The sequence below is a fragment of the Duganella levis genome (assembly GCF_009857605.1).
Classification (GTDB): domain Bacteria; phylum Pseudomonadota; class Gammaproteobacteria; order Burkholderiales; family Burkholderiaceae_D; genus Rugamonas; species Rugamonas levis.
This window is the reverse complement of sequence record NZ_WWCT01000004.1, coordinates 57672-169053: the sequence shown is the minus strand read 5'-3', so window position 1 is coordinate 169053 and position 111382 is coordinate 57672. Positions and strand designations below refer to the sequence as shown.

The 111382-nt window shown below is 61.8% G+C and carries 109 protein-coding genes and 2 tRNA genes (1 of these 111 running past the window's edge); 50 read left to right on the top strand and 61 right to left on the bottom strand.

Features of this window, described 5'->3' with window-relative positions; translation table 11 throughout:
* A protein-coding gene (locus GTP69_RS07430; protein WP_161054277.1) for an EVE domain-containing protein crosses the window boundary here: on the top strand, nt 1–417 show its 3' portion. 42 nt of this gene lie to the left of the window's left edge; 417 of the gene's 459 nt are visible here — the last part of the coding sequence; its start codon lies off the left edge, out of view; its stop codon occupies nt 415–417.
* Here the strand turns inward: GTP69_RS07430 and lgt are convergent.
* Together lgt and GTP69_RS07420 are read right to left on the bottom strand one after the other, a co-directional pair.
* The gene (gene lgt, locus GTP69_RS07425) at nt 401–1258 is read right to left on the bottom strand and encodes a prolipoprotein diacylglyceryl transferase (RefSeq protein WP_161054276.1); all 858 of its coding nucleotides are present in this window, start codon (nt 1256–1258) and stop codon (nt 401–403) included. The genes GTP69_RS07430 and lgt overlap by 17 nt on opposite strands.
* On the bottom strand, nt 1252–2160 hold the full coding sequence (locus GTP69_RS07420) for a LysR family transcriptional regulator (protein WP_161054275.1): 909 nt from the start codon (nt 2158–2160) through the stop codon (nt 1252–1254). The genes lgt and GTP69_RS07420 overlap by 7 nt, the downstream gene beginning before the upstream one ends.
* A gap of 145 nt (nt 2161–2305) precedes the next feature.
* Between GTP69_RS07420 and ilvD the strand changes: the two genes are divergently transcribed.
* On the top strand, nt 2306–4168 hold the full coding sequence (ilvD, locus tag GTP69_RS07415) for a dihydroxy-acid dehydratase (protein WP_161054274.1): 1863 nt from the start codon (nt 2306–2308) through the stop codon (nt 4166–4168).
* A 34-nt stretch (nt 4169–4202) separates the two neighbouring features.
* Here ilvD and GTP69_RS07410 read toward each other — a convergent pair whose 3' ends face one another.
* On the bottom strand, nt 4203–4427 hold the full coding sequence (locus GTP69_RS07410; protein ID WP_110844865.1) for a TIGR04438 family Trp-rich protein: 225 nt from the start codon (nt 4425–4427) through the stop codon (nt 4203–4205).
* A gap of 155 nt (nt 4428–4582) precedes the next feature.
* On the opposite strand from GTP69_RS07410, the gene GTP69_RS07405 reads away from it, so the two are divergent.
* On the top strand, nt 4583–4903 hold the full coding sequence (locus GTP69_RS07405) for a c-type cytochrome (protein ID WP_161054273.1): 321 nt from the start codon (nt 4583–4585) through the stop codon (nt 4901–4903).
* Between the two features lie 48 nt (nt 4904–4951).
* Here GTP69_RS07405 and GTP69_RS07400 read toward each other — a convergent pair whose 3' ends face one another.
* The 5 genes from GTP69_RS07400 to folD all read right to left on the bottom strand — a co-directional run bounded on the left by GTP69_RS07400 (nt 4952) and on the right by folD (nt 10098).
* Nucleotides 4952–6088: a branched-chain amino acid ABC transporter substrate-binding protein gene (locus GTP69_RS07400; RefSeq protein ID WP_161048173.1), complete on the bottom strand. Its 1137-nt coding sequence runs from the start codon at nt 6086–6088 to the stop codon at nt 4952–4954.
* 176 nt (nt 6089–6264) lie between these two features.
* Nucleotides 6265–6642 (bottom strand): DUF2486 family protein, encoded by a 378-nt coding sequence (locus GTP69_RS07395; RefSeq protein ID WP_110844862.1) that lies wholly within the window; start codon nt 6640–6642, stop codon nt 6265–6267.
* Nucleotides 6639–7070, bottom strand: a complete 432-nt coding sequence (locus GTP69_RS07390) for a DNA polymerase III subunit chi (RefSeq protein WP_161054272.1) — start codon at nt 7068–7070, stop codon at nt 6639–6641. The genes GTP69_RS07395 and GTP69_RS07390 overlap by 4 nt, the downstream gene beginning before the upstream one ends.
* 90 nt (nt 7071–7160) lie before the next feature.
* Nucleotides 7161–9233, bottom strand: coding sequence for a M3 family metallopeptidase (locus GTP69_RS07385; RefSeq protein ID WP_161054271.1), 2073 nt, complete (start codon nt 9231–9233; stop codon nt 7161–7163).
* Between the two features lie 19 nt (nt 9234–9252).
* Nucleotides 9253–10098, bottom strand: coding sequence for a bifunctional methylenetetrahydrofolate dehydrogenase/methenyltetrahydrofolate cyclohydrolase FolD (gene folD, locus GTP69_RS07380; protein ID WP_161054270.1), 846 nt, complete (start codon nt 10096–10098; stop codon nt 9253–9255).
* Nucleotides 10099–10364: 266 nt separating this feature from the next.
* On the opposite strand from folD, the gene aceE reads away from it, so the two are divergent.
* The 5 genes from aceE (at nt 10365) to GTP69_RS07355 (ending at nt 17332) form a co-directional block, all read left to right on the top strand.
* Nucleotides 10365–13055 (top strand): pyruvate dehydrogenase (acetyl-transferring), homodimeric type, encoded by a 2691-nt coding sequence (gene aceE, locus GTP69_RS07375; RefSeq protein ID WP_161050499.1) that lies wholly within the window; start codon nt 10365–10367, stop codon nt 13053–13055.
* Nucleotides 13056–13084: 29 nt separating this feature from the next.
* A complete protein-coding gene (aceF, locus tag GTP69_RS07370; protein ID WP_161054269.1) occupies nt 13085–14740 on the top strand; it encodes a dihydrolipoyllysine-residue acetyltransferase in 1656 nt (551 codons plus the stop codon).
* A gap of 6 nt (nt 14741–14746) precedes the next feature.
* Nucleotides 14747–16540 carry a dihydrolipoyl dehydrogenase gene (gene lpdA / locus GTP69_RS07365; protein ID WP_161054268.1) on the top strand — a complete coding sequence of 598 codons (1794 nt, stop codon included), beginning with the start codon at nt 14747–14749 and terminating at the stop codon, nt 16538–16540.
* A 63-nt stretch (nt 16541–16603) separates the two neighbouring features.
* Entirely contained in the window at nt 16604–16987 is a 384-nt protein-coding gene (locus GTP69_RS07360; RefSeq protein WP_202424326.1) for a hypothetical protein, read from the top strand.
* An 18-nt stretch (nt 16988–17005) separates the two neighbouring features.
* Nucleotides 17006–17332, top strand: coding sequence for a TfoX/Sxy family protein (locus tag GTP69_RS07355; protein ID WP_161054267.1), 327 nt, complete (start codon nt 17006–17008; stop codon nt 17330–17332).
* A 16-nt stretch (nt 17333–17348) separates the two neighbouring features.
* Here GTP69_RS07355 and GTP69_RS07350 read toward each other — a convergent pair whose 3' ends face one another.
* The 5 genes from GTP69_RS07350 to GTP69_RS31280 all read right to left on the bottom strand — a co-directional run bounded on the left by GTP69_RS07350 (nt 17349) and on the right by GTP69_RS31280 (nt 19897).
* Nucleotides 17349–17636 carry a PIN domain-containing protein gene (locus tag GTP69_RS07350; protein ID WP_161054266.1) on the bottom strand — a complete coding sequence of 96 codons (288 nt, stop codon included), beginning with the start codon at nt 17634–17636 and terminating at the stop codon, nt 17349–17351.
* Between the two features lie 12 nt (nt 17637–17648).
* The gene (locus GTP69_RS07345; RefSeq protein WP_161054265.1) at nt 17649–17879 is read right to left on the bottom strand and encodes an AbrB/MazE/SpoVT family DNA-binding domain-containing protein; all 231 of its coding nucleotides are present in this window, start codon (nt 17877–17879) and stop codon (nt 17649–17651) included.
* Between the two features lie 68 nt (nt 17880–17947).
* Complete coding sequence (locus GTP69_RS07340; protein WP_161054264.1) at nt 17948–19246, bottom strand: M20/M25/M40 family metallo-hydrolase; 1299 nt, start codon at nt 19244–19246, stop codon at nt 17948–17950.
* A gap of 22 nt (nt 19247–19268) precedes the next feature.
* Complete coding sequence (locus GTP69_RS07335; RefSeq protein WP_161054263.1) at nt 19269–19691, bottom strand: PACE efflux transporter; 423 nt, start codon at nt 19689–19691, stop codon at nt 19269–19271.
* Nucleotides 19692–19705: 14 nt separating this feature from the next.
* Nucleotides 19706–19897, bottom strand: coding sequence for a hypothetical protein (locus GTP69_RS31280; RefSeq protein WP_229260856.1), 192 nt, complete (start codon nt 19895–19897; stop codon nt 19706–19708).
* On the opposite strand from GTP69_RS31280, the gene GTP69_RS07330 reads away from it, so the two are divergent.
* Together GTP69_RS07330 and GTP69_RS07325 are read left to right on the top strand one after the other, a co-directional pair.
* Nucleotides 19830–20702: a LysR family transcriptional regulator gene (locus tag GTP69_RS07330; RefSeq protein WP_371867848.1), complete on the top strand. Its 873-nt coding sequence runs from the start codon at nt 19830–19832 to the stop codon at nt 20700–20702. The genes GTP69_RS31280 and GTP69_RS07330 overlap by 68 nt on opposite strands.
* A gap of 33 nt (nt 20703–20735) precedes the next feature.
* The gene (locus GTP69_RS07325; RefSeq protein WP_161054261.1) at nt 20736–21401 is read left to right on the top strand and encodes a thiol:disulfide interchange protein DsbA/DsbL; all 666 of its coding nucleotides are present in this window, start codon (nt 20736–20738) and stop codon (nt 21399–21401) included.
* A gap of 3 nt (nt 21402–21404) precedes the next feature.
* Here the strand turns inward: GTP69_RS07325 and GTP69_RS07320 are convergent, their stop codons facing one another.
* The 4 genes from GTP69_RS07320 to GTP69_RS07310 all read right to left on the bottom strand — a co-directional run bounded on the left by GTP69_RS07320 (nt 21405) and on the right by GTP69_RS07310 (nt 23826).
* Entirely contained in the window at nt 21405–21917 is a 513-nt protein-coding gene (locus GTP69_RS07320) for a GNAT family N-acetyltransferase (protein ID WP_161054260.1), read from the bottom strand.
* Nucleotides 21914–22852, bottom strand: a complete 939-nt coding sequence (locus tag GTP69_RS07315) for an alpha/beta fold hydrolase (protein ID WP_161054259.1) — start codon at nt 22850–22852, stop codon at nt 21914–21916. Before GTP69_RS07315 ends, GTP69_RS07320 begins: the two co-directional genes overlap by 4 nt.
* A 1-nt stretch (nt 22853) precedes the next feature.
* Nucleotides 22854–23036, bottom strand: coding sequence for a hypothetical protein (locus GTP69_RS31050; protein ID WP_110844848.1), 183 nt, complete (start codon nt 23034–23036; stop codon nt 22854–22856).
* A gap of 76 nt (nt 23037–23112) precedes the next feature.
* Nucleotides 23113–23826 (bottom strand): TetR/AcrR family transcriptional regulator, encoded by a 714-nt coding sequence (locus GTP69_RS07310; RefSeq protein WP_229260846.1) that lies wholly within the window; start codon nt 23824–23826, stop codon nt 23113–23115.
* A gap of 140 nt (nt 23827–23966) precedes the next feature.
* Here GTP69_RS07310 and GTP69_RS07305 point away from each other — a divergent pair, with 140 nt between their 5' ends.
* The 3 genes from GTP69_RS07305 to GTP69_RS07295 are packed head-to-tail and all read left to right on the top strand — an operon-like array spanning nt 23967 to nt 28211.
* Nucleotides 23967–25088, top strand: coding sequence for an HlyD family secretion protein (locus GTP69_RS07305; RefSeq protein WP_161054258.1), 1122 nt, complete (start codon nt 23967–23969; stop codon nt 25086–25088).
* Nucleotides 25089–25099: 11 nt separating this feature from the next.
* Nucleotides 25100–26713: a DHA2 family efflux MFS transporter permease subunit gene (locus tag GTP69_RS07300; RefSeq protein ID WP_161054257.1), complete on the top strand. Its 1614-nt coding sequence runs from the start codon at nt 25100–25102 to the stop codon at nt 26711–26713.
* 22 nt (nt 26714–26735) lie between these two features.
* Nucleotides 26736–28211 (top strand): efflux transporter outer membrane subunit, encoded by a 1476-nt coding sequence (locus GTP69_RS07295; protein WP_161054256.1) that lies wholly within the window; start codon nt 26736–26738, stop codon nt 28209–28211.
* Here the strand turns inward: GTP69_RS07295 and GTP69_RS07290 are convergent.
* Nucleotides 28198–29133 (bottom strand): LysR family transcriptional regulator, encoded by a 936-nt coding sequence (locus GTP69_RS07290; RefSeq protein WP_161054255.1) that lies wholly within the window; start codon nt 29131–29133, stop codon nt 28198–28200. The genes GTP69_RS07295 and GTP69_RS07290 overlap by 14 nt on opposite strands.
* A gap of 96 nt (nt 29134–29229) precedes the next feature.
* Here GTP69_RS07290 and GTP69_RS07285 point away from each other — a divergent pair, with 96 nt between their 5' ends.
* The 6 genes from GTP69_RS07285 to GTP69_RS07260 all read left to right on the top strand — a co-directional run bounded on the left by GTP69_RS07285 (nt 29230) and on the right by GTP69_RS07260 (nt 35124).
* Nucleotides 29230–29829 (top strand): short chain dehydrogenase, encoded by a 600-nt coding sequence (locus tag GTP69_RS07285; RefSeq protein WP_161054254.1) that lies wholly within the window; start codon nt 29230–29232, stop codon nt 29827–29829.
* Nucleotides 29830–30064: 235 nt separating this feature from the next.
* Nucleotides 30065–30574, top strand: coding sequence for a hypothetical protein (locus tag GTP69_RS07280; RefSeq protein ID WP_202424325.1), 510 nt, complete (start codon nt 30065–30067; stop codon nt 30572–30574).
* 43 nt (nt 30575–30617) lie between these two features.
* The gene (locus GTP69_RS07275; RefSeq protein ID WP_161054253.1) at nt 30618–32318 is read left to right on the top strand and encodes a dipeptidyl-peptidase 3 family protein; all 1701 of its coding nucleotides are present in this window, start codon (nt 30618–30620) and stop codon (nt 32316–32318) included.
* Nucleotides 32319–32414: 96 nt separating this feature from the next.
* Nucleotides 32415–33101 (top strand): hypothetical protein, encoded by a 687-nt coding sequence (locus GTP69_RS07270; RefSeq protein WP_161054252.1) that lies wholly within the window; start codon nt 32415–32417, stop codon nt 33099–33101.
* A gap of 88 nt (nt 33102–33189) precedes the next feature.
* Nucleotides 33190–33900: a BON domain-containing protein gene (locus GTP69_RS07265; RefSeq protein ID WP_161054251.1), complete on the top strand. Its 711-nt coding sequence runs from the start codon at nt 33190–33192 to the stop codon at nt 33898–33900.
* Between the two features lie 165 nt (nt 33901–34065).
* Nucleotides 34066–35124, top strand: coding sequence for an SDR family oxidoreductase (locus tag GTP69_RS07260; RefSeq protein ID WP_161054250.1), 1059 nt, complete (start codon nt 34066–34068; stop codon nt 35122–35124).
* Between the two features lie 5 nt (nt 35125–35129).
* Here the strand turns inward: GTP69_RS07260 and GTP69_RS07255 are convergent, their stop codons facing one another.
* Both GTP69_RS07255 and GTP69_RS07250 read right to left on the bottom strand, forming a co-directional pair.
* Nucleotides 35130–36242, bottom strand: a complete 1113-nt coding sequence (locus tag GTP69_RS07255) for a DegT/DnrJ/EryC1/StrS family aminotransferase (RefSeq protein ID WP_161054249.1) — start codon at nt 36240–36242, stop codon at nt 35130–35132.
* A gap of 7 nt (nt 36243–36249) precedes the next feature.
* Nucleotides 36250–37137, bottom strand: a complete 888-nt coding sequence (locus tag GTP69_RS07250; RefSeq protein ID WP_161054248.1) for a glycosyltransferase family 2 protein — start codon at nt 37135–37137, stop codon at nt 36250–36252.
* A gap of 256 nt (nt 37138–37393) precedes the next feature.
* On the opposite strand from GTP69_RS07250, the gene GTP69_RS07245 reads away from it, so the two are divergent.
* Nucleotides 37394–38701 (top strand): MFS transporter, encoded by a 1308-nt coding sequence (locus tag GTP69_RS07245; RefSeq protein ID WP_161054247.1) that lies wholly within the window; start codon nt 37394–37396, stop codon nt 38699–38701.
* Nucleotides 38702–38789: 88 nt separating this feature from the next.
* Entirely contained in the window at nt 38790–40937 is a 2148-nt protein-coding gene (locus GTP69_RS07240) for a metallophosphoesterase family protein (RefSeq protein ID WP_161054246.1), read from the top strand.
* Between the two features lie 109 nt (nt 40938–41046).
* Here GTP69_RS07240 and GTP69_RS07235 read toward each other — a convergent pair whose 3' ends face one another.
* Nucleotides 41047–43158: a dipeptidyl-peptidase 5 gene (locus GTP69_RS07235; RefSeq protein ID WP_161054245.1), complete on the bottom strand. Its 2112-nt coding sequence runs from the start codon at nt 43156–43158 to the stop codon at nt 41047–41049.
* A gap of 98 nt (nt 43159–43256) precedes the next feature.
* On the opposite strand from GTP69_RS07235, the gene GTP69_RS07230 reads away from it, so the two are divergent.
* The gene (locus tag GTP69_RS07230) at nt 43257–44102 is read left to right on the top strand and encodes a PhzF family phenazine biosynthesis protein (RefSeq protein ID WP_161054244.1); all 846 of its coding nucleotides are present in this window, start codon (nt 43257–43259) and stop codon (nt 44100–44102) included.
* A gap of 6 nt (nt 44103–44108) precedes the next feature.
* Here the strand turns inward: GTP69_RS07230 and GTP69_RS07225 are convergent, their stop codons facing one another.
* The 6 genes from GTP69_RS07225 to GTP69_RS07200 form a co-directional block, all read right to left on the bottom strand.
* Nucleotides 44109–44888, bottom strand: coding sequence for a substrate-binding periplasmic protein (locus tag GTP69_RS07225; RefSeq protein ID WP_161054243.1), 780 nt, complete (start codon nt 44886–44888; stop codon nt 44109–44111).
* On the bottom strand, nt 44879–45601 hold the full coding sequence (locus tag GTP69_RS07220) for a substrate-binding periplasmic protein (protein ID WP_229260845.1): 723 nt from the start codon (nt 45599–45601) through the stop codon (nt 44879–44881). Before GTP69_RS07220 ends, GTP69_RS07225 begins: the two co-directional genes overlap by 10 nt.
* A gap of 170 nt (nt 45602–45771) precedes the next feature.
* Nucleotides 45772–45847 (bottom strand) — tRNA-Lys (locus GTP69_RS07215).
* Nucleotides 45848–45896: 49 nt separating this feature from the next.
* On the bottom strand, nt 45897–47696 hold the full coding sequence (gene tfpB, locus GTP69_RS07210) for a type IV pilus assembly ATPase TfpB (RefSeq protein ID WP_161054241.1): 1800 nt from the start codon (nt 47694–47696) through the stop codon (nt 45897–45899).
* 19 nt (nt 47697–47715) lie between these two features.
* Nucleotides 47716–48519, bottom strand: a complete 804-nt coding sequence (locus GTP69_RS07205) for a spermine/spermidine synthase domain-containing protein (RefSeq protein WP_161054240.1) — start codon at nt 48517–48519, stop codon at nt 47716–47718.
* A gap of 100 nt (nt 48520–48619) precedes the next feature.
* A complete protein-coding gene (locus tag GTP69_RS07200) occupies nt 48620–49135 on the bottom strand; it encodes a glycine zipper 2TM domain-containing protein (protein ID WP_110844826.1) in 516 nt (171 codons plus the stop codon).
* A 421-nt stretch (nt 49136–49556) separates the two neighbouring features.
* Between GTP69_RS07200 and GTP69_RS07195 the strand changes: the two genes are divergently transcribed.
* From GTP69_RS07195 to GTP69_RS07175, 5 genes are all read left to right on the top strand, one after another.
* On the top strand, nt 49557–49949 hold the full coding sequence (locus GTP69_RS07195) for a barstar family protein (protein WP_202424324.1): 393 nt from the start codon (nt 49557–49559) through the stop codon (nt 49947–49949).
* Nucleotides 49950–50029: 80 nt separating this feature from the next.
* Nucleotides 50030–50641, top strand: coding sequence for a phosphoribosylglycinamide formyltransferase (gene purN, locus GTP69_RS07190; RefSeq protein WP_161054239.1), 612 nt, complete (start codon nt 50030–50032; stop codon nt 50639–50641).
* A gap of 19 nt (nt 50642–50660) precedes the next feature.
* Nucleotides 50661–51965, top strand: a complete 1305-nt coding sequence (locus tag GTP69_RS07185) for an RsmB/NOP family class I SAM-dependent RNA methyltransferase (RefSeq protein ID WP_161054238.1) — start codon at nt 50661–50663, stop codon at nt 51963–51965.
* 68 nt (nt 51966–52033) lie between these two features.
* Entirely contained in the window at nt 52034–53380 is a 1347-nt protein-coding gene (locus GTP69_RS07180; RefSeq protein WP_161054237.1) for a mechanosensitive ion channel family protein, read from the top strand.
* A 115-nt stretch (nt 53381–53495) separates the two neighbouring features.
* Complete coding sequence (locus GTP69_RS07175) at nt 53496–54692, top strand: DesA family fatty acid desaturase (protein WP_161054236.1); 1197 nt, start codon at nt 53496–53498, stop codon at nt 54690–54692.
* Nucleotides 54693–54804: 112 nt separating this feature from the next.
* Here the strand turns inward: GTP69_RS07175 and rpmG are convergent, their stop codons facing one another.
* From rpmG to radC, 3 genes are all read right to left on the bottom strand, one after another.
* Nucleotides 54805–54972 (bottom strand): 50S ribosomal protein L33, encoded by a 168-nt coding sequence (gene rpmG / locus GTP69_RS07170; protein WP_005665735.1) that lies wholly within the window; start codon nt 54970–54972, stop codon nt 54805–54807.
* A gap of 13 nt (nt 54973–54985) precedes the next feature.
* On the bottom strand, nt 54986–55222 hold the full coding sequence (gene rpmB / locus GTP69_RS07165) for a 50S ribosomal protein L28 (RefSeq protein WP_008451488.1): 237 nt from the start codon (nt 55220–55222) through the stop codon (nt 54986–54988).
* 161 nt (nt 55223–55383) lie between these two features.
* On the bottom strand, nt 55384–56058 hold the full coding sequence (gene radC, locus GTP69_RS07160) for a RadC family protein (protein WP_161054235.1): 675 nt from the start codon (nt 56056–56058) through the stop codon (nt 55384–55386).
* A 112-nt stretch (nt 56059–56170) separates the two neighbouring features.
* Between radC and GTP69_RS07155 the strand changes: the two genes are divergently transcribed.
* The 6 genes from GTP69_RS07155 to GTP69_RS07130 all read left to right on the top strand — a co-directional run bounded on the left by GTP69_RS07155 (nt 56171) and on the right by GTP69_RS07130 (nt 61508).
* Nucleotides 56171–56623, top strand: a complete 453-nt coding sequence (locus GTP69_RS07155) for an FKBP-type peptidyl-prolyl cis-trans isomerase (RefSeq protein ID WP_161054234.1) — start codon at nt 56171–56173, stop codon at nt 56621–56623.
* Between the two features lie 7 nt (nt 56624–56630).
* Nucleotides 56631–57596, top strand: coding sequence for a 4-hydroxy-3-methylbut-2-enyl diphosphate reductase (ispH, locus tag GTP69_RS07150; protein ID WP_161054233.1), 966 nt, complete (start codon nt 56631–56633; stop codon nt 57594–57596).
* Between the two features lie 248 nt (nt 57597–57844).
* Nucleotides 57845–58774, top strand: a complete 930-nt coding sequence (locus tag GTP69_RS07145; RefSeq protein ID WP_161046799.1) for a branched-chain amino acid ABC transporter permease — start codon at nt 57845–57847, stop codon at nt 58772–58774.
* 12 nt (nt 58775–58786) lie between these two features.
* The gene (locus GTP69_RS07140; protein ID WP_161054232.1) at nt 58787–60004 is read left to right on the top strand and encodes an ABC transporter permease subunit; all 1218 of its coding nucleotides are present in this window, start codon (nt 58787–58789) and stop codon (nt 60002–60004) included.
* A gap of 11 nt (nt 60005–60015) precedes the next feature.
* Complete coding sequence (locus GTP69_RS07135; protein ID WP_161054231.1) at nt 60016–60786, top strand: ABC transporter ATP-binding protein; 771 nt, start codon at nt 60016–60018, stop codon at nt 60784–60786.
* Nucleotides 60786–61508 carry an ABC transporter ATP-binding protein gene (locus tag GTP69_RS07130; protein ID WP_161054230.1) on the top strand — a complete coding sequence of 241 codons (723 nt, stop codon included), beginning with the start codon at nt 60786–60788 and terminating at the stop codon, nt 61506–61508. Before GTP69_RS07135 ends, GTP69_RS07130 begins: the two co-directional genes overlap by 1 nt.
* Before the next feature lie 194 nt (nt 61509–61702).
* Here the strand turns inward: GTP69_RS07130 and GTP69_RS07125 are convergent, their stop codons facing one another.
* Nucleotides 61703–62260, bottom strand: a complete 558-nt coding sequence (locus tag GTP69_RS07125) for a phasin family protein (RefSeq protein WP_161054229.1) — start codon at nt 62258–62260, stop codon at nt 61703–61705.
* Between the two features lie 342 nt (nt 62261–62602).
* Here GTP69_RS07125 and GTP69_RS07120 point away from each other — a divergent pair, with 342 nt between their 5' ends.
* From GTP69_RS07120 to pbpG, 3 genes are all read left to right on the top strand, one after another.
* Nucleotides 62603–63511: a DMT family transporter gene (locus tag GTP69_RS07120; protein ID WP_161054228.1), complete on the top strand. Its 909-nt coding sequence runs from the start codon at nt 62603–62605 to the stop codon at nt 63509–63511.
* A gap of 10 nt (nt 63512–63521) precedes the next feature.
* Nucleotides 63522–64217 carry a nitroreductase gene (locus GTP69_RS07115; RefSeq protein WP_161054227.1) on the top strand — a complete coding sequence of 232 codons (696 nt, stop codon included), beginning with the start codon at nt 63522–63524 and terminating at the stop codon, nt 64215–64217.
* Nucleotides 64218–64348: 131 nt separating this feature from the next.
* Complete coding sequence (gene pbpG / locus GTP69_RS07110) at nt 64349–65419, top strand: D-alanyl-D-alanine endopeptidase (protein WP_161054226.1); 1071 nt, start codon at nt 64349–64351, stop codon at nt 65417–65419.
* On the opposite strand, the gene GTP69_RS07105 is transcribed toward pbpG, so the two are convergent.
* The gene (locus GTP69_RS07105) at nt 65401–66180 is read right to left on the bottom strand and encodes an IclR family transcriptional regulator (protein WP_161054225.1); all 780 of its coding nucleotides are present in this window, start codon (nt 66178–66180) and stop codon (nt 65401–65403) included. The genes pbpG and GTP69_RS07105 overlap by 19 nt on opposite strands.
* Nucleotides 66181–66275: 95 nt before the next feature.
* Here GTP69_RS07105 and GTP69_RS07100 point away from each other — a divergent pair, with 95 nt between their 5' ends.
* The 10 genes from GTP69_RS07100 (at nt 66276) to GTP69_RS07055 (ending at nt 75421) form a co-directional block, all read left to right on the top strand.
* Nucleotides 66276–66659, top strand: coding sequence for a diacylglycerol kinase (locus tag GTP69_RS07100; protein WP_161054224.1), 384 nt, complete (start codon nt 66276–66278; stop codon nt 66657–66659).
* A gap of 88 nt (nt 66660–66747) precedes the next feature.
* A complete protein-coding gene (locus tag GTP69_RS07095; protein ID WP_161054223.1) occupies nt 66748–67752 on the top strand; it encodes a sulfate ABC transporter substrate-binding protein in 1005 nt (334 codons plus the stop codon).
* Between the two features lie 2 nt (nt 67753–67754).
* Entirely contained in the window at nt 67755–68309 is a 555-nt protein-coding gene (locus tag GTP69_RS07090; protein WP_161054222.1) for an RBBP9/YdeN family alpha/beta hydrolase, read from the top strand.
* Nucleotides 68310–68336: 27 nt separating this feature from the next.
* Nucleotides 68337–68975 (top strand): peroxiredoxin, encoded by a 639-nt coding sequence (locus tag GTP69_RS07085; RefSeq protein ID WP_154362119.1) that lies wholly within the window; start codon nt 68337–68339, stop codon nt 68973–68975.
* Nucleotides 68976–69048: 73 nt separating this feature from the next.
* The gene (locus GTP69_RS07080) at nt 69049–69825 is read left to right on the top strand and encodes a sulfite exporter TauE/SafE family protein (RefSeq protein WP_161054221.1); all 777 of its coding nucleotides are present in this window, start codon (nt 69049–69051) and stop codon (nt 69823–69825) included.
* Between the two features lie 95 nt (nt 69826–69920).
* A complete protein-coding gene (gene cysT, locus GTP69_RS07075; protein WP_161054220.1) occupies nt 69921–70796 on the top strand; it encodes a sulfate ABC transporter permease subunit CysT in 876 nt (291 codons plus the stop codon).
* Between the two features lie 2 nt (nt 70797–70798).
* Entirely contained in the window at nt 70799–71689 is an 891-nt protein-coding gene (cysW, locus tag GTP69_RS07070; RefSeq protein WP_161054219.1) for a sulfate ABC transporter permease subunit CysW, read from the top strand.
* Nucleotides 71690–71693: 4 nt separating this feature from the next.
* Nucleotides 71694–72764 (top strand): sulfate/molybdate ABC transporter ATP-binding protein, encoded by a 1071-nt coding sequence (locus GTP69_RS07065; protein ID WP_161054218.1) that lies wholly within the window; start codon nt 71694–71696, stop codon nt 72762–72764.
* Nucleotides 72761–73693 (top strand): CysB family HTH-type transcriptional regulator, encoded by a 933-nt coding sequence (locus tag GTP69_RS07060; RefSeq protein WP_154356255.1) that lies wholly within the window; start codon nt 72761–72763, stop codon nt 73691–73693. The genes GTP69_RS07065 and GTP69_RS07060 overlap by 4 nt, the downstream gene beginning before the upstream one ends.
* 123 nt (nt 73694–73816) lie before the next feature.
* Nucleotides 73817–75421: a methyl-accepting chemotaxis protein gene (locus tag GTP69_RS07055; RefSeq protein ID WP_161054217.1), complete on the top strand. Its 1605-nt coding sequence runs from the start codon at nt 73817–73819 to the stop codon at nt 75419–75421.
* Nucleotides 75422–75494: 73 nt separating this feature from the next.
* Here the strand turns inward: GTP69_RS07055 and GTP69_RS07050 are convergent, their stop codons facing one another.
* The 6 genes from GTP69_RS07050 to GTP69_RS07025 all read right to left on the bottom strand — a co-directional run bounded on the left by GTP69_RS07050 (nt 75495) and on the right by GTP69_RS07025 (nt 82239).
* Nucleotides 75495–77819 carry a TonB-dependent receptor plug domain-containing protein gene (locus GTP69_RS07050; protein ID WP_229260844.1) on the bottom strand — a complete coding sequence of 775 codons (2325 nt, stop codon included), beginning with the start codon at nt 77817–77819 and terminating at the stop codon, nt 75495–75497.
* A gap of 194 nt (nt 77820–78013) precedes the next feature.
* Nucleotides 78014–79063 carry an aldo/keto reductase gene (locus tag GTP69_RS07045; RefSeq protein WP_161054215.1) on the bottom strand — a complete coding sequence of 350 codons (1050 nt, stop codon included), beginning with the start codon at nt 79061–79063 and terminating at the stop codon, nt 78014–78016.
* Nucleotides 79064–79076: 13 nt separating this feature from the next.
* Complete coding sequence (locus tag GTP69_RS07040; protein WP_161054214.1) at nt 79077–80117, bottom strand: quinone-dependent dihydroorotate dehydrogenase; 1041 nt, start codon at nt 80115–80117, stop codon at nt 79077–79079.
* A gap of 33 nt (nt 80118–80150) precedes the next feature.
* Nucleotides 80151–80879 carry an arginyltransferase gene (locus GTP69_RS07035; RefSeq protein ID WP_161054213.1) on the bottom strand — a complete coding sequence of 243 codons (729 nt, stop codon included), beginning with the start codon at nt 80877–80879 and terminating at the stop codon, nt 80151–80153.
* A 7-nt stretch (nt 80880–80886) separates the two neighbouring features.
* Nucleotides 80887–81648, bottom strand: a complete 762-nt coding sequence (aat, locus tag GTP69_RS07030) for a leucyl/phenylalanyl-tRNA--protein transferase (RefSeq protein ID WP_161054212.1) — start codon at nt 81646–81648, stop codon at nt 80887–80889.
* A gap of 9 nt (nt 81649–81657) precedes the next feature.
* Nucleotides 81658–82239, bottom strand: coding sequence for an NUDIX hydrolase (locus GTP69_RS07025; RefSeq protein WP_161054211.1), 582 nt, complete (start codon nt 82237–82239; stop codon nt 81658–81660).
* Between the two features lie 161 nt (nt 82240–82400).
* Here GTP69_RS07025 and GTP69_RS07020 point away from each other — a divergent pair.
* Nucleotides 82401–82477: transfer RNA gene (locus tag GTP69_RS07020), tRNA-Met, on the top strand.
* A gap of 22 nt (nt 82478–82499) precedes the next feature.
* On the opposite strand, the gene GTP69_RS07015 is transcribed toward GTP69_RS07020, so the two are convergent.
* The 6 genes from GTP69_RS07015 to GTP69_RS06990 all read right to left on the bottom strand — a co-directional run bounded on the left by GTP69_RS07015 (nt 82500) and on the right by GTP69_RS06990 (nt 87812).
* Nucleotides 82500–82967, bottom strand: a complete 468-nt coding sequence (locus GTP69_RS07015) for a DUF29 domain-containing protein (RefSeq protein ID WP_161054210.1) — start codon at nt 82965–82967, stop codon at nt 82500–82502.
* 46 nt (nt 82968–83013) lie between these two features.
* Nucleotides 83014–84048, bottom strand: a complete 1035-nt coding sequence (locus GTP69_RS07010; RefSeq protein WP_161054209.1) for a MerR family transcriptional regulator — start codon at nt 84046–84048, stop codon at nt 83014–83016.
* Between the two features lie 10 nt (nt 84049–84058).
* On the bottom strand, nt 84059–84871 hold the full coding sequence (locus tag GTP69_RS07005; RefSeq protein WP_161054208.1) for a class I SAM-dependent methyltransferase: 813 nt from the start codon (nt 84869–84871) through the stop codon (nt 84059–84061).
* A gap of 65 nt (nt 84872–84936) precedes the next feature.
* The gene (locus GTP69_RS07000) at nt 84937–85824 is read right to left on the bottom strand and encodes a DNA-3-methyladenine glycosylase family protein (protein WP_161054207.1); all 888 of its coding nucleotides are present in this window, start codon (nt 85822–85824) and stop codon (nt 84937–84939) included.
* Nucleotides 85821–86705 carry a DMT family transporter gene (locus GTP69_RS06995; protein WP_161054206.1) on the bottom strand — a complete coding sequence of 295 codons (885 nt, stop codon included), beginning with the start codon at nt 86703–86705 and terminating at the stop codon, nt 85821–85823. Before GTP69_RS06995 ends, GTP69_RS07000 begins: the two co-directional genes overlap by 4 nt.
* Before the next feature lie 84 nt (nt 86706–86789).
* The gene (locus GTP69_RS06990) at nt 86790–87812 is read right to left on the bottom strand and encodes an XdhC family protein (RefSeq protein WP_161054205.1); all 1023 of its coding nucleotides are present in this window, start codon (nt 87810–87812) and stop codon (nt 86790–86792) included.
* A gap of 50 nt (nt 87813–87862) precedes the next feature.
* On the opposite strand from GTP69_RS06990, the gene GTP69_RS31575 reads away from it, so the two are divergent.
* Nucleotides 87863–87991 carry a hypothetical protein gene (locus tag GTP69_RS31575; RefSeq protein WP_267874573.1) on the top strand — a complete coding sequence of 43 codons (129 nt, stop codon included), beginning with the start codon at nt 87863–87865 and terminating at the stop codon, nt 87989–87991.
* Here the strand turns inward: GTP69_RS31575 and GTP69_RS06985 are convergent.
* The 15 genes from GTP69_RS06985 to GTP69_RS06915 form a co-directional block, all read right to left on the bottom strand.
* On the bottom strand, nt 87988–88383 hold the full coding sequence (locus GTP69_RS06985) for a surface-adhesin E family protein (protein ID WP_161054204.1): 396 nt from the start codon (nt 88381–88383) through the stop codon (nt 87988–87990). The genes GTP69_RS31575 and GTP69_RS06985 overlap by 4 nt on opposite strands.
* Nucleotides 88384–88398: 15 nt before the next feature.
* Nucleotides 88399–89481 carry a M48 family metallopeptidase gene (locus GTP69_RS06980; protein WP_229260843.1) on the bottom strand — a complete coding sequence of 361 codons (1083 nt, stop codon included), beginning with the start codon at nt 89479–89481 and terminating at the stop codon, nt 88399–88401.
* A 26-nt stretch (nt 89482–89507) separates the two neighbouring features.
* On the bottom strand, nt 89508–89957 hold the full coding sequence (dut, locus tag GTP69_RS06975; protein ID WP_154356273.1) for a dUTP diphosphatase: 450 nt from the start codon (nt 89955–89957) through the stop codon (nt 89508–89510).
* The gene (gene coaBC / locus GTP69_RS06970) at nt 89958–91181 is read right to left on the bottom strand and encodes a bifunctional phosphopantothenoylcysteine decarboxylase/phosphopantothenate--cysteine ligase CoaBC (protein WP_202424337.1); all 1224 of its coding nucleotides are present in this window, start codon (nt 91179–91181) and stop codon (nt 89958–89960) included.
* 15 nt (nt 91182–91196) lie between these two features.
* Nucleotides 91197–91700: a signal peptidase II gene (gene lspA / locus GTP69_RS06965; RefSeq protein ID WP_161054201.1), complete on the bottom strand. Its 504-nt coding sequence runs from the start codon at nt 91698–91700 to the stop codon at nt 91197–91199.
* 64 nt (nt 91701–91764) lie between these two features.
* A complete protein-coding gene (gene ileS, locus GTP69_RS06960) occupies nt 91765–94632 on the bottom strand; it encodes an isoleucine--tRNA ligase (RefSeq protein WP_161054200.1) in 2868 nt (955 codons plus the stop codon).
* Nucleotides 94633–94695: 63 nt separating this feature from the next.
* Entirely contained in the window at nt 94696–95652 is a 957-nt protein-coding gene (locus GTP69_RS06955; RefSeq protein ID WP_161054199.1) for a bifunctional riboflavin kinase/FAD synthetase, read from the bottom strand.
* A 115-nt stretch (nt 95653–95767) separates the two neighbouring features.
* Nucleotides 95768–96991 carry a tetratricopeptide repeat protein gene (locus tag GTP69_RS06950; RefSeq protein WP_229260842.1) on the bottom strand — a complete coding sequence of 408 codons (1224 nt, stop codon included), beginning with the start codon at nt 96989–96991 and terminating at the stop codon, nt 95768–95770.
* A gap of 71 nt (nt 96992–97062) precedes the next feature.
* Entirely contained in the window at nt 97063–97491 is a 429-nt protein-coding gene (locus tag GTP69_RS06945) for an ExbD/TolR family protein (RefSeq protein WP_174864391.1), read from the bottom strand.
* A gap of 60 nt (nt 97492–97551) precedes the next feature.
* Nucleotides 97552–97980, bottom strand: coding sequence for an ExbD/TolR family protein (locus GTP69_RS06940; RefSeq protein WP_161054198.1), 429 nt, complete (start codon nt 97978–97980; stop codon nt 97552–97554).
* Between the two features lie 6 nt (nt 97981–97986).
* On the bottom strand, nt 97987–98883 hold the full coding sequence (locus tag GTP69_RS06935; RefSeq protein ID WP_202424323.1) for a MotA/TolQ/ExbB proton channel family protein: 897 nt from the start codon (nt 98881–98883) through the stop codon (nt 97987–97989).
* 83 nt (nt 98884–98966) lie between these two features.
* On the bottom strand, nt 98967–99629 hold the full coding sequence (locus tag GTP69_RS06930) for an energy transducer TonB (RefSeq protein WP_161054197.1): 663 nt from the start codon (nt 99627–99629) through the stop codon (nt 98967–98969).
* Between the two features lie 528 nt (nt 99630–100157).
* Entirely contained in the window at nt 100158–101696 is a 1539-nt protein-coding gene (locus tag GTP69_RS06925) for a SpoVR family protein (protein WP_161046763.1), read from the bottom strand.
* A gap of 12 nt (nt 101697–101708) precedes the next feature.
* Nucleotides 101709–102977 carry a YeaH/YhbH family protein gene (locus GTP69_RS06920; RefSeq protein ID WP_161054196.1) on the bottom strand — a complete coding sequence of 423 codons (1269 nt, stop codon included), beginning with the start codon at nt 102975–102977 and terminating at the stop codon, nt 101709–101711.
* A 111-nt stretch (nt 102978–103088) separates the two neighbouring features.
* Entirely contained in the window at nt 103089–105011 is a 1923-nt protein-coding gene (locus tag GTP69_RS06915; RefSeq protein ID WP_161054195.1) for a PrkA family serine protein kinase, read from the bottom strand.
* Between the two features lie 442 nt (nt 105012–105453).
* On the opposite strand from GTP69_RS06915, the gene GTP69_RS06910 reads away from it, so the two are divergent.
* Together GTP69_RS06910 and GTP69_RS06905 are read left to right on the top strand one after the other, a co-directional pair.
* The gene (locus GTP69_RS06910; RefSeq protein ID WP_161054194.1) at nt 105454–106461 is read left to right on the top strand and encodes an adenosine deaminase; all 1008 of its coding nucleotides are present in this window, start codon (nt 105454–105456) and stop codon (nt 106459–106461) included.
* Nucleotides 106462–108999, top strand: a complete 2538-nt coding sequence (locus GTP69_RS06905; RefSeq protein WP_161054193.1) for an ABC transporter permease — start codon at nt 106462–106464, stop codon at nt 108997–108999.
* A gap of 8 nt (nt 109000–109007) precedes the next feature.
* Here the strand turns inward: GTP69_RS06905 and GTP69_RS06900 are convergent, their stop codons facing one another.
* Together GTP69_RS06900 and GTP69_RS06895 are read right to left on the bottom strand one after the other, a co-directional pair.
* Nucleotides 109008–110015 carry a hypothetical protein gene (locus GTP69_RS06900; RefSeq protein ID WP_161054192.1) on the bottom strand — a complete coding sequence of 336 codons (1008 nt, stop codon included), beginning with the start codon at nt 110013–110015 and terminating at the stop codon, nt 109008–109010.
* A 3-nt stretch (nt 110016–110018) separates the two neighbouring features.
* On the bottom strand, nt 110019–111290 hold the full coding sequence (locus GTP69_RS06895) for a sensor histidine kinase (protein ID WP_161054191.1): 1272 nt from the start codon (nt 111288–111290) through the stop codon (nt 110019–110021).
* Between the last annotated feature and the right edge of the window lie 92 nt (nt 111291–111382).

Here is a 111382-nt window from a genome sequence, read left to right as displayed (position 1 = left end):
ATCGACGACGTCATGGCTTCGAAGGACCAGACCACGCCGTGGTTCGGCGTGCGGAACTACCAGGCGCGCAATTTCATGCGCGACCAGATGCAGGTCGGCGATGGGGTGCTGTTCTACCACTCTAGCTGCCCGGAGCCCGGCATTGCGGGCCTGGCGGAGATAGTGAGCGCTCCTTATTCGGACGCCTCGCAGTTCGACGCCAAGGGCAAATACTACGACCCCAAGGCCACGCAGGAGCAGCCGCGCTGGATTTCGATCGATGTCAAAGGCACGCAGAAAACGCGCTTGCTGTCGCTGGCGGAGATGCGCACGATCCCCGCGCTGGAAGAGATGACGGTGCTACAAAAGGGCAGCCGCCTGTCCATCACGCCGGTCACGCCGGCGCAATGGAAGGCAGTGGTCAAGCTTTTGAAATAATCGGCGGCCGTCCCTGCTGGCGGACCTTGTAGGCCCATACCAGCATCAGGATGGCGCCGACGATCATCGGCAGCGACAGCACCTGGCCGGAGGTGATCGGCAGGCCTAGCACGTTGGTTTCCCAGTCCGGAGTGCGGAACCACTCGGTGAAGAAGCGCGCGCACCCATACAGCAGCGTGTACATGGCGCCTACCGCCAGGCGTGGACGTTCCTTGCGCGCGTATAACCACAGGATAATGAATACCAGCAGGCCGTCGATCAGCATCTGGTAGATCGGCGACGGATGGCGCAGACCTTGCAGGAACACCGGGTCCGGATGCAGCGGGTAGCGGATGTCCGGCCACAGCATGGCCCATGGCAGCGATGGATCGCTGACCACGCGGCCCGGCAGTTCGGCGTTGATGAAGTTGCCCATGCGGCCGGCGGCGTAACCCAGCGGTACCAGCGGCGCGATGAAGTCGTACACGTCCAGCAGGTTGCGGCCGGCCTTGCGCGCCCACAGCGACATGGCGATCACCACGCCGAGGAAGCCGCCGTGGAACGACATGCCGCCGTGCCAGACCTTGAAGATTTCGATCGGATCGGAGAAGTACTTCACCGGCTCGTAGAACAGCACCTCGCCCAGACGGCCGCCGATGATCACACCCATCATGCCGTAGAACAGCATGTCGTCCAGATCCTCTTTCTTCCACAGTTGCGCGGCGATGTGCGGCTGCTTGATGCGCACCCGGCCCAGCGCGATGAACAGCGCAAAGGCCAGCACGTACATCAAACCATACCAGTGGATTGCTACCGGCCCCAGTTGCAGGGCGACGGGATCGGGCATTGGGTGTATCAGCATAGAGCGCTTTTCCTCAATTCGTTTCTTAATAAATCCAAAAAGCCGTGCAGCACCGGCGAGGCGTTGTCGCGCCGCCAGGCCAGGCCGGTTTCGACCAGTGGCGTGGCGTCGGCCAGCGCCCGGTATTCTACCCCGGTCCGCATCAGATTGGAGACGGACTGCGGCACCAGCGCCATGCCGATGCCGGCCGATACCAGGCTGACGATGGTCTGCATCTGGATCGCTTCCTGGCCGATCTGCGGCGTGATGCCGGCGTCGCGGAACACGGACAGGATGGCGTCATGCAGCGCCGGCGAAATCGCGCGCGGGAAGATGATCAGCGGCAGCGGCGGCAGGGCTGACAGTGTCAGCTTGCCTTTCTTTTTCAGCGCCGGCAGGCCGGAGGGCAGCGCCAGCACCAGCGGCTCGTTCAGCACCGGCAGGTAGTCGAGTTGTTCTTTGGCCTTGTCCGGCAGCGGCGGGATCAGCAGGCCGGCGTCGATGCGGTTGTGCAGCAGGTCGTCCAGTTGCAGATCGGAGGTGGCTTCCTGCAGGGTGATCTGCACTTGCGGGTAGGCGGCGCGGTAGGCGCGCAGGAAGGGCGGCAGCACGCTGTAGTCGGCCGAGGAGACGAAGGCCAGCGTCAGGCGCCCGACTTCGCCGCCGGCGGCGCGCTGCACCAGCTGCGGCAGCTCCTGCGCGTGCGCCAGCATGCGGCGGGCTTCCGGCAGCAGCGCGGCGCCGGCCGGGGACAGCGTCACGCCGCGGCGATTGCGCTCGAACAGCGGCGCGCCCAGTTCTTCCTCCAGCGCCTGGATGGTTTGCGACAGCGGCGGCTGCGTCATGTGCAGGCGCAGCGCCGCCTTGCCGAAGTGGAGTTCTTCGGCGACGGCGATAAAGTAGCGCAGCTGTCGCAGTTCCATATGGTTTACTATGTTGTTTATGCTCTGTGATATTTTATACCACTCACAGCTGTGCAAATCATATATTTGACACCGTCGTGGGGACGTCGCAAACTCCCATGCTAAGCCAGCAGAATTAGGCTAGCCTTATCATTGGAGAAACATCATGCCGCAATACCGTTCCCGCACCACCACCCACGGCCGCAATATGGCCGGCGCCCGCGCACTCTGGCGCGCCACCGGCATGAAAGATGGCGACTTCGATAAGCCGATCGTCGCCGTGGTCAATTCCTTTACCCAGTTCGTGCCGGGTCACGTGCACCTGAAGGACCTGGGCCAGCTGGTCGCGCGCGAGATTGAAAAAGCGGGCGGCGTAGCGAAAGAATTCAACACCATCGCCGTCGATGACGGCATCGCCATGGGCCACGGCGGCATGCTGTATTCGCTGCCGTCGCGTGACCTGATCGCCGACTCGGTCGAGTACATGGTCAACGCCCACTGCGCCGATGCGATGGTCTGCATCTCCAACTGCGACAAGATCACGCCGGGCATGCTGATGGCTGCCATGCGCCTCAACATTCCGGTGGTGTTCGTGTCGGGCGGTCCGATGGAAGCGGGCAAAGTGGTCAAGGTAGTCAACGGCGGCCAGAAGATCATCAAGCTGGATCTGGTGGACGCCATGATCAAGGCCGGCGACAGCAGCGTCAGCGACGCCGATGTGGCCGAGATCGAGCGTTCGGCCTGTCCGACCTGCGGTTCGTGCTCCGGCATGTTTACCGCCAATTCAATGAACTGCCTGACCGAGGCGCTGGGCCTGTCGCTGCCGGGTAACGGCACCATCGTTGCTACCCACGCGGACCGCGAACAGCTGTTCCTGCGCGCCGGCCGTCTGATCGTCGAACTGGCCAAGCGCCACTACGAGCAGGATGATTATTCGATCCTGCCGCGCACCATCGCCAACAAGGCGACGTTTGAAAACGCCATGGCGCTGGACGTGTCGATGGGCGGTTCGACCAACACCGTGCTGCACCTGCTGGCGGCTGCGCACGAAGCGGGCGTGGACTTCACCATGGCCGACATCGACCGCATCTCGCGCAAGGTGCCGTGCCTGTGCAAGGTCGCGCCGATGACCGACAAGTTCCACATCGAAGACGTGCACCGCGCTGGCGGCATCATCTCGATCCTGGGTGAACTGGCGCGTGGCGGTTTGCTGGATACCTCGCGTCCAACCATTCACGCGCCTACGCTGGCCGATGCGATTGAGCGCAACGACATCAAGCGCAGCGACGATCCTGCCGTGCACAAGCTGTTCAGCGCAGCGCCGGGCGGCGTACCGACCCAGGTGGCGTTCTCGCAGTCCGAGCGTTTCGCGTCGCTGGATCTGGACCGCAGTACCGGCTGCATCCGCGACAAGGAACACGCGTATTCGCAGGACGGCGGTCTGGCGGTCTTGTACGGCAACCTGGCGGAGAAGGGCTGCATCGTCAAGACGGCAGGCGTGGATGAAAGCATCCTGAAATTCAGCGGCAAGGCGCGCGTGTTTGAATCGCAGGACGCGGCGGTAGAAGCGATCCTCGGCGACAACGTACATGAAGGCGACGTGGTCATCATCCGCTACGAAGGTCCGAAGGGCGGTCCTGGCATGCAGGAGATGCTGTATCCAACCTCGTACATCAAGTCCAAAGGTCTGGGCAAGGCGTGCGCGCTGTTCACCGATGGCCGTTTCTCGGGCGGTTCGTCGGGCCTGGTGATTGGCCACGCTTCGCCGGAAGCGGCGGAAGGCGGCGCCATCGGCCTGGTGGAAGAGGGCGACATGATCGACATCGACATCCCTAACCGCACCATCGGCCTGCGCGTCACCGACGCCGAACTGGCAGCGCGCCGCGCCGCGATGGAAGCCAAGGGCGCCGATGCATGGCAACCGGTGAATCGCGAGCGTTACGTCTCGCAAGCACTGCAAGCCTACGCCGCCCTGACCACCTCCGCCGACCGCGGCGCCGTGCGCGACCTGTCGCAACTGAAGCGCTAATCCGTGCATCTCCCGCTCCGTCCGGAGCGGGAGTTTATTTCTTGTTGTCGAACGACTGTTTGACGCGTTCCTTGCGGCGTTTTTCGTCTTCGTTGTGGGCTTTGCGTTTGTCGAAGCCCAGCATCGGTTCGAGGAATTCGAACCACAGGAAGGCCAGCACCATCAGGGCGCCGATCGCCCACCAGGATAGCTCGGCAAACTTCCATACTTCAAAATAGCGCAGCACTACCAAAGCTAGGATCAGCAGGATCAGTGGCATGATGTTCTCCTTTCCCTCTATCTTACATTGGTTTCATTGACAGCAATATTCCCCGCATCGTCAACCATTACTTGATTTGAGCGTTAAATGCGCTAAAGCAAAACGCGGTAAAATGGTTCGGCAAGATTTAGTCGCATTCACCTGGAGAACACACAATGAAACGCAATTTGATGATGGTTGGGGTAGTGGTGGCATCGGCCTTCGCTTCGCAAGTCGCCATGGCGGACGCCGGCCTGGATCTGGCCAAGGCCAAGAACTGCATGGCTTGCCACGCGGTCGCCAACAAGGTCGTCGGTCCTGCCTACAAGGATGTCGCCGCCAAATACGCCGGCCAGAAAGATGCCGAAGCCAAACTGGTCACCAAGGTGATGAAGGGCGGTTCGGGCACCTGGGGCGCGATCCCTATGCCAGCCAATCCACAGGTGAGCGAGGCCGAAGCCCACACCCTGGTGAAATGGGTGCTGTCGCAGAAATGACCTTGGGTTAGCCAAAAAAAACGCGCCTTCAAGGCGCGTTTTTCATTTTTACTTGATCACTTCAAACTTGGTCTTCTTGCCGTTGTCGTAGTTGAACAACGTCAGCGAACCATCCTTGATGTCGCCCTTGGCATCGAACGAGATCAGGCCGGTCACGCCCTGGTACTTGATCTTCTGCAGGAACGGCAGGTACTTGGCCGGCTGCGCCGAGTTGGCTTCCTGCATGGCGGTCGCCATGGTCATCACCGCATCGTAGACGTACGGCGAATACAGCTGCACATCGGCGTTGTATTTCTTCTTGTAGCGGGCCTGGAAGTCGTCCATGCCTTTCTGCTGCTCGGCGGTGACGCCGCCCGCTTCGGCGCAGGTCACGGTGCCGGTCACGGCCGCCACGCCGGCCAGCTTCGGCAGCGATTCGGTGCAGGTGCCGTCGCCGCCCATGTACTTGGCGGTGATGCCCAGCGCCTTCATCTGGCGCAGCAGCGGGCCGCCTACCGAGTCCATGCCGCCGAAGAAGATCAGGTCCGGATTCTTGGCCTTGATCTTGGTGAGGATGGCGTTGAAGTCGGTGGCTTTGTCGGTGGTGAATTCCTTGGCGACGATGTCGATGCCCGGCGCCGCTTTCTTGGCGCCTTTGACGAATTCTTCCGCCACGCCCTGGCCGTAGGCCGTGCGGTCGTCGATCACGGCGATTTTCTTGGCGCCGATTTTGGTGACGGCGTAGCTGCCCAGCGTGCCACCGAGCTTGGCGTCATTGGCAACCACGCGGAAGGTCGATTTGAAGCCTTGCTGCGTGTACTTGGTCTGGGTGGTGGCCGGCGAGATTTGCGGGATGCCAGCGTCGTAGTAAATCTTGGAGGCGGGGATGGAGGTGCCGGAGTTCAGGTGGCCGATCACGCCGTTGACCTTGGCGTCGACCAGCTTCTGCGCGACCGCCGTGCCTTGCTTCGGATCGCCGCCGTCGTCTTCCAGTTGCAGCACGAACTTGACCGGCTTGCCGTCGATCTTGATGCCCTTGGCGTTCAAATCCTCGATCGCCATTTTGGCGCCGTTTTCATTGTCCTTGCCGAGGTGAGCCGATGGACCCGAGACCGGCGCCACGTGGCCGATCTTGATCACTTCCTGCGCACCGGCGCTGCCGGCAAACGCCAGGGCGAGGGCCAGGGGAATGAATTTGAACTGCATGTGCAAATCTCCAAAGTTGTATGCAAGGCTACCAAGGTACAACAATTTATTCGCCGCGCAAAGCGGCAAACAGGGGCTTTTGAACTTTTTTGGAGCGTTTCCCTGATTTGAGGCAAAGCTGCTTCAGGGCGGTGCGGTCCGTGCACACGACAGGTGCGCGGACCGGGATGGCGGGCTTACTTTTTCTGCGCTTGCAGATGGGTCAGTTCCTGGGCGACTGCGCGCGACACGATCTTCTCGATCGTGTCGTGCAGGCCGATGCGGATTTCGTTGGTCAGGTCATGCAGTGCATGGCTGAGCACTTCGGCCATGCTGTCCTTGATGCGCTGCTCCAGCACAAAATCCACGCGCGACTGCAACTGGTGCATGATGCGCACCGACAGCCGGTGTTCCATGACGGCCCATTCGGCATCGGTCCAGCCGTCGATGGCCTCGGCTTCCAGCTGGGCCTCGGTGGAGATCGGTGGCGGCGGTGCGCCTTCGTCATTCAAAGGCTCCGCTTTCAGAACTTCCGTCAGGACAGGGATACTTGCGTCAAACGATGCTTGGCTCATGATTTTCCTGCGACAAAGTGGGTAAGAGGATAGTCTTGCTGCTTGTATGCGACATAACGCTTGCGGCCGGCAGCCGCATCATCTTCTTCAGAAGAAATCACTTCAATCATGCGCGCAAACTGCGTCACATTGCGCGGTGCGCGGCGCGACAGATTGACCAATAATTCTTTGTGCGTGTGTGGTAATTCCGCCTCATCATCGTCCGTCAGCAGGATTGGGGTGTGCGCCGCCAGCGCATCGTCCGCCAATACGTGCGGCAGGAAGTCGGTGGCGGAAAAAGCCCACATCGCCGCGTTAAGTTCTGCCAGTTGCACGGCATCGTCGGTCATCAGCACCACGCGGTTGTTCGCGGCCCAAGCCTTGCGCACCAGGCGGCAGGCGTAGGCGACTTTGTCCGGGACATTGGTGTGGAAGTCGATGCGTGTCATGGTAAATCCAGTGTATGCGAAAACGCCGGAAACCGCTGGCATCGATGTTGCTACCGTGCGGTTCCCGGCGTGGGAAAGGAAGAGGAATTGTTACGCGGCCATGCCGCTGTGACGCAGCAGTGCGTCGATGCTCGGCTCGCGGCCGCGGAAGGCGGTGAACGACTCCAGCGCCGGACGCGAACCGCCCACCGACAGGATCTCGGCCAAGTAGCGCTTGCCGGTTTCCGACACGGCGGCTGGGCCCAGTTTCTGCGCTTCTTCAAACGCGGCATAGGCATCGGCCGACAGCACTTCGGCCCACTTGTAGCTGTAGTAGCCGGCCGCATAACCGCCGGCGAAGATGTGGCCGAACGAGTTCTGGAAGCGGTTGAAGGCCGGCGGAATCACCAGCGAGAACTTGCCGCGCACTTCGTCGATCAACTGCTGCACGCTCTTGCCGCTGTTGGCGTCGTAGTCGTAGTGCAGGTGCATGTCCAGCAGCGAGAATTCGACCTGGCGCAGCGTCTGCAAACCGGACTGGTAATTCTTCGCCGCCAGCATCTTGTCGTACAGCGCGCGCGGCAGCGGTTCGCCGGTGACGGCGTGCGCGGTCATGTGCTCCAGCACTTCCCATTCCCAGCAGAAGTTTTCCATGAACTGCGACGGCAGTTCCACCGCATCCCACTCGACGCCGGAGATGCCGGACACGCCCAACTCATCCACCTGCGTCAGCATGTGGTGCAGGCCGTGGCCGAATTCGTGGAACAGCGTGATCACTTCATCGTGCGTGAACAGCGCCGGCTTGGCGACGCCGTCTTCCACTGCCGGCTCGGTGAAGTTGCAGGTCAGGTAGGCGACCGGCGTCTGTACATTGGTGGCGTCGGCGCGGCGGCCGCGGGCGTCGTCCATCCAGGCGCCGCTGGACTTGCCGGCACGCGCGTACAGGTCGAGGTAGAACTGGCCGATCAGCTTGCCGTCGCGCTCGATGCGGAAGAAGCGCACGTCCTTGTGCCACACCGGCGCGTCGTCGGTCTTGATCTCGACGTTGAACAGGTTCTGGATCTGGCGGAACAGGCCGTCGACCACTTTGTGTTCAGGGAAGTATTGCTTCACTTCCTGCGCCGAGAAGGCGTAGCGGGCTTCCTGCAGTTTTTCGGAGGCGTACGGAATGTCCCAGGCTTTCAGCTCGTCGATGCCGAGCTCGTCCTTGGCAAAGGCGCGCAGTTCGGCCAGGTCTTTCTCGGCGAACGGGCGGGCGCGCTTGGCCAGGTCTTCCAGGAAGGCGATCACTTCGTCCGGCGACTTGGCCATCTTCGGCACCAGCGAGACTTCGGCGAAGTTGTTATAGCCGAGCAGCTTGGCTTCTTCGTCGCGCAGCTTCAGCAGCGTGACGATGTTGGCGGTGTTGTCCCAGTCTTCTTTCTTGCTGAAGACGTCGCCTTGTTCGGAGGCCTTGGTGGCGTTGGCGCGGTAGATGGTTTCACGCAGTTCGCGCTTGTCGGCGAATTGCAGGATCGGGTAGTACGACGGGAAGTGCAGCGAGAATTCCCAGCCTTGTTTTTCGGCCTTCTCGGCGGCGGCGCGGGCGGCGGCCTTGACGTCGTCCGGCAGGCCGGCCAGGTCGGCTTCATCGGTCACCAGCAGCTTGTAGTCGTTGGTGGCGTCCAGCACGTTTTCCGAGAAGCGGGTCGAGGTTTTGGCGTGCTCTTCCTGGATGTCGGCGAAGCGTTCTTTTTGCGCTTCCGGCAGCTCGGCGCCGCCCATGCGGAAGTCGCGGATGGCGTTGTCGATGATGCGCTTGCGGGCCGGCGTCAACGTGGCGAATTCGGCCGAGGCGCGCAGCGCCTTGTATTTGGCGAACAGCGCTTCGTTCTGGCCGAGCTCGGTCCAGAATTCGGTCACTTTCGGCTGGTTCTCATTGTAGACGGCGCGCAGTTCGGGCGTGTCCACCACGTTGTTCAGATGACTGACGATGCCCCAGGCGCGGCCCAGCAGCTCGGTGGCGTCTTCCAGCGGCGTGACGAAGCTGTTCCAGGTGACGTGGTCGGCAGGGGCTTGCAGCTGTTCGACCACGGCGCGGCTCTTGGCCAGCAGGTCGTCGATGGCTGGGGTGACGTGCTCCGGTTTGATGGCGTCAAAACGCGGCAGGCCGCTGAAGTCGAGCAGGGGATTCTTGTCAGTCATCTTGGGGTCCTATATTGGTTTATACGCGCTCGGCCGCTTCCACCGTGTTCATCAGCAGCATGGTGATGGTCATCGGGCCCACGCCGCCGGGGACCGGCGTAATGTGCGATGCCACTTCCTTGATGCCGTCGAAGTCGACGTCGCCGCACAGCTTGCCTTCGTCGTTACGGTTGATGCCGACGTCGATCACGATCGCGCCCGGCTTGACCATATCAGCAGTCAGGGTATTGCGGCGGCCGGTTGCGGCCACGACCACGTCCGCCTGGCGGGTGTACACGCCGATGTCCGGGGTCGCACTATGGCAGATGGTGACGGTAGCGTTGGCTTGCAAGAGCAGCAGCGCCATCGGCTTGCCGACCGTGTTGCTGCGGCCGATCACCACCGCATGCTTGCCGCGCAGGTCCACGCCGGTGCTCTCGATCAGTTTCATGCAGCCATACGGCGTGCACGGACGGAAGCCCTCCAGGCCGGTCATCAGCTCGCCGGCGCTCAGCACCGAGTAACCGTCCACGTCCTTCTTGGCGGAGATGGCTTCAATCACTTTGTGCGGATTGATGTGTTTCGGCAGCGGCATCTGCACCAGAATGCCGTGGATGGCCGGATCGGCGTTCAGCGCGGCGATGCGTTCCAGCAGTGCGGCCTCGCTCAGATCCGCAGGGTATTGATCCTTGAGCGAATAGAAACCGGCGTCCTCGCAAGCCTTGACCTTGTTGCGCACATACACATGGCTGGCCGGATCGTCGCCGACAATGATCACGGCGAGACCAGGCTGTTTGCCTTGAGCGGTCAGTTTTGCAGCACGTGCAGCAATTTCCGCGCGCAGTTTTTGGGAGAGGGCGATTCCGTCGATCAGTTGAGCAGGCATGATTTAACCAGAGTGGTAGAGGGAGAACCGCATTATAAAGCGGCAGCGGCCATCCCGCCGCGTTTTCCGCCGCCAATGAATGCTGCACTGCACAAGGTTTTCATAGGGTAATTTCATAATATGAAATGCCTTATCGTAATTTGAAAAAGCCAAAATAGGCTGCTAGAATCCCCACACATCATTAAAGTAATAGTAAATAATCAGCAAACTCTCAACCCGGAAGCCGCATGGTTCGGGGCACAATCTCAACTCAGGAGACTTAATACATGTCAGCTCAACTTGACCAGGTAACGGCAAACACCGACCCGGATTCGCAAGAAACTAAAGAATGGTTGGATTCCCTGGCCTCAGTGCTGGAACAAGAGGGCCCTGATCGTGCTCACTACCTGCTGGAACGCCTGATTGACCTGGCCCGCCAAAGCGGCTCGGACATCCCGTTCTCGGCCAACACCGCTTACGTCAACACGATTCCACTGTCCCAGGAGCAACACTGCCCGGGCAACCTGGAATACGAAGAAAAACTGCGCTCGTGGATGCGCTGGAACGCCATGGCGATGGTGGTCAAGGCCAACCGCGTCGACGGCGACCTCGGTGGTCACCTGTCCTCGTTCGCCTCGCTGGCCAATATGCTGGGCATCGGCTTCAACCACTTCTGGAAAGCGCCGAGCGAAAACCATGGCGGCGACCTGCTATACATCCAGGGCCACTCGTCGCCTGGCGTCTACGCGCGCGCCTTCCTGGAAGGCCGCCTGAGCGAAGACCAGCTGCTGCACTTCCGTCGCGAAGTCGACGGCGGCGGCCTGTCGTCGTACCCGCACCCGAAACTGATGCCGAGCTTCTGGCAGTTCCCGACCGTGTCGATGGGCCTGGGCCCGCTGATGGCGATCTATCAGGCACGCTTCCTGAAGTACCTGCACGCGCGCTCGATCGCCGACACCACCGACCGTAAAGTCTGGGCCTTCTGCGGCGACGGCGAGATGGACGAACCGGAATCGCTGGGCGCGATCGGTATGGCCGCGCGCGAGAAGCTGGACAACCTGGTCATCGTGGTCAACTGCAACCTGCAACGCCTGGACGGTCCGGTGCGCGGCAACGGCAAGATCATCCAGGAACTGGAAGGCGAATTCCGTGGCGCCGGCTGGAACGTGGTCAAAGTCATCTGGGGCCCGGGTTGGGACGCGCTGCTGCAACAGGATAAAGAAGGCATCCTGCGCAAAGTGATGATGGACACCGTCGACGGCGAGTACCAGAACTACAAGGCCAAAGACGGCGCCTACGTGCGCAAGCACTTCTTCGGCAAGCATCCAAAGCTGCTGGAGATGGTTGCCAACATGACCGACGACGACATCTGGCGTCTGACCCGCGGCGGCCACGATCCGCACAAGATCTACGCTGCCTTCAAGGTCGCGCAAGAACACAAAGGCCAACCGACCGTCCTGCTGGTGAAAACCATCAAGGGCTTCGGCATGGGCAAGCACGGCGAAGCACGCAACACCGCGCACAACACCAAGAAGCTGACCGACGAAGCCGTGCGCGAAATGCGCGACCGCTACTCGATCCCGATTCCGGACGATCAACTGGCCGACATCCCGTTCTACAAGCCAGCCGACGACGCACCGGAAATCAAGTACCTGCACGAGCGCCGCGCCGCGCTGGGCGGCTACCTGCCGGCCCGTCGCCAACAGGCCGACGAGAAGCTGACCGTGCCGCCGCTGAGCGCCTTCCAGAACGTTCTGGACGCGACCGCAGAAGGCCGTGAAGTGTCGTCGACCCAGACTTACGTGCGTATCCTGACCACGCTGCTGAAAGACTCCAGCGTCGGCTCGCGTATCGTGCCTATCCTGGTCGATGAGTCGCGCACCTTCGGTATGGAAGGCCTGTTCCGTCAAGTCGGTATCTTCAACCAGCAAGGCCAGTTGTACGAGCCGGTCGACAAAGACCAGGTGATGTACTACCGCGAAGACAAGGCTGGCCAGATCCTGCAAGAGGGTATCAATGAAGCCGGCGGTATGAGTTCGTGGATCGCTGCGGCGACGTCGTACTCGACCAACAACCGCGTGATGATTCCGTTCTATACCTACTACTCGATGTTCGGTATGCAGCGTATCGGCGATCTGGTGTGGGCTGCTGCCGACATGCGCGCGCGCGGCTTCCTGATGGGCGGCACCGCCGGCCGCACCACGCTGAACGGCGAAGGTCTGCAGCACGAAGATGGCCATAGCCATCTGTTCGCAGCGGCTGTGCCGAACTGCATGCCGTACGATCCAACCTTCGGTCACGAAGTGGCCGTGATTATTCAAGACGGTATGCGTCGCATGGTGGAAGAACAGGAAGACGTGTTCTACTACATCACCATCATGAACGAGAACTACGCTCACCCAGGCATTAAGCCAGGCCAGGAAGAGGGCATCCTGAAAGGTATGTACCTGCTGCAGCAAGGCGACGAGTCGCTGAAACAGCGCGTGCAGCTGATCGGCTCCGGCACCATCCTGCGTGAATCGATCTTTGCGGCTGAACTGCTGAAGAACGACTGGAACATCGCTGCCGACGTCTGGTCCGCTCCTTCGCTGACGCTGGTGGCGCGCGATGGTCAGGATGCCGAGCGCTGGAACCTGGTCAACCCGACCAAAGAGCAGCGCGTGCCATACGTGGCGCAACTGCTGAAAGATACCAGCGGTCCGATCGTGGCGACGACCGACTACATGCGCGCGTTTGCCGAACAGATCCGCGCCTTCATTCCGAAAGACCGCACCTACCGCGTGCTGGGTACCGATGGTTTCGGCCGTTCGGACAGCCGCGCCAAACTGCGCGAGTTCTTTGAGGTGAACCGTTACTACATCACGGTTGCCGCACTGAAGTCGCTGTCGGAAGAAGGCAAGATCGACGCTTCGGTGGTTGAGCAGGCTGTGGCCAAGTACAACCTCAATCCGAACAAGCCAAATCCGGTGACCCAATAATCCGCTTAGAAAAATACGGAGCAAACGCTATGAGCATTGTGGAAGTTAAAGTCCCGGATATCGGCGATTTCAAGGAAGTTGAGATCATCGAAGTGATGGTCAAGGTTGGCGACACCATCAAGGTGGATCAGTCGCTGATCACCGTTGAATCGGATAAGGCCAGCATGGAGATCCCTTCGTCCGCCGCCGGCGTGGTGAAAGAGATCAAAGTGAAGGTTGGCGAGAAGGTTGCCATGGGTTCGCTGGTGCTGGTACTGGAAGGTGACGGCGCTGCTGCCGCCGCACCAGCCGCCGCTCCGGCGCCTGCCGCCGCAGCCCCTGCACCGGCACCTGCCGCTGCTGCCCCGGCGCCTGCGCCGGCAGCATCGGCCGGCCCGGTCGACGTCAAAGTACCGGACATCGGCGACTTCAAGGAAGTGGAAGTCATCGAAGTCATGGTCAAGGTTGGCGACACCATCAAGGTGGACCAATCGCTGCTGACCGTTGAATCGGACAAGGCCAGCATGGAAATCCCATCGTCGCACGCCGGCGTGGTGAAAGAAGTGAAGGTCAAGGTAGGCGACAAGGTTGCCATGGGCACGGTCGTATTCGTGGTAGACGCAGTGGGTGGCCCAGCCGCCGCAGCGCCTGCACCGGCCGCTGCTGCTCCGGCGCCTGCCGCCGCTGCCGCCGCGCCGTCGCCAGCACCTGCGCCGGCTGCCGCCGCTGCCGCGCCGACCGCGTCGCAAGGTTCGGTCACCACCGGCAAACTGGCGCACGCATCGCCATCGATCCGCAAGTTCGCCCGCGAACTGGGCGTGGACCTGGGCAAAGTGCCAGGTTCCGGTCCTAAAGGCCGCATCACCCAGATCGACGTGCAGAACTACGTCAAGGGCGTGATCGCCGGTACCGTCGCTTCGCCTTCGGGCGCTGCTGGTGGCGCCGTCGGTGGCGGCGGTAACTTCAGCGTGCTGCCATGGCCGTCGCTGGACTTCAGCAAATTCGGCGAAACCGAACTGCTGCCGCTGTCGCGCATCAAGAAGATCTCCGGTCCTAACCTGCACCGCAACTGGGTGCAGATCCCGCACGTCACGCAATTCGACGATGCCGACATCACCGACCTGGAAGCCTTCCGCGTTGAATCCAACGCCGCTACCGCCAAGAACAAGGACGCCACCAAGCTGACCATGCTGGCCTTCGTGATCAAGGCATCGGTCGCCGCGCTGAAGAAATTCCCGACCTTCAATTCGTCGCTGGACGCGAAGGGAGAGAACCTGATTCTGAAGAAGTACTACAACATCGGCTTCGCCGCCGACACGCCGAATGGCCTGGTGGTTCCAGTGATCAAAAACGCCGACCAGAAATCGGTCACGCAGATCGCCAAAGAGATGACCGAGCTGTCGCTGCAAGCGCGCGAAGGCAAGCTGAAGCCGGCCGACATGCAAGGCGCGACCTTCACCATCTCGTCGCTGGGCGGCATTGGCGGCACGCACTTCACGCCGATCGTCAACGCGCCGGAAGTGGCGATCCTGGGCTTGTCCAAGGCGTCGCTCAAGCCGGTGTGGGATGGCAAGGCGTTCCAGCCTCGCCTGCTGATGGGTACCTCGCTGTCCTACGACCACCGCGTGGTCGATGGCGCGATGGGCGCGCGCTTCTCCGTGTACCTGAGCGAAGTGCTCGGCGACATGCGTAAAATTCTGCTGTAAGGAGCCATGATGAGCACAGAAGTAAAAGTGCCGAATATCGGCGACTTCGCGGAAGTAGAAGTAATCGAAGTGATGGTCAAGGTGGGCGACACGATCAAGGTCGATCAGTCGCTGATTACCGTGGAGTCGGACAAGGCCAGCATGGAAATCCCATCGTCGCACAGCGGCGTGGTGAAGGAAGTGCGCGTCAAGGTTGGCGACAAGGTTAAGGAAGGCGTGGCGCTGCTGGTGGTTGAAGCCAGCGAAGGTGCTGCCGCTCCTGCGCCGGCCGCTGCTGCCCCGGCGCCTGCCGCCGCCGCACCTGCGCCGGCACCGGCTGCCGCTGCCCCTGCCGCACCGATCGCCGCGCCAGCCGGTAGCAGCTATACCGGCCAGGTCGACATCGACTGCGACATGATGGTGCTGGGCTCCGGCCCTGGCGGTTACTCGGCTGCGTTCCGCGCATCGGACCTGGGCCTGAACACCGTGCTGGTCGAGCGTTACGACGTGCTGGGTGGCGTGTGCCTGAACGTGGGTTGCATCCCATCGAAAGCGTTGCTGCACGTGGCCGCCGTGATCGACGAAACCTCGCACATGGCCAAGACCGGCGTGACCTTCGCCAAGCCGACCATCGACATCGACCAGGTGCGCGCGCACAAGGAAAGCGTCATCAAGAACATGACCAACGGCCTGGCCGGCATGGCCAAGGCACGCAAGACGCAGGTTGTCACCGGCGTCGGCCAGTTCCTGAGCGCGAACCACATCGAAGTCACCGCCAACGACGGCACCAAGAAAGTGGTGCAGTTCAAGCAGGCCATCATCGCCGCCGGTTCGTCGGTAGTGAAGCTGCCGTTCGTGCCGGAAGATCCGCGCATCGTCGACTCGACCGGCGCGCTGGAACTGCGTCAGATCCCGAAACGCATGCTGGTTATCGGCGGCGGCATCATCGGCCTGGAAATGGCCACCGTCTACTCCACCTTCGGCGCGCGCATCGACGTGGTCGAAATGATGGACGGCTTGATGCAAGGCGCCGACCGCGATGCGGTCAAGGTCTGGCAGAAGTACAACGAAGCCCGCTTCGACAACATCATGACCAAGACCAAAACCGTCGGCGTTGAAGCGCTGCCGGAAGGGATCAAAGTCACGTTCGAAGCAGCGGAAGCCGGCGCGCCGTCGCCTGCGCCACAGGTCTACGACCTGGTGCTGGTGGCCGTTGGCCGTAGCCCGAACGGCAAGAAGATCTCTGCCGACAAGGCTGGCGTAGTGGTGACCGACCGCGGCTTCATCCCGGTCGACAGCCAGATGCGCACCAACGTGCCGAACATCTTCGCCATCGGCGACCTGGTGGGCCAGCCGATGCTGGCGCACAAGGCGGTGCACGAAGGCCACGTGGCGGCGGAAGCTGCAGCGGGCCAGAAGTCGCACTTCGATGTGAAGGTGATTCCATCGGTGGCCTACACCGATCCGGAAGTGGCGTGGGTCGGCGTGACGGAAGACGAAGCGAAAGCCAAGGGAATCAAGGTCGAGAAGGGCCACTTCCCTTGGGCAGCGAGCGGCCGCGCCGTGGCCAATGGTCGCGCAGAGGGCTTCACCAAGCTGCTGTTCGACGCTGAAACGCACCGCATCATCGGCGGCACCATGGTTGGCACGCACGCCGGCGACATGATCGGCGAAATCGCGCTGGCCATCGAAATGGGCGCCGACGGCACCGACATCGGCAAGACGATCCACCCGCATCCAACGCTGGGCGAATCGATCGGCATGGCCGCTGAAGTCTACGAAGGCGTCTGCACCGACCTGCCGCCACCGCGCAAGCGCTAAGCAGGTAGTTGAAGCACAAAACCGGGACACGCTCCCGGTTTTTTTTATTGGTGAGGTTTGATCATGAGCTCTTTTTCTTTTTTGTTCCTGCTGCTGATCGTGGCGCTGTACGCCGGTACCGTCAAGCTGGCGGCCTTGCTGTACAAGCGCGCCCGATTGAGCTGGCGCGACGCCATCATCTTCAGTCTGATTTTATTGCTGGTGCTGGGCGCCGGCATGCTGTTCAACCGTTTGTCCGGCGATGTCATTCCTGACGTGGTGGCGGTGGCTGCCAGTGTGGTGATCCAGGTAGGCATCGGCGCCTGGTATCTGGCTGCGCGCGCCCGCACGCTGGACGGCAAGCCGGTAGGCAGCAAAGGCGCCGCCATGCTGTCGCTGATCGCCTACGGCCTGCTGGTGCCGCTGGTGATGGTGTGGGCGGTGATGCATTCGGCGATGATGCACTAATTTCTATCGGAGACGCGCATGGCTGCGAATGTTGAATTTGTCCGCTACATCGAAGAACTGCTGGCGCCATTGGGCGCGCTGACCACCGGCCCGTTTTTCGGCGGCCGCGCGATCAAATATCACGGCCGGCAATTCGCCTGGGTCATCGGCAGCACGCTGTACCTGCGCGTGGGCGATACGACCCGCCCCGACTTTGAAGCAGAAGGCGCGCAGCCCTTCAAGTACAACACCAAAAAGGGCGAAGTCACCGTCCGCAAGTTCTACACCGCCCCGGAATTCCTGCTCGACGATCCCGAACAACTTCTGCATTGGTCGCGCCGCGCCATCGACGCCGTCGCGGATTAAAACGATGACAACTCATTCAACGCAGCACCGTGACTGGAGGCTGTAAGCCCACGGCCGCCGCGCGGCGAGCGAATTTGCGGTCATCGATCACCATGTGATGCAACGTGGCGAGAATCGCTGCGCGCTCCAGGTGGTAGATATTTCGCATCAGCCACTCTAGTTCGAGGATGACCGTCTTGCAGACAGCTAGCGGTCGGCCGGAATCGATCAGGCGTTGTGCTAATGGACGCTGCAGTTTTGCTTCTGCATCGGTGTGATCATCGATGTAGTAGCGTGCCAGCACGTTGGTGTCGAGACCAATCATGGTTCACCACCATCAGAGTCCGACGTGAGGGGCGACGGAAGGCACATCACTTTTGATCATGCCGAAACCGCTGACCGGCTTGGTGTTGGATTCGGGAAGTTGGGTACCTACGATGCGCATCTCAAGCTGGTAGCCATTCATCACGCAGCAAACCTCGGCGCCGGGCTTGATGCCGTAGCGTTTTCTTATTTCTGCTGGAATCGTGACGGTCCCATCAGCATTGACTGTCGTTGTGGTTTCCATGGCTGTCTCCTGAATGATTCAGCCATGGTAGCACCCAGTATTTCAGCAGAGTTTGATCTATCCCCGGCTCAACGCGTCAGACGATACAGCAGGATGGCGGTGCGGATGGTGGCGCGTTCGATGGAGGCGATTTCCAGGTCTTCGTCGGGCGAGTGGGCGCCGTTGCCGGTGGCGCCCAGGCCATCCAGCGAATCGAGCAGCGGGGCGACGAACTGGATGTCGCCGGCGCCGCGCTGGCCTGGCGGCAGGGCGGGGATTTCGCCCAGGCCGGCGTCCTGGCTGGCCTGCGAGTAGACCTTCAGCACCGCCAGGTTGCCGGCGGTCGGCGACATCGGCGGATACGCATCGTGGAAGCTGATGCTGGCGCTGGTGCCCGGCAGGTTCTGGGCGACGATGGCCTTCATTGTGGCGTGCGCGCGGTCGCGCTGTTCGTAGGTCAGGTAGCGCAGGTCGCCTTCCACGGTGGCGCTGCGCGCGATGACGTTGCTCTTGCCGGCCGCCTGTCCGGTGGTGCCGGCCGGGTTGGTGGTGGCGTCGGTGCCGCCGACGATCAGGCCGGGGCTGAAGGTCAGGTCGGGCTCGATCACCTGCTGGCGGAAACCGTCGAGGATGCGCGCCGCTTCGTAGATGGCGCCATAGCCGGCGCTCTCGCTGAAGATGCCGCTGGAGTGGCCCTGCTTACCGCTGACTTTCAATTCCCACGACGACGACGAGCGGCGGCCGACGGTGCCGGTATCGCGGCCGCTCTTGTCGCGCACCGTGGCTTCGAAGGCCAGCGCGATGTCGCTGCGCTTGGCGGCGTTGACCATGTCGGCGCGCGAGATGGCAATCGGCTCGCCGGCATTTTCTTCGTCGCCGCTGAAGACGATGGTGATGCTGGTGTTGTCCAGCGCCCCCACGCGCTGCAAGGCGCGCAGCGCTTCGACGATGATGACGTCGCCGCCTTTCATGTCATTGACGCCCTGGCCGCGCACGCGGTCGCCGTTGCGCTGCCACAGCTGCACCGCGCTGTCCTTTTCAAACACCGTGTCCAGATGGCCGATCAGCAGCAGGCGCTTGCCTTGCTTGCCTTCGCGCGTGGCGATCAGGTGGCCGGCGCGCTGCATCGCCGTCGGCATGTCGGACCAGCGTGTGGCAAAGCCCAGTTGCGCGAATTGTTCGCCAAACAGCTTGCCGACCGCGCGCACGCCGTCGTGGTTCATGGTGCCGCTGTTGATGTTGACCGAGCGTTCCAGCAGCTCCAGTCCCTGCGGCGCATGCGCCTTTACTTCGGCAACAATTTTCTGCTCGGTGGGGGAGAGTGCATCGGCATGCGCCGCGCTGAAGGTCAGGGCCAGGACTGCGACAGCAAGCGGATGCAACTTCATAGGATCTCCAATGGGTGGTGGCTTAGCCTTGCGCCGATGCGGGCAGGCCGAAAATGCGGTCGAACGTCAGGCTGAAGATATACGTATACACCATAAAGAACAACAGCAGGCCGATATCCAGCACCAGCGCGTCCCACAGCGAGATGCGCAGCCACCAGGCGAACAGCGGCACCAGCATCACCACCAGTCCGCCCTCGAAGCCGATCGCGTGGGCGACGCGGCGCTTCCAGTCGCGGCCGCGCGTGACCTGGCGCGTTTCCCACGCTTCAAACGCCGAGTTGAACACGAAGTTCCAGACGAAGGCGACGCTCGACGACGCCACCGCCGCCACGCCGGCATGGCTGGCGTCGTGTCCGGCGCCGAACATCATCAGGCTGCTGGTCAGGCCGATGGCGATCAGTTCAAACAGGGATGCGTAGACGACTTTGCGTTTCATGCCTTGCATGGGATTTCCTTGATTCAGATAACAACGGCGCCCATGGTATGGGAATTTTTCTGATTGAAAAAGTCAGCTGCTGTCAGTTTTTCTGATAGATTGCCAGCTATGGCTTTTTCATCGGACAACATCGCGGTTTTTCTGGCGGTGCTCGACCACGGTTCCTTTTCGGCGGCCGCGCGGGTGCTGGGACGGGTGCCGTCGGCGGTCAGCATGACCATTGGCCACCTGGAGGCGGAACTGGGACTGGCGCTGTTCGAGCGCAGTTCGCGCGAGGTGCGGCCGACCGAAGCGGCGCTTGCGCTGGAGGCCGAGGCGCGCCAGATGGCCGGGCAGCTGCGCCGCCTGCAGGCGCACGCGCTGTCGCTGCACCAGGGGCTGGAGCGCCGGCTCACGCTGGCGGTGGCGCCGGAGCTGCTGTCGGCGCCGTTCAGCGATCCGCTGGCGCGGCTGGCCGAGGAATTCCCGTCGCTGGAGGTCGAGGTGCTGTCGGCGCCGCAGGACGCCTTGCAGCGCATGCTGCACGACGGCACCGCGCAACTGGGGCTGATGTACGAGCGCATGCGGGTGGACGGCCGCGAAAGCTTCCAGGAACTGGGCAGCGAGGTACTGGTGCCGGTGATTTCGCCGCGCCACCCGCGCGCCCTCGCGCACAACGGCAGCTTCCGGCTGGAAGATCTGGTCGACCTGCGGCAGATCGCCATCGCCAGCAGCATCGGAGAGCAGGCCGACCTGCGGCTGCTGATCTCGCGCAAGCTGTGGCGCACCGACAGCCACCTCGCCACCTTGGGTCTGGTGCGCGCCGGTCTGGGCTGGGCTTATCTGCCGCGCCGTCTGGCGCAGCCGCTGATGGACAGCGGCGAGCTGCTAGGCATCGTCTTCGCGCACATGAGCAGCGAGCTGCGGCTGTGGGTCGATGTGGTGTGGATCAACGACCGGCCGTTGGGCCTGGGCGCGGCGCGGCTGATCGCGCTGATGCAGGATATCGCCGGTTTGGAAGCGCGCCCGCCACAGAAGTGATAATCTGCTGTCTTTGCTCTTTTGAGGATGATCATGCGATTGTTGAAGATTGCCCTGGTGGTCGCCGGCCTGTGCGCCGCCACCGCGTTTGCTTCGCCGACCGCGCCGCGTAACGGCGCCGAATACACCACCCTGAAAACCCCGCAGCCGGTGCAGGCGCAGGGCCAGAAGGTCGAGGTGATCGAGTTCTTCATGTACCACTGCCCGGCGTGCTACGCGCTGGAGCCGGACATGCTGGCCTGGGTCAAGAAGCAGGGCGATAACATCGTGTTCCGCCGCATCCACCTGCCGCTGACCGGGGAAAACGATCCGGAAGCGCATATGTTTCTGACGCTGGAAGCGCTGAAGCTGGAAGAGCAGCTTCACGCCAAGATCCTCAGCACCTGGCACGTCGAGCGCCGCCGTCTGAACAGCGACGAAGCGAATATCGACTGGGCGGTCAAGAACGGCATCGACAAGCAGAAGTTCACCACCATGTACACCTCGTTTGCGGTGATGACGCGCTTGAAGAACGCCGGCCGCGTGGCCAGCACCTATGAAGTCAACAGCACGCCGACGATGGTGGTGGACGGCCGCTACGTCACCAATCCAACCATGGTCGATGGCAGCAATCCGGGCACGCCGCGCCAGCAGCTGAACGCGGCGACGCTGCAAGTATTGGATGCATTGGTGGCGCAGGCGCGCGCCGGCAAGAAATAAAATCTACAGGTGACACTGGTACAGGTGGGAGGCGTGATCGACGCCGTTCACCTGCGTCATCACCGGTGCGGCCAGCGCATCGCGCGTGAAGCCGCATTTCTCCACTACCCGCCGTGAGCCGAGATTCTGCGGCGAGATCCACGCGTTCAGCATGCGCAAGCCGTAGCGCTCGCGCGCCAATTCCATCAGATGCGTCAACGCCTGGCTGCCCAGCCCCTGGCGCGCTTGCGCCTGGCCGATGCGGTAGCCCACTTCGCCGCTGCCGGCCTGGCGGTCGATGCGGCGCAGGTTGGCGCGGCCGATGATGGCGGCGCCGTCGTCGCTGGTCAGCACGCACGGATGCATGGCGCCGGCCTGGTAGCTGTCCAGGTAGTCGGCGATGTGGGCGGCCACGCCGGCTGCCGAATAGAAGTTGGCGTCGCGCGCTTCCACATGCTGTTCGAACCAGGCGCGGTTGGCGGTTTCAAACGCCAGCAGGCGCTCGACGTCGTCGGCTTGCAGGGTGCGGATGTTCATGGATGGGCCGCCAGGTAAGTCAGCATGTCGTGGTTGAACAGCGCCGCCTGCTCCATCTGCGGCAGGTGGCCGGACTGGTCGATCTCGCGGTATGCGGTCGACGGGATGGCGTGGCGGATATGCGCCGCCTGCGCCACCGGAATGGTCGGGTCCTGCTTGCCCCACACCAGATGCACTGGCGTGCCGGCGCGGGCGATGGCGGCGTAGATGCCGTCAAAGTCTTCGCGCGCCAGCGCTAGCCGCGAGCGGTACAGCGCGCGGCCGAAGCCGTGGTACGCCATCTGCTGCTTGTAGCGGTCGGCCCAGCCGGGGAATTGTTCGGGATGCAGGAAGTCGCTGCTCTGGTTGCCCGCCATGCCGGGCACGGCGCCGGTCTGGAACAGGTAGGGGCCCAGCAGCGGGGTGGTCATCTGCCAGCCCAGCTTGGGGGCGCTGTTGGACGGATCGACCAGGTTCAGCGTGCGGATGCGTTGCGGGTGGGTGGAGGCGTAGTGCGCGCTGACGTAGCCGCCGAACGACAGCCCGAACAAATCGATCTTGCCGTCCACCTTGAGCGCGGTCAGCAGCTGGTCCAGCTGGCGGTCGTAGAGGGCGCCGTCGTAGGCGGCATCCGGCCGGTCCGACAGGCCGCGGCCGTACAGGTCGTAGCGGATCACGCGGTAGCCGGCGTCGCGCAGCGCGGCAAAGGTCGGGTCCCAGATATAGGACGGCACCGAGAAGCCGTGCACCAGCACCGCCACCCGGCCGTTGTCCGGGCCGGCCACTTCGTAATGGGTAACGCCGTCGCCCAGCGTGACGTAGGCGCCGGGCGCCTGGGCGTCGCGGCGCGCCACGGCATTCAGCGTCTGCGATTCGGGATTGCGAATGTAGTAGTAGCCGGCAGCGCCCACGCCGGCCAGCACCAGAACCAGCACGACCAGACGCAGGGCTTTCATGTCAGTTGACTGTAAAGCGGGCCGGGATTTCGATGCCGCCGCTGCGCGCTGCTTCCGCGTACGCCTGCAGTTCGACGATCACCGCTTCCAGCTGTTCCTGGCCCGGATTGGCCTGGAAGTTTTTGATGCGCTCATTCATGAGCGTGATTTGCTTGCTCCAGTCCAGACGATTCATTTTGCTCATGTGCGCTCCGGTTTTCAAAAAACCAGTATAGAACAAATGGCAAATATGTGGCGTCTTTTGATGTGCGCCAGCGTACTTAGCGCAGCACGCCGCGCAGGAACAGGTCCAGCCCTTCGCTGGCGCGCTGGCGCTGCTCGTCCTTGGTGGGCGGCTGGTCGGACGGGAACAGCAGGCGCGCCATGTGGTCGCCCATGATGCAGTTGAGCAGGAACACCGGCAGCAGGTCGGGCCGCAGGTCCGGCCGCAGTTGCGTCTGGACGTCGGCGCGGGCGAAGAAGCGGCCCAGTTCTTCGCGGGTGCGCAGCGGTCCGGCGTCGAAGAAGGCCTTGGCCAGTTCCGGCGTGCTGCGCGCTTCGGCCACCACCATGCGGTGCAGGCTGGTGAAGGTGGGCATGGAAATCAGTTCCAGGAAGCGCAGCGCGAAGTCGAACAGGACGTCTTCGATCGGCCGCGGATCGGTTTCCATGTCGGCCACGCCGTCCAGGTAGTTGGCGCGGCCGTCGGTGATGATGGCTTCCAGCAGGCCGACCTTGCCGCCGAATTTGACGTAGATGGTGCGTACCGCCACGTGGGCTTCGCGGGCGATCATTTCCAGGCTGACCTTGCTGTAGCCTTTTTCCAGGAACAGCTGGCCGGCGGTGTGCAGCAGGGCGGCGCGGCGCGCGGCCTTGTCGGCGGCGCGCGGGCGGCCGGCGGCCTTGCCGAAGCACGGCGAATCGGGGGAATAGTGGCCTTCCGGACAATCTTGCTCGTCCAGCGCGGCAGCGTCGGTCAGGTCGGTGGTCATCATGGCGGTGGAATGATAGCGAATGCCGCCATGCTAGTCCAAAAAAAAATGAAATGCAACCGTTTCATTTCTTGACTTTGCGCAGAAACCCGCCATAATGCCCTTATCCCGTTTCATTCCATTTCATTTTCTCGGAGCTGTCCATGTCCACCCAAGAACAAAAAATCAGTGCCGTTCCTCCAGCGGCTGCACCAGCCGCCCCGGCCGCGCCGGCAGCGCAGGGCCCGAACCGCCGCGTGCTGGTCGTGGCCGCCATCGTCGCGCTGGCCGCGATCGGTATCGGTGGACGCATGTGGTACCGCAGCCATTACTATGTCGAGACCGACAATGCCTACGTGGCCGGCCACGTGACGCCGGTGTCGTCGCGCATCGCCGGTGTGGTGACCAAGGTGCTGATCGATGATAACCAGCTGGTCAAGGAAGGCGATGTCATCGCCGAGCTGGACCCGTTTGACCAGGGCGTGCGCGTCGAGCAGATCCAGGCGCAGATCGCCTCGGCCAAGCAGCAGGTGGTGCAGGCCGACGCCCAGATCGTCCAGGTGCAGGCGCAAGCCAGCGCCGCCGCCGCCCAGGTGGCGCAGTCGCAGGCGCAACTGGTGCGCGCCAACCAGGACGCCGAGCGTTTCGGCCAGCTGTATAACAGCCAGATGAAGGCCGTGTCGAAGTCGGAGCTGGACGCCGCCGTCGCCGCCCGCGCCAGCGCCGTGGCCGATGTCGCCGCGCGCAAGGACAGCACGTCCGCCGCCAAGGCCCAGATCGAGTCGGCCAAGTCGGCGCGCGATGTGGCGCAGGCGCAGGTCGGCGTGCTGCAAGTGCAGTTGAAAGACGCGCAGCAGCAACTGGCGTACAACAAGATCCTGGCGCCGGTGTCGGGCCGGATCGGCAAGCGCACCATCGAAGTGGGCCAGCGCGTGCAGCCGGGCCAGCAACTGACCGCCATCGTGCAGGAAAACGTCTGGCTGACCGCCAACTTCAAGGAAACCCAGCTGGCGGAACTGAAGCCGGGCCAGGAAGTTAAAGTCAGCGTCGATGCGCTGCCGGGCAAGGAACTGATCGGCAAGGTCGACAGCTTCTCGCCAGCCTCGGGCGCGCAGTTCGCGCTGCTGCCTGCCGATAACGCCACCGGCAACTTCACCAAGATCGTCCAGCGCGTGCCGGTCAAGATCACCTTCAAGCCGGAAGACGTCAAGGCCCTGAGCGGCCGTCTGGTGCCGGGCATGTCGGCGATCGCCGAAGTGTCGCTGAAGTCTGACGCCGCCCACTAAGGAGCTGCGTCATGGCTAGCACCACAATCGATACGCCGGCCGGCGGGAAGGCATTCGTCCCGCCGGCGCCGAGCGAAAAGGTCTCCGGCCGCACCTGGCTGGCGGTGGCCGCCGGCATGTTGGGCGCCTTCATGGCGGTGCTCGACATCCAGATCACCAACTCGTCGCTGAAGGACATCCTCGGCGCGCTGTCCGCCACCCAGGAAGAAGGCTCGTGGATCGCTACCGCCTACCTGGTGGCGGAAATCATCGTGATTCCGATGACCGGCCTGTTCGTGCGCGTGTTCGGCATGCGCGCCTACATGATCGGCACCACCACGCTGTTCCTCGGCTTCTCGACGCTGTGCGGGTTCGCCTGGAACCTGCCGAGCATGATCGCCTTCCGCATGCTGCAGGGCTTTACCGGCGGCGCGCTGATTCCAATGGCGATGACGCTGGTGATGGCCAAGCTGCCGCCGTCCAAGCGCGCCACCGGCATGGCCATCTTCGGCCTGACCGCCACGCTGGCGCCGTCGATGGGCCCGACGCTGGGCGGCTATCTGAGCGACCTGTATGGCTGGCCGTCGATCTTCTTCATCAACTGGGTGCCGGGCCTGCTGCTGATCGGCGGTATCGCCGTCGGCCTGGACAAGGACAAGCGCAACCTCTCGGCCCTGCTGGGCGCCGACTGGCTGGGCATCGGCTTCATGGCCGTCGGCCTGGGCAGCCTGACCGTGTTCCTGGAAGAGGGCAATACCAAGGACTGGTTCGACTCGCCGTTCATCAACACCTTTGCCGCGCTGGCCGTGGTCGGCCTGCTGGGCTGGGTGGTCAACAGCACCTTGCGCAAGCAGCCGTTTGTCAACCTGGGCCTGTACGGCCAGCGCAACTTCGCCGCCGCCACCGCGCTGTCGATGGCGATGGGTATGGGTCTGTATGGTTCGGCGTTTATTTTGCCGCTGTTCCTGGCGCAGATTCCCGGCTACTCGCCGATGCAGATCGGTGAAGTGATCATGTGGGCCGGCTTGCCGCAGCTGTTCATCATGCCGTTCGTGGCCAAGCTGTCGTCCAAGATCGACAACCGCGTGCTGTGTACCTTCGGCCTGCTGCTGTTCGGTGGTTCGTGCCTGATGAACTCCTATATGGACGCCACCACCGGCTACGACCAGCTGCTGCTGTCGCAGATCGTGCGTGCGCTGGGCCAGCCGTTCGTGATGCTGACTTTGTCGAACTTCGCCATGAACGGCATCCAGCCCAAGGATATTCAGTCGGCATCGAGCCTGATCAACATGACCCGTAACCTGGGCGGTTCGATCGGCATCGCGTTGCTGGCCACCGCGCTGACCAACCGCGAACACTTCCACTCGGCCCGCATCGGCGAGTCGGTCAGCAACTATGCGCTGACCACGCAGGAACGCCTGTCGACGCTGACCTCGTCGTTCATCAACAACGGCTTCGATAGCTCCACCGCGGCCGATATGGCGCTGAAAGCAGTTGATGGCATCGTGCGCCGCGAGGCGTATGTGATGGCCTATAACGACGGCTTCTTCCTGGTGGCGATGGTGCTGTTTGGCTGCATCGGCGTGCTGTGGTTCTCGGACAAAGTCAAAGCCCCCTCCGGCGGCGGTGGCGGCGGCGCTCACTAACAAAATCAATCAAGAGGTAATCATGTTGAATTCAGCTCTGAAGCGCCTGACGCTCGCTGTTTCCGTCACCCTGGCCGTTACCGGCTGCGCCACCGTAGGCAGTGACTTCAAAGCGCCGGCGAATGTCGCCGACGCCTCGTTCCGCCATCTGCCGCAGGCCGGCGCCAGCCAGGCGCACCTGCCGGCGCAGTGGTGGACCGTGTTTAACGACGCCACCCTGAACCAGCTGGAAGAAACCGCGCTGCGCGACAATCCGAGCGTGAAAGCAGCCGCCGAACGCCTGGTGCAGGCGCTGGAGCAGGCCGGCGTATCGCGCGCCAACCAGCAGCCGCAGTTGAGCGTCAACGCCGGCATCTCCAACTCGCGCACTTCGGCCGAAACGTCGCAAGGCCTGGCGCTGGGCGGCCGCGCGATCAAGGGTAATAACTACTCGGTCGGTTCCAGCTTCTCGTATGAAGTGGACTTGCTGGGCCGCGTGCGTCGCTTGGTGGAGGCGTCGGACGCGCAAGCGCTGGCGGCGGAAGCGGACCGCGACGGCGTGCTGCTGGTGCTGTCGTCGCAACTGGCCACCACCTACTGGCAGCTGCGCGGCCTGGATGCGGAAATCGCCATCCTGAACGGCGCGCTGGATACCCGCCGCGAAAGCGAACAGCTGGTGACGGCGCGCTTTGACGCCGGCCTGTCGAACGAACTGGATGTATCGCGCGCCCGCATCGAGCGCGCCAACGCGCAGGCCGACCTGCATGACGTGCAGCGTCAGCGCAACCTGCTGGAACACAGCCTGGCGACCCTGGTCGGCGCCTCGCCGTCGTCGCTGCTGACGGCATCGACCGCCAACGCCGCCGTGCTGCCGCAGCCGCCGGCGATTCCGGTCGGCCTGCCGGCCAGCTTGCTGGCGCAGCGTCCTGATTTGGCCGGCAGCGTGGCGACGCTGCGTTCCGCCAATGCGCAAATCGGCGTGGCGGAAGGCGCGTTCTATCCATCGTTCTCGCTGACCGGTAACTTCGGCTTTGCCTCGGAAAGTCTGAGCAACCTGGCCAAGGGCGATTCGCGCCAGTTCAGCGTCGGTCCGCTGGCCTTGTCGCTGCCGGTGTTTGACGGTGGCCGCAACAAGGCCAACTTGGCGATTGCCAAGTCGCGCTACGAAGAGGCGATTGCCAATCACCAGACCAAGCTGCTGACCGCGCTGCGCGAAGTGGAAGATGCGCTGTCGGACGTGCAGCAACGCCAGCAACAGGGCGATGCGCAGCAAGCTTCGCAAGTGGCGGCGGCGCGCGGCTACCTGGTGGCGCGTGCCCGTTATGAACGCGGCGTGTCGACCTACCTCGACGTCACCGATGCGCAGCGCAGCGCGTTGTCGGCCGACCGCGCGGCGGTGCAGATCAACACCCAGCGCCTGCTGGCGGCAGTGGCGGTGGCGCGCGCGCTGGGCGCCGGCTGGCAGCCTTCGGCGCAGCTGTCGCAAGTGGCGCAGAACGGCAATATCAAGGCGCAGTAAGCGTCGTCCTTTTACGCGAAGAGGCCAGCGGCAACGGTGCCGCTGGTCCTAAGCGTTCCAGAATAAAGTCAATGAAGGTGGTCAGCTTGGGCGTCGCGCGGCGGTCGCGCGGGTAGACCACGTGCATGGTGCGCGGCGGCGGCAGATACTCGTTCAAGATCGGCACCAGCCGGCCGGCGGCAATGTCCTGCGCCAGCAGCACCTCGGCCTGCATCACAATCCCGAAATCCTTGAGCGCGGCCATGCGCAATGCCTGGCCATTGTTGGCGCGGAAGCGGCTGGGCGGCAGCGCGCGCTTGCCGTGCACCGATTGCAGCCGCCAGCTCACGCCAATATCTCCCACCACGAAATCCAGGCATTCATGCTGCGCCAGCTCCTGCGGCGTGTGCGGCGTGCCGTGCTGCCGCAGGTAGCCGGGCGAGGCGCAGATGGCCATCTTGTACGGTTGTAGCGGGCGGGCGATCATGCCCGAGTCATCCAGCGCGCCGATACGGATGGCGGCGTCGTAGCCCTCGTCCACCAGATCGACCGTGCGGTCGTTCAGGTTCAGGTCCACGCTCACTTCGGGATGCAGGCGCAGGTAGTCGGTCAGCGCCGGCGCCAGCCATTCGTTGCCGAAAGAGGTGGAGGCGGTGACGCGCAGGCGGCCGCGCGGCACGCTGCGCATGGCTTCGGCGCCGCGTTCGGCGGCTTCAATCTGCATCAGGATGGCGCGGCATTGGTCGGCGTACTGGGCGCCGATTTCGGTCAGGCTCTGGCGGCGCGTGGTGCGCGTCAGCAGGCGCGTACCGAGCGTGGCTTCCAGTTGCGCGATGTGTTTGCCGACCATCACCGGCGACAGGTTGAAACGGCTGGCGGCGGCTGTGAAGTTGCCGGCATCGACCACCGCGACGAAGATTTCCATGCTGCGCAGCTTGTCCATTGATTGCTAACTATGGGTTGGTAATGTTGTTCATGGTAGCGCATTTATTCATTGGAGGAAGCGGAACATACTGGCGTTTTGACAGGGAGGTTCAGCATGAAGGTGATTGTGATTGGCGCCACGGGCGCGGTGGGCAAGGCGGTGGTGGCGGAGCTGGGCCAGCGTCATGAGGTGGTGACGGTCGGCGCGCGCGGCGGCCAGCATCAGGTGGACTTTGCCGATATCGCTTCGGTGCGCGGCTTGTTCGCCAAGGTGGGCAAGGTGGATGCGGTGGTGGTGGCGGCAGGCGCGCTGCACTTTGCGCCGCTGGCCACTTTTACGCCGGAGCAGTTCTACGTGGGCCTGAACAGCAAGCTGATGGGACAGGTGAATGTGGCGCTGGTGGCGCAGGAATATCTGAACGATGGCGGCTCGATCACGCTGACCAGCGGGATTGTGGCGGAGGAGCCGATCCGCAACGGCGTCAGCGCGTCGATGGTCAATTCGGCAGTGGAAGGCTTTGTACGCGGCGCGGCGGTGGAACTGCCACGCGGCTTGCGCATCAACGTCGTCAGCCCGACGGTGTTGCAAGAGTCGATGGAAAGCTACGGCCCGTTCTTCGTCGGCTTCGAACCCATCGCCGCCAGCCGCGCCGCCTTGTCGTACGCGCGCAGCGTCGACGGCGTTCAGACCGGGCAGGTGTACCGTGCTTGGTGAGGGAGCATACCCCCTCTATGTTTTCTCGCGCTCTAAAAACTCTAAAAGCTCTATTTCGCTAGATTTCGCACTATTTCGTTAGATTTCACTCTAAAACATATAGGCGCTTTAGAGGAAATAGAGGATTTAGAGCGAAATAGAGTGAGCAACACTTTATTTTTAGAGCGTTTTCTAGTGTTCTCTAACGAATTAGAGCGAAATAGAGCAAATAGAAGTTTTAGAGGGGAGAAAAAACATGGACACACCTATAGTCCTGCACTTGCCGAGCAAAGTATTCTGCGCGCTGACCAATCATACTGGCGAGGGCTTCTATGGGCCCAAAACGGAAGCCGCTTTAAGCAACCTCATCCTGGACTGGATCGCCACCACAAAAGCCGCTCCGCCCGGATGGCTCGACGGAGAAGACGCCGACGACAGCGAAGCGGCCACGCCATCATCAGTTGCGCCGCCAGAAGTGCCGCCGCAAATGGCAGCCTCTTCAGTTTCCGACAATGTCGCCGCCAGCCGTGGCTACCAATGGAAACAAGTCTTCCTGCCTAACGGCACTGAGCTGCGCGTCATCCATGGCGGCCGCTCCACCTATGCCAAAGTGGAAAACGAAAAAATCATCAGCGCCGGTGCGCCGACCACGCCATCGCGTCTCGCCAACGTCAGCGGCTGCGGCACATGCAATGCCTGGCAAGCCATCTGGTTACGCTTCCCCGGCGCCACGCGGTGGCAACGGGCCGCCGAGTGCCGGCGCTGACCGGGTGCTTTACAATGTGGTCCTCACTGCACAAGAGGACCACATGAAAAAAATCCTGCTCCCGCTGGCGCTGGTTGTTGCCTGCGCCACCGCCTACGCCACCCCGGCCGACGTCAATCAACTCAACAAGATGAGCCAGCGTTACGCGCCGGTCGCGCTGACCGCCGATACCAGCCAGCTCTCGGCCGGCGACAAGAAAGCCATCGCCAAACTGATCGAAGCGGCCAAGATCGTCGACGTGCTGCAACTGCGCCAGCGCTGGTCCGGCAACGAAGCGCTGTGGGCCGCGCTGCAAAAAGACACCACGCCACTGGGCAAGGCGCGCCTGAACTATTTCTGGCTCAACAAAGGCCCATGGTCGATCCTCGACGATCACCAGTCCTTCCTGCCGGCTGAAGTGGCCGGCATCCAGGTGCCAGCCAAGAAACCGGAAGGCGGCAATTTCTATCCGGCCGGCGCCACCAAGGCTGAACTGGAAACTTGGATGAACGCGCTGCCGGCCGCCGACAAGGAGCAGGCGCAGTGGTTCTTCACCGTGATCCGCAAGAACAAGGACGGCAAGTTCGCCATCGTCAAGTATTCCGAGGAATACAAGGCCGATCTGGAAAAAGCCGCGTCGCTGCTGAAGCAGGCCGCCGCCGATACCGATAACGCCTCGCTGAAAAAATTCCTGCAACTGCGCGCCGAAGCCTTCCTCAGCAACGACTACCTGGCCTCCGACTTCGCCTGGATGGACCTGGATGCGCCGGTCGACATTACCATCGGCCCGTACGAAACCTACAACGACGAACTGTTCGGCTACAAGGCGGCGTTTGAAGCCTACGTCAACATCCGCGACCAGAAGGAAACCCAGAAGCTGGACTTCTTCGCCAAGCACATGCAGGAACTGGAAGACAATCTGCCGCTGGACGCGCAATACCGCAATCCGAAAGTCGGCGCGCTGGCGCCGATGGTGGTGGTCAATCAGGTGTATGGCGCCGGCGACGGCAATATGGGCGTGCAGACCGCCGCCTACAACCTGCCGAACGACGAGCGCATCATCAGCCAGCGCGGCTCCAAGCGCGTGATGCTGAAGAACGTGCAGCAAGCCAAATTCAAATCGACGCTGACGCCGATCTCCAGGCTGGTGCTGCGTCCGGCCGACCAGAAGGATGTGGATTTCGATTCCTTCTTCACCCACATCCTGGCGCATGAAATCACCCACGGCCTGGGCCCGCACCTCACCAAAACCGGCGGCAAGGCCTCAACCCCGCGCCAGGACCTGAAGGAAGCCTATTCCACCATCGAGGAAGCCAAGGCCGACATCACCGGCCTGTACGCGCTGGCCTACATGATGGACAAGGGCCAGCTGAAAGGCACGCTGGGGCAGGGCGAGGCGGCCGAGCGCAAGCTGTACACCACCTTCCTGGCGTCGGCCTTCCGCACGCTGCACTTCGGCCTGACCGACTCGCACGCGCGCGGCATGGCGATCCAGGTCAACTACATCCTCGACAAGGGCGGCTTCGTGTCGCACGGCGACGGCACCTTCGCGGTCGACTTTGGCAAGATCAAGCAGGCCGTGGCCGACCTCGACCGCGAGTTCCTGACCATCGAAGCCACCGGCGATTACGCGCGCGCCAAGGACTTGATGACCAAGTACGTGGTGATCCGTCCGGACGTGCAAAAGGCCTTGGATAAAATGAAAGCTGTACCGAACGACATCCGTCCGGAATTCAAGACCGCCAATACCCTGCTGGGCAAGTAGCATTCTAAAACCTTAATCATTCAGGTTTTTCTACGTAGTAATTTACCTGCCACCGGGCAATAATTCTTGCCCGGTGCATGCTACAGTTTGATCACCATGATCAAGCGCGCCTTCCTCCCCTTGCTATTGTTGACGTCCGGCCTGGCCTCCGCTGCCGACCTGACCGAGATGGAAATCCGCTGGCTGAGCGCCGGCGCCGCCGTGCTGTCCTACGCCAAGCAAGACCTGAAGCTGCCGATCGATATCACCGTCCAACCGCAGTCCGGCCCCAACGACGTGCCGCTGGCGCTGGGCTACGACAAGGGCCGCTGCAAGCTGGTGCTGTCGATGCGCGGCAACCCCAACGCCGAAGACATCCTGAACAATGTAGCTCCCGCGCAACGCCCACTGATGATCGAAGCGATGGTGGCGCACGAAATCGGCCACTGCTGGCGCTACGCGCAAGGCGTGTGGCACGTGCTGCCGGCCGGCTTTGAAGCCAGCCAGGGCCAGAGCAACAGCACGCCGCACGAAGCCGCCGCCGACCAGCTGCGCGACACCCGCCGCGAGGAAGGCTATGCCGACCTGGTGGCGCTGGCGTGGATCCAGCAGCGCCATCCCGACCAGTACGCCACGGTGGCGACCTGGATGCGTCAGGTACGCGCACCGTCGCCCGCCGCCGGCAGCCACAGCACGCTGAACTGGCTGCAACTGGCGCCGACCGGCGCCGCCTTCACGCCGGGCCTGCCGGTGTTTGAACAAGCCAGCCTGGTGTGGCGCCAGGGCTTGTTGCAAGAACAATGAAAACCCGTTCTGTGTTCGTTTCCGCACGGAGGCCGTAGCGCGGCAGGGGTTTAATGTGTCCATCAACCACCACAAGAGGGACACGATCATGAATAAATTACTCTGCTTCGTGCTGGCCACCGCCGCCAGCGCCGCCTTTGCCGCCACCCCGACCAACGACACAGTGGCCTACAAAGCTGCGATCAACCAGTCGGACGCCGCCTACAAAACCGCCAAGGCCGCCTGCGATGCACAATCGGGTAATGCCAAGGATGTCTGCCAGGAACAGGCCAAAGTCAGCCGCGCCAACGCCGAGTCGACCGCCGCCCTGCAATACAAGAACGATAAAAAATCGGTCGAGAAAGCCCAGATCAATGTGGCCGACGCCAACTATGACCTCGCCAAAGCCCAGTGCGCCACCCGCACCGGCGCCGACAAGGACAGCTGCCTGAGCGGCGCTAAACAACAGCACACCGCCTGGGTCAGCGATGCCAAGGCCGGCAAGAAAGCTGCCGACACCGCGCAGACCGGTATCGATTGCAGCACCATGACCGGCACCGACAAAGCATCGTGCGAAACCCGCTCGAAAACCGCGCTGACCAAGGACGCGCTGGCCGATACCGCCATCACCACCAAGGTCAAAACCGAACTGCTGGCCGAACCTGCACTGAAATCGCTGGACGTGCATGTGGAAACCAACAACGGTACCGTGATGCTGAGCGGCTTCGTGCCATCGCAAGCTGAAGTAGACAAAGCCGTTGACGTTGCCCGCAACGTCAAAGGTGTGAACAAGGTGCAAAGTTCGCTGCGCATCAAGTAACGGGTAGGGCGGTTCTCCCCCACCGCCGCCTTCTCCCCGACGCCCGGCCGAGTCTTTAGTGACGCGGGCGGGCGTTCGCGTTGGCGGCCCGCCGCGCAGTGCTTGCATTTATTTTTCGTTTCCGTGAGTATACGGACGACCATCTCATCACTCACACGGACCACCATGACAGACCGCCTCAGCCCATTGCAGTTCGCGTCCTACGAGCAACTGCTGCAAGCCTTGCCGCTGGCGCCGCGCCACTGGCTGGTGACCGGTGCTGCCGGCTTCATCGGCTCCAGCCTGGTGCTGACGCTGCTGCGCCTGGGCCAGCGCGTTACCGGCCTGGACAACTTTGAGAGCGGCTACCAGCACAACCTCGACCAGATCGCCGCATTGGCGGGGCCGGAGGCGTGGTCGCGCTTCACCATGCTGCGCGGCGACATCCGCGACGGCGCCGATTGCGCGCGCGCCTGCGCCGGCGTCGACATCGTGCTGCACGAAGCGGCGCGCTGCTCGGTGGCGCAGTCGATCGACGATCCGCTCGGCACCAACGCCACCAATGTGGACGGCTTCATCAACATGCTGACCGCCGCGCGTGACGCCGGCGTCGGCCGTTTCGTGTACGCCGCTTCCAGCGCCACCTATGGCGACGAGCCGACGCTGCCGAAAGTCGAGCACCTGATCGGCAAGCCGCTGTCGCCGTATGCGTTGACCAAGTATGTGAATGAGCTGTACGCCGACGTCTACGCCCGCAACTACGGCATGCAGTGCATCGGCCTGCGCTACTTCAATGTGTTCGGTCCGCGCCAGGACCCGCAAGGCGCGTATGCCGCCGTGATCCCGCAATGGGTGGCGGCGCTGATTGCCGGCGCGCCGCTGCGCATCAACGGCGACGGCGAAACCACGCGCGACTTCTGCTACATCGACAACGTGGTGCAGGCCAACCTGCTGGCCGGGCTGACCAGCAATCCGGAAGCGATCAACCAGGTCTACAACATCGCGCTGGGCGGCAAGACCACGCTCAACGAACTGCACGCCGCCATGTGCGAGATGCTGGCGGGACGCTATCCGCACTTGGCGGCGCACCGTCCGGACTATGGCCCGTTCCGCGCCGGCGACATCCGACACTCGGTGGCCGACATCAGCAAGGCCCAGCAACTGCTGGGCTACCAGCCGACCCACCAGATCCGCGACGGGCTGGCGGTGGCGGTCGACTGGTATGTGGACGATCTGGGCAAATAAGGCCGTCAGGCGGCCGAGACGATCAAGTCGATGATGCGCGCCTGCTGTTCCGGCTGCAAGTCCGGATAGATCGGCAGGCAGATCACCTGTTCGGCCGCCTGGCGCGCGGTCGGCAGCAGCGCCGGCGCCGCCGACGGCAGCCCGCGGTACATCGGGAAATCGCTAATGAGCGGATAGAAATAGCGGCGCGCCATGATGCCGTGCTCGCGCAGGCGGGCGAACAGCGCGTCGCGGTTGAGCGGGAAGCCCGGCTGCACCAGGATCGGGAAGTAGGCATAGTTGGCCACCACATCGTCCGCAGCCGACAGCATGCCGATGCCGGCAATGCCGCCCAGCGCGGCGCGGTAACGGGCATCGATCACCTGGCGCTTGGCGATGGCGGCGTCGATCTCCTTCAGCTGCAACAGGCCCAGCGCGGCGTTGAACTCGCTCATCTTGCCGTTGATGCCGGGCGCGATCACGGTCACCTCGTCGACAAAGCCGAAGTTCTTCAGGTGGTCGATGCGCTGCTTGGTCTTGCCGTCCGGGCAGATGATGGCGCCGCCCTCGAAGGTGTTGAACACCTTGGTGGCGTGGAAGCTCAGCACCGACAGGTCGCCGTAATTCAGGATGCTGCCCTGGGCGTTCCTGACGTTGAACGCGTGGGCGGCGTCGTAGATCACCTTCAGTCCGTAGGTATCGGCAATGCGTTCGATGCGCTCGACATCGCACGGATGGCCGTAGCAGTGCACCGGCATGATGGCGGTGGTGTGCGGCGTGATGGCGGCTTCGATGCAGTCCGGGTCGAGGTTGAAGTTGCGCGGATCGACATCGATGAACACCGGCTTGACGCCGGTCCACAACAGCGAGTGGGCGGTGGCGACGAAGGAATAGGGCGTGGTGATCACTTCGCCGGTGATGCGCAGCGCCTGCAGCGCCGTGATCAGCGCGATGGTGGCGTTGGTGAACAGGCTGATGTGCTTGACACCCAGATGCTCGCACAGCGCCTGCTCCAGCTGCTGGTGGAACGGCCCGCCGTTGGTCAGGACCTTGCTGTCCCAGATCTGTTCAAGATAAGGAATGAATTCCGCCAGCGGCGGCAGGGCCGGCTGGGTTACATAGATGGGCTTGTTTGACATCAGTTTTCTAATTACGCAGGTGGCGGCCGACGCACTTGGAGACGATCTCGGCAAACAGGGCTTGATCCGGCATCCGGCGGCCCAGTTTCAGCAGCAACGGCAGCGATTGCTCAACAACGGTAATTGCCACGTCCAGGCTGGAGAATGAGGTCATCAGGGAGAAAAACTCGGCCAGGTGGTCGGGCGGGTCGCCGTCCAGCAGGGCCGTAATATATTTGCGCTTGATCACCAGGTCACGCTGGTACTGCAACTGCATCTTCTGCACGCTGACCGAATTGGCGTGGCGGCGGTAGCGCGTCAGCGGCTCCGGCAGGTTGGTGTAGCGTTTGCCGAGCAGCGCGCCGCGGGTCCACAGATCGTAGTCTTCGGCAAAATCGACCCGCGTGTCGAACACGCCGACGTCGTCAAAAAAGCTTTTGCGGAAGGTCGAGGCGCCGTGCGACATGGCCGAGTATTGCAGCAGCGCGGTCTTGATGGCGGCGTCGTGCTGCGGCTTGGACAGTATTTCGGTGGCCTGGCCGTCGTCAAAAAACATCTCCATCGAACTGCTGCAGACGGCGATGTCCGGATTGGCTTCCATGAACGCGACCTGGCGTTCCAGCCGCTGCGGAAACGCCATGTCATCGGCATCGAGGCGGGCGATGTAAGGTGATTGAATCCGCGCCAGGCCCTGGTTCAGGGCGCCGGCGACGCCGGCGTTTTCCGTCAGCGTCAGCACCTCGAGCGCCAGCTGCGCGCGGTAGCCGAGTGCAATCTCGGCGGTGTTGTCGGCGGAGGCGTCGTTGACGATCAGAACGTCGAAATCGCGGTAAGTCTGGAGCACCAGGCTGTCTAATGTCTGCGCCAGCGTGGCGGCTGCATTATGGGCCGGAATGAGAACGGTAACGGCGGGCATGGTGTTCCTTAGTGAGGCAGATCTGTTGCTTGAGCGCCAGACGTTAATTCAATCGATTTCCGGACCGGTCATCGGTGCGATGCAGCTACATTGCCAATGATGCTATAAGGACGCTTGCGCGTCAAGAAAGGTGCTGGCAGCACAACAGTTGAGCGGCGGCGCTGCCGTGGCATGCGGTTTTGGTTGTATTCATTATGATCATCATTTAAAATGAACGCCAGCGTGCTGCCGGCGCGCATTGCCTTGCGAGGATCTGATGTTTGCACAACCGTTATCCAATTGGCTGCACCGCCGTGGCCTGCACTTTTCCTGGGTGATCGTCGCCCTGACGTTCCTGACCGCTCTGAGCTCGTCGGCGGCGCTGGGGCTGCCGGGCGCTTTGCTGCAGCCGCTGTCCAAGGAATTCGGCTGGGACGTCGAGCAGATCTCGTCCGCGCTGGCCTTGCGCTTCGCCCTGTTCGGCCTGATGGGACCGTTCGCCGCCATCCTGATGGAGCGCTTCGGCGTGCGCAACGTGGTGGTCACGGCGCTGACGCTGGTGGCGGCCGGCATGGCGCTGGCCACGCAGATGACCCAGTTCTGGCACCTGGTGCTGTTCTGGGGCGTGATGCTCGGCGTTGGCTCGGGGCTGACCGCGCTGGTGCTCAGCGCCGTGGTATCGAACCGCTGGTTCGACAGCCATCGCGGCCTGGTGGTCGGCCTGCTGACCGCCAGCTCCGCCACCGGCCAGCTGATCTTCCTGCCGGTGGGCGCGTGGCTGGTGGAGCACTTCGGCTGGCGGCTGGCGGTGCTGCCGGTGCTGAGCGCCTGCGCGCTGGTGGCGGTGGCGGTGTTCCTGCTGATGCGCAACCGGCCATCCGACGTCGGCCTGACGCCGTTCGGCGCCGCGCCCGGCACGCCGGTAGCGACGGGCGCACCGGCCATGCGCATCACCTTCGCCACGCCGTTCAAGGTGCTGGCCGAGGCCGCGCAGCACCGCGTGTTCTGGGTCCTGGCCGGCACCTTCTTCATTTGCGGCCTCAGCACCAACGGCCTGATCCAGACCCACTTCATCTCGCTGTGCGGCGACGCCGGCCTGGGCCCGGTGCCAGCCGCCTCGGTGCTGGCGATGATGGGCGCGTTCGACCTGGTCGGCACCATCGCTTCCGGCTGGCTGTCGGACCGCTATGACAACCGCAAGCTGCTGTTCATGTACTACGGCCTGCGCGGGCTGTCGCTGCTGTGGCTGCCATATTCGGAATTCACCTTGTACGGCCTGTCGGTCTTCGCCATGTTCTACGGGCTTGACTGGATCGCCACCGTGCCGCCGACCGTGCGCCTGACCGCCGCCACCTTCGGCAAGGAGAAGGCCGGCATGGTGTTCGGCTGGATCTTCGCCGCTCACCAGCTGGGCGCGGCGGTGGCCGCCTATGGCGCCGGCCGCGTGCGCACTTTGCTGCTGACCTATGACCCGGCGCTGTTCGCTGCCGGCGCCGCCTGCCTGGTGGCGGCCGCCATGGTCTGGATCATCCGCAAACCGGCCGCCGCCAGCGCCGCTGCGCCGGTCCAGGCCAAGGCCGCATAAAAAGTGGGAGCGCTTCCAAAATGTAATCAGCTTGTCATTTGCTAATGTGACAATTCGCCGGTTTTCAACCAGCCTGATGGAGTTTTGTATGCGTTATGCCTTGCCTGCGGCGGCCCTTGCGGCTGCTGCCGCGGTTGCCACTTCCGCGCTGCTGGCCGCCTGCGGTAGCGACAGCCAACCCGCTGCCGCCACCCAGCCGGCCGACACGGTCAACCAGACTGCGGTCGCCTTCATGAGCGACGTCCACTTCGAGAACATCTACGGCGATCTGAAAAGCACGCAGTTCGCCGGCATTCCAACCAAGGATGGCAAGAACGCCACCATCCGCACCATGTACGCGCAGCTGACCTCGACGCGGCTGTTCAACGAAAACTACTTCGCCTTCCGCGCCGCGCTGGATGACGCCTACAGCAAAGGCCTGCGCCTGGTGGCGCTGCCGGGCGACATCTCGGACGACGCCCAGCCGATCAACATCGACGGCCTGACCGACATCCTGCACGAATACCAGGCCAAGGGCATGCGCTTCTTCATCGCCCCCGGCAACCACGACCCGAACGAACCGTTCGACGACGACGAAGCTGGCAAGAACGACTTCCTGACCAAGGATGGCAAGGAACAGAAAATCTACGCCGTCAACAACGCCGCCTGCAAGGCCAAGGATCCGACCGTGGTGTGCACCAACCAGCTGATGGAGCAGGGCTACGACAAGCTGCTAACCAAACTGGCCGAGTTTGGCTATGCGCCGAACAAGAACGACGTCTACTGGGAAACCCCGTTCACCACCTACGCCGACGGCAAGTACAGCTACGACGCTGCCGCCGCAGCGGCCGACCTGAGCAAGCGCAAGTTCGAAATTTGCAGCGAAGGCGAGGGCGGCAAGTACAAGGTAGCCGGCAAGACCTACAGCCGCTGCGCCAATATCATCGACGCCAGCTACCTGGTGGAACCGGTCAAAGGCGTGTGGCTGCTGGCGCTGGACGCCAATGTGCACGTGCCGAACGCCAACTTCGATCCGGCCAACCCGACCGCCTTCAAAGGCTTCGACAACGCCGGCGACGCCGGCTGGAACAAAGTGCAGACCCACAAGATCCACCAGATGGAATGGATCAAATCGGTGGCCGCGCGCGCCAAGGCGCAGGGCAAGCAGCTGATGGCGTTCTCGCACTATCCGACCATGGACTTCTACGCCAACCAGACCGATGCGATGAAAGCCGTGTTCAAGTCGGGTGCGTTCCAGGTGACGCGCATGCCGGCGGCGGCCACCACCGCCGCGCTGGCGGCGACCGGCCTGCCGCTGCACATCGGCGGCCACATGCACTTCAACGGCAGCAACGACTACAAGGACAGCGCCGGCAACTACCTGGTCAACGTGCAGTCGCCGTCGCTGGCGGTGTTTGGTGCTGCGTACAAGATCGTCAGCTACCAGAGCAAGGACGTGATCGACGTGCAGACCGTGGGCCTGAACAGCGTGGCGCGCCACAACGAACTGTTCCCGCTGTACCAGGTGGAATATGACTACCTGCAAGGCAGCACCGCCGCCGGCGACGTCGCCAAGCGCTGGAACCGCAGCATCCTCGACAGCAAATCGTATGGCGAATTTACCCGCACCTATTTCGGCGAACTGTCGCGGCTGCGCTTCATGAGCGACTACTGGCCGTGCGAAATGAAGGAAGCGGCGATGTCGCTGGATGCGCGCCAGATGCTGATTTTGTCGCAGCTGCAAACCAAGGTTACCTTGGCGCAGCTGAAGGACAACCCGTCGGTGCTGCCGATCACCGCAACTTGCGCCGCCAAGGGCACGGCGTCGGGCGACAGCGTGGCCGCCAGCCAGCTGACGGCCGACTGGGCCACGGCCACCGCCAAGGCCGAGCAAGTGGCTGCCGCCGCCAACCTCAAGCTGGCCGACTTCGCCAAGATCAGCGCCTATGAATTTTATGGCGACTTCCACCGCACGGTGTACGCCGGAGAACTGGCCTTGCGCGACATGGGCGCGGAGCGGGTGGCGCAGTACAAGGTGCTGATGAACGCCTTCCCGGCATCGCCGGCGGCGATCGTCAAGATCGGCGATCAACTGTCGGACCAGAACCCGGTGCAGGTGGCGTTCCAGTCGCAGTTCAAGCAAGTGTTCGCGATCTTGAAAGGCCTGGGCTCCGGCAAGCCAAGCGACCACTTCACGATCGACCTGAAAGCGCAGAAGCTCAGCAACGCCAGCAGCAGCGCACTGAGCTTCAACTAATAATCCGGGGTCATAATCCGGGGTCAGGTCCGGCACTTGGACACGAGCCCAGCCATAGCACCGAGCTAGAGCCGAGTTCGTGTCTGAATGCCGGACCTGACCCCGGAGTTTATTTCAGGTATTTGGCCAGCCAGCCGTGGACTTCGTTGTAGAAGTAGCGGCTGTTTTCGCCTTTGAGGATCCAGTGGTTTTCGTCGGGGAAGACCAGCAGCTTGCTTGGGACATTCAGGCGCTGCTGCGTGGCGAAGTTCATCAGGGCGTTGTTGGCCGGGACGCGGTAGTCCAGCTCGCCCACCGAGATCAGGATCGGCGTCGTGAAGCCGGTGCCTTTGGCGTGGTTGCCGCCTTGTAGCACAGGGCTTTGTTCGCGCCACACGGCCTTGTCGCCCCAGACCGGGCCGCCGCTGTTGACCTCGCGCCCCCAGATGCTGTCGCTGCTGCCCCATTGCATCACTAGGTCCATTTCGCCGGCGTGCGAGATGATGGCCTTGTAGCGCGTGGTGGTGGCTTGCAGCCAGTTGGCCAGGTGGCCGCCGTAGCTGGCGCCGCCGGCCGCCAGTTTGCTGCCGTCGATATAGCTGTATTTTTTGACGGCTTCATCGACCGCTTCGTTGATTTCGTCGGCCGGACCTTTCAGCGGATCGCCCTGGATGGCGCGGGCGAATTCTTCGCCGTAGCCGGTCGAGCCTTTGTAGTCGGTCAGCAGCACCACGTAGCCGGGCTGGGCCAGCAGGTGGTAGTTCCAGCGCAGCACGAACTGGTCGCGCCACATATTCGCGGCGCCGCCGTGGATCACCGCGAACAGCGGATACTTTTTGGCCGGATCAAAGTTGGCCGGCTTGATCAGCATGTTGTGGATCATGTGGCCGTCGCTGGCCTTGAACCAGAAGTGTTCCGGCGCCTGCCAGTCGATGCTGGAAGCGCGCGCGGTGTTGAAGGCGGTCAGGCGCTTCGGCGCGCCGTTGCCGAAGGCGTACACCTCGGGCGGATTGATCGCCGATTCCCACACGCCCACCACAGCCTTGCCGCCGGCGTTCAAAGAGTTGATGCTGCCGGTCGGCAGCGAAGCTTCGTCGCGCAGGTCGCCGCCGGCATAGTTGATCGAGTGGAGCTGCTCCAGCCCGGCGTACTCGAAGCTGAACACGACGCGGTTGCTGCCAGCCGGCAGCGCGTAGCGCGTGATCGAACGGTCCAGCGACGCGGTCAGGATCTTCGGCGTGGCGCTGGCGATCGGCCAGGCGAAGCTTGCCAGGCGACTGACGTCGTACACCTTGCCGGCTTCTTCCGCTTCGGTCAACGTGAACAGGGTCTTGCCGTCGGCGCTGAATTTCAGGTTGTTGTAGCTGTGCTTGTCCGCAGTCAGCTGGGTGGCGTCGCCGCCTGTCACCGGCACGCTGAACAGTTGGGTGTAGGCCGCGTTGCGCGCCTGTTCGTCGCGATTGGTCGAGGCCGAGAACACGATGCTGTTGCCGTCCGGCGCCCAGATCGCGTCCAGCGATTGGCCTTCGTCGCCCTGGCCGCCGCCGAAGCCCGGCAGCGCCGCCAGCTTGCTGCCGCTCAGCAGGTCGCGCGGCTTGGCGCCCGTGGCGGCGTCCATCACGAAGAGGCGTACTTGTTTATCGTCCAGCCATTTGTCGAAGTAGCGGGGAGGGAAGCTTTCGTAGGCGCGCGCCGAGTATTTGCGGTCCTTGCGTTCCTTGGCGGTTTTCTTGACGTCGTCTTCGTTGCCGTTGCCGGGGAAGATATCGCTGACGAACAGGATCTGCTTGCCGTCAGGGCTGAACTTCGGCGTGCGCGCACCCAGCGTCAGCGTGGTCAGGCGCTGGGCTTCGCCGCCGCCGGCAACGTCGATGCGGTAGATCTGGCCGGCGTCGTCGCCGTCGCGCTTGGCGATGAAGATCAGTTGCTTGCTGTCTGGCGACCAGTTGACCGAACCTTCGCCGCCTTTGCTGAAAGTCAGGCGGCGCGCCGGCATGTCGTCGGTCAGCGATTTGATCCACAGGTCCGACCATTGTTCCTTGCTGTCGTAGGCCGGATCGGTGACGGAGAACACGGCCCAGCGGCCGTCTGGACTCGGCTGCGGCGCGCCGACGCGCTTCATCAGCCAGACGTCTTCGTGGGTGATGGCGTGCTTGGCCGGGACCGCGTCGGCGGCGAGCGCGGCGCAAGTCAACTGGGCCGAAATGATGAAGGCAAGAACGGAAAGTCGCGGTATAGTCATGGCGAGTTCGGTAATAAAGTCAGTGAAAACAACGATAGTGGCCACATCCCTCATTGCTGTCAATCAAGTATCCGCAACTTTCCAAGCCAGGAGACAACATGCAGACGATTACCAAAGTTCACAAAGTTGCAGCTTTTACCGCTGGCGCGCAGGGCGGCAATCCGGCCGGCGTGATGATCCGCGCGGCGCTGCCGGAAGAGCCGGCGATGCAGCGGATCGCCGCCGAGATGGGCTACTCGGAAACCGTGTTTGCCGCGCCGCATGAAGACGGCTGGCGCGTGCGCTATTTTTCGCCGGACGGCGAAGTGCCGTTCTGCGGCCACGCGACGATCGCGCTGGGCGCCGTGCTGGCGCAGCAGAATGGTGACGGCATTTTTCCGCTGACCACCAATCACACGCGGGTGACGGTGGAAGGCCGCGCGCACGCCGATGGCGCGCATGCGGCGCTGCAATCGCCGGCCACGCATAGTTCGCCCGCGACGCCGGCGCTGGTGCAGGAGGCGCTGGCGCTGTTCGGCTATACGCTGGCCGACCTGGACGACCGCATTCCGCCAGCGGTGGCGAATGGCGGCGCGCACCATCTGATCCTGGCGTTGAAAAGCCGCGACAAGCTGCGCGCCATGCGCTACGAACTGGCCGCCGGCCGCGAGCTGATGCGCCGCTATGGTTTTGCCACCATCTCGCTGATCTATGCGGAAACGCCGCAGCGCTTCCATGCGCGCAATGCGTTCGCGTCGGGTGGCGTGTATGAGGACCCGGCCACCGGCGCGGCGGCGGCGGCACTGGCCGGCTATCTGCGCGATCTCGATTGGCCGCACGGCGGCGCGATCGACATCATCCAGGGCGAGGACATGGGGGCGCCTTGTCATCTGCAAGTGCAGATTCCGGCCGAGCAGGGGAGTTCGATACGGGTGGCAGGCAGCGCCCGCTGGCTAGGCGAATAAGGCTGCTCAGTCCCACTTCTTCAGCAGCTTGGCCAGTTCGCCGCTGCGGTCCAGCTGCTCGACCGCGCGCTGCACGCGCAGCCGTACGGCCGGATCGACGTGGGTGCCCATGGCCATGTAGACATCGGTGGTGGCCATCACCGCTGGCAGGATCTTGACCTTGCCGGCCACGCCGGCGCGGTCGATAAAGCCTTGCATGCCGGGTGCGCGGTGCAGGAAGAAGCGGCCGCGTCCCGCCACCAGCTTGTGCAGGTTGATGGCCGGGCTGGTGGCGCTGGAATCCACCCGCAGGCCGCCGATCCGTTCCAGCATTTCCGGCGTGGTGTAGCCACGGTTGGTCAGGATCACGCCTTGCGCGCCAAGCTTGCGCACATCGTCCCAGTTGGTGATGACGGCCGGATCATCGGCGCGCGCCACCAGCTGGTAGCGGAACTGGAACAGCGGCGGATCAAGGAAGACATACTGGTGGGTACGCTCGTCGGTGCGCTGGACGGCGCACAAGGCGTCGTGCTGGTGGCTCGCCAGTTCGGAATGCGCGCGCAGCAGCGGCAGCCATTGCTGGTCGCCGACAAATTGCAGGCTGGGATCGACCCGCTCGATGGCGCGGTACAGATCGACGCACAGGCCGACCACGCGGCCGATGCCGGCCGGGATGAACTTGGGCTCGGTGCCCTCCTGCGCCACCACCTTCAGCACGGTCGGCTGCGCCCACGCCAACGGCGCGCACAGCAGTGCGCCGCTGAATAGCAGTCGTGCTTGCCATCGTGTTGGCGCCTTCAATCCCATTTGTGCATCAGCCTTTCCAGTTCACCTTTTTTTTCCAGCGAGAACAGCGCGTTCGCGATGCGCTCGCTGGTCTTGCGGTCCAGCTGCTTGCTGGCAGTGAAGTATAACTTGGCACTGTACATTATCTGCGGCAGGATTTTGACCTGGCCGGTGGTGCCGGTGCGTTGCAGCAGTTTATGCAAGCCGGGGCCGCGATGGAAGTACAGGCGGCCACGGCCGGCGATCAGTTTGTGCAGGTTCAGTTCGGCGCGCGGCGAACTGGCGTCGACCGTGAAGCCGCCCATGGCGGTGAGGATCTCGCCGGCCGCGTAGCCGCGGTTGACCAGCACCACCGCATTGGGCCCCAGCTTGCGCACGTCGTCCCAGTTGTTGACGGTGATGTCGTCGTCGCTGCGGACCAGGAAGTGGTAGTCGATGGTGTACAGCGCCGGGCCGATGAAGTTGAAGAGTTTTTCGCGGTCCGGCGTGTGCTGGATGGCGCAGCCCACGTCCTCGGTGCTGTTGGCCAGTTCCGCGATGACGCGGATCAGCGGCTTCCATTGCTGGTCGCCGACGAAGCGCAAGCCAGGATCGATCTGCTCGACGGCGCGCATGATATCGATGCATAGACCAGCGATCTTGTCCTTGCCGTCGGCGATGAATTTGGGTTCGGAGCCTTCCTGGGCGGCGGTGCGCAATATCACCGGTGGTTGGGCGGCAGCCAGCGTGGGCATCCAGAGCGCCGCTATCAGCAGCGCTGCCCCTATGCTGTACATGCCTGCCATAACGTCCCCAAAAGTCCGGCGCCTCGCGCTCTATGACCCTAGCTTACACCAGTGGCCGCTTGCTACGGATCGGGGACGAAAAAAAAGCTTCCAGACTGGAAGCTTTTTTAGGAATTCGGTGGTAGGCCGTGCGGGATTCGAACCTGCGACCAACGGATTAAAAGTCCGCTGCTCTACCAGCTGAGCTAACGACCCCCGAAAGAGGCCGTATTATATACAGTCCGGCGACAATTGCAAAGTTCTTTTATTTCATGCCCAAAGCGGCCGTCACTTTCAGCACTTCGTCGGCGGTGGTGGCGCCTTCCTGGATCTTCAGCGCGCCGGCGATGCGCAGCGGTTTCATGCCGTCGGCCTGGCTCTGCCGGCGCAGCGCCTGGATGTCGGTTTCTTCGCGCACTTGCGAGCTGAAGGCTTCGGTCACGGTCAGCAGTTCGTACAGCCCGGTGCGGCCGCGATAGCCGGTCTGGCGGCACTCCGGACAGCCGACCGGTTTGTACACGATGGCTGGCTTGGGCAGATTCCATTCGCCCGCCAGGCTGGTCCAGATCTCGTCGCTCAACTCGCCGCCCTCGGCCTTGCAGTCCTCGCACAGCGTGCGCACCAGCCGTTGCGCCATGATGCCGATCAGCGTGGCTTCCAGCAGGTAGTAGGGCACGCCCAGCTCCAGCAGCCGCATCACGGCCGACGGCGCGTCGTTGGTGTGCAGCGTCGACAGCACCAGGTGGCCGGTCAGCGCCGCCTGGATCGCCATCTCGGCCGTGGCCAGGTCGCGGATCTCGCCGACCATGATGATGTCCGGGTCTTGCCGCATCAGCGCCCGTACGCCGTCGGCGAACGACAGGTCGATGCCGGGCTGGACCTGCATCTGGTTGAAGGCCGGCTCGACCATCTCGATCGGGTCTTCCACCGTGCAGACGTTGACCTCGGAGGTGGCCAGCGCTTTCAGCGTGGTGTACAGCGTGGTGGTCTTGCCGGAGCCGGTCGGTCCGGTCACCAGGATGATGCCGTGCGGACGCTGGGTCAGCGCGTCCCAGCGCGCGGCATCGTCCAGCGGGAAGCCCAGTTCCGGCAGGGTTTTCACTACCACCTCGGGATCGAAAATCCGCATCACCAGCTTTTCGCCGAAGGCGGTCGGCAGCGTCGACAGGCGCAGCTCGACTTCCTGGCCGCCGGCGGTGCGGGTCTTGATGCGGCCGTCCTGCGGGCGGCGCTTTTCGATCACGTCCATGCGGCCCAGCAGCTTGATGCGCGCGGTCATGGCGATCATCACCACCGCCGGCACCTGATACACCTGGTGCAGCACGCCGTCGATGCGGAAGCGGATCGCCGCCATGTCGCGCTTGGGTTCGAGGTGGATGTCGGAGGCGCGCTGTTCAAACGCGTACTGCCACAGCCAGTCGACGATGTTGATGACGTGCTGGTCGTTGGCGTCGACCTGCTTGTTGCTCTTGCCCAGCTCGACCAACTGCTCGAAGTTGTTGCGCAGCGACAGGTCGTTGCCGCCGGTCTTGTTGGCCTTCTTGATCGACTTGGCCAGGCTGAAGAACTGCGTGATGTACTGCGCGATGTCGAGCGGATTGGCGATCACGCGGCGCACTGCGCGGCGCGAAATCTTGGCGATCTCGGCTTCCCACTCGTGCGAATACGGATCGGCGGTGGCCACCACCAGCGTGTCGGCGTTGAGTTCCACCGGCAGGATGTTGAAGCGGGCGGCATAGCTGGCCGACATCACATCGGCCACTTTGGTGAAATCGATCTTCAGCGGATCGATGCGGATGAAGGGCAGGTTGACGCGCGCCGCCAGCCATTCGCACAGCGCGTCGAGCGTCAGCAGCCGGTGCGGCGGTTGCGCCGACAGCAGCTTGGCATGCGCCACCGCGCACAAGGGATGCATATAGCCGCTGGTGTTCTTCAAAATGGCCGAGCTCTGCGCGTACAGCTCCTTGACCTCGGCCTTGCGGATCATGCCGTCGGCCAGCAGCCAAGTGTAGATCTGTTGCAGATCGAGCGGGGCCGCTTTGCTCGGGGCGATTGCTGAATTCATCTGTGCGGCCACCTTTCCGTTATTTTGTGGCGATGCCCTTGACCCAGGACTTGGCCGGCAGTTTGGTCGCGGCGACGATCTGCGCGGCGCGCGCCGTGAGCGCTTCAATATCGACCGTGCGGGCGCGCTTGAAGGCGATCGCGACTACGTTCCCATCATGCACCTGCGGCAGGCAAATCACCTGCGCAAAGGCGAACTTGATGGCCTTGAGGTTGCGTGCGTAGCTCGGGTGGTCGCCGAACAGGTTGATGGTCATCACGCCGCCGTCGGTCAGGCAGGCGTTGCAGGCCTGGTAGAACTCCGGCGTGTCGAGCACCGGGCCGCGCGCGGTGGCGTCGTACAGGTCGACCTGCAGCGCGTCCAGCGTGTCGACGTTGGCCTTGTCGTTGACGAAGTCCAGCGCATCCATTTCCAGCACCTGCAGGCGCTCGTCGTTGGGCGGCAGCTTGAACATGGTTTCGCAGATGGTGATCACCGACGGATTCAGTTCGATGGCGGTGACCTGCGCCTCGGGGAAGGTGGTGTAGCAGAACTTGGTCAGCGCAGCCGTGCCGAGGCCCAGCTGGGCGATGCGGCGCGGCTGTTCCAGCCACAGCATCCAGGCCATCATCTGCTGCGCGTATTCCAGTTCCAGCCAGTTCGGCTTGCGGATGCGCATCGCGCCCTGGACCCACTCGGTGCCGAAGTGCAGGTAACGCACGCCATCGAACTCCGACAAGGTCACCGGCGCATATTTCGGCTTGCGCGCCGGTTTGGCGGCCGGCGCCGACGCTGCCGGACGCGAGGATTCTTCTTTTTCGATGGATTTACGTTTGATTAACATTGGGAGTGATTGGGGGCAGCAGCAGGAGGGTGAACCGGCATTATCTGAAAACAACAATGCCGGCGCAAGGCCGGCATTGAAAAGACATAAGCTGATTGGCTTAACGTTGCGATGGCTCAACCACCACGCGCAGGCGGATGCGGTCGCCCGGGTCGTAGGACATCGGGGTGGTGTAGTTGCGGCCCTGGTAGCTATAAGTCACCTGGTAGCCCGAGGTGCGCGATTCCCAGTGGTCGACGGTGCGGCATTGTTTGACCGCTTGTTCCTGCACGCCGCCGCTGTTCGGGGTGTTGGCGTTGTCGACGCGGTCGCCGACCAGCGCGCCGGCGATGGCGCCCGCTGCGGTCGCCACCGAACGGCCCGAGCCGCCGCCGATCTGGTTACCGGCCAGGCCGCCCACCAAGCCGCCCAGGATGGCGCCGCCGACGCCGCGTTCCGGCGCCGGTTGCTGGACCTGCACGTACTCGGTACGGCATTCCTGGCGCGGGCTGTTGACTTGTTGCACTTGTGGCACGACATTCACCACGCGGCCGAAATCTTCAAAATCGGCGGCCTGGGCAAAAGGCAGGGCGCTTGCGCAGAGTGCAGTTGCGATCAGTTTGGCTTGCAAGTTCATTTTGAGACCTCGTTGTGTTCAGGGTGTCTATCAGGGGGATTCTGATATTGCATGAATCGTATGGTAATCCCGACGACGAAGCGCGGCTAGCCCCTCTTCGGTATCTGTGGCAACAAATTGTAACAGCGGACATCAAGCGAATTGTGCCGATTTCACCGCTAAACCCTGTGAAAATCTTCTGTTTTTAACAAATATTGCGTTGAATATCATATACGTGTTGATCTGGGAGGAACAACACGTTACCCTAATATGCGTATGGGATTCAGAAACATATTGAATCAACCATGGCCGGCGCCGACCCGTCAGCCATGTTTCGTGGACAGGTGCTCAAATTATTTACTCATTAATTCACAAGTTAGGCACTCCCGACAGCAAAGTGGACACTCCGTACATACCAGGTCAAATTGAGGGAAACGAGAGCTTGCTGGCCAGTGTGCCGGCCAACCTCGTGCAGTCGATCCGCGCATTCCGCGTCGGTGAGCTGCAAGAAGAGGCGGCCCGCCTGGGGCAGCACTTCCTGTATGCACATCCGAACACTGGCGCCACCAAGCAGCAGGTGCTGGGGCTGATTGCGGAATCGTTCCTGTTTCCCAAAGGGATAGGCAAGAATTTCGATGGTCTGCGCGCGACGCTGACCGACACCATGTTCCAGGCCGGCACGCAAACCGGCTTCCTGGTGGTGCTGGAACAATTGCCCAATACCCAGAAATTTGACAAGGAAGCACGGGAAACCCTGCTGGACGTCTTCCGCGACGCGGCCGACTTCTGGGCCGACAAAAAAGTGCCGTTCCGGGTCTTTTACTCCTTCGAGTAGGCCGGCGCGCGCCTGCTGCATCGCAACAATTCTTGCCTTTTAGTGGCCCTGCGAGGTGGGACGCGGTACAATGCCGGGTTATGAAAAACATCGTCATTCTGATTTCTGGTCGCGGCAGCAATATGGAAGCCATCGTCCAGGCGCTGCACTCCGAGCGCTGGCCGGCCCGCATTGCCGCTGTCATCAGCAATCGCGCTGACGCGCCCGGCCTGGCTTTTGCGGCCGCGCACGGCATCGCGACGGCGGTGGTGGCCAACAAGGACTACGCCAGCCGCGCCGAATTCGACGCCGCGCTGCAAACCGTGATCGACGGCTTTGCGCCGGATCTGGTGGTACTGGCCGGCTTCATGCGCATCCTGACCGAGGCATTCGTCACGCATTATGCGGGCCGCATGCTGAACATCCATCCGTCGCTGCTGCCGCTGTTCCCCGGGCTGGCGACGCATGCGCAAGCGCTGGCCGCCGGCGTGCGCGAGCATGGCGCCACGGTGCATTTCGTAACGCCCGAACTCGACCACGGGCCGATGGTGTTGCAGGCCAGCGTGCCGGTGCAGCCGGAAGATACGGTCGAAACCCTGTCGGCCCGCGTACTGGAACAAGAGCATGTCATCTACCCGCGCGCAGTGCGCTGGTTTGTAGAAGACCGGCTGACGGTGGCGCAGGGCGCGGTCCAGGTGGACCACAGCAAGTAAAAATTAACCAAGGAATTCCATGAGATTGCCTCCAGCGATACTCGCCAACGCCGAAGAAGTGTTGCGCGAGATTTTGCGCTTTGCCGCGCCAGCCGATACCACCCTGTCGCGCTATTTCAAAGACCACCCGCGCCTGGGCGGCCGCGAACGCGGTGCGATTGCCGAGTCCGTGTACAACGTGCTGCGCAATAAGAACTTCTACACCGACTTCTCCGAAGCCGGCGGTGGCGCCACCATGCGCCGCCTGACCCTGCTGGGCATGGCCGACGCCGTCGGCCTGGACTCGCTGGGCGGCCTGAGCGAAGACGAAGTGGCGTGGGTTACCCGCATCCTGGAAATCGACCGCAAGGTGATGCATAAATCCAGCCGTTCCAACATGCCGAAATGGCTGTTCGAGAAACTGGTGGAGCAGTACGGCGAAGAGGAATCGCTGGAACTGGCCGACGCCCTGAACCAGCCGGCGCCGCTGGACCTGCGCGTCAACACGCTGAAGGCCAACCGCGACGACGTCATCGCCAAGCTGGCTGAAGCGCCGATCCGCGCCACCCCGACCCCATTCGCGCCGCAGGGCGTGCGCGTGTTGCAAAAGCCGCAGCTGCAAAACCTGCCGCTGTTCAAGGATGGCCACATCGAAGTGCAGGACGAAGGCAGCCAGCTGCTGTCGGCCCTGGTCGCGGCCAAGCGCGGCGAAATGGTGGTCGACTTCTGCGCCGGCGCCGGCGGCAAGACGCTGTCGCTGGGCGCGATCATGCGTAACACCGGTCGTTTGTACGCGTTTGACGTGTCGGAAAAGCGTTTGACCAAGCTGAAGCCGCGCCTGGCGCGCAGCGGCCTGTCGAACGTGCATCCAGTGGTGATCGCGCATGAACGCGACGCCAAGATCAAGCGTCTGGCCGGCAAGATCGACCGCGTGCTGGTCGATGCGCCATGCTCGGGCCTGGGCACCTTGCGCCGCAATCCGGACGTCAAATGGCGCCAGAAGCCGGAAGCCATCGGCGAACTGCAAGTCAAGCAAGCCGCCATTCTGGACGGCGCCGCCCGTCTGGTCAAAGGCGGCGGCCGCCTGGTCTACGCCACCTGCTCGGTGCTGGAAGACGAGAACGAGTTCATCGCCAAGCAATTCCTGGAAAGCCATCCGGACTTCGAACTGGTGCCAATGAACAAGGCGCTGGCTGAGCAGAAGATCGAGCTGGAGATGGGCGACTATCTGAAGCTGTTGCCGCACAAGCACCAGACCGACGGCTTCTTCGCCGCCGTGTTCGAGCGCAAGCCGATGGCCAAAAAGGTCAAGGAAGAAGAACCGGCTGAGGAAGCCGACGAGTAATGCAACAGGCCGGAGATTCCGGCCTGTTTTACGTTAATCTATCCATCTCTTATATACAGTCGCCCGCAATGACCCAACAACAGCCTCTGCTCAATCTGATCGATGACCTGACCGGTGACCTGCATGAACCGAGCCTGCTATGGCAGCTGCTGGCTATCGCGCTGTCGGTGCTGATCGGCTTCGGGTTGGCGCGGCTGCTGCGCAAGCGTTTCGGCCGGCACCACGAGGCGCACACCGGCGTGCTGGGTTTTGGCGTGGAAAGCTTTGGCCGCGTGATGGCGCCGCTGGCGGTGATCGGCCTGCTGGCCCTGTCGCGCCTGATCCTGGCGAAGTACCACTATACCCACGTCAACTGGATCAGGGTGGCGATGCCGATCTTCGGTTCGCTGGCGGTGATACGCTTCACCTTCTATTTGATGCGCCGGGTGTTCGCGCGCAATGGCCGCACCATCAGCCCGAATATGCTGGCGTTCGAAAAAGTGTTCCAGTTGCTGGTGTGGCTGGCGTTCGTGCTGTACATCACCGGCCTGTGGGTGGATGTCTTCCAGTTCATGGACGACACCGTGCTACCGCTGGGGAAATACAAGGTATCGATTGCCGACATTCTGCAGGCCACGGTGTCGGTGGTGGTGTTGCTGATGCTGGCGCTGTGGGCCGGCGCCGCGCTGGAAGAATGGCTGATGAAAATGCCGGGCATGCACACCAACCTGCGGGTGGTGGTGTCGCGCACTGCACGCGCGGTGCTGATCCTGGTGGCTGTGCTGATGAGCTTGTCGCTGGTGGGGATCGACCTGACTGTGCTGTCGGTGTTCGGCGGCGCGCTGGGGGTCGGCCTTGGTCTGGGTTTGCAGAAGATCGCCAGTAATTATGTGTCCGGCTTCGTCATCCTGCTGGACCGCTCGCTGACCATCGGCGACATGATCACAGTCGATAAATACAGCGGCAAGGTGACGCAGATCAATACCCGCTACACGGTGCTGCAAAGCCTGGACGGCATGGAATCGATCGTGCCGAACGAAATGCTGGTGTCGGGCGCGGTGCAGAACTCGTCGCTGTCCAACAGCTTGCTGAATATTTCGACCAAGGTGTCGGTGGCGTATGACACCGATGTCGACTTCGTGATCCAGTTGCTGACGGACGCCACCTTGACGGTCGATCGCGTATTGAAGGACAAATCGCCGTCGGTCTACCTGAGCACCTTTGGCGCGGATGGACTGGAGTTGTCGGTCAGTTTCTGGATCAACGATCCGCAGAACGGCCGCGGCAGCGTGACGTCCGACGTCAACCGGGCGATCTGGCGTACACTCAAACAAAACAATATCTCTGTGCCATTCCCGCAACGGGAGATGCGCATCCTCGGCCCGGTGCCGGCCGCACTGGTCGAACCGGAAAGCACGACCGTGCCTAAAGAATAGTCAGTTTTTACCTCTTGTTTCAGCGTACAATGTCGTCCAAAAGTTATAACTGGCGGGTGACCGTACGCCTGTCGAAAACATAATCTTGGCCCTCCGGCCATCCTTTGGAGTAGTAATGGATTTATACGCAGTATTGGATTTCTTGTCGAACGGCATCACCCGCCTGAGTGGCTGGGAAGTGTTCTTCTACACGATGGTGGTCACCCACATCACCATTGCCAGTGTGACGATTTACCTGCACCGCTGCCAGGCGCACCGCGCGCTGGACCTGCACCCGATCGTCAGTCACTTCTTCCGTTTCTGGCTGTGGCTGACCACCGGCCAGGTAACCAAGGAGTGGGCGTCGATCCACCGCAAGCACCACGCCAAGTGCGATACCGAGGAAGATCCGCACAGCCCGGTCACGCGCGGCATCAAGAAAGTATTCTGGGAAGGCGCCGAACTGTATCGCGCCGAATCGAAAAACAAGGAAACCATGGACAAGTATGGCCATGGCACGCCGGATGACTGGATGGAACGCAACGTCTACACGCGCCACAGCGCGGCCGGCGTGGTGGCGCTGCTGGTGATCAACTTCGCGCTGTTCGGCGTGATCGGCATTACCGTGTGGGCCGTGCAGATGATGTGGATTCCGGTGACGGCGGCCGGCATCATCAACGGCATTGGCCACTACTGGGGCTATCGCAACTACGATTGCAGCGATGCGGCCACTAACATCATCCCGTTCGGCATCCTGATCGGCGGCGAAGAGTTGCACAACAACCACCACACGTTTGCGACCTCGGCCAAGCTGTCGTCGAAATGGTACGAGTTCGACATCGGCTGGGGCTATATCCGTGCGCTGGAAATCGTCGGCCTGGCCAAGGTGAAAAAACTGGCGCCGGCGCCGAAGTTCGCCAAGGACAAGCTGGAAGCCGACTTCGAGACGCTGCAATCGGTGATCGCCAACCGCTACGACGTGATGGCCAAGTACGCCAAGTCGATGAAGCATGCATGGAAAGAAGAGCTGGAGCACCTGAAGGACAAGGCCCAGCTGGAAGCGCGCTTCCTCAAGTCGTCGCGCAAGCTGATGCAGCGCGAGCCGGCCAAGCTGGAAGCGCCGCAGCAGCAGCAGCTGTCGGAACTGTTCCAGCACAGCAAAGCGCTGGAAACCATGCACAATATGCGCGTGGAGCTGGGCGTGATCTGGGAGCGCTCGCACTTCACCCGCGACCAGCTGCTGCACAAGCTGCAAGACTGGTGCAACCGCGCCGAGGCGTCGGGCATCAAGTCGCTGGAAGACTTTTCGCTGCGCCTGCGTAGCTACGCATAATAAGCAGCAATGCAGATGGCCCTTCGGGGCCATTTTTTTTCGTCCATAGGTTTTCAACAGACAAAAAAAAGCCACTCGATGAGTGGCTCTTTTACAGAGAAGCGAGATCGAATTACTTGATCTTGGTTTCTTTGTAGATCACGTGCTTGCGTGCTTTAGGATCAAACTTGGTGATCTCCATTTTAGCAGGCATCGTGCGCTTGTTTTTGGTCGTGGTGTAGAAGTGACCCGTACCTGCGGTCGATTCCAGCTTGATTTTGTCGCGGCCAGTTTTTGCCATGATAGCTCCCTATTTAGACTTTTTCGCCACGGGCGCGCATGTCGGCCAGTACGGCATCGATGCCGACTTTGTCGATTACGCGCAGACCAGCGTTGGACAGACGCAGGGAGACCCAGCGGTTTTCAGATTCAACAAAAATACGACGGTTCTGCAGGTTAGGCAGGAAACGACGTTTGGTTTTGTTGTTTGCGTGGGAAACATTGTTGCCGACCATCGGCTTCTTCCCAGTAACTTGGCAAACACGTGCCATAACGCACTCCTTAAAAGACATTCCACAATTGGAAAAACGAGAGTATATCCAAAAACAGCAGGTTTTTCAATCACTTACGAAAAACAATTGTGTCTTGAGTTGATCAAAATATTTAACAATTATGAATTCACTCGTAAACCCTTGAGCGCACAGGGGTAAACTTACAGTTGTCCATGCTCGGCAAACGAATGAACTTGATGCCCGGCCACCACAAAATGGTCAAGGATGCGGATATCGACCAGCGCCAGCGCCTGCATCAGGGCCCGCGTCAGCAGCAGGTCGGACTCGCTGGGCTCCGGCGTGCCGGACGGATGATTGTGGGCCAACATCACGCTGGCGGCATTGCGCGCCAAGGCTTCCTTGACCACCTCGCGCGGATACACGGACGTGTGCGTCAAGGTGCCGCGAAACATTTCCTTGGCGTCGATCAGGCGGTTCTTCACATCCAGGAACAGCACGTGGAAGGATTCGAACGGCTTGCCGGCAAAGGCGGTGCGCAGGTATTCCTTCACCGCGCGGGGCGAACCGAGCATGGCGCCGGCCTTGATTTCCTCCAGGATGGCACGTCGCGCCAGTTCCATCACCGCCTGCAACTGGGCGAACTTGGCCGGGCCCAGCCCATGCACCAGGGCGAATTCCGGGAGGGTAGCGCCGAACAGCCGTTGCAGCGATCCAAAATGGTGCATCATCTCTTGACCCAGCTGGACCGCATCCTTGCCGGGCACGCCGGTGCGCAGGAAGATCGCCAGCAATTCGGCCTCCGACAGCGCCTGCGCGCCTTCACGTATCAGCCGCTCACGCGGGCGTTTTTCTTGCGGCCAGTCCAGGATCGGCATGTGGATTCTCCCTAAATCACCATTTACTTTGCATCAGTGGCGGGCAGACAAAGCGATGCGGATCAAAGGTGGCTTACAATATGGCCTTTCCCAGTCCAACGAAGCTTAAGTCATGTCTAACGAGCAACCTGTTGTCACCGCGTCGTCGTATCTCACCCTGAATTACCGTCTGGCCTCGCTGGATGGCAACGATATTGTTACCACCTTTGGCGCTACGCCCGCCACGCTGCTGATGGGCCAGGGCCAGTTGGCGCCGGTGCTGGAAGAATTGCTGGTCGGCCTGCCTGAAGGCACGCACAAGACTTTTGACCTGGAGCCGGGCGTCGGCTTTGGCCCGCGCAATCCGGAGTTGATCCGCGAAGTCAGCCGCGCTACGCTGGACCTGAACTCGGCGCCGGACGCCGATTACAAGATCGGCGATCTGGTCGATTTCGCCGCGCCGGGTGGTGGCCGTTTCGCCGGCATCCTGCGCGAGCTGGGCGACGAAACCTGCGTGTTCGACTTCAACCACCCGCTGGCCGGCCAGCCGCTGAAGTTTGAAGTGCAACTGATTTCCGTACTGTGAGGAATGAATGAGCGATAAAGAACTCCTGCTGGCCCAGCCGCGCGGCTTTTGCGCCGGCGTCGACCGCGCCATCGAAATCGTCGAGCGCGCGCTGCAACAGTTCGGCGCGCCGATCTACGTGCGCCACGAAATCGTCCACAACGCCTATGTGGTGGCCGACCTGCGCGCCAAGGGCGCGGTCTTTATCGAGGATTTGAACGAAGTCCCGGCCGGCAATACGCTGGTGTTCTCGGCGCACGGCGTGTCGAAGGCGGTGCGGGCGGAAGCCGATGCGCGCGGCTTCAGTATCTTTGACGCCACGTGCCCGCTGGTCACCAAGGTGCACGTGGAAGTGGCCAAGATGCGCAAGCAGGGCTGCGAGATCATCATGATCGGCCACGACGGTCACCCGGAAGTGGAAGGCACCATGGGCCAGACCGAAGAGGGCATGTATCTGGTGGAAACCGTGGCCGATGTGGCCACGCTGCAGGTCGCCAAGCCGGACCAGCTGGCTTACGTGTCGCAGACCACGCTGTCGGTGGACGACACGGCCGACATCATCGCCGCGCTGAAGGTGAAGTATCCAGCCATCATCGAGCCGAAGAAGGGCGATATCTGCTACGCCACCACCAACCGCCAGGAAGCCGTGAAGTTCATGGCGCCGCAGGTGGAAGTGGTGATCGTGGTCGGCAGCCCGAACAGCTCCAACTCCAACCGCCTGCGCGAAGTGGCGGAGAAGAAGGGTACGCCGGCCTACATGGTCGACAACGCCACGCAGATCAAGCCAGAATGGCTGGAAGGCAAGCTGCGGGTTGGTGTCACCGCCGGCGCCTCGGCACCAGAAGTGCTGGTCCAGGCCGTGATCGACCGCCTGAAGGAACTGGGCGTGCGCAGCGTGCGTCCGCTGGAAGGCGTGGAGGAGAATGTCACCTTCCCATTGCCGAAAGGTCTGGACGGTGGGCCAAAAACTGCACCAATCGAGGGCGCGGTCTAATCCTTTACCTTTAAAAACGGAATATAATTCCGTTCTGTTCGCGTTATTCCGGGATTAGTTTTCTGGAATTCTCGTTATTATTTGCCTCGCCCTAAAAAGTTGTCCTTTCGGCTTAATAAAACCGGGCGACAGAGACACCAGGCAGGCATGAAACTTGCAACGTGAACGTGTAGTCAACGGCGGCACTACGGGGACACCCGGGTGCCGTTTTTGTTACATGGACGCATAACAATAGGTAAAGGCAGAGCATGGATACTTTTATCCAACAAATTATTAACGGGCTAGTGCTGGGCAGCATGTACGCACTGGTCGCGCTGGGCTACACCATGGTGTACGGCGTACTGAATCTGATCAACTTCGCCCACGGCGACGTGCTGATGATCGGCGCCATGACCGGCTTGACGATCCTCAACTTCCTCAATACGCATTTCCCCGACATGCCGGGCGCCGTTAAACTGGCCATCGCCATCGGCGGCGCGATTCCGGTCTGCATGATCGTCAACATCATCATCGAGCGCGTGGCTTACCGCCGCCTGCGCAATGCGCCACGGCTGGCGCCGCTGATCACCGCGATCGGCGTCTCGACCCTGCTGAACGTGTTTGCCATGATGATCTGGGACCGCAACCCGCTGCCGTTCCCGCAACTGCTGCCATCCGACCCGGTCATGATTGGCGGCGCCGTGATTACCCCGACGCAGATCCTGCTGCTGGCGCTGGCGCTGGTGTCGATGGCCGGCCTGGTGCTGCTGGTGGAAAAAACCAAGATGGGCCGCGCCATGCGCGCGACGGCGGAAAACCCGCGCGTCGCCGGCCTGATGGGCGTCGATTCGAACCTGGTCATCGTCGCCACCTTCGCGCTGGGCGCGGCGCTGGCGGCCGTGGCCGGTGTGATGTGGGGCGCCAACTATGCGTCCGTGCAATTCACCATGGGCTTCCTGCCGGGCCTGAAAGCCTTCTGCGCGGCGGTGCTGGGCGGCATCGGCAATATCTACGGCGCCATGGTTGGCGGCATCGTGCTGGGCATTATTGAAAGTCTCGGCGCCGGCTACATCGGCGACCTGACCGGCGGCTTCCTCGGCAGCCACTACCAGGACATCTTCGCCTTCGTGGTGCTGATTCTGGTGCTGACGGTGCGTCCGTCCGGCATCATGGGTGAGCGCGTGGCGGACCGGGCATAAGGGGAGACGACCATGGCATTGATTAATTTCGACTTCCAACGCAATCCGCGCAAGGCCGCCGTCAGCACGACGGTGCTGGTGGCGCTGTTGCTGATCTTCCCGTTCTTCGCCCAGCAGTTCGGCAACTCCTGGGTGCGCATCGCCGACATGGCGCTGCTGTACATCATGCTGGCGCTGGGCCTGAACATCGTGGTCGGCTTTGCAGGCCTGCTGGACCTGGGCTATATCGCGTTTTACGCGGTCGGCGCCTATCTGGCCGGCCTGCTGGCCTCGCCGCAATTTGCGGCGCTGCTGGAATCCATCATCAACCAGTATCCGGTGCTGGGCGATTCGCTGGTGGCGATCCTGGGGCCGGAAATCCAGCAGAACGGCATCCACCTGTCGGTGTGGGCGATTGTGCCGATGGCGGCGGCGCTGGCCGGCTTCTTCGGCGCGCTGCTGGGGGCGCCGACGCTGAAGCTGCGCGGCGACTACCTGGCCATCGTGACGCTGGGGTTTGGCGAGATCATCCGCATCTTCATGAATAACCTGAACGAGCCGATCAACTTCACCAACGGTCCGCAGGGCATCAATATGATCGACCCGATCCGCGTGTTCGGCGTCAATCTGGGCGGTGAGGCCGGTTCGCGTGCCACCGTGTTTGTCGGCGGCTTCGGCATTCCTTCGGTCAACGCCTACTACTTCCTGTTCCTGGCGCTGTGCGTGGCGGTGGTGTTCATCACCTCGCGCCTGCAACATTCGCGCCTGGGCCGCGCCTGGGTGGCGATCCGCGAAGATGAGATCGCCGCCAAGGCGATGGGCATCAACACCCGCAACGTCAAACTGCTGGCGTTCTCGATGGGCGCCTCGTTCGGCGGCGTGGCGGGCGCCATGTTCGCATCGTTCCAGGGCTTTGTATCGCCGGAGTCGTTCTCGCTGACGGAATCGATCGTGGTGCTGGCGATGGTGGTGCTGGGCGGTATCGGCCACATTCCGGGCGTGATCCTCGGCGGCGCGCTGCTGGCGGCCTTGCCGGAGGTGTTGCGCCACGTGGTGGAGCCGCTGCAGGAGAAATTGTTCGGTCACGTGCTGATCGAGGCGGAAGTGCTGCGCCAGCTGCTGTACGGTCTGGCGCTGGTGCTGACCATGCTGATGCGGCCGGCCGGCTTGTGGCCCGCGCCCAAGCATGAAGACCGGCCGGATGGCGACTCCGACACCAAGAATCAATCGTCCGGCGTGATGGCGGCGTAAGGAATACAGACATGACTGAACAGGTAATTCTCCAGATCGCCGGCGTCAACAAGCGCTTCGGCGGCTTGCAGGCGCTGACCGATGTTGGCATCAAGATCATGAAAGGCCAGATTTATGGCCTGATCGGCCCCAATGGCGCCGGTAAGACGACGTTCTTCAATGTGATTACCGGCCTGTACCAGCCGGACACCGGCACTTTCGAGCTGGCCGGCAAGCCTTACTCGCCGTCCGCGCCGCATGAGGTGGCCAAGGCGGGCATTGCCCGCACCTTCCAGAACATCCGACTGTTCGGCGAGATGACGGCGCTGGAAAACGTCATGGTGGGGCGCCACGTGCGCTCCAGGCAGGGCGTGTTCGGCGCCATCTTCCGCCACAAGGCGGCGCGCGAGGAAGAGGCGGCGATCCGCCAGCGCGCGCAGGAATTGCTGGATTTCGTCGGCATCGGCAAGTTTGCCAGCCGTACCTCGAAATTCCTGTCGTATGGCGACCAGCGCCGTCTGGAAATCGCCCGCGCGTTGGCGACCGATCCGCAACTGCTGGCGCTGGACGAACCGGCGGCCGGCATGAACGCCACCGAAAAACTGGCATTGCGCGAATTGTTGATCAAAATCAAAGAACAGGGCCGGACGGTGTTGCTGATTGAACACGATGTCAAGATGATGATGAGCTTGTGCGACCGCATGATGGTGCTGGAGTACGGCAAGCCCATTGCAGAAGGACTGCCGGCGGAGATACAAAGTAATCAGGCGGTGATTGACGCCTACCTGGGAGGATCGCATTAATGAGCGACAATGTTCTTAAAGTATCGGGACTGAAAGTCGCGTACGGCGGCATTAAAGCCGTCAAGGGTATCGATCTGGAAGTGAACAAGGGCGAGTTAATCGCTTTGATTGGCGCCAATGGCGCTGGTAAAACCACCACGCTGAAAGCGATTACCGGCACGCTGCCGCCGTGTAAAGTCGAAGGTACGATTACTTATCAAGGTGAATCGCTGAAGGGCAGTAAATCTTTTCATTTAGTTGAAAAGAAACTGGCGATGGTTCCAGAAGGCCGCGGTGTATTTACCCGTATGTCGATTCAAGAGAATCTGATGATGGGTGCATATACTCGCAATGATAAAGCCGGAATTGAAGCCGATATTGCCAAGTGGTTCGATGTATTCCCACGTTTGAAAGAACGCGCGCAGCAATTGGCGGGGACGTTATCCGGTGGCGAGCAGCAAATGCTGGCCATGGCGCGGGCATTAATGTCGCATCCCCAGCTGCTGTTATTGGATGAGCCGTCGATGGGTTTGTCGCCGATTATGGTTGAAAAGATTTTCGAGGTGATTCGCAATGTCTCGAAAGAGGGCATTACCGTGCTGCTGGTGGAGCAGAATGCGAAACTTGCATTGCAAGCCGCGCATCGTGGTTATGTCATGGACTCCGGAAATATCACCATGACCGGCAATGCCAAGGATATGCTGGACGATCCGCGCGTCAAGGCCGCCTACCTGGGCGAATAAACGCACAGGCCGCAGCGCAAGCCCAGTACAAGCCGTACAGCACAAGCTGTGCGGCTTTTATATTGTCCTATCTATGCCAAAAATTGGCGTGTACGCGCCGTTTTCTGGCGTGCAGCGGGCATAAAAAAAGCCCCGGATCAACCGGGGCTTTTTTGCGAGATAAACGGCACCCTACCGTGCCGTTTTATCTGTATTTATTTCTTAGGCGTTACTTTAGCGGCAGCAGCGTTGAATTGGCTCACGGCTGCATTCACATTGGTTTCCAGCGATTCAACAGCTTGTTTCGCGGTTTTGGTGAACTGCTCGTAACCGGCGGTGGCATTGCCGATTGCCGACTTAAACAGTGCCACGGCATTTTCGCTGCCGGCTGGTGCATTTTTGCTGACTTCATCAACCAGCGAAATCACTTTACGATTCGTTTCAGCGATTTGGTTTTCAGCGGCTTTGCTGAATTCAGCACCAGTGCTGGTCGCGATGGTTGCCAGGTGACGGCCATAAGCGATGGTTTTTTCTGCATTAGGCTGAGCTTGAGCAGTAGCCAGCGAGAAGAATTCTTGTGGATCTTTAGCGGCCAGCAATTGCTTGGTGGTGGCCGAAGTTTCTTCCAACGAAGCCTTGGCAGCGGTCAGATTCAAATCGACGAATTTCTCTACGCCTTCAAATGCTTTATTGGTCAGGGTCGAGAAGATCGCGAATTGCGCTTCGAAATTGGCTTTGGTCGCATTGGAAAATTGCTCAGGAATCGAAAACATTTGGTTCTCCAGAAAATAGTCGTTCATTGAAATAACAGCTTATGTGTGTGTTTCTACCGTCGGTGAGAAACAGCCCAACTACGTTTCAGACCGAACAACAAATTGTGCAACGCAACAAACCCGATTTTACGACCTCCAGAAATTAAGTCAAGCGATTTTTTGTGCGTTGCATCAAAGAACCTAAAGTTCGTCAACTAGAATATTTTCCTAAAGAACTATTCCTTAAGAATGAGGCAAACAGGGGCTTTCCGGTGGAAAAAACGCTGCCGTGTTAGACTCAGGCACACCCGAGTCGGCGCCGCATTCCGGCGCCGATTTTCTTTTAGATCACAAGTCATCCTGATGCCCGATACGCCCCAAGCCGCACAAACCGCCCGGAACGCCAGTTTTTTGTCGCCGTTACCGCTGTTTTTCGTGCTGTTATGGAGCAGTGGCTTCATCGTCGCCAAGTTCGGCCTGCCTTATGCGCCGCCGCTGACCTTCTTGTTGTTGCGCTTCCTCGGCGTGCTGGTGTTCCTGGTGCCGGCGGTGCTGGTACTGCGCGCGCCTTGGCCGCATGGCAAGATTGGCCACATCGCGCTGGCCGGGCTGCTGGTGCAAGCTGGTTACCTGATCGGTGTCTGGTGCGCCATCAAACAGGGCATGCCGGCCGGCTTGTCGGCGCTGATCGTCGGCATGCAACCGATCCTGACCGCATTCGCGGCGCCGCTGATCGGCGAAAAAGTGCTGCCGCGCCAATGGCTAGGCTTGCTGTTCGGCATCGGCGGGGTAGGACTGGTGGTGGCCGCCAAGATCCAGCTGGTCGGACTTTCGCCGGATGCCATTTTATTGTGCGTGCTTGCACTATTCAGTATCACGGCCGGCACGCTGTACCAGAAACACCATTGCCCGCAATTCGACCTGCGGGTGGGCACGGTGATCCAGTTTGCCGCCTCGACCATCGTGGTATTGCCGCTGGCGATATATTTCGAAGGCCTTGGCCCGGATTTTGCTGCGGTGCAGTGGACACCGCGCTTCGTGGGAGCCTTGCTGTGGTCGGTACTGGGGCTGTCGATCGGCGCGATTTTCCTGCTGTTTGCGTTGATCCGCAGAAATGACGCCACCCAGGTCACCAGTTTGATGTATCTGACGCCGCCTACCACCGCTATCATGGCATGGCTGATGTTTGGCGAAGCGTTCAACGCCCTCGGCATGGCTGGCATGGCGCTGGCGGTGACTGGCGTGATATTTGTAGTCAAGAAATCCAAGTGAGCGAGGAAGCATGATTTCAACTCCCGAGCAGCAGGCTGTCGACGCCGCGATCACCTCGCGCCGCTCCCTGCGCGCCTTTTTGCCGACGTCGGTCGCGCGCGAGGATATCGAACAGATTTTGCAAGTGGCCGGCCGCGCGCCGTCCGGCACCAACACGCAGCCTTGGAAAGTCTACGTGTTGCAAGGTGAGCGCAAGCAGCAGTTGTCTTCGGCGATATTGGCCGCACATAATGATCCAGAGCAAGCCAGTCAGCACAAGGAAGAGTACGCCTATTACCCGCAGGAATGGGTGTCGCCTTACATAGACCGCCGCCGCAAGGTCGGCTGGGATCTGTATGCGCTGCTGGGCCTGACTCGCGACAACAAAGCCGGCATGGCCGCCCAGCATGGCAAGAATTACGATTTCTTCGGCGCGCCGGTCGGCCTGATCTTCACCATCGACCGCGTGATGGAGCAAGGTTCGTGGCTGGACTACGGTATGTTCCTGCAGAACATCATGGTCGCGGCCCGCGCGCGCGGCCTCGACACCTGCCCGCAAGCGGCTTTTACCCAGTACCACCGCATCATCAGCGAACAGTTGCAGTTGCCTGAGAGCGAAACTGTGGTGTGCGGCATGGCGCTAGGCGTCGCCGATTTGAGCAAGATCGAAAATTCTTTGATTACTGAGCGGATGCCGCTCACGGAATTTGTTAAATTTGTCGGGTAAGACTAGCTTGTTTTTTCCTCTATTGCGCCAACACAACCATTGGTGCGATGAGTGTTAAATTTCCTTGCGCTGGCGCAGCGTTTTGCTACACTGCAACGGGTCTTGGTTGATTTCTTTTTTTGGGGATACGAATGATCAAACTCGCATTAAGCGCCCTTATTTCGCTGATGTTTGCTTCGGCCGCCATCACCGTACAGGCAGCCGATGCCGGCAGCGCACCCAATAAAAAGCTGGTGTTGAAAAAACGCCACGCAGTGCGCGTGGCCGCCGCCGATGCGAGCGACCGTATGGTCAAGCGCGTCATCAAGGTCAAGGGCAAGCGCAAGGTGGTCTACCAGCGCGTGCTGGCAGCGGCGCCTGCGGTGCCGACCATGGGTGACCTCGCCGGCCTGAACAGCACGCACGACCCGCTGTCGCTGGCATCCAACGTGGCGCTGGTGCTGGACCAGGCCAACTCGGAAGTGCTGTTTGAAAAGAATTCCAACGTTGCCCTGCCGATCGCCTCTATCACCAAAATGATGACCGGCCTGATCGTGGTGGAAGCCAAGCAGGACATGGACGAAATCCTCACCGTGACCGACGAGGACGTGGACCGCGAAAAATTCAGCAGCTCGCGCCTGAAAGTCGGCACGCAGATGACGCGCGCCAATATGCTGCACATCGCGCTGATGAGTTCGGAAAACCGCGCCGCCTCGGCACTGGGCCGCAACTATCCGGGCGGCCGTCCGGCGTTTGTCGAAGCGATGAACGCCAAGGCGCGTGAGCTGGGCATGAGCGATACCCATTACGTCGATTCCAACGGTTTGTCGAAAATGAATGTGGCCAGTGCGCGCGATCTGGCCAAGCTGGCGATGGCGGCGTATCAGCAGCCGATGCTGCGCCAGTTCTCCACCGATCCGAAAGCCACGGTGGAACTGAGTAACGGCCGGCCGATGCAGTTCGGCACCACCAACCATTTGGTGGCCAGCCCGGACTGGGCGATCGGCTTGCAGAAAACCGGTTTCATCAATGAAGCAGGGCGTTGCCTGATGATGCAGGCCGTCATCGAAGGCCGCTCGGTGATCATGGTGTTCCTGGATTCCAAGGGCAAGCAGTCGCGGACGGCAGACGCCGGCCGCATGCGCAAATGGCTGGAAGCGCTGCGTCCGGCCAACCTGGTTGGCGGCGGCAGCAGCACCGGTGCTTATTCGACCGGCATGTAACCCAGCGTGACGGAGATCTGGCGCGCAGTCAGCACCAGATCGTCCAGCCAATCATCCTGCAAACGGTCGGCCGGCGCCGAGATCGACAGCCCGGCAATCAGCTTGCCGCTGTCGTCGTAGATGCCGGCGGCCATGCAGCGCACACCCAGTTCCAGTTCTTCATTGTCGCGCGAATAGCCGCGTGACTTCACCAGCCCCAGCTCGCGCTCCAGCTTGCCCAGATCGGTAATCGAATTCTTGTTATGGCCGGCCAGCCCGGTGCGCGTGGCGTAGGCGCGGATAGCTTTCGGCTCGTCCACCGACAGGAACAGCTTGCCCGTCGAGGTCAGGTGCAGCGGGCCGCGGCCGCCGATGGCGCGCACCACCTGCATGCCCGAGCGTTCCGAGAAGGCGCGGTCGATGTAGACGATCTCGTCGCCCTGGCGCACCGACAGGTTGATGGTCTGCTGGGTTTTTTTGTGCAGTGCACGCATAAAATCCAGCGCCGCCTCGCGCACCGACAGCCGGCTCTTGACCACATTGCCCAGTTCCAGCAGCCGCATGCCGAGCCGGTAGGTGCCCGGTTCGACCCGGTCGACAAAGCGCGTGACCACCATATCGTTCAGGATGCGGTGGGCGGTGGACGGGTGTAGCCCCGAAACCTTGGACAATTCCTTGAGGCTGACAGGGTCGGGATACTTGGCCAGCGCATCGAGCAGCGCCACCATGCGTTCGATCACCTGGATGGTGGTCTTCTGCTCGGGAACGGATTCGATTTTCATGATGTGGTTGGTGCAATGCGGTAAGGGATACCTGATTTATACCATAATGTGGTAAAAGGTGCATAATATGCTATTCACAACGCACACTATTCCCCATGCAACCGGTCAGCGAATTCAAGAGTAAAAGTGGTCTCAAACGTATCTACCAGGCGTTTTTCTATTCGCTCGATGGCTTCCGCTCGGCGTGGCGGAATGAACACGCTTTCCGCCAGGAGGTCAGCGTGTTTGCGGTGGGCACCATCATTGCGCTGCTGTTGCGCGTGTCGGCGTTTGAAAAGCTGGTGCTGATCGGCGTGCTGATGCTGATCCTGATCGTCGAGCTGATCAACTCTTCGATCGAAGCGGTTGTCGACCGGGTCTCGCTGGAACGCCATCCTTTGTCCAAGAACGCCAAGGATTTCGGCAGCGCCGCCGTGTTGCTGACCTGTTTGCTGGCTATCGCCACCTGGGCGGTGGTGCTGTACAACAGGTTCATATGATTTTTCGGTATATAGAACTGATAAAAGCTTAGTTCTCATTTATAAGGGGCAGCAGTAATCTGGAGACCTTCACTACTAGGGGAATCAAATGCTGTCCAAAAAAATTATTGCCGCTGCTGTTCTCGCCATTTCCGCCGTCGCCCCAGCAATGGCAGCGGACATCTCGCTGTTGAACGTGTCGTATGACCCAACCCGCGAGCTGTACCAGGACGTCAACACGGCATTTGCCAAAGAGTGGAAAACCAAGACCGGCGACACGGTCAAGATCAAGCAATCGCACGGCGGTTCCGGCAAACAGGGCCGCGCAGTGATCGACGGCCTGGAAGCCGACGTGGTCTCGCTGGCACTGGCCTACGACATTGACGCCATCGCCGAACACAAGCTGCTGTCGCCGGACTGGCAGAAAAAGCTGCCGCACAACAGCACCCCGTACACCTCGACCATCGTGTTCCTGGTCCGCAAGGGCAATCCTAAGGGCATCAAGGACTGGGCCGACCTGGTCAAGCCAGGCGTATCGGTGATTACCCCGAATCCAAAAACCTCCGGCGGCGCCCGCTGGAACCACTTGGCCGCCTACGGCTACGCACTGCGCCAACCGGGCGGTAGCGAAGCCAGCGCCAAGGACTACCTGACCAAGCTGTATAAAAACGTCCCGGTGCTGGATTCCGGCGCGCGTGGCGCCACCACCACCTTCGTCGAGCGCGGCATCGGCGACGTGCTGATCGCCTGGGAAAACGAAGCGCTGCTGGCCGTGAAGGAACTGGGCCCGACCAAGTTCGACATCATCGCGCCGTCGGTCTCGATCCTGGCGGAACCGCCAGTGGCCGTGGTTGATAAAGTGGTCGACAAGCGCGGCACCCGCAAGGTGGCGGAGGCTTACCTGAACTTCCTGTACACCGATGAAGCGCAGGACATCATCGCCAAGAACTACTACCGTCCAGCTACCGAGAAAGCCGACAAGAAATACGCCGGCCAGTTCCCGAAAGTAAAGCTGTTCACCCTGGCTGATGTCGCTGGCGACTGGACCAAGGCGCAGAAGACCCACTTCGCCGACGGCGGCCTGTTCGACCAGATCTACCAGCCTAACAAGTAATCATGACCGGCAGCTTTGACCAGTTTCGCGTGTTGATTGCGCCCGGCCTGCATAACAGCGGACCGGACCACTGGCAGAGCCGCTGGCAACGCCTGTTCCCCGCCTTTGAGCGGGTGCAGCAGGACGACTGGGAAGTGCCGGACCTGCCGCGCTGGTCGGCGCGCGTGGACCAACTGCGCAGCAAGGATAAGCGGCCGACGCTGATCGTCGCTCACAGCTTTGGCGCGCTGGCCACGGTGCGCAGTGTGGCGCGCGATCCAGAGGCTGTGGCCGCGGTGCTGCTGGTGGCGCCGGCCGATCCCGACAAGTTCAACGTCGCCTCGTTGCTGCCGCAGCAGGCCTTGCCGGTACCTTCCATCATGGTTGGCAGCACCAACGATCCGTGGATGGCCGCGCCGCGCGCGGAGTTGTGGGCGCGGCGCTGGCACAGCCGCTTCATCAACGGCGGTCCGCTGGGGCACATCAACGCCGAATCCGGTCTGGGCGACTGGCCGGAGGGTCTGGAAAGCTTGTATTTCCTGGCCGGTCAGGTGCACAATGACGTGTTGTCAACGTGATGCATTTTTCTACTCTGGAGACCAACTATGACTATCCGCCTGGGCGATACCGCGCCTGATTTCGAACAAGATTCCTCCATCGGCAAACTGAAGTTCCACGAGTGGGCTGGCAATTCGTGGGTGGTGCTGTTTTCGCACCCTGCCGACTTCACCCCCGTCTGCACCACCGAGTTGGGCCTGACCGCCAAGCTGAAGCCTGAATTCGACAAGCGCAATGTGAAAGCCATCGCGCTGTCGGTTGACCCTGCCGAGTCGCACAAGGCCTGGATCAAGGACATCGAAGAAACGCAGAAGACTGTGGTCGGTTTCCCGATCATCGCCGATGCGGACCGCAAGGTGTCGGGCCTGTATGACATGATCCATCCGGAAGCGTCGGCCACGGCCACCGTGCGTTCGCTGTTCGTGATCGATCCGAACAAGAAAGTGCGCCTGACCATCACCTATCCGATGAGCACCGGCCGTAACTTCGACGAAGTACTGCGCGTGATCGATGCGCTGCAACTGACCGATGGCTACACCGTGGCCACGCCGGGCAACTGGAAAGATGGTGACGACGTCATCATCCCGCTGACCGTGCAGGATCCGGAAGTACTGAAGCAGAAATATCCAAAAGGCTTCACCGCCGAGCGTCCATACCTGCGCGTGACCCCGCAACCAAATAAATAAGCTTATTAGTTTTCCGTTGTTTGGATCTTTCCCCAGAGTAGGTTAACCTTCGGGCCTACTTTGGGGAAATCGCATGGATGTGCAGTTTGTCGTTTCAGGATTCGCAGTCGGCTTACTGGTCGGCATGACCGGTGTCGGTGGCGGTTCACTGATGACGCCGCTGCTGACCTTGCTGTTCGGCGTCACGCCTGCCGTGGCGGTCGGCACCGATCTCGCGTTTGCCTCGCTGACAAAGGGCGTCGGCACCTTCACCCATAAAATGCGCGGCACCGTCCACTGGGACATCGTGCGCCGCCTGTGCATCGGCGCACTGCCGGCCGCCTTCTTCGCCAGCCTGGCGCTCAAGCACTTCGGCACCCTCAACAAGGAAATGGGCCAGATCATCCGCTACATGATCGCCAGCTCGGTGCTGCTGACCGTCATCGCGCTGCTGTTCAAACGCAAGATGCTGGCCTGGATCACCGCCCATCCCGAACGCCAGCTGCAAGGCCGCGCGCTGAGCACCGCCACCATCGTCTCCGGTGCCGTGCTGGGCACGTTAGTCACCATTTCCTCCATCGGCGCCGGCGCGATTGGCGCCACACTGCTGGTGATGCTGTATCCGCGCCTGACCGCCGCTGAAGTGGCCGGCACCGACATCGCCTACGCCGTGCCGCTGACCGCCATCGCCGCCGTCGGCCACTGGTGGCTGGGTTCGATCAACTGGAGCTTGCTGCTGACCTTGCTGGTCGGCTCGCTGCCCGGTATCACCATCGGCGCCTACGCCGCGCGCGCGGTGCCGGAGCGCCTGTTGCGGGGCTTGCTGGCGGTAACACTTGTTGCCGTTGCGGCAAAGCTCGTATATAGCTGAATCATCTAATCAAATGACTATTGCTTCGTTTGTATTATGAAGCGGAGGTGAGAACATGCAGCCCTTATAGAAGGTTTTGTAATAAGGGAGCATTCATGTCAGCTGTTCTTGCAGCATCCGAGGTCACCCCACCGGTGGCCAAGCGGGGCGCACCATTCCGCGTGATGCCGGGATTCCGGCTTTCGCTGGGTTTCACCATTTTCTACCTGACGCTGATCGTCCTGATCCCGCTGTCGGCCGTGTTCCTCAAAACGTTCACCCTGACCTGGGAATCGTTCTGGGCCACGGTAACGTCGGCGCGCGTGATGGCTTCCTACAAGCTGACATTCGGCGCCTCGCTGCTGGGCGCCTTCATCAACGTCATCTTCGGCGGCATCGTGGCCTGGGTGCTGGTGCGCTATGAATTCCCCGGCAAACGCATTATCGACGCGCTGGTCGACCTGCCGTTCGCGCTGCCGACCGCCGTGGCCGGCATCACGCTGACCGCGCTGTATTCGGCCAACGGCTGGCTCGGCCAGGTGATTGAAGGCATGTGGGGCATCAAGGTAGCGTTCACGCCGGTCGGCGTGGTGATCGCGCTAACCTTCATCGGCCTGCCGTTCGTGGTGCGCACCGTGCAGCCGGTGCTGGAAGACGCCGAACGCGAGCTGGAAGAAGCCGCCGCCAGCCTCGGCGCCAACGCCTGGCAGACTTTCTCGCGCGTGGTGTTCCCGACCATTATGCCGTCGCTGATGACCGGATTCGCGCTGGCCTTCGCCCGCGCCACCGGCGAATACGGCTCGGTGATTTTCATCGCCGGCAATATGCCGATGGTGTCGGAAATTACGCCGTTGTTCATCATTACCAAGCTGGAGCAGTACGACTACGCCGGCGCCACCGCGATTGCGACCGTGATGCTGGTGGTGTCCTTCCTGATGCTGTTGGGGATTAATCTGCTGCAAGCCTGGGCACGCGGAAAGTCGGGGAAATAATCATGAGTGCTACGCCTGTCACTGCACCGCGTCGCGGCGAACTGCCGTCGGCGCCGAAGAGCCTGGAACCGGGCTGGGTCCGCATTGTCCTGATCGCCATCGCGCTGATCTTCCTGACCTTGTTCCTGTTCGTCCCGCTGGTTTCGGTGTTCTACGAAGGCCTGAAGAAGGGCTGGGACGCCTACCTGGCCGCCATCGTTGAAGACGACGCCATCTCGGCCATCAAGCTGACGCTGATCACCGCCGCCATCGCCGTACCGCTGAACCTGGTGTTCGGCGTGGCGGCTTCGTGGTGCATCGCCAAGTTTGAATTCCGTGGCAAGAGCATCCTGCTGACCTTGATCGATCTGCCGTTCTCCGTGTCGCCGGTGATCTCCGGCCTGATCTACGTGCTGCTGTTCGGCGCGCAGGGCTACTTCGGCCCATGGCTGATGGACCACGACATCAAGATCCTGTTCGCGGTGCCCGGCATTGTGCTGGCTACCATCTTCGTCACCTTCCCGTTTGTGGCGCGCGAGCTGATCCCGCTGATGCAGGCGCAGGGCAGCGAAGAGGAAGAGGCCGCCATCGTGCTGGGCGCGTCGGGCTGGGACACCTTCCGCCGCGTGACGCTGCCCAACATCAAGTGGGGCCTGCTGTACGGCGTGATCCTGTGTAACGCCCGCGCCATGGGCGAGTTCGGCGCGGTGTCGGTGGTGTCCGGCCACATCCGTGGCGAGACCAACACCATGCCGCTGCAAGTGGAAATTCTCTACAACGAATACAACTTTGCCGCCGCCTTCGCCGTGGCGTCCCTGCTGGCGCTGCTGGCCCTGGTGACGCTGGTCGTGAAAACCTTTATCGCCTGGCGTCTGAACGAATCCATCGCCGACGACGCCCGCATTTCGGAGTAATACCATGACGATCCAAGTTAAAAACATCAACAAGCGTTTCGGCGATTTCGTCGCCCTCAACAACGTGTCGCTGGATTTCCCGCAAGGCGAGCTGACCGCGCTGCTCGGCCCGTCGGGTTGCGGCAAGACCACGCTGCTGCGCTGTATCGCCGGCCTCGAACATCCGGACTCGGGCCAGGTGCTGCTGGAAGGGCAGGACGCCTCGCGCAGCCACGTGCGCGAGCGCCAGGTCGGCTTCGTGTTCCAGCATTACGCGCTGTTCAAGCACATGACCGTATTTGAAAACGTCGCCTTCGGTCTGCGCGTCAAACCGCGCAGCGAACGGCCGTCGGAAGACCAGATCCGCCGCAAGGTCAAAGACCTGCTGGAGCTGGTGCAGCTGGATTGGCTGGCCGACCGCTATCCGCCGCAACTGTCGGGTGGCCAGCGTCAGCGTATCGCCCTGGCGCGCGCGCTGGCGGTGGAGCCGCGCGTGCTGCTGCTGGATGAACCGTTCGGCGCGCTGGACGCCAAGGTGCGCAAGGAGCTGCGCCGCTGGCTGCGCCGGCTGCACGACGAGCTGCATGTGACTTCCATCTTCGTTACCCACGATCAGGAAGAAGCGCTGGAAGTGGCCGACCAAGTGGTGCTGATGAACAAAGGTAACGTCGAACAGATCGGCGCACCGGACGAGGTCTACAACCATCCGGCCTCGCCATTCGTCTATGGCTTCCTCGGCAATGTGAACGTATTCCACGGCCGCGTGCATGACGGCATCCTGGCCAGCGGCGACGCCAGCTTTACGGTGCCGGGCGAAGGCGGCGCGGCCGGCAAAGGCACGGCCTACGTCCGTCCGCACGAGCTGGAAGTGGACCGCTACACGCCGGGCGCCGAAGGCATCGTGGTCAAGCTGCGCCGCGCGCATGCGATCGGCCCGCTGGCCCAGCTGGACCTGGAACGCGACGATACCAACGAATTGATTGAAGCAGTGATTCCGAATGAGCGCTTCAGCTCCCTGGGCCTGAAAGAAGGCGAAACTTTAGTTGTACGTCCTAAACGCCTGCGGGTGTTCGTGGACGAAGGAGCATCCATATGAATTTTCAACAGCTGCGGTCCATCCGCGAAGCAGCCCGTCGTGGCTACAACCTGACCGAAGTGGCGAATGCCCTGTTCACCTCGCAGCCTGGCGTGTCGCGCCAGATCCGCGAACTGGAAGACGAACTGGGCGTCGTGATTTTCGAACGCAACGGCAAGCGCCTGACCGGCATGACCGAGCCGGGCAAAGGCATCCTGAAGATCATCGACCGCCTGCTGATCGAGGCCGAGAATTTGCAACAGGCCAGCCTGGAATACACCGGCCAGCAAAGCGGCACGCTGAGCGTGGCGGCCACCCACACGCAGGCGCGCTATGCCTTGCCGAAAGTGGTGCAGAGTTTCCGCACCGCTTATCCGGATGTGCGTATCGCCTTGCAGCAGAGCGCGCCTGAGCACATCGCCGAATGGATCTTGTCCGGCAAGACCGACATCGGCATCGCCACCGAAGGCCTGTCGCAGTTCCCGGACCTGGTGTCGTTCCCGTGCTACCGCTGGAGCCATCTGATCGTGGTGCCGGACGGCCATCCGCTGCTGTCGCGCTCGCCGATCAAGCTGGAAGACCTGGCCGAGTTCCCGCTGATTACCTATGACGTCGGCTTTACCGGCCGTGGCCATATCGATGCGGCGTTCGCGCAGGCTGGCGTCAAGCCGGACATCGTGCTGACCGCCATGGACTCGGACGTGATCAAGCAGTACGTGTCGCTGGGCCTGGGCGTCGGCATCGTCGCCTCGATGGCCTTCGACCACGGCCGCGACAAGGGCATGCGCGCAGTGGAAGCCTCGCACCTGTTCGCGCAGAACACCACCCGCCTGGCGGTGCGCAAGGGCGCCTACCTGCGCTCGTACGCCTACCACTTCATCCAGCAATTCGCGCCGGACCTGACCCGCGCCGACATCGACGCCGCGCTCAACGGCGGGGATCTGTCCTGATCCCGTGATTCTGCCGCCGCCACCGCATGTGTGGCGGCGGCAGAACAGTCGTTCAATTTTCCCGAGTTTCGTGTCGAAATGACCATATACTGAATCCCTGTAACCAACCGCAGGGAGCGCGTCATGGGTTTCGGTAATTGGAAAATCGGCTACCGCCTGGCAGCCGGACTGGGCCTGGCCATTGTCTTCATGATCGGCATCGCGGTGGAGGGTATCAGCAGCCTCGGCAGGCTGAACACCAACACCAACGATCTGGCCGTCGACAAAGTCCCCAAGGTGATACTGGCTTACGAAACGATAGGCGGCCTGAACGACGTCGCCCGCGCCATGCGCAACGCCATGCTGTCGACCGATCCGGCCGTCGTCAAAGCCGAGCTGGAACGGGTGGAAAAGCGCCGCGCGGAAAATAGCGAACGGCTGGAAAAGCTGGGCACGCTGATTGCCGATGACACCGACCCGCAAAGCAAGGCCAAGCTGCAAGCCGTGCTGGACGCGCGCGAAAAATACGGCGTGGTGCAGAGCGCCTTCCTCAAGATGTCGCCCGACGAGAGCCGGCGCGACGAGTCCGTTAAATACCTGCTGACCACGGTGCGCAAGGAGCAGACGGCGTATCTGAATGCCTTGACCGAGATGGTCAAATACCAGACGGCGGCCATCAACGACACCAGCGCGGTGGCGGCGCAATCGTATGCCACGTCCCGCACCACCATGATTTTGCTGACGGTGGCGGCGGCTGCGCTGGCGGCGTGGGTGCTGTATGTGATTACCCGCAGCATCACCCAGCCGCTGAATCGCGCGGTGGGCATGGCGCAGGCGGTGGCCGGCGGCGACCTCACCATGCGCATGGAAGTGCATTCCAGGGATGAAACCGGCCAGCTGCTGCGCGCGCTGATCGACATGAACGACGCGCTGGCGCGCACGGTGGGGCAGGTGCGGTCGGGGACGGATACCATCGCCACGGCCTCGAATGAAATCGCCAGCGGCAATCTGGATCTGTCGTCGCGCACCGAGCAGCAGGCGTCCAGCCTGGAGGAAACGGCGTCGTCGATGGAGGAGTTGACGTCTACCGTGTCGCAGAATGCCGAGAACGCGCGCCAGGCCACCAAGCTGGTGGTGGCGGCCAGCGATCACGCCACCAAAGGCGGACGGGTGGTAGGCGAGGTGGTGTCGACCATGGGCGCGATCAAGGAAAGTTCCAACAAGATTGTCGACATCATCAGCGTGATCGACGGGATTGCATTCCAGACCAATATCCTGGCCTTGAATGCGGCGGTGGAGGCGGCGCGCGCCGGCGAGCAGGGCCGGGGCTTTGCGGTGGTGGCGTCGGAAGTGCGGACCTTGGCGCAACGGTCGGCCTCGGCGGCCAAGGAGATCAAGCAGTTGATCGGGCATTCGGTGGAGACCATCGACGCCGGCGCGTCACTGGTGGATCAGGCGGGGGCGACCATGCGCAGTATTGTGCAGTCGGTGCAGCAGGTGGCGGAAATCATGGATCAGATCAGTGCCGCCAGCAGCGAGCAGAGCACCGGCATCGCGCAGGTGAATCAGGCGATTGTGTCGATTGACGATGTGACTCAGCAGAATGCCGCGCTGGTGGAAGAAGCCGCCGCAGCCGCGCAAAGCATGCGCGACCAGGCGGACTTGCTGGCGCAGGCGGTGAGTGTGTTCAAGCTGGCGGGGACCCCGCCGTCAGCAAAACCGCGAGTGAACCGGCTGGCGGTGGCGTGAGCCGTAACGCTAAACCCGGGCACATCGGGGTCTGACCCGGCACGGGTCAGACCCCAGCTCGCCGCCGTGCGGGTTACCAGGTGTAGCTGGCTTTGGCGTAGTAGTAGCGGCCGTTGAAGCCGTTAGGCGCCCAGCCGCTGTACGGGTAGATGCCGTTGGTGTTGAGGTTGCCCGCCGACGTCACCTGATCCGGGTAGCGGTTGGTGGCGTTATCCACGCCGGCCGTCAGGCGCCAGTTCTTGCCCAGCTTGACGTTGCCCGACAGGTCCAGCGTCCATTGCGGATCGTAGGTCTGGTCCAGCGTCGCATTGTTCTGCGGCACGGTGAAGCTGCCGTAGCGGTTGACCACGGCGCGCAGGCCCCAGTTGCTGATGGCCCAGTCGGTCGTCAGGCTCAGCTTGTCTTTCGGCGAACCGACGGTGATGCGGTTGACGGTCTGGCGGTCGATCAGCGTCAGGCCGTTGGCGGTCAGGATCGCCGGGTTGGCTTTGATGCCTTCCACATCCGTCTTGTTGTGGTTGTACGCGCCGGTGAAGTCGAAACGGCCCAGCTTGCTGGTGTCCCAGCGATAGGTGCTCAGCACATCAACGCCGGTGGTGCGGGTGTCGATGGCGTTGGTGAAGTAGCGGCCAGCGCCCACCAGGATGCCTTGCGTGGCCAGCGCATTCTTCAGCGTCTGGTTCAGCGTCATATTGGCCGACAGCGCCACGCGGTCGTCAATATTGATGCGGTAGGCGTCCACCGTGGTGGTCCAGTTGCGGCTCGGCTGCACCACCAGGCCGAGGCTGTAGTTGCGGGCTTTCTCGGCTTTCAGCGGCGTCGCGCCGAGCGCCGTGGCGGCGGCGCTGCCGACCGCGAAGGTGCCGGTTTCAATCGGCGTATTCACGCCATTGACCACCGAGAAGTTGGTGGTGGTGATGGTGTAGAACTGCTGCGCCAGCGACGGCGCGCGGAAGCCCGACGAAGCGGTGGCGCGCAGCGACACGATCTCGTTGAAGGCGTAGCGGGCCGAGCCCTTGGCCGAGGTGGTGTTGCCGAAATCGCTGTAGCGCTCGTGACGCAGCGCGCCCGAAGCCGAGAACTGCTTGGTGATTTCCGCTTCGACGTTGGCGTAGATCGATTTGTTGTTGCGGCTGTTGCTGCCGGCATTCACCGGACGGAATCCGGAGAAGCCCTGCGCGCCGGTGCCGCTGTAGGAGGCCACATCGCCGGCGCCGATTTCATAGGTCTCCTTGCGGTACTCGGTGCCCAGCGCCACGGTGACCGGGCCGCTGAAGGCCTCGACCGGGAAATCCTTGGCGACGTCGAAGTTGAGCACGGTTTCCGAGTTCTTCAGGCGGCCGGCGTAGAAGTGGGTCGGGCTGTTGGCGCCGAGGTCCTGGTTGACGGTGTTGTCCAGGTTGAGCTTGAATTCGTTCTCGCCGTAGTTCACGCTCAGGTCCCAGCGCCAGCCGGTGTTTTCGCCACGCACGCCGGTCACCAGCGAGGTGTCGGTCGAGCGGCTGTTTTCCAGCGGCAGGAAGCCTTGCGGGAACAGCGGCGAACGCAGCGCAGTGCCGTTGAAGGCGGTGCGCCAGGTGGCCGCCGCCGAGGTGTCGCGCTGGCCGTAGTTGGCGAAGGCGTACCAGTCGATATCGTCATTGATGCGGTATTCGCTGTTGAGGAACAGCGAGGCCGGCTTGGTTTCCGGATCGCCGAAGCGCTGCGTGACCTTGCCGTACAGCGGCTCGGCCGGATTACGGAAGTCGGCGCCGGCGCGGTTGGTCGGATCGCGGTCGGCGGCATCGACTGCCAGACGTACCCAGCCGTTTTCGCCCAGCGCCAGGCCGCCCGAAGCGCGCACCGAGCGCTGGCGGCCGTCGCGTTTCTGGTATTCGCCAAAGCCCACTTCGGCTTCGCCGCCGCTGGCGCCTTTTTTCAGGATGATGTTGATCACGCCGGCGATCGCATCGGAGCCGTACTGAGCGGCGGCGCCATCACGCAGCACCTCGATGTGGTCGATGGCCGACAGGGGGATCGCATTCAGGTCCACCGGCGCCGAGCCGCGGCCCTGGGTGCCGTTGACGTTGACCACCGCCGACGTATGGCGGCGCTTGCCGTTGACCAGCACCAGCACCTGGTCCGGCGACAGGCCGCGCAGTTGGGCCGGACGCACCGCGTCGGAGGCGTCGGCGCCGGATGGGCGCGGGAAATTCAGCGACGGCAGCACGCGGCCCAGCACGGTGGCCAGCTCGGTCGAGCCGCTGGCTTGCAGCTCCTTGGCGCCGATGATGTCGATCGGCGATTCGGAGTCGACGGTGCGGCGGTTCTTGGCGTAGGTGCCGGTGACGACGACGGACTGCAATTCGCCGTCCGTTACGCTGCTTTCCTGTGCTTCCGCGGCAAAAGTAGTCACCATCAGCCCGCCCAACAACAGGGCGCGAGGCAGTGGGGCGAGAGCGAAGCGGGGAGCGGTGCGGCGGTTCTGCATGATGACTTTCTTTCTCAAGTGGCATTAATACATAAATCTTATATGCCACGCCCCCTAAAGCACACTACTCGTTAGCAATTAACATATGTGAATTTTGAATATTGTTGTTACAGCGCCCGGATTTACTGGCCTGGATTGGTGATTTCGGCGTGGATCTGGTCGATTTGCTTGATGACGTCCAGTGGCAACACAATGCTGTAGGCATCGATATTGGCCTGCAATTGTTCCAGGCTGGTGGCGCCGATAATGGTCGAGGCCACGAACCAGCGCGAGTAGCACCATGCCAGCGCCAGTTGCGCCGGCGTCAGGCCGTGCTCGCGCGCCAGCTGGACGTAGCGCCGTGCCGCTTCCACTGTTGCAGGACGCACGTAGCGCGGGCTCCAGTTGGCCGGGAAGATGGTCAGGCGACCGTGCGCCGCCGGATCGTCGATGTATTTGCCGGTCAGCTGGCCAAAGGCCAGCGGGCTGTACGCCAGCAGGCTGACGTTCTCGCGGTAGCAGGTCTCGTCCAGCAAGCTGGTTTCGTAGTGGCGCGCTGTCAGGTTGTACAGGTTCTGGATAGTGGCGATGCGCGGCAGACCGTTCATCTCGGACTGCTTGATGAATTCGTTCACGCCCCAGCACGATTCGTTGGAGACGCCGATCGCGCCGATCTTGCCCTCCTTGACCAGCTCGCCCAGCGCGGCCAGCGTTTCTTCAATCGCCACGCCGGCGCGTTCCTGCTTGGGATTGAAGACGTTGTTGCCGAAGATAGGCACGTTGCGGCTCGGCCAGTGCAATTGGTATAAATCGATATGCTCGATTTGCAGCCGCTTCAGGCTGGTCTCCACCGCCGCTTTCAGGTTGGCGGCGTCGAAGTTGCGGGCGCGGCCGCCACGCAGCCAGGTGATGCTGGCGTTCGGCCCGGCTGCCTTGGTGGCGATCACCAGCTTGTCGCGCTGGCCGTTTTTCTTCAGCCAGCTGCCGATGTAGCGCTCGGTCGCGCCCTGGGTTTCAGCGCGCGTCATCACCGGGTACATTTCCGCCGTGTCGATGAAGTTGATGCCGCGCTCGATCGCGTAATCGAGCTGGCTGTGCGCTTCCGCTTCGGTGTTCTGCTCGCCCCAGGTCATCGTGCCGAGGCAGATTTTGCTGACGTTGAGGTGGCTGCTACCCAGTTGTACCTTGTCCATGCAGAACTCCGTGTTAGTGGCCGCGCAGGGCGTCGGCGCAATCCTTGATCAGTGCCGGGCCGGCGTAAATCAGTCCGCTGTACAGCTGCACCAGCTGCGCGCCGCATTCCATTTTGACGCGTGCATCCAGCCCCTGCATGATGCCGCCGACGCCGATGATCGGCAACGCATCGCCCAGCTCGGCCTTCAGCAAACGGATCACGGTGTTGGAGAACTGGAATACCGGCGCACCGGACAGTCCGCCCGCTTCGGCGCCATGCAGCATGCCGGTGACGGCGTCGCGATTCAGCGTGGTGTTGGTGGCGATAACGCCGTCGATCTTGTGGCGCAGCAGCGCGTCGGCGATGTTCTTGACCTGGTCGCCGTCCATGTCCGGCGCAATCTTCAGTGCCAGCGGCACGTAGCGCTTGTGCTGGTCGGCCAGGCGCAGCTGCGCTTCTTTCAGCGTGCTCAGCAGGCCGTCCAGTTCCGAGCCGCCTTGCAGCTGGCGCAGGTTCTTGGTGTTGGGCGACGAGATGTTGACGGTGACGTAGCTGGCGTATGGATAGACTTTTTCCAGGCAGTGCAGGTAGTCGTCGGTGGCGCGTTCGATCGGCGTATCGGCGTTCTTGCCGATGTTCAGGCCCAGCACGCCTTCCTTGTTCTGGTAGAAGCGCGAGGCCTGCACATTGGCCACAAAGGCGTCGACGCCGCCGTTGTTAAACCCCATGCGGTTGATGATGGCGTGCGCTTCCGGCAGGCGGAACATGCGCGGCTTGGCGTTGCCCGGCTGCGCGCGCGGCGTCACTGTGCCCACTTCGATCGAACCGAAGCCGAGGTCGGCCAGCGCGTCGATGTAGGCGCCGTCCTTGTCCAGGCCGGCGGCGAGGCCGACAGGGTTCTTGAAGGTAATGCCCATCACGGTGCGTGGATCGGCCTTGGGCTGTGCGACCAGCTTGGTCAGGCCCAGCGCGGCGGCGCGTTTCAGTGCGGGGAGGGTGAAATGGTGGGCGGCTTCGGCATCCATCGAGAACAGCATCGGACGGGCCAGGGAATACAGGAATTTGTTGGACATGGGGCGCTCAGGTTGTGGTTCGCCCGTATTTTATCAGGCGTCCAGCACGCCCCACACGCCTTTCACCCGCGCTTCCAGCGGTTTGAAGTTGGTTTTATAGGACATTTTCGGGCTTTCCTTGATCCAGTAGCCGAGGTAGACGTACGGCAGCTTGAGCTCGCGCGCCTGTTCGATTTGCCACAGCACGTTGAAGGTGCCGTAGGACGCGCCTTCCATATCCGGATCGAAGAAGGTGTACACCGACGACAGGCCGTCCGACAGCACGTCGATGATGCTGACCATGCGCAGCGTGCCGCCTGGTTCGCGGAATTCCACCAGCCGGGTGTTGACGCGGCTTTGCAGCAGGAACTGCGCATACTGGTCGCGACTGTCCTGGTCCATGCCGCCGCCGGCGTGGCGCCGGCTCTGGTAGCGCAGGTAGAGGTCGTAGTGTTCGTCGGAGAACGACAGCGTGGCGACGCCGGCGGTCAGCTCGGCATGCTTCATCCACGCGCGGCGCTGGGTACGGTTGGGACGGAACTCGTCGGTCACCACGCGCACCGGGATGCAGGCCTGGCAGCCGTCGCAATATGGACGATAAGTAAAGATGCCGCTACGGCGGAAGCCGTTCTTCACCAGCTCCGAGTAGACATCCGCATTGATCAGGTGCGACGGCGTCGCCACCTGCGAACGCGCCTGGCGCGCGTCGAGGTAGCTGCAAGGGTAGGGCGCCGTCGTGTAAAACTGCAGCGTCGCGAAAGGCAGGTCGTTCAAGTGCGTCATGCACGTCCTATCGAGCGGTGGTGGAGTCTATGGCTAGCTTAACACCGTCCGGGCCCAGAGGTGCAATGGGTTCCCATTTGGTGATCTGCGGCAAGTCGATACTGTTGCGCAGATGCGCCAGGAATTGTGATCGCGCAATCGGCGCCGCGCCCAGCGAGGCCAGGTGTCCGGTCTCCTGTTGACAATCGATCATCGCCACGCCGTGCGCGTGCAGGAAGCGCACCAGGTAGGCCAAGGCGATCTTGGACGCGTCGGTAACGCGCGCGAACATCGATTCGCCATAGAACATGCGGCCCAGGCAGACGCCGTAGGCGCCGCCGACCAGTTCGCCATCGAGCCAGACTTCGGCCGAGTGCGCGTGGCCCATGCGGTGCAGGCCGCTGTAGCCGGCGATGATCTCTTCCGAGATCCAGGTGCCGGGGCCGTCGCGGCGCGGCGCGGCGCAGTTGCGCATCACCTGCTCGAAGGCGCTGTCGAAGCGGATCTGCCAGCGGCCGCCTTGCTGGCGGCTGCGTTCGACCTTGCGCAGGGTTTTCTTCAGCGAGTCGGAAATGCGGAACTGTTCGGTGTGCAGCACCATGCGCGGATCGGTGCTCCACCACAGGATGGGCTGGCCTTCCGAGAACCACGGGAAGATGCCGTGCCGGTAGGCCATCAGCAAACGCTGCGGCGACAGGTCGGCGCCGGCCGCCAGCAGGCCGGGCGCGTCGGTGGTCAGCGCTTTGCTAACGTCGGGGAAGGGCGTGTCGGTGTCGAGCCAGGGAATCATGCGGCCGCGTCAGGTTGGCTCGTCGTCGGAGCGCATATTGCGCGTGATGTCCTGCGTGTGGAAGCCGTAGCCGCCGCCTTCGCGGATCTTGACGCGGTCGGCGAAGAACAGTTCCAGCGTGGTGCGGATGGTGGGGAAGGCCAGGTCGTCCCACGGAATCTCGCTTTCCGCGAACAGCTGCACTTCCAGACTTTCCTCGCCGGGCGCGAAGTCGAGGTCCAGCAGTTCGGCCAGGTAGAACATATGCACCTGGTGGACGCGTGCCACGTTGAGCAAGCTGAACAGATTGCCAAGCTTGATATTGGCGCCAGCTTCTTCCTCGGTTTCGCGGATGGCGGCCTCGCCGGTGGTCTCATTGTTTTCCATGAAGCCGGCCGGCAGCGTCCAATAGCCGTAGCGCGGTTCGATGGCGCGCTTGCATAGCAGCACCTTCAGTTCGCCATCGCGTTCCCATACCGGGATCGAGCCCAGCACCATTTTCGGATTCTGGTAATGGATGGCGCCGCAGTGGCTGCATACATAACGGGGACGGTTATCGCCAGCAGGAATGCTGAGGCTGACAGGGGAAGCGCATTCGGAACAGAATTTCATAAACTAGTAGTGAGGTCGGTTTATGCTTACTTTACACCGATTGCCAGCGCTACGGCACGCCCGAAACGGCCGAGGCTCAGCATTTATTCGATCTATCGTGCCGGATTCAAGGATTAATATTGCCTAATCACCTGATCTGCCCTATAATACATGCATACAGACGCGGGGTGGAGCAGTCTGGCAGCTCGTCGGGCTCATAACCCGAAGGTCACAGGTTCAAATCCTGTCCCCGCAACCAAATTCAAAAGCCGTTGATACCGTTAAGGTTCAACGGCTTTTTCGTTTTCGCTCGGGAAAAAATCTTCGTCAAAGATTTGCTGTTGCGAGAAAGGACATTTCCTGGGGAAGGTGGAGGGCGGCAAGCGCGTTTCCAGTGCGGCCTCTCGCACCGCGCGGGGATACGCGTCCATGATGTATTCGTCCAGCACTGGCGCCAGGCTGGGCATCTGCTTGAGTATCCTGTCGATCTTCATGCGGTGGTTGTGGATGGTGTGGATCCAGCTTTTGCTGATGCGTTGCGGCTGGTATTGGTATTTCAACAGATGGCTGAGCAAGCCCACCATGCGGTGCGCCACCTGGCGTTTGTCTTTTCGCACTTGGTATCCCAGTTCTGAAATGATGTTTTCCAGATCCAGCTGATCGAATTTGCCGGCGCGCAGCAGGGCGATCTGGGTTTCGGTCCAGATCAGGGCGTCGGTTTCGTAGAGGTTGTTGAGATGATCGTCCATAAGACACCATCGTAGAACGGGGAGTGGGCTTTTACTTTATGCCGTATCAAACCGGCCCGCAAGCGGCCAGGGCCTGGCGGATGTAGGCGATGGTGTCCTGGCTGACCCAGGTGCCTTTCAATAGTTCGGGCTCGGCTTCGTGGGCGTGGCGGATCTTGGCTTGCGTCTGCGGATCGCTGCCGGCGCGGGCGTGGAACAGCCGCATCCATTCTTGCGCCAGCGCTTGCGACGATGGCGCTGCCGGCGGCACGCCTCGTTCCATCTGCTTGTGCACCTCGATGAACAGCAGTATCCACTCCTGCTGGTACTTGCGGCTGTTGTCGCGCAGGTAGCGCATCTCGTCGTCGTTCAGGTACTTCGCGTACAGCGCCATCTTGCGGGCATTGAAGGCGGCGCCGATGTAGTGCTGCATCTCTTCGGTAATCGGCGGACGGCGGCCTTCCGCGCGTTCTTGCTGCAGCAACTGCGTCATGCGGTGCGCGAAGGCGGGATTGGTGGCGGTGTCGTGCTCCAACGTCTCCATCCAGCGCTGCGACAAGGCACGGGCTTCTGGGCTGTCGGTGGCGACGCCGCGTTCCATCAGCGATTGCAGTTCGCTCACCATCCCGCGCCATTTGGCGTTGCGGCGCGCGCTTTGCTGCCAGAACGGCAGCCGGCGTAACTCCTCCGGCGTGAAGTATTGTTCGTACAGCTTCATGTGCTCCAGCGCACCGAGCCAGTCTTCCAACGCCGGCGATTCCTCGCTCGGCATCTGCCGCTGCAACAGGCTAAGCTGGTCACGCAAGGTGCTGGCCTGCTTGATCTGCTGGTCCAGCGCGGCGATCTGCTGCGCGACGATGTCGGCAAACTGCGCATCCGGACTGGCGAGGAAGGTGGCGATGTCCGCCAGCGACATGCCGAATTTGCGCAGCGCCTGGATCTTGTGCAGGCGTTCGACGTCGTCGCGGTTATAGAGGCGATAGCCGGAATCGGCGCGCGCCGATGGCGTCAGCAGCTCGATGCTGTCGTAGTGGTGCAGCGCGCGCACCGTGAGGCCGGAGCGCGCCGCCAGTTCGCCGATTTTCAGTACGGTTTTTTCCATGCCTCGTAGTTTAAACCGTGGCGCGTATCAGGCGGAAAATCCCGCTCAGACGTGGACCATACAGCGCACTCAATTCCTCCGCGCCGAAATGCTCGACGTGGCGATAGCCATGATGGTGCAGCATGTGTTCCAGCAGTGGTGGCTCAAAGCTGCTCTGCAATGGTTCGCCTTGTGCGGCCAGCGAGGCAGCAACGAAGTCCAGGCCCGCGCGCTCGTTGTCGTTGAGGTGCCGGCGCTGCACGCAGTAGTCGAACACGATGCTGCTGCCCGGCACGCAGTCTGCGACGTCGCGCAAGGTGCGCATCACTTCATCCGGCTGCAAATACATGCTGACGCCCAGCCACGAGAAGCATGCCGGTTGCGCGGCATCGAAGCCTTGCTGTTGTAGGTCTTCCAGCAGGCTGCCGTCGGTGAAGTCGGTGGCGACGTAGCGCACGTTGGCCGGTTCGCTGATATCGGCGGCGCGAAGGCATTCGCGCTTCCACTGCTGCATGGCTGGCAGGTCGACTTCATAAATTTGCGCTGTGTGTTCGGAGCGGTAGGCGTAGGTATCGAGACCCGCGCCGAGAATCACGTATTGCTGCACGCCGCGCGCCTGCGCTGCCAGCCAGCTGTCTTCCGCCAGCCTGGCGCGGACTGCCATGGTGGCGCGCATGGCGACGGCCAGGGGATGCTGCTGGCGCTGGGCGTCGGCGCGCAGTTCGGCTTCGCGTTCGGCGCCAAGCAGGCGCACGGCCAGCGGGTCGTTCAGGATCAGTGGCTGGTCGTACAGCTGGTGGGCGGCGCGGGCGGTGGCGGTCATCCAGGCGCTGGGCTTCTGCATTGTGCTCTCCTTGTGGTTGATGAGAAGAGCGTAAAGCCTGACGTTACGTGAGGCTCAAGCGGAATTTAGTCGCGCGGATGCAGGCTGGCCCACAGGTGGGCGGCGGCCATGGTGCGGTGAGGGCTGTAGCGGGCGAGGATTTCTTCGGTGCGCTTCATGTCCGGTTTGACGTCTTCGCCGAGCAGCGTTTGCAGCGCGGCGCGCACGGCGACATCGCCATGCAGCGAGCAGTCGGCGTGGCCGTAGCCGCGCAGCAGGCCGTAGTTGACAGTCCACGGGCCGATGCCTTTCACTGCCAGCAGTGCGGCGGAGATCTGGTCGATGCTGTTGTCATCCGCCGGCGCCAGTTGCAGTTCGCCGTTGGTGATCAGCGCGGCCAGGCGCAGGATGGTTTCGGCCTTGGCGCGCGAGAATTTTCGGCTGGTGAGGTCTTCGATCGTTAATGCGGCGGCGCGGTGGGCGTCGGGATAGCACCACAAGCCGCTGCTGTGCTGACGGCCGGCCAGCAGGATGAAGGTGCGGCGCAGCGCGATGGCAAACGACAGATTGATCTGCTGGCCGATGATGGCCCACGTCAGCGCCTCGAATACGGTAGCCGATTGCACGATGCGCAGGCCGGGCTGCTTGCGCGCCAGCGCGGCAAACAGTTTGTCTTTTTTGACGAAGGTATAGAACGGTGCGGGATCGATGCGCAGGCCGAGGATATTCAGCACGGCGTCGCGCGCCTGCTGTTGCGCTGCGGTGCTCAGCTTGGCGTCCGCATGCACGGTCACGTGTGCGGCCGAAGGCGACAGGGCGATGTCCAGCACCACCGGCACGTCGTCCAACAGCACGCCTTTGCGAAACCGCTCGGCGCTGACTTCTTCGGCGACGCTTTCCGTATCGCGGCGGTGGAAGGCCAGCACGTCGTCGACGCGGTAGTCGTCCGGCAGCGGCAGCGCGTAGGGCTTCATGCTGCGCGCGGCTTGAGGCGGAAGCTCGGACGGAATCCCGTCACCAGCGCGGTGCCGGTGATGACGATGGCGGCGCCGGCGAAGGTGTACCAGCCGATCGTCTCGCCGAGGAACATCACGCCCCACAGGATGCCGAACAAAGGACTGAGGAAAGTCACGGTCAACGCCGACGACGGGCCGACATCCTGGATCAGGCGGAAGTAAATCAGGTAAGCCACGCCGCTGCACAGCACCGCCAGCGCGAGCACCGCGCTCATGATGCCGATAGTCGGCTCGGCCGGCGCCGGGAAGAACGGCACCACCGGCAGTACCAGCAGCGCCGAGGCCCACATCGAGCCGTGCGCGTTGGCGAACGGTTCGACCGCCTTGGCCTGCTTGGCGTAATTGCTGGCGATGCCGTAGTTAAAGGACGCGAACAGCACGGCGGCGATGGCGATGCCGGCGCCGGGCTTGGTGCTGACGTGGTCAAAGCCCACCAGCAGCGCGACGCCGCAGGTGCCCAGTCCGAGGCCCATCAGCACTTTGCCGCTGACCATGGTGCGCGACCAGACGGCGGCGATCAGCGTGCCCCACAGCGGTGTGGTGGCGTTCAGCACCGCCAGCACGGAAGCCGACAGCGTGCGCGCGGCGAAGGCGAACATCAGGAAGGGCAGGGCGGAGTTGAACAGGCCTAGAATGAAGAAGTGCTTCCAGTGCTGCCTCCACATCAGCGATTTTTTCAGAAATACGCCGACCACCGCGAGGAAGATGGCGGCGAACAGCACGCGGTACTCGATCAGCACCGCAGCGCCCAGCACCGGCGCGGCGATGCGCATGAAGAGGAAGGAGCCGCCCCAAATGGCGGCAAGCAGGATAAGGCGTAACAGGTTGGCGGTGCTCATGCAGGTTCCAGTGCGGTGATCGGTGGCGACGGCGGTCCGCTATTGTCGCCCAGCCGCCCGCATGGCGCCATTCGTTTCTTGCTTTTAAACTGCGCCGCTTTCCACCACGCACACGGCGTTGCCGGCTTTGGTCGGCGCGGCGGCGTGCGGCACGATCAGATTGGTCGGCACGCCATTTTTGATCGCCGTCATTTCAGCCAGGATGGAGATGGCGATTTCGGATGGCGTCTTGCTGCCGATGTACAGGCCGATCGGGCCGTGCAGGCGCGCCAGCTGTTCCGGCGTCAGGTCGAATTCAAGCAATCGCTCGCGGCGCTTGCTGTTGTTCAGGCGCGAGCCGATGGCGCCGACATAGAACGCGTCCGACTTTAACGCTTCCATCAACGCCAGGTCGTCCAGCTTTGGATCGTGCGTCAGCGCGACGACCGCGCTGCGGTGGTCCAGGTTCATTGCCAGAACCACGTCGTCCGGCATCTCGTGTACCAGCTGCACGCCGTCGACATGCCAGCCGGCGCGGTATTCTTCGCGCGGATCGCAGACGGTGACGCTGTAGTCCATCGCCAACGCAATCTGCGCCAGGAAGCGCGACAGCTGGCCGGCGCCGATGATCAGCAGCCGCCAGCGCGGCCCGTGCAAGGTCACCATGGCCTGCTCGCTGACTTGCATCTGCGCGCCCGGCGCGGCTTTGGACAGTTCCACTTCGCCGCTGCGCAGGTCGAGCCGGCGCTGTACCAGTTCGTGCTGTTCCAGCCGCGCCAGCAGTTCGTCGATGCAGCTATGCGCCGACAGCGGTTCGATCGACAATTCAATCGTGCCGCCGCAAGGCAGGCCGAAACGGTGCGCCTCGTCGGCGGTAATGCCGTAGCTGACGATTTCCGGAATGGTGCGGCGAATGCCTTCGTCGCGCACGCGCGCGATCAAATCATCTTCAATGCAGCCGCCCGAGACCGAGCCGACCACCGTGCCGTCTTCGCAGATGGCCAGCGTGGCGCCGACCGGGCGCGGGCTGGAGCCCCAGGTCTTGATGACGGTGATCAGTTCACAGCGGCGCCCGGACGCGATCCACGCGGCGCTGGCTTTTAATACTTCGAGGTCGATAGAGTCCATGAATGGAATATACTACGGCTCATCAAAGCTTGCAGGGAACGGAGACGCGAATGACCCCAAAGGAAGAAGACGCTACCCCCAAATTCGGGCGTCTGTTAGTGGTACTGATTTTAGCAGTGCTGCTGTGCGCTTTCCTGACCTGGCTGATGGCGACGGTGTTCCCCAACTTCCCCGGCTAGCCCTTGCAGGCGGCGGCCAGCGTGGCGTCGAACGGGCTGTCGGGCACGATGTCTTCCGGGTTGAACTTCTCGAACTTGTAGTTCTCCACCGGCTCGCCCTTGCCCATCGCTTCCGGGTAATAGACCTGCGCCAGCAAGGTGGTGGTGTGGTCGTCGCAGCCGTACACGTGCAGCATCTTCACCGACTTATACAGCTTGCCCTCGGGCGTCTTCTGCATGCGGACATAGGTTTGCATCGACCACGCCTTGCGCGTCTTGTCGATCGGGATCACGCTGGCTTTATCGATGTAGTAGGTGGCGGTCTTGTTGCCGCCCACGCGCACCCATTGCGCCGCCTGTGCCCAGCTGGTCGCCAGCATCAGGATGATTGCGATCAGGCCGGACTTGTTCATGGCGTTCTCTCTCGATTAAGGGACCAGGGGCTGCTTGGCCGACTGCTTGCTGCGGATCGCCGCCACGCTCTTGTCGATGGTGGACAGGCGATAGGCCACGGAAGGGTGGTTGGCGGTATAGCCGTTCAGCACCGTGGCCGGATATTGCGTGGCCAGGCGCTGCCAGAAGGCGCGGGCGCCGTCGACGTTGTAGCCGGCGCGCGCCACCATGTACAGCGACAGGTTGTCGGCCGCCGCATCCAGCTCCTGCGGCATCGGCTTGACGCCGGCGGTGCCGATCAGCATCGACAAATCGGGACGCACCGCCACCAGGTTGTCGATGATGCTGCCGATCGTGTAAGCCTGCTTGGTGGTGGCCGCGTGGCCCAGCACATTATGGGCGATGTCCTTCGCCAGCACGTAGGCGATGGCGTCGTCGCTTTGCGCGAAGTTAACCATGCCGCGCGTGATCATCACGCGCTGGCCGTCGGAATAGGCGTTGATGTTGTCCGAATTGCCGATGTCGATCTTAAAGGCGCAGGCGCGCGTGACCGGCACCCGCAGCTGCTGGTTGCTGCCGCCGCGCGCGATGGTCAGCGTCAGCACGCGGTTGGCGCCGACCAGCGGGCCAAGCACCGCAGCCGCTTCGGTTTCCGCGTTGGTCCCCACCGGCAGCAGTTTGCCGTCGGCGGCCACCAGCACGTCGCCCTTGCGCAGGCCGACGCGGGCGGCGCCGCTGCCGGCCAGCACGCTGGCCACTTCCAGGCGGTCGCCATAGTTCAGCACCGCTTGGGCGGCGTCGACGAATTCGCCGGAGTAGGAGTATTTGTTCTTGGCCGTGAAGCCGAGCAGGTTGCGCGCCTGGTTGCGGCACAGGTCTGCATTGTTGATCAGCAGCGGGCCGGCGACGCGGTACAGGCGATCCTGCAGCGCTACCATCTGGCTCAGTTGCTGGCGCGCGGCGGCCATCTTGGCGGTGACCACCGGCGGCGCTTCGGTGACGGTGCTGACCACCGCTGGCGTTGGTTCCGGCGCGGCCGGCTGCGATTGGAAGGTGGAGCAGGCGGAGAGCAAGGCGCTCGCAGCCACCAGGGAGAAGGCGCCAAATTTATTCGTCATATTCATCCCTGCACTCCGTCTCCATTTTATTGTTTGCCGGTGCTGCCGAAACCGCCGACACCACGCTCGCTCGATTCGAATTCTTCCACAACGTTAAAGCCGACTTGCAGCACCGGCACGATGATCAATTGTGCCAGGCGTTCCATCGGGTTCAGCGTGAAGGCGCTGTGACCGCGATTCCAGGTCGAAATCATCAACTGGCCCTGATAGTCGGAGTCGATCAAGCCTACCAGATTCCCCAGCACGATGCCGTTTTTGTGGCCCATGCCGCTGCGCGGCAGGATCATGGCGGCATAGCCCGGATCGGCGACGTGGATCGCCAGGCCGGTCGGAATGAGCACGGTCTGGCCGGCTTCGATCACCATGGGGGCGTCGATGCAGGCGCGCAGGTCCAGGCCGGCCGAACCAGGGGTGGCGTAGGCCGGCAGTTGGTCCTTCATGCGCGGGTCGAGGATTTTTACGTCTACAGTTTTCATTTACTTGGCAAAGAGAGAGTGCTGCGAGATGCGTTTCGAGATCTCGGAAATCAGTTGGCGCGCCAGCGTCAGTTTGTCGGCGCGCGGCAAAATGGTGTGGCCGTTTTCGTCGAACAGGATGATGGTGTTGTCGTCCTGGCCGAAGGTGTGGTGGCCGATATTCCCTACTAGCAGAGGGATGCCTTTTTTCTCGCGCTTGTCGGCGCCGAACTGCACCAGGTTTTCCGATTCGGCGGCAAAGCCGACGCAGTACGGATGGCCGGCCAGGTTGGTCAGCGCCGCCACCGAGGCCAGGATGTCCGGATTCTGCTCGAACTTCAGGTCCGGCGCGGTGCCGTTCGGGTTTTTCTTCAGTTTCTGGTCGCTGGCGTTGGCGATGCGCCAGTCGGCCACCGCCGCCACCGCGATGAAGATGTGCTGGTGGTCGACATTGGCCATCACCGCGTCATACATCTGCTGCGCGCTCTGCACGTTGATGCGCTGGACGCCGAAGGGCGTCGGCAAGGCCACCGGACCGGAGATCAGCATCACTTCGGCGCCGGCTTCGCGCGCGGCGCGCGCCACGGCGTAGCCCATCTTGCCCGACGACAGATTGGTGATGCCGCGCACCGGGTCGATCGGCTCGAAGGTCGGGCCGGCGGTGATCAGGATGCGTTTGCCCGCCAGGACTTTCGGCTGGAAGGCGGCAATCACTTCTTCCAGCAGCTGTTCCGGTTCCAGCATGCGGCCGAAACCCACTTCGCCGCAGGCCTGGTCGCCGGCCGCAGGGCCGAAGATGGCGATGCCGTCGTCGCGCAGCGTCTGCACGTTGCGCTGGGTGGCGGGATTGAGCCACATCTCGACGTTCATGGCCGGCGCGATCAGCAGCGGCACATGGCGCGGACGCGCCACGCACAGCGTCGACAGCAGGTCGTCGCAGGCGCCGTGCGCCAGCTTGCGGATGAAGTCCGTCGAGCAGGGCGCGATGATGATGGCGTCGGCGTCGCGGGTGACGTCGATGTGGGCCATGTTGTTGTTGACGCGCGCGTCCCACTGGTCGGTGTACACCGGGCGGCCGGACAGCGCCTGCATGGTGACGGCCGTGATGAAGTGGGTGGCCGCTTCCGTCATCACCACCTGCACCGAAGCGCCGGCCTTGGTGAAGGCGCGGCACAGTTCCGCCGCCTTGTAGCAGGCCACGCCGCCGGACAGGCCGAGGACGATTTTTTTACCAGTCAGTTCCATCATGGTGCGGCTCCGTTATTTGTTCACCCGGCGCAGTTCGTCCAGGATGAACAGGGCGGCGCCGACGCATATGGCCGAATCGGCGACGTTAAAGGCCGGGAAGTGTCCCAGGCCTTGCCAGTGGAAGTCGAGGAAATCGACCACGTGGCCATACAGCAGGCGGTCGATGACGTTGCCCAGCGCGCCGCCCAGCACCAGCGACAGCGCCCACGCGAACATGCGCTGGCCGCTGTGCTTTTTCAGCAGGTAGACGATGAAGATGGCGGCGCACAGGCCGATGCCGGTGAAGAAGTAACGCTGCCAGCCGCCGCTATTGCTCAGGAAGCTGAAGGCGGCGCCCTTGTTATACGCCAGCACCAGGTTGAAGAACGAGGTGATGACTTTTTCTTCGCCCAGCTGGAAGGTCTTGGTGATGGTGATCTTGGTCAGCTGGTCGATCAGGATCACGAGCGCAGCGACGCACAGCCATGGCGTGATGCTGGCCGAGGATTTGGTCGGGAAGATTTTTTTGGTGGCCATAAATTATGAAGTTTGTTCGTCGTGGCGTCTCCGCCGCGTTCCGGTGGAACGCGGCGGTAGTATGTTAAGCGAACTTGCGTTTTTCGCCCGCACCAAACAGGTTGCTGTAGCAGCGGCCGCACAGGGTAGGGTGGTCGGGCTGGGCGCCGACGTCGGCGCGGTAGTGCCAGCAGCGCTCGCACTTCTCGGCGGTCGATGCGGCCACGGTGACCGCTTCTTCCGCTTCCGACGCCACTTCCGTCACTTTCGCCAGCGACGTGATGAAGATGAACTTGAGGTCATCTTCCAGGCTGGCCAGCAGCTGGTACTTGTCGCCGGCGGCCTTGATGCCCAGTTCCGCCTGCAGCGAGGAGCCGATCGCGCCCGAGGTGCGCAGGTCTTCCAGCTGCTTGGTGACGTCGGTACGCACCGCGCGCAGCGCCGCGTACTTGGCCAGCAGCGCATCGCCGTCGGCCAGTTCCGGCAGCTGCCACCAGGTTTGCGTAAAGATGGTTTCATCGCTGGCCTTGAAGGCTTCTTCGCCGGCGAAGATGGCCCATGCCTCTTCCGCAGTGAACGACAGCGCCGGCGCCATCACACGCAGCAGGCTTTGCGTGATGTGCCACAGCGCGGTCTGCGCCGAACGGCGCGCGTGCGAGGTCACGGCGGTGGTGTACAGGCGGTCCTTCAGCACGTCCAGGTAGAAGCCGCCCAGGTCTTCCGAGCAGTAGTTTTGCAGCTTGGAGTAGACCGGCTGGAATTCATACTGTTCGTAGTGGGCTTCGATTTCCTTCTGCAGCGCGGCCATGTTGGCGATCGCGTAGCGGTCGATTTCCAGCAGCTCGGCGACCGGCACGGCGTCTTGCGCGTGGTTGAAGTCGGAGATGTTGGCCAGCAGGAAGCGCAGCGTGTTGCGGATTCGGCGATAGGCTTCCGTCACGCGCTTCAGGATCTCGTCCGAGATCGACAGCTCGCCGGTGTAGTCGGTCGAGGCGATCCACAGGCGCAGGATGTCGGCGCCCAGGGTGTCGGAGATTTTCTGCGGCGCCAGCGTGTTGCCCAGCGATTTGGACATCTTCTTGCCTTCACCATCGACGGTGAAGCCGTGCGTCAGCAGCGCTTTGTACGGCGGCGCGCCGTTCAGCATCGAGGACGTCAGCAGCGACGAGTGGAACCAGCCGCGGTGCTGGTCCGAACCTTCCAGGTACAGGTCGGCCGGGAAGGCCAGTTGTTCCTTGTGCGAGCCGCGCAGCACGGTCTGGTGGGTGGTGCCGGAGTCGAACCAGACGTCCAGCGTGTCCTTGTTCTTGACGTAGTCGGACGCTTCGTCGCCGATCAGGTCTTTCAGGTCCAGCGCCAGCCAGGCGTCGATGCCGTTCTTTTCGATCAGCTGGGCGACTTGCTCCAGCAGTTCCGGCGTGCGTGGATGCAGCGCGCCGGTCTCTTTGTGGACCACGAAGGCCATCGGCACGCCCCACTGGCGCTGACGCGACAGGGTCCAGTCAGGACGGTTGGCGATCATGCCGTGCAGGCGCGCCTGGCCCCAGTCCGGGAAGAACTTGGTCTCGGCGATGCCTTTGAGCGCGGTCTCGCGCAGGCTGGCGCCGCCGTCTTTCGGCTTGATGTCCATGCCGGCGAACCACTGCGAGGTGGCGCGGTAGATGATCGGGGTTTTGTGACGCCAGCAGTGCATGTAGCTGTGATCGAACATCTTGACCTCGAACAGCGCGCCGGCTTCGCGCAGCGCGGTGCAGATCGGCTTCGAGGCTTCCCAGATGGTCATGCCGCCGAACAGCGGCAGGGTGGAGACATATTTGCCGTCGCCCATCACCGGGGTCAGGATGTGGTCATCCTGCATGCCGTGGGCTTTGCAGGAGATGAAGTCGTCCAGGCCATAGGCAGGCGCCGAGTGCACCACGCCGGTGCCGCTCTCGGTGGTCACGTAGTCGGCCAGGTACATCGGCGACAGGCGGTTGTAGAAGGTGTCGGCGGCGTGCAGCGGATGCAGGAAGCTGATGCCGGACAGGTCTTCGCCCTTGCAGGTGGCGATGGTGACGCCTTCCAGCTTGAAGCGCGCCAGCGACGATTCCACCAGGTCTTGCGCCAGGATCAGCAGCAGCGGCTGGCCGTCACGCTCGGTCTGCACCAGCGCGTAGGTCACTTCCGGATTGACGTTGAGCGCCTGGTTGGCCGGGATGGTCCACGGGGTGGTGGTCCAGATGACGATGTAGCCTTCGTGCGTCGGCAGTTGCGTCAGGTCGAAGGCGTTGGCCAGCTTGTCGAATTCGGCGAACTTGAAGCCGACGTCGATCGCCGGATCGCGCTTGTCCTGGTATTCCACTTCCGCTTCGGCCAGTGCGGACTGGCAGTCGAAGCACCAGTTGACCGGCTTCAGGCCGCGGTAGACGTAGCCTTTTTCCAGCATGGTGCCGAGCGCGCGCAGTTCGTCGGCCTCGTTGGAGTAGTTCATGGTCAGGTAAGGGTTCTGCCATTCGCCCAGCACGCCCAGGCGGATGAAGTCCTTGCGCTGGCGGTCGACCTGCTCCAGCGCGTAGGCGCGGGCCTTGGACAGCACGTCGGCGGTCGGCAGGTTTTTGCCGTACAGTTTTTCGATCTGGATCTCGATCGGCATGCCGTGGCAATCCCAGCCCGGCACGTAAGGGGCGTCGAAACCGGCCAGCGAGCGCGATTTGATCACCATGTCCTTGAGGATCTTGTTGACCGCGTGGCCCAGGTGGATGTCGCCGTTGGCGTATGGTGGGCCGTCATGCAGGATGAATTTCGGACGGCCGGCGGCGGCCTTGCGCACGCGCTCGTAGATCTTTTTGGTCTGCCATTGCTGGACCCAGTTCGGCTCGCGCTTGGCGAGGTCGCCGCGCATCGGGAACGGGGTTTCGGTCATATTGACCGGGTATTTGCTTTCAGGCTTTTTTGCGGATTTGTTATCGGACATAGTGGTCTTCAGTGATTTATTCGGGAATGCTGGGTAGCCGGCGCGCGTAGCTAAATCGCGCGGTCAAATTCGGTCGGTAGCGCGCTTGGCAAAGAAGGCGCGGGCGATGTCGGCATCGCGGTGGATAGCGGCCGTCAGCGTCGGCAGGTCGATATATTTTTCTTCGTCGCGGATCTTTTGCAGGAATTCGACGCGCACCTGGCGGCCATAGCAGCCCTGGTCGAAGTCGAACACGTGCACCTCCAGCAGCACGCGGCCGCTGTCATCGACGGTCGGACGCACGCCCAGGCTGGCGACGGCTGGCAATGGATGCCCGGCCAGGCCATGCACCTGCACGATGAAGATGCCGGACAGTGCAGGGCGGTGCGGCACGCGCAGGTTCAGGGTCGGGAAGCCCAGCGTGCGGCCCAGCTTCTGGCCGTGGATCACGTGGCCTGAGATGGCGTACGGGTGGCCCAGCAGCGCCTCGGCGTGCGGGAAGTCGCCTTCGTTGAGCGCGGCGCGCACGGCGGAGGAGGAGATGCGGGTGCTGCCGTTCATCACGGTCGGCAGGGTCTCGACGTGGAAGCCGTATTTCTGGCCGGCTTCCAGCAGCATCTGCACATTGCCGGCGCGGCGGGCGCCGTAGCAGAAGTCGTCGCCGACCATCAGCCATTTGACGTGCAGGCCTTCGACCAGCACTTTTTCAGTGAACTCCTGCGGCGTCAGCGCCGCGAACGGCGCCGAGAAATGTTCGACGATGACGCGGTCGATGCCGTTGTCGGACAGCGATTGCAGCTTGTCGCGCAGGTTGGCGATGCGGGCCGGCGCGCGTGACAGGTCGCCCGCTTTCTGGGCGAAGAACTCGCGCGGATGCGGCTCGAAGGTCATCACGGCCGCTTCCAGTCCCAGACCGGTGGCGGCAGCGCGCACGCGGGCCAGCAAGGCCTGGTGGCCGAGGTGGACGCCGTCGAAATTGCCGATCGTGAGCGCGCACGGCGCGCGCGCCGCTGCATTGGGAAGACCTCGAAATACCTTCATGGGAATCTGGGGAAAACTTGTCGCAAATACGGGATTATACGGGGAATCCCTCAAAGCGAAAAAAAAGCGCTGTCCGGCTGGGCCGGAGCAGCGCTTTGCTGATCAACCGCCCGAATTACATCGGGTGATTAATGTTCAGGGTCCAGTAGCGCGCCAGATCGGCGGTGCCATCGGTGCCTTTGACGGTTTTCAGCGTTGCCAGGGCAGGGGCTTTCTTGCCGGCGATGCTTTGCGCGATACCGTAGTGCAGCTTGATGGCTTCCGGATTGCGGCCGGTACCCAGCTTGACGGCTTGATCCATCAGCGCCAGGCCTTTGTCGGCTTTGCCAGCCGAGACCAGGCCGTAGCCCAGGTTGGCCAGGGCGTCGGCATCCTTGGCTTTGACGGCTTCGGCTTCAACCGCAGCGGCCTTGGTGTCGAACTCGACCTGGGTCTTGGCGGCCAGGTCTTTCAGGCGCTGGTGACGCGGCGCATCGGCGCCGGTGCCCAGGATGCCTTTTTTGTAGCCCTGGTCGATGATCTTGATGGATTCAGCTGGGTTGCCGGCTTGCAGCGACAGCTGGGCCATTTCCAGGTATTCCGACGGTTTCGACAGCAGGCCGTTGATCAGGCGCAGACGCAGCACGTCCAGCGACAGGGTCGGCGAGAAGCCTGGCTTGCCCGACACGCGGTTCAGCAGGTCGGCCCAGTAGCTGGTTTTCGGATACGAACCGGCCAGTTTTTCCAGGGTCTGGACGTAGCCGGCCTTGTCGTTCTGTTTCAGCTGGATATTGGCCAGCATTTGCAGGTTCTGTTCCGATGCACCCTTGGCGCTCGACAGTTCCTTGGCTGCTTCAGCGTACTTGCCGCTGATGTAGTAGGTCTGGATCAGCAGGTCATGCATCTGGCCATCGTTTGGATTGTCTTTCAGCGCGCGCTGGATCCAGGTGATGGCTTTTGGGTAGTCCTTGGCGCGGTAGTAGATACCGGCCAGGGCCTGGGTGAATTTTGGTTGTTCGGCAGCCGACAGCTTGCCCGAATTGATGACCGATTCAAAGGCTTTGGCGGCGGCGTCGTTATCGCCGGCAGCAGCTGCAGCCGAGGCGCGGGTGCGCTCGATCAAATAGGTCTCGTTGGCGGATTTGCCGCCGACAGAATCAGTTTCTTTCAGTTTGGCAAGTGCTTCTTTGTTCTTGCCGGCCGCGGCCAGTTTCTGTGCTTCTTGCAATGGTTTGCCGATTTCTGCGCGTACCGTTTCGGCGGCGTAGGCGACCGACGAGAAACCTGCGAGTGGAGCTGCTGCGGTAAAACCAATAGCGGCCATTACCAGGCCGAGATGAGCGAGACGAAACTTGGTCATGGGTGAATTTTCTTTCTTCAAAAAAGCAAATAGGCAGGAATGGTCCTGCCTATTATTGTACATGGGACTGTTTACTGGAACTGTTCGTTACCGACCAGACCAATTTTGGTCACGCCCAGACGCTGGGCCGAAGCCATGACGCCTGCGACAACTTTGTACGAGACCAGCTTGTTCGGACGCAGATGCACTTCCGGCTGATCCGCTTGCGCGGCGACGTCGGTCAGTTTCGCTTCCAGGGTGGCGCGGTCAGGAACGACAGCGTTATCCCACAGAATCGTACCGTCGAAGTCGACGTCAATCGTTACCACCACTGGCTCCTTGGTCGGAGGCGGCGGGGTGCCGACTGGCATATTCAGGTTCACCGAGTGGTTGGCCTTAGGAATCGTAATGATCATCATGATAATCAGCACCAGCATCACGTCGATGAGGGGCGTCATATTCATTTCCATCATTGGTTCCGGATCCGCGCCTGCGGAAGGGGAGCCCACATTCATACTCATGATGTTTTCCTTTTGAGAAGGGCAGGCCTGCATGACAGGCCTGCGATGCACTGTTGGGTATTAACCCCTATCAGGCGGTTCGGTGATGAAGCCGACCTTCTGAATACCAGCACGCTGGGTGGTGAAAATAACCTTGCCGATGGCTTCGTACTTGGTTTCTTGGTCGCCACGTACATGAACTTCCGGCTGAGGCAGTTTCACAGCTTCCACCTTCAGATTGTCGAACAACTCATTGGCGTCGCGCATTCTGCGCTGATTCCAATAGATGTCGCCATCTTTGCTAACGACAATGTTGACGTCTTCCGGCTTGGTCTGGATAACCTGGTTGGTTTCCTCTGGCAGCTTGATCTTGATCAGCTTCAGAACAACCGGGCTCGTGATCAGGAAGATAATCAGCAGCACCAACATGATGTCCACCAGGGGCGTCGTGTTGATTTCTGACATGACTTGATCTTCGTCTCCGCTATCGGAGCCTACGGACATGGACATGGTTAATTACCCAACTTTTTTGTTGCCGGTAGCGGTCGACATTGCGCCCGAGATCAGCACCGAGTGAACGTCAGCCGAGAAAGCACGTACGTCTTCCATTGCCGACTTGTTACGACGCACCAGCCAGTTGTAACCCAGAACGGCAGGAACTGCCACGAACAGACCGAAAGCGGTCATGATCAGCGCTTCACCCACTGGACCTGCCACTTTATCGATCGATGCGTTACCCGACATGCCGATGGCGATCAGTGCATTGTAAATACCCCATACGGTACCGAACAGACCGATGAACGGTGCGGTCGAACCCACGGTTGCCAGGAACGACAGGCCATCTTGCAGACGCGATTGGACTTTCTCAACAGCGCGCTGGATCGACATGGTCACCCAGGTCGACAGGTCGATTTGTTCCAGCAGGGCGCCGTCGTGGTGCGCGGTAGCCTTGGTGCCGGTTTCAGCGATGAAGCGGAATGGCGAACCGTCGGTCAGCGAAGCCGAACCAGCAGCGATCGACGAAGCTTTCCAGAACTTGGCCGACGCTTCTTTCGATTGTTTGAAGATCTTGGTCTGGTCGATCAGTTTGGTGATGATGATGTACCACGAACCCATCGACATCAGCGACAGGATGATCAGGGTGCCGCGCGATACGAAACCAGCTTCCCACACAGCCGCGAAGCCGTATGGATTTTCCACTTCTTCTTTACCGCCTTTAGCTGCTGGCGCTTCTGCTGCTGGCGCTGCTGCCGCATCCGCTGCTGGCGCTGCTGCTGGCGCTGCTGCGTCTGCTGCTGGAGCCGAAGCGGCTGCCGAGGCTTGCTCTTGAGCCGAGCTAACCAGGGCGGTGGCTGCGGTCACCGAGAACAGCACAGCGGCCAGTACAGCGGACAAACGGGTATTCTTAAACATGCTTCCTCCAAATTGATAAAATAATCAGATCGCTGGCGTAATGACAACGAAAACTACATGTGAGACGGTGTTCTGCCTCGGTTTTACTCCAGCGTCCAGACGTATTGCATCTGCTGCCAGCCTTCTTTTGGTACGCCATCTTCCGTTGCCGGTTTGAAGCGGCATTTGGTGATACCGGCAATAGCGGCTTTATCCAGATCGCGGAAACCACTGGATTTCACGATCTTGCCTTCCGCTACGCGACCATCGGCTGCAATCAGGAACGACAGCTGTACGGTACCGGTTTCTTCGTTACGCAGCGACGACTTCGGCCATTCCGGCTTGGCGCAAGTGCTGAAGTCAACCACTGCCGCAGTACGCACACCCGTTTTGGCCGGACCAGGGGGCGCCGCAGGTGGTGCTGGCGGGGCTTTCTGGATCTCGGTGGTTGCCGGCTTCACGTTAGTCGCGTTCTGAATAACGTTGTTCGGCGGTGGCGGCTGCTGCACGTTCACCTCAACTGGCGGGATGAATGGCGGTGGTGGCGCTTTCATCTCTGGCGGAGGTGGCGGTGGTGGGAGTTCCTTTGGTGGAGGAGGTTTCACCTCCTCAATGATCTTGGTCTCCACTGGTTGGACCATTTTGGCCACCAGACGTTTTCCCAAGCCCGTCACGATCCCATAAGCAACCAGGATGTGCAACAAAACGACAATCGTAATGCCTGTAAAGTTCTTCCCGGTGCTTTTTTCGTTGTGCGTGAAATTCATGCCTGCTTTCTCCAATACCAACTCTCTTTGGTGCTACTTAAACCCCAAAATGGCGACACAAAACAACAGCCGCATCCGGGACGTCGGCGAATTATACATACGAATTCTTGATTTTACATAGAATTTTCATCCCTAAAACCGGTTAAATTTCATAGGGTTTTCCTATGTGGTAGCGCTCCCTTTGCACCGTTCTGGCTCAACGAGCAAGACTCTACGGCGCATTTTTGGGCGTACACGCACCACGACGTTACTTAGTTTTCCCTTAAGGCCAAAAACGGAATTTTATGCAGGTAGCTTTACTACACGCAATTGATAATTTGGCCGTAAATGTTTCTTGCATGAAATTCTTGCGGGCACTACTATACAAGTAGCTTCAGAAAAATATTGACTTCTGGTCCGCACCATGCTTCCACGAAAAAAAAACCGGGGTCAGCGCGCCGTCGCTGCCCCCGGTTCTGACTCTTGCAAGAGCCGTGCCTGAAACTGGTGCAGACACGGTGCCTGAAAAAAGCCTTATATATTAGTTGGTCATGGGATCCTGCCGCGCTTCTCCCGTCTGACCTCCAGGGTACTGATGACTTCGCCGTTTGGCGCCACTGTTTCCAGATGGACGTCGAAGCCCCATAAGCGTGCAACATGCTTCAGCACTTCGCCGGCCTGCTGGTTCAGCGGTCGGCGCTGGAACTGGGTATGGCGCAAGGTCAGCGCGCGGTCGTCCTGGGTGTTGACCGACCATACCTGGATGTTGGGCTCACGGTTACCCAGATTATATTGTTCCGCAAGTTGCTGGCGCACGTATCGGTAGCCGCTGTCATCGTGGATGGCCGAGACGTTGAGCTTCTCGTTGTTGTCGTCGTCCAGGACGGCGAAGAAGTGGAACTCGCGGATCAGCTTGGGCGACAGGTACTGGGCGATGAAGCTCTCGTCCTTGAAATTGCGCATGGCGAAATCGAGCGTCTTTTGCCAGTCGCTGCCGGCGATGTCGGGGAACCATTCGCGGTCTTCGTCGGTCGGATTTTCGCAGATGCGGCGGATGTCGGTCATCATGGCAAAGCCCAGCGCGTACGGGTTGATGCCGCTGTAGTGCGGGCTGTTGACCGGCGGCTGGTAGACCACGTTGGTATGGCTCTTGAGGAACTCCATCATGAAGCCGTCGCCGATCACGCTCTCATCGTACAACTGGTTGAGGATGGTGTAGTGCCAGAAGGTGGCCCAGCCTTCGTTCATCACCTGGGTCTGGCGCTGTGGGTAGAAGTACTGAGAGATCTTACGTACTATCCGCACCATCTCGCGCTGCCACGGTTCCAGCAGCGGCGCGTACTTCTCGATGAAGTACAGCAGGTTTTCTTCCGGCTCGACCGGGAAGCGCTTGGCCGCCTTGGCGGTTTCTTCCTCTTCGCGACGCGGCAGTGTGCGCCACAGGTCGTTGAGCTGCGACTGCACATAGGCTTCGCGTTCCTTCTGCCGCGCGCGCTCTTCCATCAGCGACAGCTTGGCCGGCCGCTTGTAGCGGTCGACGCCGTAGTTCTGGATCGCGTGGCAGGAATCGAGCAGCGTCTCGACCGCGTCGATGCCGTGGCGCTGTTCGCATTCGGCGATGTAGTTCTTGGCGAACACCATGTAGTCGACGATGGCCTCGGCGTCGGTCCAGGTGCGGAACAGGTAATTGCCCTTGAAGAAGGAGTTGTGGCCGTAGGCCGCATGGGCGATCACCAGCGACTGCATGGTCAGGCTGTTTTCCTCCATCAGGTAGGCGATGCAGGGATTGGAGTTGATGACGATCTCGTATGCCAGTCCCATCTGCCCGCGCTTGTAGCCCTTCTCGGTGCTGAGGAAGTGCTTGCCGAACGACCAGTGGTTGTACGACACCGGCATGCCGACCGAGGTGTAGGCGTCCATCATCTGCTCGGCGGTGATGATCTCCAGCTGGTTCGGATACGTATCCAGCCCGAAGCCCTCGGCCACGCGGCGGATTTCCTGGTGAATCTGTTCGATCAGCTCAAAGGTCCATTCCGATTGTTCGGGCAGGGCGTTGGGGTGACGCGGTTTGGCGGTCATATCATTCATAGAGGGGATCCACTACTTCGGCTGCTTCTTGAACAGTTCACGGAATACCGGATAGATATCGGCCGGCGTGACGATTTTCTGCATGGCGAAATGCTGGTGGTGATCGGGCACCTGCGAATATTGTTCCCACAGGTTTTGCGGCGGGCCGTCGGTGATCTCGACGTAGGTGTAATACTGGACCTTGGGCATGATGGTGTTGACCAGCAACTGGCGGCACAGCACCGAGTCGTTGTCCCAGTTGTCGCCATCCGAGGCTTGCGCCACGTAGGCGTTGTAGCTACCACCGCCGTAGCGCTCGTCGATGATCTTGTCCAGCAGATGCAGCGCCGACGACACCACCGTGCCGCCCGATTCGCGCGAGTGGAAGAACTCTTCCTCGTCCACCTCGGCCGCAGCCGTGTGGTGGCGGATGAACACCACCTCGATCTTGTCGTACACGCGCTTGAGGAACAGGTACAGCAGGATGAAGAAGCGCTTGGCGGTATCCTTGCGCGTCTCGTCCATCGAACCGGAAACGTCCATGATGCAGAACATCACCGCCTGCGTCATCGGCTTGGGCACCTTGATGCGGTTGGTGTAGCGCAGGTCGAACGGGTCGATGAAGGGAATCGCCAGCAGGCGCGTGTGCAGGTGGTGGATCAGTTTCTTCAGCTCGACCACGCGTGCGTCATGCAGCGACACGCCGTCCAGCAGCAGTTGTTCCAGTTCGCGCTCGGCCTCGGCGACGCGCTTGCGCGAACCGCCGCCAACCGCGATGCGCCGGCCCAGTGCGCCGCGCAGCGAACGCAGCACGTGGATGTTGGAGGGCGTGCCGGACATATTGTAGCCGGCGCGCTGATTCTTGAAGTCGGTGCTGGCGGTCAGCTGGGTCTTGACCATGTGCGGCAGTTCCAGGTCCTCGAAGAAATAGTTCATGAACTCTTCGCGCGACAGTTCGAAGATGAAGTCGTCTTCGGTCATCTGGTCGCTATTGCCGGCCTTGCCGCGGCCGGAACCGCCGCCGCCCTTAGGCCGGTTGATCTGATCGCCTTTCAGGTATTCCTGGTTGCCGGGATTGACCACTTCCCACACGCCGCCATGGGCGTGGCCAAAGGAGGGCTCGCTCACATCCTTGACCGGGATGGAGACCTTTTCGCCGTTCTCAACGTCGGTGATGGAGCGGCCCTTGATGGCGCGGCCCACCGCGTCCTTGATCTGCGATTTGTAACGCCGCAAGAAGCGTTCGCGGTTGACGGCGGACTTGTTCTTGCCTTGCAAACGACGGTCGATGAGGTAAGTCAAAAGATGCCTCCTACAGAATACCTGCCGCGTCGTTCCCGCGAAAGCGGGAACCCATGCTGAGCGTGCATTCACGCGTTCTATGGGCTCCCGCCTGCGCGGGAGCGACGGGCTTTATGACGACTTCCTCACGCGCAGATACCATTCGCACAGCAAGCGTACCTGCTTGGCGGTGTAGCCTTTCTCCACCATGCGCGCGACAAAGTCGGCGTGCTTGTTGGCGTCTTCCGCGCTGGCCTTGGCGTTGAACGAAATCACCGGCAGCAGCTCTTCCGTGTTGGAGAACATCTTCTTCTCGATCACGGTGCGGAACTTTTCATAACTGGTCCACGCAGGATTCTTGCCCCCATTATTAGCGCGCGCCCGCAGCCCGAAGTTGACAATCTCGTTGCGGAAATCCTTGGGATTCGAAATGCCGGCCGGCTTCTCGATTTTTTCCAGTTCGTTGTTCAGCGATTCGCGGTCGAAGCTCTCGCCGGTATCCGGATCGCGGTATTCCTGGTCCTGGATCCAGAAGTCGGCAAAGGTGACGTAGCGGTCGAAGATATTCTGGCCGTATTCGGAATACGATTCCAGATAGGCGGTCTGAATTTCCTTGCCGATAAATTCGACATAGCGCTGCGCCAGGTGCTCCTTGATGTACGAGAAGTATTTCTGCTCCAGTTCAGGCGGGAACTGCTCGCGCTCGACCTGTTGCTCCAGCACGTACAGCAAATGCACCGGATTGGCCGCCACTTCGGTGTTATCGAAGTTAAACACCTTGGACAGGATCTTGAACGCAAAGCGCGTCGACAGCCCGTTCATGCCTTCATCCACGCCGGCGTAATCGACATACTCGTGGATCGACTTGGCCTTCGGATCGGTGTCCTTGAGGTTGTCGCCGTCGTACACCAGCATCTTGCTGAAGATGCTGGAGTTCTCCGGATCTTTCAGCCGCGACAGGATGGCGAACTGCGCCATCATGCGCAAGGTGCCCGGCGCGCAAGGCGCACTCGACAGCGAAGAATTAAACAGCAGCTTGTCGTAGATCTTGATCTCATCGCTGACGCGCAGGCAATACGGCACTTTGACGATGTAGATACGATCGAGGAACGCCTCGTTGTTGCGGTTGTTCTTGAAGGTTTTCCACTCGGACTCATTCGAGTGCGCCAGCACCACGCCGTCAAACGGAATCGCGCCAAAGCCCTCGGTGCCCTTGTAGTTGCCTTCCTGGGTGGCGGTCAGCAGCGGATGCAGCACCTTGATCGGCGCCTTGAACATCTCGACGAATTCCATCAGACCCTGGTTGGACAGGCACAGCCCGCCGGAGTAGCTGTAGGCGTCCGGATCGTCCTGCGAATAATCTTCCAGCTTGCGGATATCGACCTTGCCGACCAGCGAAGAAATATCCTGGTTGTTCTCGTCGCCCGGTTCCGTTTTGGAAATGCCGATCTGTTTCAGCACCGACGGGTAGCGCCGGATCACGCGGAACTGGTTGATGTCGCCGTTGAATTCGTGCAGGCGCTTGACCGCCCACGGCGATGGAATATTGCGCAGGTAGCGGCGCGGGATGCCGTAGTCTTCTTCGAGGATGGTGCCATCCTCCTCCTCGTTGAACAGACCCAGCGGCGATTCATTCACCGGCGAACCTTTCAGGCAATAGAAGGGCACATGCTCCATCAGCGACTTGAGCTTTTCCGCGATCGACGATTTACCGCCGCCCACCGGGCCCAGCAGGTAAAGGATCTGCTTGCGTTCTTCCAGTCCCTGCGCCGCGTGGCGGAAATAGGACACCACTTGCTCGATTACTTCTTCGGTGCCGTAGAACTCGCGAAATGCCGGATAAATCTTGATGATCTTGTTGGCGAAGATGCGCGACAAGCGCGTGTCGTTGCGCGTGTCGATCAGGGTGGGTTCGCCAATGGCGGCCAGCATGCGCTCGGCGGCGCTGGCATAGGTCAGCCGGTCTTTCTTGCAAAGTTCGAGATATTCCTTCATGGACATCTCTTCTTCTTTGGTCCGTTCGTATCGTGCGGCGTAGTTGTCAAAAATGGTCATGTGAATGTCCTTTGATGATGAAAACCTGCTTGTCACGAGTCACCGGCAGTTCGCCTGCCCTGGCTCCGATTTGTATAATCCCTTTCGTTCTTATTTTTCTTCTGGTCAGCTTCTCTTGGGTGGCGCGGATTGCCCGTGCCTTTGAGCTGGCTTTCTGGCCGGATGGCGGCTTTTATGTGTTGGTCGTAACGCTTCTTACGTCTATGAAATTGATTATTGCGCTATTGCCGCAGGAAGTCAAAAGGTATGTCGTAATATCGTTAATACTCTTTTGTAACTTCATGATTTAAAAAGAAAATATCGATTTAATCACGTCAATTTCGTGGTGTTTTTTAGTCCTTCAACACCACAGTAACACGGCTTGCGAAGATGTGCTGCCACACTCTCCGCCGCATGAGATAAGATGGATCAATTCAGGAACCAAGTAACAGGAATAAATCAAATGTTGAACGATCAATTACGCCGTGTTTTGCAGCAAATGCCAAAAGCCGAGCTGCACATCCATATCGAAGGCTCGCTGGAGCCCGAACTGATCTTCGCGCTGGCCGAACGCAACGGCGTCAAGCTGGCGTACGGTTCGGTGGAAGAGTTGCGCGCGGCGTACGCTTTTACTGACTTGCAATCCTTCCTCGACATTTACTACGCCGGCGCCAGCGTGTTGTTGCAGGAACAGGATTTTTACGACATGACCGCCGCCTACCTCAAGCGCGCGGAAGAGGACAATGTCCGCCACACCGAAATCTTCTTCGATCCGCAAACGCACACCGCGCGCGGCGTCGATATCAAGGTGGTGATTGACGGCATCTACCGCGCCTGCCAGGACAGCCCGGTCAGCGCCACGCTGATCCTGTGCTTCCTGCGTCACCTGTCGGAAGAAGATGCGATTGCCACGCTGGAAGCGGCGCTGCCGTACCGCGACAAATTCATCGGCGTCGGGCTGGACTCGTCGGAAGTCGGCAATCCACCGGAGAAGTTCGCCAACGTGTTTGCGCGTTGCCACGCACTGGGTCTGCACCTGGTGGCGCATGCGGGCGAAGAGGGACCGCCAGCCTACATCTACACCGCGCTCGATACGCTCAAGGTGGAACGCATCGACCACGGCGTGCGCTGTCTGGAAGACAAGGCGCTGACCGAGCGCCTGGCGCGCGAAAAGATGGCGCTGACCGTGTGCCCGCTGTCCAACATCAAGCTGTGCGTGTTCGACAAAATGGAGCAGCACAATATTCTGGAACTGCTGGACGCCGGCATCGTGGCGACCGTCAACTCGGACGATCCTGCCTACTTCGGCGGCTACATGAACGACAACTTCATCGCCACCTTTGAGGCGCTGCCACTGGGCCTGTCGCACGCGCAGACACTGGCGCGCAACGGCTTCTCGGCAGCCTTCCTGCCGGCCGAGAAAAAGCAGCAGTATCTTGATGAAGTAGACGCCTTCTTCGCTAAAATCTAAATGCTCAAACTCGCCCTCAACATGACGGCGCGCGACTGGCGTGCCGGCCAGTTGCGCTTTCTGCTGATCGCGCTGACGGTGGCGGTGGCTGCCTTGTCCGCCACCGGCTTCTTCATCGACCGCTTGCGCAGCGGGCTGGATCGCGACGCCCACCAGTTGCTGGGCGCCGACGTGGTGGTCAGCGCCGACTTGCCGGTACGTGCCGACTGGCGTGCGCAAGCCATCCAGCGCGGCCTGACGGTGACCGATACCGTCACCTTCCCCAGCATGGCGCAAGCCGGCGAGGGCGATGCGTCCACCTCCATGCTGTCGGCTTTGAAAGCCGTCGGCCCCGGCTACCCCTTGCGCGGCAAGGTGAAGATCACCACCGACGCCGCTCAGGCCGAGCAAAGCATCGGCATGCCCGCCAGCTCCGTTCCCGCACCGGGCACGGTGTGGATCGAACCGGGCCTGCTGGGCAGCCTGAAAACCAATATCGGCCAGCCGCTCAAGCTGGGCGACAAGACCTTTACCGTTACGCAGCTGATCGCCACCGAGCCGGATCGCGGCGCCAATTTCCTGGCCTTCGCGCCGCGCGTGATGCTGGCGCTGTCCGACCTGGACGCCACCAACCTGGTCCAACCCGGCTCGCGCGTGAATTACCGTCTGCTGGTCGGCACGCCGCCGTCGCTGAAAAACGGCACCGCCGTCGCCAAGGCTTATCAGGACTGGCTGCAAGCGGAAATCAAGAACAACAACATCAAGGGCGTGCGCGTGGAGTCGCTGGAAAACGGCCGCCCTGAAATGCAGGCCACGCTGGAACGCGCGGACCGCTTCCTGTCGCTGGTCGGCCTGCTGTCGGCGATGCTGGCGGCGGTGGCCGTGGCGATGGCCGCGCGCCGCTTCATGCAGCGCCACCTCGACGCCTGCGCCATGCTGCGCTGCCTGGGCCTGACGCAGAACCAGGTCACCAGCATGTACCTGATCGAATTCCTGCTGGTCGGACTGCTGGGCAGCGCGATGGGTGTGGCGCTCGGCTTCGGCGCGCACTACGTGCTGCTGGAAGTGCTGGGATCACTGGTCTCCGCCGAACTGCCGGCGCCGACCATCTACCCGGCGCTGCAGGGCATGGCGATCGGCATCCTGCTGCTGGCCGCGTTTGCGCTGCCGCCTATCCTGCAACTGCGCAAAGTGCCGCACAACCGCGTGATCCGCCGCGAACAGGAACCGCCGAAAGTCACCGCGCTGGCCACCTACGGCTTCGGCATGGCCGGCTTTGTGGCGCTGCTGCTGTGGCAAGCGGGCGATGTGGAGATGGCGCTGTACACGGCCTTGGGCTTCATCGGCGCGTTTGCCGTATTCGCGCTGGTGGCCTGGCTTGGCCTGCGTTCCTTGCGCTCGCTGCGCGGCGCGATCGACCATCAAAGCTGGCGCTTCGCCGTCACGTCCTTGCAGCGTCGCCCCGGCGCCACCATCGTGCAGGTGGTATCGCTGGCGCTGGGCATGATGGCGCTGCTGGTGCTGACCGTGGTGCGCGGCGACCTGATGACGGCCTGGCGCAACGCCACGCCGCCGGATGCGCCGAACCGCTTCATCATCAACATCCAGCCGGAGCAGCAGCAGGACCTCGGCAAGCGCCTGCAAGCGGCGGGCGTGCAGTACGCGCCGCAGTACCCGATGATACGCGGCCGCCTGACCGCAGTGAACGACAAGCAGGTCACCGCCGAAACCTACACCGAAGACCGCGCCAAAGGCCTGGCCGACCGCGAATTCAATCTGTCTTCGATGGCGCAAATGCAGGCCGAGAACAAGCTGGTCGAAGGCAAATGGTTCGAGGATAAGCCGGGCTTCGGCGAAGCCTCGGTGGAGCAGGGCATCGCCAAGACGCTGCACTGGAAGCTGGGCGACAAGCTGCGCTTCGATATCGCCGGCACGCCGGTTGATGTGACCATCACCAGCATCCGCAAGCTCGATTGGGGCTCTATGCGGGTCAACTTCTTCGTCATCATCAACCCGGCGGCGATGACGGAAGTGTCGCAAAGCTGGATCACCGCCTTCCATCTGCCGCAAGGGCAGGGCGCGGCGATGAATGCGCTGACGCGTGATTATCCCAACCTGACCATCGTCGATGTCGGCGGCATCCTGCGCCAGGTGCAGGCGGTGCTGGATCAGGTGATCACGGCGGTGGAGTTCCTGTTCATCTTTACGCTGGCCTCGGGCGTGCTGGTGCTGTACGCGGCGCTGATGGGTTCCCAGGACGAGCGCACGCGCGAGGCGGGCCTGTTGCGGGCCTTGGGCGCGACACGCAAGCAGCTGTCGCAGGCGCAGTTGATCGAGTTCACGCTGGTCGGCGCGCTGTCCGGCGTGCTGGCGGCGACCGGCGCGGCGGCCATGGGCTGGGCGCTGGCTACCTACCAGTTCAAGTTTGCGTGGGAATTCAGCCCTGTCGTGTGGCTGGTCGGCCTGTTGGCCGGCGCACTGTGCGCCATCGCCGGTGGCTGGCTGGGACTGCGCAACGTGTTGCGCCAGCCACCGCTGCAAACGCTGCGCGAAGCATAAGCAGTCAGCTAAGCCGCAATCACCTGCGGCTGCAGCTCCTGCAGGAACTGCGCATAGGTGTAAGGGCGCTGGTCGAAGTAATGGGCCGGCAGTTCGAACAGCGCCCAGTAATACGTCTCCTTGCCCTGGCAGATGCGCGGCGCGGCGCTGTAGCGGTGCCAGTTCTCGCTCATGCTGCTGGTGTACATGCCGTCGCCATACGGATCGCTGAAGAAGGTCAGCACGCGCCGCTCCAGCAGCGCGCGCAGCAGCGACCGTGGCGCATCGCTGTCACGGGCGATCTCATATTGCGACTGCATGCTTTCCTCGGTTTCAATCATCATCAGCGTGGCCTTGCCGTCGCGGTCGAGGAACAGGATGCCGGTCGGGTTGGGGAAGATGTAATGCTCGATGAAGCCCAGCGTGCGCTTGAGTTCCCGCACTACTTCCGCCAGCGCCGGATCGGTCAAAAAGCGGTAATCGTGCAGCGCCACCATGTCGCGGATGGTGTCGGAGCGGTTGTCGAAATAGCGCTCCTGTAGCGCCGCCACTTCCATCTCCAGGATATCCAGCGCGTGGTCGTCGCTCTTCTTGATGTAGCGGTCAATCAGGCCGCGGTTGAAGGCGCTGACGGCGATCTTTTCATCGGCCGCGCCGGTGAACAGGATCTTCTTGCACGGCAGGTGCGCCACCGCTTCGCAGAACTCCACGCCGTTCATCTGCGGCATCGAATAATCCACCACCAGCACCGACGGAATTGCAAAGCGTTCGCGCTGTTCGGCGATGCGGTAGATGCGTTCCAGGTCCAGCGCTACGTTGTACTGGTCGGCCGGCAGGTTCTGCATGTCGAAGTTGACGTGCAGCGGCATGTCGCGTTCCAGCGCGCTGGCGCGTAGCCATACCAGCGCTTCGGCGGTGTCGTGGAAGGTCTTGTTGGCCAACATGGGATCGAGCTGGAACGACAGGCTGCGCAAGAACGAGTCGCTGTCGTCTATCAGCACGGTCAGCGTGGGATGGGCGTAGACGGGTAGATGCATGGTTCACCTCGCGGGGAATTCCAGTATGAAGATGGCGTAGGCGCTCTCGCGCGATACGCAGCGGATCTTGGCGCGCCACGCGTCCATGATTTCCTGGCACAGCGCGAGGCCGATGCCGGCGCCGTTGTGCGGCGGATGCGAATAGAAGCGGCGGAAAATCATCGCCAGCTGCGAGGTCGGTATGCCGCAGCCGGTATCGATGAACAGCAGGCGTGGCGGCTGGTGGCCGCCGTCGATGATGATGCGCACGCGCCCCTTGCCGGCGCGCTGCACAGCGCGTAGTGCATTGCGCAGCAGGTTAAGCAGCACCACCACCGCCAGTTCCGTCTGGCCGGCAAACTGGAAGTTGTGACGCACCTCCAGCTTGACCTGCTTTTGCTGCTTGGTGCTGGAGAACGGATAGCGCTTCAGCACCGCCTCCACCACGGTTTCCATCGACACCGTCTCCACCGGGTGCAGGTTTTGCCGCACCGCCGTGGCGCTCAGCAAAAACAGGTCGATCATGTGGTTCATATGGCGCACCTCGAACTGGATGCGCGCCAGCGCGTCGATGATGGTCAGGCGGTCGTCCGGACTCTGGCCCGGGCTTTGGGCGTCAGCCATCATGCGCAGCAGGCCGCGCACGTTGGCGTCGACGCTGGTCAGCGGCGTGCGCAACTCATGCGCCACGGTGGCCAGGCCGGCGCCCATGCCGGCCAGTTTTTCCTGCGCCAGCACATGGCGGCTGATCTTGGCCACCGACAGCACGGCGATGGTGAACAGGTGGATCGGCAACTGCTGCAACACCTGCCGGCTCAGTAGCATCTCGCCGGCGCCCAGCGCGGTCGCCGCCACGCAGGCCAGCGTGGTGCCGATGAGGTAGGCCCGCAGCGCCAGGCCGGTATCGAAATGGAACAGCACCACCAGCCCGATCAGTAGCGATTCGCCCCATACACCGGACGCGTGGTTCATCAAAAACATAAACGTGAAGAAGAACGGAAAGATGTAGCTGAGCGTGACCAGCAGGTACAGGTTCAGCATCTGCCGGCTGAACTGGCGCGCGAACAGGCCGAGCGCGCACAACAGGATGCCGAGCAGGCGCAGCGACAGCGACTCGTATTCCTGCGGGAAGAAGTGCTGCCAGATCACGTAGTACAGCGGCATGCCCACCGTGCCGATGCAGGACAGCAGCAGCACGCGCACGGTCGCATGGTCTTCGCGGCCGTGATACAGCAACAAAGACTGGACCAGTCCGTGTTGCCAGCGCTTCCAGCGTTCTTGCAGGGTCGGCCTCATGATCACGTTTGATTTTTATCAAGTTGCCATCATGGCCTTAATTTACAACGTGTTTGGGGGTATCAAAACGGGAATTGATCCGCATCAATCTC

What these genes read in the sequence shown, in the direction of transcription:
- GTP69_RS07410 (WP_110844865.1), bottom strand. Translation starts at nt 4,427, where the DNA reads ATGCCACTGATCCTGCTGATCCTAGCTTTGGTAGTGCTGCGCTATTTT.
- GTP69_RS07180 (WP_161054237.1), top strand. Translation starts at nt 52,034, where the DNA reads ATGACCCAACAACAGCCTCTGCTCAATCTGATCGATGACCTGACCGGT.
- rpmG (WP_005665735.1), bottom strand. Translation starts at nt 54,972, where the DNA reads ATGGCAAAAACTGGCCGCGACAAAATCAAGCTGGAATCGACCGCAGGT.
- GTP69_RS06985 (WP_161054204.1), bottom strand. Translation starts at nt 88,383, where the DNA reads ATGAACAAGTCCGGCCTGATCGCAATCATCCTGATGCTGGCGACCAGC.
- GTP69_RS07270 (WP_161054252.1), top strand. Translation starts at nt 32,415, where the DNA reads ATGATCAAGCGCGCCTTCCTCCCCTTGCTATTGTTGACGTCCGGCCTG.
- dut (WP_154356273.1), bottom strand. Translation starts at nt 89,957, where the DNA reads ATGAAAACTGTAGACGTAAAAATCCTCGACCCGCGCATGAAGGACCAA.
- GTP69_RS07035 (WP_161054213.1), bottom strand. Translation starts at nt 80,879, where the DNA reads ATGACGCACTTGAACGACCTGCCTTTCGCGACGCTGCAGTTTTACACG.
- GTP69_RS06980 (WP_229260843.1), bottom strand. Translation starts at nt 89,481, where the DNA reads ATGACGAATAAATTTGGCGCCTTCTCCCTGGTGGCTGCGAGCGCCTTG.
- GTP69_RS07390 (WP_161054272.1), bottom strand. Translation starts at nt 7,070, where the DNA reads ATGACACGCATCGACTTCCACACCAATGTCCCGGACAAAGTCGCCTAC.
- GTP69_RS06955 (WP_161054199.1), bottom strand. Translation starts at nt 95,652, where the DNA reads ATGAAGGTATTTCGAGGTCTTCCCAATGCAGCGGCGCGCGCGCCGTGC.
- GTP69_RS07025 (WP_161054211.1), bottom strand. Translation starts at nt 82,239, where the DNA reads ATGAAATTCTGTTCCGAATGCGCTTCCCCTGTCAGCCTCAGCATTCCT.
- GTP69_RS07400 (WP_161048173.1), bottom strand. Translation starts at nt 6,088, where the DNA reads ATGCAGTTCAAATTCATTCCCCTGGCCCTCGCCCTGGCGTTTGCCGGC.
- GTP69_RS06925 (WP_161046763.1), bottom strand. Translation starts at nt 101,696, where the DNA reads ATGAATGATATGACCGCCAAACCGCGTCACCCCAACGCCCTGCCCGAA.
- rpmB (WP_008451488.1), bottom strand. Translation starts at nt 55,222, where the DNA reads ATGGCACGTGTTTGCCAAGTTACTGGGAAGAAGCCGATGGTCGGCAAC.
- GTP69_RS07260 (WP_161054250.1), top strand. Translation starts at nt 34,066, where the DNA reads ATGACAGACCGCCTCAGCCCATTGCAGTTCGCGTCCTACGAGCAACTG.
- GTP69_RS07305 (WP_161054258.1), top strand. Translation starts at nt 23,967, where the DNA reads ATGTCCACCCAAGAACAAAAAATCAGTGCCGTTCCTCCAGCGGCTGCA.
- GTP69_RS07310 (WP_229260846.1), bottom strand. Translation starts at nt 23,826, where the DNA reads ATGATGACCACCGACCTGACCGACGCTGCCGCGCTGGACGAGCAAGAT.
- GTP69_RS07175 (WP_161054236.1), top strand. Translation starts at nt 53,496, where the DNA reads ATGGATTTATACGCAGTATTGGATTTCTTGTCGAACGGCATCACCCGC.
- GTP69_RS07335 (WP_161054263.1), bottom strand. Translation starts at nt 19,691, where the DNA reads ATGCAAGGCATGAAACGCAAAGTCGTCTACGCATCCCTGTTTGAACTG.
- GTP69_RS07300 (WP_161054257.1), top strand. Translation starts at nt 25,100, where the DNA reads ATGGCTAGCACCACAATCGATACGCCGGCCGGCGGGAAGGCATTCGTC.
- GTP69_RS07090 (WP_161054222.1), top strand. Translation starts at nt 67,755, where the DNA reads ATGACCGGCAGCTTTGACCAGTTTCGCGTGTTGATTGCGCCCGGCCTG.
- lpdA (WP_161054268.1), top strand. Translation starts at nt 14,747, where the DNA reads ATGATGAGCACAGAAGTAAAAGTGCCGAATATCGGCGACTTCGCGGAA.
- GTP69_RS07240 (WP_161054246.1), top strand. Translation starts at nt 38,790, where the DNA reads ATGCGTTATGCCTTGCCTGCGGCGGCCCTTGCGGCTGCTGCCGCGGTT.
- GTP69_RS07105 (WP_161054225.1), bottom strand. Translation starts at nt 66,180, where the DNA reads ATGAAAATCGAATCCGTTCCCGAGCAGAAGACCACCATCCAGGTGATC.
- GTP69_RS06895 (WP_161054191.1), bottom strand. Translation starts at nt 111,290, where the DNA reads ATGAGGCCGACCCTGCAAGAACGCTGGAAGCGCTGGCAACACGGACTG.
- GTP69_RS06945 (WP_174864391.1), bottom strand. Translation starts at nt 97,491, where the DNA reads ATGAGTATGAATGTGGGCTCCCCTTCCGCAGGCGCGGATCCGGAACCA.
- GTP69_RS07185 (WP_161054238.1), top strand. Translation starts at nt 50,661, where the DNA reads ATGAGATTGCCTCCAGCGATACTCGCCAACGCCGAAGAAGTGTTGCGC.
- GTP69_RS07275 (WP_161054253.1), top strand. Translation starts at nt 30,618, where the DNA reads ATGAAAAAAATCCTGCTCCCGCTGGCGCTGGTTGTTGCCTGCGCCACC.
- GTP69_RS07100 (WP_161054224.1), top strand. Translation starts at nt 66,276, where the DNA reads ATGCAACCGGTCAGCGAATTCAAGAGTAAAAGTGGTCTCAAACGTATC.
- GTP69_RS07015 (WP_161054210.1), bottom strand. Translation starts at nt 82,967, where the DNA reads ATGGACGATCATCTCAACAACCTCTACGAAACCGACGCCCTGATCTGG.
- GTP69_RS07065 (WP_161054218.1), top strand. Translation starts at nt 71,694, where the DNA reads ATGACGATCCAAGTTAAAAACATCAACAAGCGTTTCGGCGATTTCGTC.
- purN (WP_161054239.1), top strand. Translation starts at nt 50,030, where the DNA reads ATGAAAAACATCGTCATTCTGATTTCTGGTCGCGGCAGCAATATGGAA.
- GTP69_RS07095 (WP_161054223.1), top strand. Translation starts at nt 66,748, where the DNA reads ATGCTGTCCAAAAAAATTATTGCCGCTGCTGTTCTCGCCATTTCCGCC.
- GTP69_RS07045 (WP_161054215.1), bottom strand. Translation starts at nt 79,063, where the DNA reads ATGGACAAGGTACAACTGGGTAGCAGCCACCTCAACGTCAGCAAAATC.
- GTP69_RS07395 (WP_110844862.1), bottom strand. Translation starts at nt 6,642, where the DNA reads ATGAGCCAAGCATCGTTTGACGCAAGTATCCCTGTCCTGACGGAAGTT.
- GTP69_RS07125 (WP_161054229.1), bottom strand. Translation starts at nt 62,260, where the DNA reads ATGTTTTCGATTCCTGAGCAATTTTCCAATGCGACCAAAGCCAATTTC.
- GTP69_RS07245 (WP_161054247.1), top strand. Translation starts at nt 37,394, where the DNA reads ATGTTTGCACAACCGTTATCCAATTGGCTGCACCGCCGTGGCCTGCAC.
- GTP69_RS07135 (WP_161054231.1), top strand. Translation starts at nt 60,016, where the DNA reads ATGACTGAACAGGTAATTCTCCAGATCGCCGGCGTCAACAAGCGCTTC.
- GTP69_RS07255 (WP_161054249.1), bottom strand. Translation starts at nt 36,242, where the DNA reads ATGTCAAACAAGCCCATCTATGTAACCCAGCCGGCCCTGCCGCCGCTG.
- GTP69_RS07325 (WP_161054261.1), top strand. Translation starts at nt 20,736, where the DNA reads ATGCGATTGTTGAAGATTGCCCTGGTGGTCGCCGGCCTGTGCGCCGCC.
- cysW (WP_161054219.1), top strand. Translation starts at nt 70,799, where the DNA reads ATGAGTGCTACGCCTGTCACTGCACCGCGTCGCGGCGAACTGCCGTCG.
- GTP69_RS07285 (WP_161054254.1), top strand. Translation starts at nt 29,230, where the DNA reads ATGAAGGTGATTGTGATTGGCGCCACGGGCGCGGTGGGCAAGGCGGTG.
- GTP69_RS07295 (WP_161054256.1), top strand. Translation starts at nt 26,736, where the DNA reads ATGTTGAATTCAGCTCTGAAGCGCCTGACGCTCGCTGTTTCCGTCACC.
- GTP69_RS06930 (WP_161054197.1), bottom strand. Translation starts at nt 99,629, where the DNA reads ATGAATTTCACGCACAACGAAAAAAGCACCGGGAAGAACTTTACAGGC.
- GTP69_RS31575 (WP_267874573.1), top strand. Translation starts at nt 87,863, where the DNA reads ATGACCCCAAAGGAAGAAGACGCTACCCCCAAATTCGGGCGTCTGTTA.
- folD (WP_161054270.1), bottom strand. Translation starts at nt 10,098, where the DNA reads ATGCCTGCTCAACTGATCGACGGAATCGCCCTCTCCCAAAAACTGCGC.
- GTP69_RS07145 (WP_161046799.1), top strand. Translation starts at nt 57,845, where the DNA reads ATGGATACTTTTATCCAACAAATTATTAACGGGCTAGTGCTGGGCAGC.
- GTP69_RS06910 (WP_161054194.1), top strand. Translation starts at nt 105,454, where the DNA reads ATGTTGAACGATCAATTACGCCGTGTTTTGCAGCAAATGCCAAAAGCC.
- GTP69_RS07355 (WP_161054267.1), top strand. Translation starts at nt 17,006, where the DNA reads ATGGCTGCGAATGTTGAATTTGTCCGCTACATCGAAGAACTGCTGGCG.
- lspA (WP_161054201.1), bottom strand. Translation starts at nt 91,700, where the DNA reads ATGGCCACCAAAAAAATCTTCCCGACCAAATCCTCGGCCAGCATCACG.
- GTP69_RS07250 (WP_161054248.1), bottom strand. Translation starts at nt 37,137, where the DNA reads ATGCCCGCCGTTACCGTTCTCATTCCGGCCCATAATGCAGCCGCCACG.
- GTP69_RS07405 (WP_161054273.1), top strand. Translation starts at nt 4,583, where the DNA reads ATGAAACGCAATTTGATGATGGTTGGGGTAGTGGTGGCATCGGCCTTC.
- GTP69_RS07085 (WP_154362119.1), top strand. Translation starts at nt 68,337, where the DNA reads ATGACTATCCGCCTGGGCGATACCGCGCCTGATTTCGAACAAGATTCC.
- radC (WP_161054235.1), bottom strand. Translation starts at nt 56,058, where the DNA reads ATGCCGATCCTGGACTGGCCGCAAGAAAAACGCCCGCGTGAGCGGCTG.
- ispH (WP_161054233.1), top strand. Translation starts at nt 56,631, where the DNA reads ATGAGCGATAAAGAACTCCTGCTGGCCCAGCCGCGCGGCTTTTGCGCC.
- GTP69_RS07350 (WP_161054266.1), bottom strand. Translation starts at nt 17,636, where the DNA reads ATGATTGGTCTCGACACCAACGTGCTGGCACGCTACTACATCGATGAT.
- tfpB (WP_161054241.1), bottom strand. Translation starts at nt 47,696, where the DNA reads ATGAATTCAGCAATCGCCCCGAGCAAAGCGGCCCCGCTCGATCTGCAA.
- GTP69_RS07345 (WP_161054265.1), bottom strand. Translation starts at nt 17,879, where the DNA reads ATGGAAACCACAACGACAGTCAATGCTGATGGGACCGTCACGATTCCA.
- lgt (WP_161054276.1), bottom strand. Translation starts at nt 1,258, where the DNA reads ATGCTGATACACCCAATGCCCGATCCCGTCGCCCTGCAACTGGGGCCG.
- GTP69_RS06915 (WP_161054195.1), bottom strand. Translation starts at nt 105,011, where the DNA reads ATGACCATTTTTGACAACTACGCCGCACGATACGAACGGACCAAAGAA.
- pbpG (WP_161054226.1), top strand. Translation starts at nt 64,349, where the DNA reads ATGATCAAACTCGCATTAAGCGCCCTTATTTCGCTGATGTTTGCTTCG.
- GTP69_RS07235 (WP_161054245.1), bottom strand. Translation starts at nt 43,158, where the DNA reads ATGACTATACCGCGACTTTCCGTTCTTGCCTTCATCATTTCGGCCCAG.
- GTP69_RS07050 (WP_229260844.1), bottom strand. Translation starts at nt 77,819, where the DNA reads ATGGTGACTACTTTTGCCGCGGAAGCACAGGAAAGCAGCGTAACGGAC.
- ilvD (WP_161054274.1), top strand. Translation starts at nt 2,306, where the DNA reads ATGCCGCAATACCGTTCCCGCACCACCACCCACGGCCGCAATATGGCC.
- GTP69_RS07140 (WP_161054232.1), top strand. Translation starts at nt 58,787, where the DNA reads ATGGCATTGATTAATTTCGACTTCCAACGCAATCCGCGCAAGGCCGCC.
- cysT (WP_161054220.1), top strand. Translation starts at nt 69,921, where the DNA reads ATGTCAGCTGTTCTTGCAGCATCCGAGGTCACCCCACCGGTGGCCAAG.
- GTP69_RS07000 (WP_161054207.1), bottom strand. Translation starts at nt 85,824, where the DNA reads ATGAAGCCCTACGCGCTGCCGCTGCCGGACGACTACCGCGTCGACGAC.
- GTP69_RS07005 (WP_161054208.1), bottom strand. Translation starts at nt 84,871, where the DNA reads ATGCAGAAGCCCAGCGCCTGGATGACCGCCACCGCCCGCGCCGCCCAC.
- GTP69_RS07230 (WP_161054244.1), top strand. Translation starts at nt 43,257, where the DNA reads ATGCAGACGATTACCAAAGTTCACAAAGTTGCAGCTTTTACCGCTGGC.
- GTP69_RS07155 (WP_161054234.1), top strand. Translation starts at nt 56,171, where the DNA reads ATGTCTAACGAGCAACCTGTTGTCACCGCGTCGTCGTATCTCACCCTG.
- GTP69_RS07280 (WP_202424325.1), top strand. Translation starts at nt 30,065, where the DNA reads ATGGACACACCTATAGTCCTGCACTTGCCGAGCAAAGTATTCTGCGCG.
- coaBC (WP_202424337.1), bottom strand. Translation starts at nt 91,181, where the DNA reads ATGGAACTGACTGGTAAAAAAATCGTCCTCGGCCTGTCCGGCGGCGTG.
- GTP69_RS06905 (WP_161054193.1), top strand. Translation starts at nt 106,462, where the DNA reads ATGCTCAAACTCGCCCTCAACATGACGGCGCGCGACTGGCGTGCCGGC.
- GTP69_RS07010 (WP_161054209.1), bottom strand. Translation starts at nt 84,048, where the DNA reads ATGGAAAAAACCGTACTGAAAATCGGCGAACTGGCGGCGCGCTCCGGC.
- GTP69_RS06940 (WP_161054198.1), bottom strand. Translation starts at nt 97,980, where the DNA reads ATGTCCATGTCCGTAGGCTCCGATAGCGGAGACGAAGATCAAGTCATG.
- GTP69_RS07060 (WP_154356255.1), top strand. Translation starts at nt 72,761, where the DNA reads ATGAATTTTCAACAGCTGCGGTCCATCCGCGAAGCAGCCCGTCGTGGC.
- GTP69_RS07205 (WP_161054240.1), bottom strand. Translation starts at nt 48,519, where the DNA reads ATGTTAATCAAACGTAAATCCATCGAAAAAGAAGAATCCTCGCGTCCG.
- GTP69_RS07055 (WP_161054217.1), top strand. Translation starts at nt 73,817, where the DNA reads ATGGGTTTCGGTAATTGGAAAATCGGCTACCGCCTGGCAGCCGGACTG.
- GTP69_RS06950 (WP_229260842.1), bottom strand. Translation starts at nt 96,991, where the DNA reads ATGACCAAGTTTCGTCTCGCTCATCTCGGCCTGGTAATGGCCGCTATT.
- GTP69_RS07120 (WP_161054228.1), top strand. Translation starts at nt 62,603, where the DNA reads ATGCCCGATACGCCCCAAGCCGCACAAACCGCCCGGAACGCCAGTTTT.
- GTP69_RS07080 (WP_161054221.1), top strand. Translation starts at nt 69,049, where the DNA reads ATGGATGTGCAGTTTGTCGTTTCAGGATTCGCAGTCGGCTTACTGGTC.
- GTP69_RS07265 (WP_161054251.1), top strand. Translation starts at nt 33,190, where the DNA reads ATGAATAAATTACTCTGCTTCGTGCTGGCCACCGCCGCCAGCGCCGCC.
- GTP69_RS07200 (WP_110844826.1), bottom strand. Translation starts at nt 49,135, where the DNA reads ATGAACTTGCAAGCCAAACTGATCGCAACTGCACTCTGCGCAAGCGCC.
- GTP69_RS06990 (WP_161054205.1), bottom strand. Translation starts at nt 87,812, where the DNA reads ATGGACTCTATCGACCTCGAAGTATTAAAAGCCAGCGCCGCGTGGATC.
- ileS (WP_161054200.1), bottom strand. Translation starts at nt 94,632, where the DNA reads ATGTCCGATAACAAATCCGCAAAAAAGCCTGAAAGCAAATACCCGGTC.
- GTP69_RS07385 (WP_161054271.1), bottom strand. Translation starts at nt 9,233, where the DNA reads ATGACTGACAAGAATCCCCTGCTCGACTTCAGCGGCCTGCCGCGTTTT.
- GTP69_RS31280 (WP_229260856.1), bottom strand. Translation starts at nt 19,897, where the DNA reads ATGCTGACCGCCGACGGCACCCGTCCCAGCACCCGCGCGGCCGCCGAA.
- GTP69_RS07225 (WP_161054243.1), bottom strand. Translation starts at nt 44,888, where the DNA reads ATGGGATTGAAGGCGCCAACACGATGGCAAGCACGACTGCTATTCAGC.
- GTP69_RS06900 (WP_161054192.1), bottom strand. Translation starts at nt 110,015, where the DNA reads ATGCATCTACCCGTCTACGCCCATCCCACGCTGACCGTGCTGATAGAC.
- GTP69_RS07290 (WP_161054255.1), bottom strand. Translation starts at nt 29,133, where the DNA reads ATGGACAAGCTGCGCAGCATGGAAATCTTCGTCGCGGTGGTCGATGCC.
- GTP69_RS31050 (WP_110844848.1), bottom strand. Translation starts at nt 23,036, where the DNA reads ATGAGCAAAATGAATCGTCTGGACTGGAGCAAGCAAATCACGCTCATG.
- aceE (WP_161050499.1), top strand. Translation starts at nt 10,365, where the DNA reads ATGTCAGCTCAACTTGACCAGGTAACGGCAAACACCGACCCGGATTCG.
- GTP69_RS07130 (WP_161054230.1), top strand. Translation starts at nt 60,786, where the DNA reads ATGAGCGACAATGTTCTTAAAGTATCGGGACTGAAAGTCGCGTACGGC.
- aceF (WP_161054269.1), top strand. Translation starts at nt 13,085, where the DNA reads ATGAGCATTGTGGAAGTTAAAGTCCCGGATATCGGCGATTTCAAGGAA.
- GTP69_RS06935 (WP_202424323.1), bottom strand. Translation starts at nt 98,883, where the DNA reads ATGTTTAAGAATACCCGTTTGTCCGCTGTACTGGCCGCTGTGCTGTTC.
- aat (WP_161054212.1), bottom strand. Translation starts at nt 81,648, where the DNA reads ATGATTCCCTGGCTCGACACCGACACGCCCTTCCCCGACGTTAGCAAA.
- GTP69_RS07360 (WP_202424326.1), top strand. Translation starts at nt 16,604, where the DNA reads ATGAGCTCTTTTTCTTTTTTGTTCCTGCTGCTGATCGTGGCGCTGTAC.
- GTP69_RS07340 (WP_161054264.1), bottom strand. Translation starts at nt 19,246, where the DNA reads ATGAAGTTGCATCCGCTTGCTGTCGCAGTCCTGGCCCTGACCTTCAGC.
- GTP69_RS07320 (WP_161054260.1), bottom strand. Translation starts at nt 21,917, where the DNA reads ATGAACATCCGCACCCTGCAAGCCGACGACGTCGAGCGCCTGCTGGCG.
- GTP69_RS07220 (WP_229260845.1), bottom strand. Translation starts at nt 45,601, where the DNA reads ATGCCCACGCTGGCTGCCGCCCAACCACCGGTGATATTGCGCACCGCC.
- GTP69_RS07115 (WP_161054227.1), top strand. Translation starts at nt 63,522, where the DNA reads ATGATTTCAACTCCCGAGCAGCAGGCTGTCGACGCCGCGATCACCTCG.
- GTP69_RS07420 (WP_161054275.1), bottom strand. Translation starts at nt 2,160, where the DNA reads ATGGAACTGCGACAGCTGCGCTACTTTATCGCCGTCGCCGAAGAACTC.
- GTP69_RS07040 (WP_161054214.1), bottom strand. Translation starts at nt 80,117, where the DNA reads ATGTCCAACAAATTCCTGTATTCCCTGGCCCGTCCGATGCTGTTCTCG.
- GTP69_RS07315 (WP_161054259.1), bottom strand. Translation starts at nt 22,852, where the DNA reads ATGAAAGCCCTGCGTCTGGTCGTGCTGGTTCTGGTGCTGGCCGGCGTG.
- GTP69_RS06995 (WP_161054206.1), bottom strand. Translation starts at nt 86,705, where the DNA reads ATGAGCACCGCCAACCTGTTACGCCTTATCCTGCTTGCCGCCATTTGG.